Origin of the sequence: Saccharopolyspora dendranthemae, assembly GCF_007829955.1 — a bacterium.
GTDB lineage: Bacteria > Actinomycetota > Actinomycetes > Mycobacteriales > Pseudonocardiaceae > Saccharopolyspora > Saccharopolyspora dendranthemae.
In genome coordinates, this window is sequence record NZ_VIWX01000001.1 from 400,399 (window position 1) to 515,741 (window position 115,343).

Here is a 115,343-nt window from a genome sequence, read left to right on the forward strand (position 1 = left end):
CCGCTGTCCTTGGTCACGACCACGTCGATGCGGTGCTCCCGCAGCAGCTCCCGCTCCCCCTCGACCGCGAACGGCCCGCGTTCCAGCAGCACCTCAAGGCTGCGGGGACGCGGGGATTCCGGGTCCGGCGGATCGACGCAGCGCAGCAGGAACTCGTGATCGTCGAGGTCGGCGAAGGCGGCCAGCCCCTGGCGCCCGGTCGCCAGGAAGACCCGCCGCTCGGCCGGGGTCAGGGACTGCGCGGCCTCCGGCAGCGAGCTCACCCAGCGCCAGTCGTCGCCGGGCTGCGGCTGCCAGCCCGGGCGGCGGAGGATCAGCAACCCGCACCCGGTGCGCCGGGCCGCTCCGACGGCGTTGGTGGTGATCTGCTCGGCGAAGGGGTGGGTCGCGTCGATCACGACGTCGATCGCGTGCTCCTGCAGCCACGCCGCCAGGCCCTGCTCGCCGCCGAACCCGCCGACGCGGACCGCGCCGTCGGGCACCCGGGGATCGCGCACGCGCCCTGCCAGCGAGGACACTACGGTGTAGCCGGTACGTTCGGTGAGTTCCGCGGCGAGCCGCCGCGCTTCGCCGGTCCCGCCGAGGACCAGCACCGAGGTGCTCACAGCACGACCTCCGCAAGACGGGAAACCTTGGAATGACCACGCCCGCGAACGAAGGCGGAAAGCTCCGCTACGGGTGGACGACAGGTGCCTGCGCGACCGCGGCGACGACCGCGGCCTACACCGCGCTGCTGACCGGATCCTTCCCCGACCCGGTGGGGATCGTCCTGCCCAAGGGGCAGACGCCGGAGTTCGCGCTCACGCGCGAGAACCTGGCCGAGGACTCCGCGAGCGCGTCGGTCGTCAAGGACGCCGGTGACGATCCCGACGTCACGCACGGGGCCGTGATCAGCGCGACCGTGCGGCACGGCGAGCCGGGCTCGGGCGTGTCCTTCGTCGCCGGTCCCGGCGTGGGCACCGTGACCAAACCCGGCTTGCCGCTCGACGTGGGCGAACCGGCGATCAACCCGGTGCCGCGCCAGATGATGCGCGAGGCCGTGGACGGCGTTGCGGCCGCCCACGGCGGCAGCGGCGACGTCGTCGTGGAGATCTCCGTCGAGGGCGGCGAGGAGATCGCCACGCGCACCTGGAACCCGCGGCTGGGCATCCTCGGTGGACTGTCCATCTTGGGCACCACGGGTGTGGTCGTGCCGTACTCGTGCTCGGCGTGGATCGCGAGCATCCGGCGCGGTGTCGACGTCGCGCGGTCCGCCGGGCACCAGCACGTGGCCGGGTGCACGGGCAGCACTTCGGAGCGCGTCGTCAGCGAGGTCCACGGCCTCCCCGAGGACGCGCTGCTGGACATGGGCGATTTCGCCGGCGCAGTGCTGAAGTACCTGCGCCGCCACCCGGTTCCGCGCCTGACCATCGGTGGCGGCGTCGGCAAGCTGTCCAAACTGGCCCTCGGGCACCTGGACCTGCACTCCGGACGCAGTCAGGTGGACCTGAGCGCGCTCGCGGACATGGCGCGCGAGATCGGGGGCGACGACGACCTGCTGGAGCAGATCCGCAACTCCAACACGGCTCTGGAAGCGTTGCGGCACAGCCAGTCCGCGGGAGTCGCGCTGGGCGACCTCATCGCCGAGCGCGCGCGGGTCGAGGCCGTCGCCGTCCTGCGCGAGGCGCCGGTCGCGGTCGACGTGATCGTCATCGACCGCGCAGGCACCATCGTCGGGCGGACGGCCGGCTCCTAGGCCCCGCTCCAGGACCGGGAACACCGGCCGCGCCGAGTCCTCCAACGCTCAGTCGCGCTGCCGCGACGCGGAGTAGAGGCTGCTGTCCTGGAACTGCGACGCGGCCAGCGCCTCACCGACGACCAGCACCGCGGTGCGCTTGATCTCGGCGGCGTGGACCTGCTCGGCGATGTCCTTCAGCGTGCCGCGCAGGATGACCTCGTCGCTGCGGCTCGCGCGCGCCACGACGGCCACCGGGCAGTCCTGCCCGTAGTTGGGCACCAGTTCCTCGACCATCTGATCCACCCGCTGGATCGCCAGGTGCAGCACCAGCGTCGAGCGCGAGAGGCCCAGCGTCGCCAGGTCCTGCCCCTCGGGCATCGCCGTCGCTCGCGCGGCAGTGCGCGTCAGCACCACGGTTTGGGACACGCCCGGCACCGTGAACTCGCGCTTGAGCGACGCGGCCGCGGCCGCGAACGCGGGAACGCCGGGGACGACGTCGTAGTCCACCCCTGCCGCGTCGAGGCGACGCATCTGCTCGGCCATCGCGCTCAGCACCGACGGGTCGCCGGAGTGCAACCGCGCCACGTCGAGGCCCTGCTGATCCGCGGTCACCAGCTCGTCGATGATCTCGTCCAGCGTCATCTTCGCGGTGTTGACCAGGCGCGCGTCCTGCGGGCACTTCTCCAGGAGCTCCTCCGGGACCAGCGCACCCGCGTACAGGCACACCGGCGCCGCGGCGATCGCGTTCTGCCCCCGCACCGTGATGAGGTCGGCGGCGCCGGGTCCGGCTCCGATGAAATGCACTGTCATCGCTTGCTTACCTTCCATGTCGTCACTGGCATCATCGTGCGCCACCCGGTGAACTTCCCGACCGGCGAACCGCGGCTGACCGCAGTGCGCACCAGCTCACCGCCGAGCCGTTCGTACCAGTCGGCCAGCACCGCTTCCGATTCCAGCGTCACCGCGTTGACCACCATCCTGCCGCCCGCCGCGAGCGAGTCCCAGCAGGTCTGCACGACTCCCGGGACGGTGACCGCTCCGCCGACGAAGACCGCGTCCGGCCGTTCCAGGTCCCGCAACGCGTCCGGCGCGGAACCGGTGACCACGTCCAGGCCGGGAACGCCGAGAGCAGCGGCGTTGCGCGCGCACCGGGCGGCTCGCTCGGCGTGCGCCTCGACGGCGATCGCGCGGCACGCCGGGTGACTGCGCATCCACTCGATGCCGATGCTCCCGGCACCGGCACCGACGTCCCACAGCAGCTGACCGGGCACGGGTGCCAAGCGCGAGAGCGTGATCGCGCGGATCTCGCGCTTGGTCAGCTGGCCGTCGTTCTCGAAGGCGTCATCGGGAAGCCCTGGCGTGCGCGGCAGGAGAGGCGCACCGGGCTCGGGACGCACGTCGATCGCGATGACGTTGAGCGGGCCGACCTCGGCGTGGGGCCACTCCCCCGCCACCCCGTCGATCCTGCGCTCGTCCGCACCGCCGAGCTGTTCCAGCACGCTCAACTCGCTGTCCCCGCAACCGCGTTCGGTGAGCAGGGCCGCCACGCTCGCCGGAGTCCGGCCGTCCGAGCTCAGCACCAGCACCCGGCGACCCGGTTGGACGGAGGGGTGCAGGGTTTCCAGGGGTCTGCCCACCAGGCTCACCACGTCGACCTTGTCCAGCGCCCAGCCCATCCGGCCGCACGCCAGGGACGCCGAGGACGGGTGCGGGATGACGTGGACGCGCTCCGGCCCGAGCAAGCGCACCAGCGTGCCGCCGATGCCGAAGAACATGGGGTCGCCGCTGGCCAGCACGCACACCTGGCGATCCGCGTTCTCCGCCAGCAGCGAGGGGAGCGCGTCGAGCATCGGCGACGGCCAGGAGAGGCGCTCGGCGGCAACGCCATCGCCCAGCGCGGCGAGCTGCCGCGTACTGCCCATGACGACGTCCGCCGCGCGCAGGGCGTGGTCGGCCGCTGGGGAGAGGCCGGGGGTTCCGTCGGCACCGATGCCGACGACGGTCACCCGAGAGTCGGATTCACGCATCGCGACCCGCGCGTTCGGCCTGGTCGGCGATCACCGCGCGCTCCGGGCCGGGACCTCGCGCGCACCGATCGCCGGGACTCGCGGACGGCGCTCCCCGCACGGCCGCGAGATGCGGTCCGCTCTGCCGATCACGTGCACACACCACCACCCACGACGAAGCTCAGGACCGCCCGAGTCTAGTTGCCATCAACCGGCAACAGGGTGCCACCCGCTGCCGTGCCGTGCAGTAACGCCGGTCACCGAGATCGCCGATCCCGATCACCAGCAGCCCGCCGCGCTGACTCCCCGACGATCCGCGCGCCTCCGCGCATCCGACCGAAAGCCTTGTGCGGCAGGCAGAACAGAGGTATCGATATGCGGAACCAGTGTGCTTGTGATCGGGAACACCCAACGAAGGGCTTCCATGCGCGTCTCTCGCCTCGTTCTCGCCGCCGTCGCCGCGGCCGTCATGACCGTCTCCGCCGCGCTCCCCGCCGCCGCCGACGAACCGCTCCCCGTGCCGTACCAGTTCCTGCCCTCCGCCATCACGGCCGGAGCGCAAATCAACGCACCGGGCACGAACGACTGGGCGTGCAGACCGTCGCCCGAGCACCCGCGTCCGGTCGTCCTGGTGCACGGGACCGTCGGGAACAAGTCCACGAACTGGGCGACCTACGGTCCGCTGCTGAAGAACGAGGGCTACTGCGTCTTCGCGCTGACCTACGGCGCACCGGCCTCCTCGCCCACCGGCCACGACGCGCTCGGAGGCTTCGGCGACATGCGGGCCAGCGCGGCCCAGCTGGCGAAGTTCGTGGACGAGGTGCGCGCGTCCACCGGATCCGACCAGGTCGACCTCGTCGGCCATTCGCAGGGCACGCTGATGCCCGCGCACTACGTCAAGTTCCTCGGCGGAGCGCCCGCGGTGAAGAACTACATCTCGATCGCGCCTGCGTGGAACGGCACGGGCACGGATCCCGCGCGGCCGCTGAGCGCGCTGGCGAACGCGTTCGGCGTGCAGCTCCCGGTGTGCGGGGCTTGCCCGCAGCTGCTCACCGGATCGGAGTTCATCACCGACCTGCACGAGGGCGGCCTCGCCTCCCCCGGCGTGGAGTACCTCAACATCATGACCAAGTACGACGAGCTGGTCGTGCCATACACCTCCGGAGCCGCGCCGGGCATGACGAACATCGTCATCCAGGACGTCTGCCCGGAGGACTTTTCCGACCACCTGCAGCTCGCGGCCGACCCCAACGCGGCCCGCCTGGTCCTCAACCGGCTCGACCCGGCCAACGCCCGACCCGTCGCGTGCCGCGCCCAGCTCCCGGCAGTGGGCGGCGCGTGAACACCGACCCGCAGGCGGTGATCGGAGTTCGATCTTGATGTCATTCACCACTGATCGCATCGCGAGGGCCGTCCGGAGCCCGTTCGGTTACTCACTGAAGTGATCCGATCGCAGTTGCGCCCAGGTTGTTAACCCGTGTGAGTGTTCGGGTTGAAGGTTCGGTCACCGCCGGTTACGTTGGTCGAGACATCACGGTCCGGTCACGGCGCTGCGGTCGCCCCCGCGCGGCGTCGTGGCCGGACCTTCCTCCCCGACACGGAAGGCGCACGTGGTCACCCTCCGCACCGCAGGCCGACGCTCCCCCGAGCCGGCGTTCGAAGCCGAGCAGACCTGCGGCGCGGACGTGCGCCCGTGGTGACCCTCCCCCTGGGATCGCCGCAGGCCGCCCTCGGCGCCCGGGTCCGGACGATGGCGCGACGCGTGCGCGGTTCGGCGTCCGGCCTCGCCCTGCGCTTCACCCACGGCACCTCCGCGCTGACCCCGACCGCGGACCCGGTGTCGCGTTCAGGGGCCGAGGTCGTCACCCCCGCGGCCTCGGCCCCCGGTGCGCTCGGCGTCGCCGCCTCGGACGGGGTGCCGCTGCACGTGGACGTCACCGGTGATCCGCGATCGCCCGTCACCGTGGTCCTCGCTCACGGGTTCTTGGCGGACAACGACTTCTGGCACCTCCAGCGCTCGTCGCTCGCCCGCAGAGCGCGGGTGGTCTCCTACGACCACCGCGGCCACGGCCGGTCCGAGATGGGCGGAGTGTCCGCCCTCAACCTCGACCAGCTCGGCGACGACCTGGCAGCAGTGCTCGACCAGACCGCTCCCGAGGGGCCGGTGGTGCTGGTCGGGCACTCGATGGGCGGCATGGCGATCCTCGCGCTCGCCGAGCAGCGGCCCGAGCTCTTCGGCGACCGCGTGGTCGGCGTCGGCCTGGTGACGACCGCGGCGGCACCGGTCAACGGTCCTGTGCTGCTCCCGCCCGAGGCCGCCAACCTGGTGCTGGCCGTCATCGACCGGCTGCGACTGACCTCGGTCTCGTGCCGCGCCCTCAGGCGTGCCGCCCTCGCCACCGCTCGGGCGTTCTCATTCGCCTCGCGGGTGCCGCCGTCGACGGTGGACTTCGTCCTGCAGCTCACGCGGTCGAATCCGGTCCACGCGCTAGTGGCGCTCATCCCCCAGTTCCTGACCCTGGACAAGCGCGCGGCGCTGCCGGTTCTGGGCCGGGCGGCCACGCTCGTCGTCGGGGCGGGCCACGACGTGACGATCGCGCCGGAGCACAGCACCGCGATCGCCCGTGCGGTACCGGGCTCCGAACTGGCGATGATCCCGAACGCAGGCCACATGCTCCCGCTCGAACACCCCGCGGCCCTCGGCGAACTGCTCGACGGCCTCATCGCCCGCGCCACCGCATCCCGGCTCGCCACCGGCTGAAACACGGCGTCCCCCACGGCCGAACCCCTTCGGCGACAACGTCATTCAGCCGGGTGCAGTGCTCGCCGGAGAGCTTCCAGGGTTTCGGCTTCCTGACGTTGCGACACCGCTGCTCCGGCGATCACCGCCGACCGGTGGAAGGTCCCGGGGAACAGGTGCAGCTCCACCGACACTCCCGCGCGCAGCAGCGCGGAGGCGTAGGCCAGGCCCTCGTCGCGCAGCGGGTCGTTCTCGTACACCGCGAGGTACGCGGGCGGAAGACCCGACAGGTCGTCGGCACGAGCGGGTGCCGCGTGCGCGGGTACGTCCCCGCTCCACCCGCGCAGGTAGTGCTGCCAGCTCAGCACCGCGTCGGAGTGGTTCCACAGCGGCGTGTCCCCGAACGTGCGCGCTGAGCGCGTCTCGACCCGGTCGTCGACCTCCGGGGCGTCGAGCACCTGGAACCGCACCGGAGGACCGCCACGGTCGCGGACCAGCAGCGTCAGCGCCGCGGCCAGCCCGCCACCCGCGCTCATGCCGTGGACCGCGAGGCGCGCGGGGTCCACGCCCAGCCGATCGGCCCCGGACGCCGTCCAGCGCAGAGCCGACTCGCAGTCCCGCAACGCGGCCGGGTACGGGTGTTCGGGCGCCAGCCGGTAATCGACCACGACGACGACCGCGGGGAGCCGCGAGCACAGGTTCACCGCCTGCGCGGTGAGCGAATCCATGCCTCCCATCACGAAACCGCCCCCGTGCAACAGCAGCACGGCAGGCAGTGGATCGGGGGCGCCGGACGGGCGGAAGGCCCGGACCGCGACCCCCTCGACGCCGGGCACCTCGTGCTCGGCGATGTCGACCCCGGTGGTGTCGGCCGGTGCGGCGCGCGCGGCGAGCTCCGCCATCCGCCCGCGAGCTCCGTCGAGGTCGTGGATGTGCAGGTCGGGCAGCGCGGGCAGGGCTGCGGCCAGCTCGGGATCAAGGTGCACGGCCCACCTCCGGAGAGTTAGGGGTCCTCGCAGAATCACGTTGCTTGGCAGCGCGGGTGGCGGAACCAGCTGAGTCTCACACTTGAAGACAACGGCTCCCGCCGCATTCTGAAACGACTCCTTCAACACTTTGTTGATCGCGCTGCGCTGCGGGTTTCCCGCGGATCACGTCTTGACGTTCCCCGTACCGCGATCCACACTTCACGCCACTGTCCGAAAGTATATTTCCGCATAACGGAATGAGGGATCGTGTCCGCAGCTTCGGCGCAAGCATCGCGAAGTCCGGTGCGCAGCGTCCTGTCCTCGTTGTTCGTCCAGGTCCTCATCGCTGCAGCCCTCGGCACCCTCGTCGGCCACCTGTGGCCGAGCTTCGGCGAGTCGCTGAAGCCGGTCGGAGACGGGTTCATCCGGCTGATCAAGATGGTCATCGCGCCGCTGATCTTCTCCGTCGTGGTCGTCGGGATCGCCAAGGCCGGTGACATGCGCTCGGTGGGGCGGATCGGGCTCAAAGCCCTGATCTACTTCGAAATCGTCACCACGGCGGCACTCGCGCTCGGCCTCATCGCGGGCAACGTCGTCCAGCCGGGCGCCGGCCTCAACGTCGACCCGAGCACCCTGGACGCCTCGGGCGTGGAAGCCAAGACGCACGGCGAGCAGATGCCCGGTGCCGCGGACTTCGTGCTGCACATGATCCCGGAGAGCGCCGTCGGAGCCTTCGCCGACAACGAGCTGCTCCAAGTCCTGCTGCTGGCAGTGCTGTTCGCCGCGGGTCTCCTGCACGTGGGACTCGATCGCGCCCCGCAGGTCTTCCACTTCATCGAGCAGACCGGCGAAGTCATCTTCAAGATCATCGGCTACGTGATGCGGTTGGCCCCGATCGCGGTGTTCGGCTCGATGGCCTACCTGATCGGCCAGTACGGCCTGTCCTCGCTGTCGACCTACGCCAAGCTGATCGGCGCCTGCTACGGCGCGGCCGCGCTGTTCATCGTCGTGCTCGGCGTGCTGCTGCGCGCGTTCACCGGGTTGAGCCTGATCCGGTTCGTGCGCTTCACGCGCGAGGAGTTCGCGCTGGCCGTGGGAACCGCGTCCAGCGAGTGCGTGATGCCACGCATGATGGAGAAGCTGGAGCGAGCCGGCTGCCGGAAGGAGGCCGTCGGTCTCGTGGTGCCGACCGGATACTCGTTCAACCTCGACGGCGCGTCGATCTACCTGTCGCTGGCGACGCTGTTCATGGCGCAGGCCGTGGGCGTGGAACTCACCATCGGTCAGCAGATCACCGTCGTCCTCGTTCTCATTCTCACGTCCAAGGGCATGGCGGGCGTGCCGGGTTCTGCCTTCATCGCGTTGTCGGCGACGGCCTCCGCGGTCGGCGTGATCCCGGTGGCGGCGGTGGCGCTGATCCTCGGCGCGGACCGGATCATGGACACCATGCGCGTGGTGACCAACCTCCTCGGGAACTGCGTGGCGACCTTCATCGTGTCCAAATGGGACGGTGCCCTGGATCCGCTGCGGGCGCGAGAAACGCTCGCCACGCCTGAAGCCTCGGCGAAGTTGATGGCCGCGGAGCATTCCGCGACCACGGCCCAGGACGCGGCCGCTCCGGACTCCCCCACCCAGCAGCACGGCGACCAAGAGCTCAGCAGGTAACCGCCCCGGTTCGCGCTACCGCCGACGAGTTCCCGGTAGCGCGAACCGGCGCCGCACGCTCCCCAGCCCCTTCCGCTGCGGTGAAGCCGCGGGACCGAACACCCGCGCCGCTCAGCGCACCATCCCCCGGCCGGCCGACACCGCTCGGCTCGCGCGACGCCGAAGGTCGGCGCGACGACCGAGCGCGACCTCGCACACCGCGAGCACGGGAATCCGCTTTTCGTTGCACTGCAGGCATAACCGCGGTTAGCCTTCACAGTGGCGAGTGCGTTGACGTCCGCCTCTCGCCCCTGCGCGCACCCCGCCCGTTTCTCCGAAACGCCCGGCGGTGACGCGTCACACGCCTTTCGTCCTGCACGCGTTGTTCCTGGGCGCGCACTTGTATCAGCATGCTCTCAGCGGAAACCCGGCGTACGCGCACATCGATTTCCGGTCCGGTCGAACTCCTCTCGGAATTCCCGAATTCATCCCTTCCCGAACGTCGACCACCACCTGAGGGATTGCATGGCACCTCCTACCACCGGCCAGGCACCGATACCGGAAGAGGCACCGCGGCGCACTCGTGCCGATGTCGCAGCACTTCCCGACACCGCCGATCCGCGCACCGGTCTCGCCACCGTCGCCCGTCGCGTGCACTTCATCGCCGGGCTGGCGGTCGCGCCCTTCTTGGTCCTCATGTGCCTCACCGGACTGGTCAACGCGTTCACGCCGCAGATCGTCAACGCCGTCCACGGGCAGGAGTTGTTCGCCGACACCGTGACCGGCGAACCCAGACCCGCTGCCGAGCAGGTCGCCGCAGCGCTCTCCCCTCATCCGCAGGCGAAGCTGAAGGCCGTTCTCCCGCCCGCCGAACCCGGCCGCACGACCGGAGTCGTCCTGTCGACGCCCGGACTTCCCGACATCGACCGGTTCTCCGACGAGGACCTCACCGTCTACGTCAACCCCCACACCAACCGCGTGCAAGGCGAGCTCACGACGGTGAAGGACCGGCCGCCCGCGCAGGTGTGGTTGCGCAACGTCCACGGAAACCTGCACCTCGGCCAGGTGGGGCGGCTCTACTCCGAGTTCGCGACCAGCTGGGTGCCGGTGATCGTCATCTGCGGGCTCGTCCTCCGGCTCGCGCACCGGCGCCAGTCCGGAACGCGCGACCCGCTCGCGACCCGCGCGCGAGCCCGTGCCGTGCACAGCACGTTGGGACTCTGCCTCGGGCTCGGCCTCGTGGCGCTCGCGGTCACGGGCTTCTCCCAATCCCACCACGTGGGGGACCGGGTGGACCAGGTGCTCGCGAGTCTCAGCTCCAGCGAACCGGAGCTCCACACCGAGGAAGTCACGGTGCCACCGGGTGCCGAGCGCATCGGCGTGGACCGCGTGCTGGAGGCGGCGCACGCCGACGGCCTGCGCGGAGAGCTGACCATCACCGCACCGGCCGAGCCCGGAGAGATCTTCGCGGTCGCGGAGACCGGAGAGGGCTGGCCCGTCCACAACGACCGCATCGCAGTGGATCCCCACACAGGACAGGTGATCGACCGCGTCGCGTTCGACGACTACCCGCTGCTCGCCAAGCTCAACGTCCTCGGCGTCCGAGCCCACGACGGCACGTTGTTCGGGATCGTCAACCAGGTCGTCGTGTCCGCGCTCGCTCTCGGAACGCTGATCCTGATCTTCCTCGCCTACCGGATGTGGTGGAGTCGTCGCCCGCGCGACGCGGCCTGGCCGTCCCCTCCGCCTCCCGTGTGGCGAGCGCTCCCCCGGCCGGTGCTGCTCACCGCGGTGGTTCTCGGCGCGGCCCTCGCCTGGGCGATGCCCGTACTCGGCGTCTCCCTCATCGGATTCCTCGTCCTCGACTCGATCATCAGAACCGTCCGGCGCCGTGCGCACCAGGAGTGAGGGCAGAGGTGCTCGCGCCTCGATTCGCCCGGAGGACTCCGCGATCCGGATTCGGCTACTCGTACGACTGGGAGGCGACGATCATGCGCGCTGGATCAGAGACGCAGTGCGACAGGGCCGCGATCAACGCTGTTCTGACCGAACAATTACCTCTCGGCGGAGAGGAATTCAGCGATCTGTGCGCTGACGCGGATCTGGTCGAGGTGCGCGCTGATCTCCTCGACGAGGTGGACACCGCACGACTGCGCGATCATTTCGGCGGCCGTCTCGTCTACTGCCTTCGCAGCGCGGACCGAGGAGGGACCTTCGACGGCTCCCCCGCGCAGCGACGAGCGCGGTTGCTCGCCGCTGCCGAGCGCTACGACTTCGTCGATCTGGAGGCCGATCGCGATCTCGTTCCCGCTCTGCTGGAACGACTTCCGGCACGACGGCGCCGAATCTCGTGGCACGGCACCGCCCCGGACCAGGACGTGCTGCGCGAGCGGTTCGCCCGGATGACCGCCGCGGGTGCCGCGCACTACGTGCTCACGACGGTCACGACTCGGGCCGAGGACGCCTTGGTGCCGCTGCGATTCCTCCGCGGTCTCGGCCGATCGGATGTCACCGCGTTCGGCACGGGAGCGTCCGGTCTGTGGAGCCGCTTGCTCGCGCCCCACCTCGGCGCACCCGTCGTGTTCGGCGGGGTGGGCGACGGCGAGGCCGACCTGCCGACTGTCCAGCAGCTGGTGAGCGACTACGGATTCCCCCGGATGCGGGGGCTGAACACCGTCTGCGGGATCGTCGGCCGATCGGTGCTGAGCTCGGTGTCACCGCGCGTGCACAACGCCGGTTACCGCGCTCTGGACATCCCGGCCCTGTACTTGCCGTTCCAGGTGAAGGATTTCGAGTCCTTCTGGGACGAGGTCGCCGAGTCCGGTCTGGCCGAGCTCGGCCTCCCCATGAGCGCGGCCACCGTCGTCGCACCGCACAAGGAATCCGCGCTCGCGGCGGCCGCCACCGCCAGTCGGGCGGCGCGCAGTTCGGGGTCGGCGAACTCGCTGGTCCGCCACGGCAGCTCCTGGCACGCCGACACCTCCAACAGCCCGGCCATCAGTCGCGCCCTGGCCCGCGAACGAGTACCGGTCGCCGGCCGCAAGGCCGCCGTCATCGGGTGCGGCGGCGCCGGACGTGCCGCCGCACTCGCGCTCGCCGAGTGCGGGGCGGACCCCGTGCTCGTCAACCGCGACCCGGGACGAGGACGCGCTGTCGCCGGGGAGCTCGGCCTCGGGTTCATCCCCCTCGACGACTTCCACGCCAACGGGTATTCGCTCCTCGTGCACGCGACCCCGATGACCGACCGAGCCCCGTTCCACCCGGCTGAGCTCCCGGACGACGCCGTTGTCGTGGACATGGTCTACGCCCCGGAGGAGACCGCGGTCAGCATCGGCGCCCGCGATCGCGGGCTCACCGTCATCGACGGGTGGGACGTGCTCCTCGCCGACGCCGGTTGCCAGTTCCGCTTCATGACCGACCACGAGATCCCGGCCGAGCAGACGCGAGCGCTGCTGCACGCCGCGCGGATCTCCCGGCGCTCCCAGCACCGCTGACGACAGGAAGGATCACGCGTGAACCTCGAGGCGACTTCAGAAGCATCGTGGCTGCACGACCTCAGCCCCCGGAGCCGTGAGCTGCTCGACCGCGTCGGAGAAGTCGCCGCGGCGTGCGCGGAGCGCGCCGACGAGCACGACCGCGCGGCGACGTTCCCCCGCAAGGACTTCGAAGACCTGGCCACCGCCGGCCTGAACGCGGCGACGGTTCCCCGCGAGCACGGTGGGCTGGGACTCGGCCCGCTCAACGGCGACACGCTCACCCTGTGGCTGATGACCAAGGAACTCGCCAAGGCCGATCTCTCGTTGGGGCGTTGCTGGGAGGGGCACGCCAATTCCCTCGTCCTCCTCCACGCGCTGGCCTCGGAGCAGCAGCAGGCCCGCTGGTTCGACGGGATCGTGCGCGGCGGCGAGAAGTGGGTGGCCTGGAGCGGGGAGCCGCAGGCGCGAAAACCGGGCGAGGGCACCAGGTTCGGCACCAGCATCTCCGCTGTCGACGGCGGTTGGGTGCTCGACGGGTCGAAGGCGTTCGCCACCAGCGCGACCGGTGCCGACTGGGCGATCCTGCTGGTGAACACCGCGGGTCCCGGAGGCGCACGGCACGCCGACGGTCCGCCCGAAGGGCTTCTCCTGCTGGCGTGCGACCTCTCCGACCCCACGGTCACCGTCGACGATTCGTGGTGGGACCCGATCGGCATGCGAGGCACCGCGAGTCACGTCGTCGAGTTCCACCAGACCTTCCTGCCCGAGGAGCACCTCATCGGAACGCCCGGCGCCTACCTGCACGAGGGGTGGCAGAGCGCCTTCACGCCCCACTACGCGGCCAGCTTCCTCGGTGCCGCGGAAGGCGCCTTCGACTACGCGCGGGAGTACCTGCTGCGCCAGGAGAAGACCGCCGATCCCTACGTCCAGCAACGCGCCGGATCCATGGCGGTCAACATCGACACCGCGCACCTCTGGCTCGCTCACGTCGCTCGCCTCTGGGACGGCGGTGACCGTCCCGGGGCGCAGCGCGCAGGCAACCGAGCGCGCCACCTCGTCGAGCACCTCGCGCTGGAGACCGTCGACCACTGCGTCCGCGCCTGCGGAGCGCGCAGCCTGGTTCGCCCCAGTCCCGTGGAGCGAATCCTGCGCGACCTCACCTTCTACGCACGCCACGACAACGACGACCACGTCCTGGCCACGATCGGGCGCGCCGCGCTCGGCCAGACCCACGACTCGTCGTTCTTCAAGCCCTGACACCCGCGTGCGCGGTCACAGCCCCGCGGCCGTCTCCGCGCCTTCTCTGATGGCCCGCTTGGCGTCGAGCTCCGCTGCGAGCCCGGCTCCGCCGATCAGGTGCAGGCCACCGCGTCCGCGGACCAGCGCCGCGTGCAGGTCTCGGACGGATTCCTGGCCGGCGCAGACGACGACGTGGTCGACGTCGAGCACCGAGCGCTCGCCGGTCGCGGTGTCGGTGATGTGCAGGCCCTCGTCGTCGACGCGGTCGTAGGAGACTCCGCTGACCGCTCGCACGCCGGACTGCTTGAGGTGAGCTCGGTGCGCCCAGCCCGACGTCTTGCCCAGGCCGATGCCCACCGGTGTGGTCTTGCGCTGCAGCAACCACACCTCGCGCGCGGGTGCTCGCGGCTCGGGCCGCGTGAGGCCGCCCCGGTGATCTTCCGGGTCTCCGACGCCCCAGTGGGCCTTCCACTCCCCCAGCGGCTCCTCCTCGTGGGTGAGGAAGACCGCTACGTCCACGCCGATGCCCCCTGCGCCGATGACCGCGACCTTGCCGCCGGGAACCACGGTTCCGTTGAGGACGTCGGTGTAGGAGACGACCTTGGGGTGCTCGATGCCGTTGATCGACGGCACCCGGGGCTGGACGCCGGTGGCCACCACGACGTCGTCGAACTCCGCCAACGCGGCCTCATCGGCGGTCGTGCTCAGCCGGACGTCGACGCCCAGGGTTTCCAGCCTGCGGGTGAAGTACCGCACGGTGTCCCGGAAATCGGCCTTGCCGGGGACCTGCATGGCGAGCCGGAACTGCCCGCCGATGACCGCGTCCTTCTCGAAGAGCGTCACGTCCAGTCCGCGCTCCGCGGCGGAGACCGCCGCCGAGAGCCCCGCAGGCCCGGCGCCGACGACCGCGACCTTCTTCCTCACCCGCGTGGGGGCGAGCACGAGCTCGGTCTCGTAACCGCCGCGCGGGTTGACCAGGCAGGTGGCGCGCTTCTTGCGGAACACGTGGTCCAGGCAGCCCTGGTTGCAGGCGATGCAGATGTTGATCTCGTCCGCCCGGCCGGCCGCGGACTTGCTGACGAACTCCGGGTCCGCCAGCAGCGGGCGGGCCATCGACACCATGTCGGCGTGGCCGTCGGCGATGATCCGATCGGCCATCTCGGGGGTGTTGATGCGGTTGGAGGCGATGACCGGGACGTCGACCTCCGGCCGGAGCCGCGCCGTGCTCTCGATCCACGCACCGCGCGGGACCTGGGTGATGATCGTCGGGATTCGCGCTTCGTGCCAACCGATTCCGGTGTTGAACACGTCGACCCCGGCCGATTCCAGGGACTTCGCCAGCTCCACCGTCTCCTCCCAGCTCTGGCCGTGCTCGACCAGGTCGAGCAGCGAGATCCGGTACTGGAGGAGGAAGTTCTCGCCGACCAGCTCGCGCGTGCGCCTCACGACCTCGATCGGGAAGCGCATCCGCTTGGCGGCCGTACCGCCCCAGGCGTCCTCGCGGGTGTTGGTGCGCGCGGCGAGGAACTGGTTGATCAGGTACCCCTCGGATCCCATGATCTCGACGCCGTCGTAGCCCGCCCGCTGCGCGAGGCGGGCCGACTCGGCGAAGGCGGTCGCCGTCCGGTCGACGGATCTGGCCGACAGCGCACCGGGCTTGAACGGGTTGATCGGTGCCTTGATCGCCGAGGCGGAGGCGTTGCCCGGCGAGTAGGCGTAGCGGCCGGCGTGCAGGACCTGCATCACGATCTTGCCGCCGTGCCGGTGAACGGCATCGGTGATCGTGCGGTGCCGGCGAGCCTGCAGGCGGTTGATCATCGTCGACCCCAGCGGCCACAGCGCTCCGCGCAGGTTCGGCGAGTAACCACCGGTCACGATCAGTCCGACCCCGCCTTCGGCCCGCTCGGCGAAGTAGGCGGCGAGCTTCCCCGTGTCCCAGGGGAAGTCCTCCAGGCCCGTGTGCATCGAGCCCATCACCACGCGGTTGCGCAGCGTCGTGCGGCCGACCTGGATCGGCGAGAGCAGGTGCTGGAATGCGGTCATCACGCGTCCTTGAAAGCTCGGTAGGTCGCCCGTCCCATGAACTCCCCCAGCTCGTCCGCGGTCCACCCGTCGGCTCCGGCGAGCAACGAGCGCACCGCGGCCTCGCACGAGCACAGGAAGAGCTCGATGAGCACGGGGAGCTTCCGGTCCAGGTCGGAGGTCTGCCACCACGCCCGCACGGCGGGCCGGAACCACTCGGTCGAGCGCTGCTTGAGGTGCTCTCGCGCTTGCCGGAAGCGCGCCGAGACCGCCGGGTCGGGTTCGCCGGTGAACATCAGCCGCCAGGGGGCCGGGTTGGCGGCGACGGCGGCCAGCATCGACCGGAACCCCTGCACGAACGCCTCCTGCGGTCCGGAGGAGCCTCCGGTGCTGTGCAACGCGTCGAGCATGGAGTCGAGCAGCGCACCGCCCTCGCGATCCAGCAGCGCCTCGACCATCTCAACGCGGTCGGAGAAGCAGGCGTAGATCACCGGTCGCGTCACCCCGAGGTGCGAGGCGACAGAACCGACGTTGACCGCACCGATGCCGTCCTGGACGGCGATGGCCAGCGCGGCGTCGAGCACCTGGGGCCTGCGCCGCTCCGGGCCCAGGTGCTGCGCCCGGGACCGGGCACCGCGTGTCTCCGCCAACCGGACCTCCTCGATCTGAACGGAACAGCACTTCCTGCACGACTGTAGCAATTTCCTGCAGAGCTGTAGGAATCACCTGATCTCCGCAGCTCGCGGCGGTGCTGGACGCACCCGAGCGGGTCCGGCGAGCGCGGAGCCGTTCACACGACCGTGGGACGATGCGCGGCGCAGTCGCCCAGGTCGGGCCGCCGGTTCCTAGCGTGGGAGGCATGACCACGAACCTCACGCTGAACAACGGGGTCGAGATGCCGACGCTCGGCTTCGGCGTCTTCCAGACCCCGCCAGAGGAGACCGTCGCCGCCGTCGAGGCCGCCCTGCGCACGGGATACCGGCACATCGACACCGCCGCCGCCTACGGCAACGAGCACGAGGTGGGCGAGGGCATCCGCCGCAGCAGCCTGGACCGGGACGAGGTCTTCATCGAGACCAAGGTGTGGATCAGCGACTACGGCTTCGAGCAGACGCTGCACGCGTTCGACAAGAGCGCGGGCAAGCTCGGGGTCGAGCAGATCGACCTGCTGATCCTGCACCAGGCACTGCCCTCCCGGTTCGACCTCACCGTCGATGCCTACCGGGCGCTGGAGAAGCTCCTCGCCGACGGACGGGTGCGCGCCATCGGCGTCAGCAACTTCATGCGCGAGCACCTCGACCGACTGCTCGAGCAGACCTCGGTCGTGCCCTCGGTCAACCAGATCGAGGTGCACCCCTACTTCCGGCAGTCCGACGTGCTCGCTGCCGACGCCGAGCACGGCATCGTCTCGCAGGCGTGGTCCCCCATCGGCGGCATCACCTTCTACCGCGAAGGCGAGCACACGAGCACGCTTCGGGACGGCACCGTCGTGCGCATCGCCGAGGAACACGGAAGGACGCCCGCTCAGGTCATGCTGCGCTGGGGACTCCAGCAGGGACGATCGGTCATCCCGAAATCGGTTCGGCCGGAGCGGATCGAGGAGAACTTCGCGGTGTTCGACTTCGCCCTCAGCCCGGAGGAGCTCACCGCCCTCGACGCGCTCGACACCGGAGTCCGCGGCGGTCCCGACCCGTCCGAAGTCACCCTCGAGGCCTTCGGCGTCGACATCCCCGAGCCGTGAGGGGACGTCAGAAGATCGACCAGCCGGTGAGGGTGGTGAAGTGGTCGAGCGCCGCGACACCGGCCACGGAGTTGCCGCGCACGTCGAGCCCCGGGCTCCACACCGCGACCGCGCACCTGCCCGGCACGATCGCGAGGATCCCGCCGCCGACACCGCTCTTGCCGGGAACGCCGACGCGGTAGGCGAATTCGCCTGCGGCGTCGTACGTTCCGCAGGTGAGCATGATCGCGTTGATGCGCTTGGCCTGCCTATTGGTCACCAGTTCCGTGCCGTCCCGGCGAACCCCGTGGGCCGCCAGGAAACGCCCGGCCAGCGCCAGATCGCGGCAGCTCATCTCGATCGAGCACTGCCGGACGTACTGGTCGAGGACCTCGGGCACCGGGTTGCGCACGTTGCCGTAGGACGCCATGAAGTGCGTGACCGCCAGGTTGCGGTCCGCGTGGGCGGCCTCGGAGGCCGCGACCTCCTCGTCCACCCGCAGGTCCGGGTTCCCGCTCTCGGCGCGCAAGAAGGCGAGGAGGTCGCCGGAGGCGTCACCGACCTGGGAGATCAGCTCGTCGGTGACGATCAGCGCTCCTGCGTTGATGAAGGGGTTGCGCGGAATCCCCCGCTCGCGCTCCAGCTGGGTCAGGGAGTTGAAGGCGTTGCCCGAGGGCTCTCGGCCGACCCGGCGCCACAGCGACTCATCGGTCCCGGCGAGCACGAGCGCGAGGGTGAAGACCTTCGAGATGCTCTGCACCGAGAACGCTGTCTCCCACTCACCGGCCCCGTGGACCTGTCCGTCGAGATCGGCGAGCGCGATGCCGAAACGTCCCGGATCGACGCGGGCGAGCGCGGGGATGTAGTCCGCGGCGACTCCCGCTCCGCGCAGCGGCGCGACTTCCTCGACGATCCGTTCGAGCACCTGGTTCAACTCCACGAAGAGCCATCATGTCATCGACGCGGGGACAACCGGTGGCCGACTCGGCGCAGCAGTGCGTGCAGGAGCCCGCCGGGCGCGCGTCGGCGCGACGCGCGGTGCACTAGTCCACTAGGTCACCGTCGTAGGTCATTTCTCCTTGCCCCCCAACACTTTCCGATCCTCTAAGACGGTGTACGCGTGCGGTGGTACGGTTCCCGCACCGCACGGTGGCGTCGACCGCCGGAACGACCGATCCGCTCGTGAAACCCGCTTCGGGCCGAGCGATCTCATGACCGAAGGGAAGTGGACCGCGTGCCACAGACGACCACCCCGCCGACGACGGGGCGGCTGCGCGCGGCCTGGACGTTGGTCCTGCTGACCACGTTGTGCGCGGAGCTGACGTTCACGGCGGTCGCGGTGCCGTTCGTCTGGTTCCTCCTGCCGCTGCTGCTCGTGATGTACGGCGCCGGAGTTCTCCTGGTTCGGGAGCTCTTCACGCGTTCTCGCGGCGGCGGATGGCTCAGCCTGGTGCTGCTCGCCCTCGCCTACCAGCTGGCCGAGGACGGGATCGGGCTGCAGGCCTTGACGAGCCCGCGGATCTACGGAGCGGCCGAGTGGGGCTGGCGTGCCCTCGGGATCAACTGGACCTACTGGGAATCGCAGATCGGCGTGCACGTCGTGCTCAGCGTGCTCATCCCGGTCATGCTCACCAACCTGCTCTTCCCGGCTCACCGCGGTCGGCCGTACCTGCGCACCGGCGGACTCATCGGTGCCGGCGCGCTGGCCGCGCTGGGAGTTCTTGGGCTGCGCGTGGTCATCTCCGCCACCGAGGACCCCGGATACCTGGCCCCCTGGGGGTGGACCACGGTGTTCGTCGTCGCCATGGCGGTTCTGATCGTGGTGGCGATGCGGCTCCCCGCCTCGCGCGAGGTGGCACCCCGGATGTCCTCAGCACCGAAACCGGCCGTCGTCGGTGTCGTGCCGGGGTGCGCGACCATCGTCTTCCTGGCGCTGCTGCTGCCGCCCGGCCTCGGGCCGAACTCGTTGCTCGGCGGTGTCGTCCCGCTGCCGGTGCTGCTGATCGCCGCGGCGCTGGTGGGCATCGCGTCCGGGTGGTCGGTGCTGCGCTGGAGCGGTGCGGGCGACTGGACCGACCGGCACCGGGTCTGGCTCGCGGGCGGAATCCTGGTCGGCCACACCGCTTTCATGATTCCGGCCTCGCCGACCGCGGCCATCACCGGGATCATCATCATCGCGCTCGAGGTGGCCCTGCTGATCGCGCTCGCCCGTCGCGTCGACACCCGCCACGCCACCAGCTGACCCCGTTCCTGCTGCGGCCCGGCCGGGTTCGGGCCGCGCACTCCCGGAACCGCCGAGGGGAACCGTTCCCGACGACGCCTAGGCCTGACCGGCTTCCCGCAAGAGTGCGGCGAAGCCGTCCAGGTGACGGTCGAGGCTGTAGTCGAAGAGCCCGTCGAGGTCGGGGGTCGTCTCCTGGTGGACTCTCGCCAGCAGGGGGAACTTCCCGCCGGCGAAGAGCTCGTCGGCGCGGGCGCGCTGCTCCACGAGCCACCGCGCGAGCGTCACGCCCGTCTCCTGCTCCGCTTCGATCTCGTCGGCCACGGACATCGCGACGGTGAGCACCAACGAGTGCAGCCGGAGGGCTTCTCGCATCTGCGTGGTCAACGACAGGCCGAGGCCGTCGAGCGCGGCGAGCGTCCACTCGGTGTGCCGCATCATGTGGGGCGCGAGCACGGGCCGGGTGAACGACACGGCCTTGGGCAGCCACGGATGCCGCAGGCACAGCGCCCACTGCCGACGGGAGATCAGTTCCAGCTTCGCTCGCCAGCCCGCAGGACCGGGAACCGGCAGCCGCACTTCACCGAAGACCTCGTCGGCCATCTGCGCCACCAGTTCGTCCTTGTTCTCGACGTGGCGGTACAGCGACATCGGCCCCACGCCCAACTCAGCCGCGACTCGCCGCATCGACATGGCGTCGAGCCCCTCCACGTCGGCGATGGAGATGCCGGCGCGGAGCACGTGCTCGCGGCTGAGCCCTTGCCTGGGCCCCTCCGGCCGGTGCGGGGACCGCGACTCCCGACCTGTCTGACGCCTCCCGGCCAGCCGCGCGCTGACCACCGTTCCCGAACCGACCTTCGCCTCGGCCAAACCCTGCTCGCGCAGGGTGGCGAGGACCTTCGTCGCGGTCGCGACGGCGACGCCCCACCGAGCGGCGATCTGACGCGTCGAGGGCAACCGCTCCCCCGGCCGGAGCTCTCCGGACCGCACCCTCTCGCCGATCTCCGCGGCGATCCGCACGTACGGCGGATCCGGTCGCACCTCGGACGCCATCGGCGCGCCTCCTGTTCCTGCGAACTGCTGAGTCCTGTTCACCGTACTAGTCCACATCGATTTGGCCTAGCGCACTATTTCAATTGATGCGGCTGTTTTCGTTGACCTGTTCCAGCAGCTTCATACACTGTACGCAGCACTGCGATACGGCGTACGCACTGAGCGATCGGTTCTAGCGATCCGGGAAACACCGCGCAGTCACGCACCTTTCACCAACCACCCACCGCGAAGGGAAAGCCCGTGCACGCTGCGCTACGACGAGCCACCCGCGCCGACCACGACGAGGTGGTGGACGTGCTGACCGAGGCGTTCGCCGAGGACCCGCTCGCCTCCTGGCTGTTCCCGGCGGCCGCAGAACGGCACCGCCTCCAGTCGCGCTTCTACCGCCACCAGCTCGCCCACCCCGCTGCCGAGGTCTACCTGACCGATCGCGGCAAGGGCGTGGCGCTCTGGCACGCGCTCTCACCGGCCGAACCCGCCGAGGACGAAGCACCGGAGTCGGACCTGGAGGCCGCCTTCGGCGACAGCGGACCGCGGTTGCGCGCGCTGGGCCGGGCCCTGGCACCGCGACACCCCGTCGACCGGCCGCACCTCTACCTCTTCTGCATGGGGGTGGTCGGCAGCCGGCGGGGTTCCGGACTGGGCTCCGCGATGCTCCGGGACCGCCTGGAGCGGGCCGACGCCGAAGGGGTCGCCGCCTACCTGGAGGCGAGTTCCCCGCGCAGCCGCGCCCTCTACCTGCGCCACGGGTTCACCGATCTCGACGGCCCGGTGCGGCCCGCAGGCGGCCCGTCGCTCTGGCCGATGTGGCGCGAACCGCAGCCGTGACCACCTATCCATCTCACGACCGAGCAGATCCGCGGAGGGATCATCGAATGACCACCGACCACGACGGCCGACCGACCCTGGTGCTCATCCACGGGACCAACTCCAACGCCTACGGCTGGTCCGGCCTGATCAACGAACTCGCCCTGCGCGGCCGCAGGAGCGTGGCCGTCAACCTCCCCGGGCACGGGGACGACCAGTTCATCCCCCGCTCCTACCAGGCTCCGCAGGACCTGGAAGCGCTGGCGACCGAGCCGTCCCCGCTGGCCGGGATCACCATCGACGACTACGTGGACCACGTCGTGGAGGTGGTGCGCCGCGCCCGGCGCCACGGGCCCGTGATCCTGGTCGGCTCCAGCCAGGGCGGCGTCACCGTGAGCAGGGTCGGCAACGCCGTTCCCGACCTCATCGATCGCGTCGTCTACATCGCCGCGTACTGCTGCGTCGACCTGCCGAACATGCTCTCCTACCTCGAGACGCCGGAGAACGCGGACAGCCTGCTACCCCTGGTGGAGGCGATGAAGGTCGGCGATCCGGCGAAGCTCGGCGTCAGCCGGATCAACTGGCGCTCGGCCGATCCCGCCGCGTTCCACGCCATCAAGCACTGCCTCGCAGGCGATTTCACCGACGAGGGCGTGCGCTGGCTGGCCAACATGCTGGAACCGGACGAGACCGCCGCGATTCCCGTGACCGACGCCAGGGGCGAGGCGCACACCTGGGGCCGGGTCCCCCGCACCTACGTGCGCTTCACCGAGGACCGCCTGATCCCGCCGGCCCTGCAGGACCGCTTCATCGCCGAGGCCGACCGGCTCACCCCGCACAACCCGACCGACGTCCGCAGCGTCGCAGCTCCCCACGTCGGACCGTTCCACCGGCCCGAGCTGGTCGAGATCCTCGCCGACCTCACCAATCCAACCCCAGGTACCGCACCCTCGAACCTCGCCCGGGAAGAGGTCTCCGGCAGAGGCTGAGCGGCACGGGCAGGGCGATCAGACCGCGTCGCCGTTCTCGGCCTCGTCCATCGCTCTGCCCAGACCGCGCAGGCGCGGGCCGACGAGGACGGCGATCGCCGCAACGAGGACTGCGGCGCCGATGATCACAGCGCGAAGCGAGGTGGCCGCCGCGATCGGGCCTGCCAACGCAGCTCCCAGCGGCATCAATCCCCACGCCAGGACTCGGTGCGCGCTGGTCACCCTCCCCATCAGCGACGGCGGTGTGAGCCGTTGCCTGTTGGCCGAGGAGAGCACGTTCCACGCCCCCGCACCCACGCCCATCACCAGGTACGACATCCACGCCGCCCACTGGGCCGCCGCCAAGCCCAGCACGGCGATCCCGATGGCCAGCACGCCCAGGGAACCGAGCATCACCGGCCCGCTGCCGAATCTCGCGGCCGCCCACGACGCGAGCGGAGCCGCCGCGAGGGCCCCGATCGCGGTGCAGACGAGCAGCGTCGGCACCGAAGCAGCGGCAAGGCCGAGGGTGTCGATCGCGTAGAGGAACGCCACAGCGTTGACACCGCTGGTCACGAAGGCGGTCAGTCCGACGACACCGACCACGGTGCGCAGCTTCCGCTGCCGGACGAGGAAACGCATCCCCTCGAGCACTTCGGCTCGCAGCGCCGAGGATTCCACCTTCGCCGGCCGCTCGGGATGCGCGATCACCGACGCCGACAGCGCGCTCGCGAGGAGCAACGCAGACCCCACCGCGACGAAGCAGAACTCCGGTCGCCACGCGAAAAGCCCTGCCGCGGCAAGGGGACCCGCGATCTCCACGCCCGCCGTCTCGACGCTGACCACGCGACCGTTGGCCCGCTCCAGATCGTCCCGACCGGCGAGCGACACGAGCAAGGTCTGCCCCGCGGAGTCGGCGAACGTTTCCGCACTGCTCAGGGCGAACGCGCACGCGGACAGAACGAGCACGCTCGCCTCGCCCGCCGAGATCACCCCGGCCAAGGACAGCGTCAGCACGCCGCGGAACGCGAGGCTGGCGATCAGCGCGGTGCGCGGCCGCCACCGATCGACCAGGGCCCCCGCAGGCAGGGCCACCACCAGCCAGGGCACCACCGCTGCGACGGCCACCACGGACACCGACAGCGGATCGCGGGTGGTCACTGCGGTGAAGAGCGGCAACGCCGCCGTGAGCACCCCGTCACCTACCGACGAAGCACCCCACGCGGCCAGCAGGCGGCGGAAGGCGCTTCCCCGTACCCCCATCACCGAGACCGCACCCGCATCCCACATGCCCGCCACCTCTCTCACAACCCACCGCCGACCACGTCAGACCGTCATGGCCGGCACAGGCCAGCGACCTACGCGGGCCGGTGCCCACCACGTCAGGTCCCCTGCTCGAACCAGCAGATCGTGCTCGATGAGCAGCTCGATCGCTTCGGGATCGCACCGGTCCGGTTCAGCTCCACCGGCGAGGTGACGCACAACGCCCTGCAATCCAGGTTCGTCGATCGTGTAGCAGTCGAGAACGCCGGACCGCCGATCGCGGATCTGGATGAACCCAGGCCCCTGGCGGAGTGCGCATTTGCCCGGATGGAAGCTCCGACGCCACACATCCAGTTCCGGCGTCGAGCCCGCCGGTGGCGGTAGATGCCCGAAGGACCGCCACTCCGCGGGGATCTCGACAGCACGCCACTCGACCCGCATGCCCCAGGCCGCGAGTTCACGCATCAGGTCCAACGATCGGCGAGACCTGGGATCCGCGAGGTCAACCGGCTCCGTGAAGACGACCTTGCGGATGCCGTCGGTGAACAGAGCTCGCGCCTGCTCGGACGCAGCTTCCGAGATCCGATGCCTCACCGCCGGCTCATGAACGCGCACGCCCCAGGGATGCGCATGAGCTTCGATCTCCACGTGCTCACCTCATCCTCAACTCGCCTTGGTTGTTGGCTTCAGGCACGACGTGCACGAAGTGCTCGTCGTCTGCGAAGATCAGCCCGGATTCCCTCCAGCTCATGAGAGTGTCACGAACTCGCGGCCCGAATCTTCCCTCGAGTTTCGGCAACGACCGCGGACGATCGAGCATCTCGAACAGCGGGACGTCATCGGTGGCCACGACGTGTTCGCGCTGACCGAACGCCGGGCGGTCTTCGAGAATCAGGATCTCGGAGCCAACTCGTACGCACTCCAATTCGTTGGCCAAGTGCGCCGTCCGCCACGCGTCCACGGCATCGAGGAGGATGTTCTCGACCTCACGCCCGATACCAGTCGGATCACCGGTGAAGAGGTAGGCGATGTCGGCCAATTCCTCCGGAGGAAGATCGTAGTTGCGGGCGTACTGCGGATCAGGGCTGCGCTTCGGGAAGCCGAGTTCCGGCCGATCGAAGTACGGGCTGAAACGCTCCAAGGCGATCCGGTCGGCACCGTCCATCGGAGGAAGGTGATGCAGTGCCGGCATTTGGTCGATCACCTGGCGGTAGTCAGCATCGGACTCGCCGGGAAAACCGTAGAGGTAGTTCCACATCACGGTGATGCCCAGTGAACTGGCGTCCCGCAGGAACCGGACGTTCTGACAACCGCTCACTCCCTTGTCCATGATCCGAAGAACGTGACCGCTGAGGCTCTCGATCCCCGGTTGCACCTGGACGACCCCGGATTTCACCAGTTGGCGCATCTGGTCGACACGCAGATTCGATTTGACCTCGCACTGGATCCGCAGGTCACACCCCGACTCCTCCAATTTCGGCAAGACCGTGTTGAAGTAGGACATGTCGAGAATGTTGTCCACCAGATAGATGTCGAGCACCTGGTGCCGGGTCGCGAGATCGAGGAGTTCGTCGTGGAAACGCCCTGGGCTCTTGCTGCGAAACTCCATGAACGAGCCGTTGAGACCGCAGAACGTGCAGTGGTGCTTCTCGCCCCACCAACAACCCCGGGCCCCTTCGACCACCAGCTTCGGCTCTACCTCGGCAGCCACGGAGAACGTCGGATACCGGTCGAAGTAGTCGCCGAAGTCGGGCGACACGATCTCCTTCGGAGCCAACGGACTTGCGTTCGGATCCGTGGCCCCGACCTCCGAACCATCACGCCAGCACAACCCGGGCACCGACTGCGTTCCTTCGCCGTGCGCGAGGCGATCGAGCAATTCCGGGAAAGCACGCTCACCTTCGCCACGCACCACGAAGTCCACGAACTCGAAGTTGCGGTGCCACGCGGCTCCTTGCGGCCCTTCGCAGTTCGCCCCACCGAACACCGTCCGCAGCGCAGGATCGATTCGCTTCAGCTCCCGCGCCAGCGCCAGCGAAGCGGCGTTCTGCTGGAAAGTCGTGGTGAATCCGACGACAGAACCCGCTGACTCCGCCAATCGCCTGGCGTAAGACGAGATCCAATCGGGCACGAGTTCGTGCAGACGCACGCAGAGATCTACCAGAGCGCCCTCGATGTCATCGCCGTGCGCCGCGCGGAACTCCTCCACCCGCCAGGCTCCGTCGTCGTAGAGGGCCGAGGTGAAAACCCAATCGCCGCAACCCTGAAAGTAGCTGTCGAGGCTGAAGAAGTCGTACTCGCGCAAGCCGGTGCCCATTTCGTGGTGCATCCACTCGCTGAAGTCCAGATTGGCGTCCACGACCGTGGCGCTATGGCCACGTCGCTCGACGGCGGACTTGAGTATTCCGCAGGCCAAGGAAGGGTACGAAACCGATGCCCACGGCATGTTCACCAACGTCACGTCCACCAGGATCGTCCTCCCCGTCGATCACCCGTCAGCACGAGACGAGGTGGAGCGGCGCGAGTTTCGATGGGCCGCCCCACCTGCGCGTCACTTCGAAATCCGCACACCGGTGGTGCCACCGCCGATGGCGTGCGGGGAGTTGTGCACCGTCTTCTTGTTCATGCGCTCACCTCCTCAGTTCACGATCTTCGACCGCGGACATCCAATCGCCTGCGGACGGCAGATGGGATTACGAGGAAGGGAATCTGACCCCTGGGCGGCGACGCTACCAAGTCATCCTCTGAGAATGAAGACCTGAGAATCCATTTCCATTCAGGTGTAGCGGATTCCGCTTCGCAGTTTTCCCACAACTCGTCGCGCGAGTATCAAGTGGACCGAGCAGTTGGTTGACTTTCGCGAAATCTCACCCGGAACGAGCAGGCGCCGGTGCGCTGCTCGCTAGACCAGGAACCGACCTTCGAGAAAGCACCGGCGATCACTGCGACCGGGATGGGCCTTCACGTCCGAGGAGGAGCGCGGACCAAAAAGAGCCGGGTTGGGGGGCGATCGGCCTGTCGCTCCCCAACCCGGCTCGGTGGGCCCGCGTGCGGGCTCGGTCCGGTGATCAGTTCTGAATCGAGTTCTGCACCTTGCTGTTCCACGCGGCGAAGCCCGCGCGCTCGGCGTCCGCTGCGGAGCGGAACCAGACGGTGGCCTTCGTGCGCTCGTAGTACGGGGACTGCATCGTGTGGTACCGCTTGGATCGGGTGTTGCCCTTGACCCGGTAGCCGCGGTCCGGCGACTGCCCGTTCGACTTCGCCCGCACCGCACCCGGGAAAGGACCTGAGTCCTCTTCCCGCACAACGGTTTCGGACTCGATTGCCGCGACGTTGGTGCGGCTGGTCTGCATCGGGATGGTGTCGGTGACGTGCACCTCGCTGAGCTCCGCGAGGCCGAGGCCTGCTGCTCCGCCTCTGGCCGGGTCGGTTCCCACGGTGCCCGAGATGAGCACCGTGACGCCGAGGCTGCCACCGATCTCGTTGGTCGACGCGAACGACGGGACGTCCGAGTCGGAGCGCGTGATCCGCGGCCGGTCGGCCACCGGTTCCGGCTGCGGCTGCGGCTGCGGCTGCGGGTGCGGGTGCGGGTGCGGGTGCACCCGCTCCGACTCGACCGCGACCGCTTCGATCGCCTCCGGTTCGCGCACCGCGGGCAGGACGATGTGCCCGCCGCGTCGCATCGGGTGGGACAGGAACATCGAGCTCGCGAGCGAGCCCGTCATGAAGCACAGCAGGAGCAGCACGAAAGTCCACGCAACGGGTGCGGAGCCGCCACCGAGCAGCGAGACGAACGCGAACGCTGCGGCGACCACCAGTGCTGCCACTGCCCACACCACCCACTGCCGCAGGCAGAGGGACGGTGCGCGGTGTCTTGACTTCGGCACGAGAACACTCCTAGGTCTCCTGAAGAGTGAAATGATCGGCTGGCGATGTTGTAACCAGTGCTGTCGCGCACAGCCACCGGAACTCACCCGTTCGCAGGGCTCACGCCGTCGAAATCACACGGTTGTGTCACTACCGCGAAACGCAAGGTCATGCTTCCCGCGGGCGTCACCGCCCGGCTCGCTCCCCCGCACCGAGGGTGTTCGCGGCGCTCGTGATGTTGCGGACCATCCCGCCGAACACCAGGCCGTGGAACGGCCAGACCGCGGCCCAGTAGAGCTGGCCGCTCAACCCGTGCGGCTCGAACACCGCGCGCTGCCGGTACACCGCCCCGCCGTCGGCACCCGGGTCGACGCGCAGTTCGAGCCACGCCCTGCCGGGCAGCTTCATCTCCGCGCGCAACCGGAGCAGCCGCGGGCGCTCCAGACCTTCGACGCGCCACCAGTCCAGCGCTTCACCGACGTGCAGGCGGTGCGGGTCGCGACGTCCTCGCCGCAAGCCCACCCCGCCGACCAGGCGGTCCACCCAGCCGCGCACCGACCACGCCAGCGGGAACGAGTACCAGCCGTGCTCACCGCCGATCGACTCGACGACCTCCCACAGCGCCTCGGGCGAGGCGGTCGTGGCCTGCTCCCGCTCGTCCTGGTACACGCTGCCGCCGGTCCAGTCCGGGTCGCTGGGCAGCGGGTCGGAGGGGGCGGCGGGCACGCCGGCGTCCGACCAGCGCGTCGGCACGTCGGCGCTGCTCAGCCGCGTCAGCGCGAGCCGGACGGCGTCCTCGTAGCTGGTCAGGCCGCCCGCGGGATCGGGGATGTGCTCGGCGACGGAGCGATCGCGGCAGACCACCTCGTGGACCAGCGATTCGATCAGCGGCACCGCGATCGATCGGGGAACCGGGGTGACGAGGTTGACCCACTGCGCCGACAACCAGGGCGTCAGCACCGGGACCGGGACCACCACGCGCCGCGGCAGGCCGGCCACCGCCGCGTACCGGTGCATCATGCCCAGGTAGGTGAGCACGTCCGGTCCGCCGATGTCGAACGCCCCGCTGACCCCGGAGGGCACCTCGGCCGCGCCCACGAGGTAGTGCAGCACGTCGCGCACGGCGATCGGCTGGATCCGGTTGTGCACCCAGCGCGGCGCGACCATGGCGGGCAGCCGCTCCGACAGGTGACGCAGCATCTCGAAGCTCGCCGACCCCGACCCGATGATCACAGCGGCCCGGAGCACGAGCGTCGGCACGCCCGAACTCGCGAGCACCTCCCCCACCTCGGTCCGCGACGCCAGGTGCGGCGACAGGCCCTCCGAGCCGGGCACGATCCCGCCCAGGTAGACGATCCGCTCCACACCGGACGCCCGCGCGGCGCCGGCGACGTTGCGCGCGGCTTCGCGATCGGCGGCGACGAAGTCCCGGCTGTTGAGCGAGTGCACGAGGTAGTACACGACCTGCTGGTCCGCGGTGGCCTCCGCAGCGCTCGCCGGGTCGAACACGTCGCCCCGCACGACCTCGACCCGGTCCCGCCACTCCATGTCGTCGAGCTTCTGCGGAGATCGGGCCAGAACCCGCACCTGATGTCCGGCCTCCAGCAGCGCCGGCACCAACCGGCCCCCGATGTACCCCGTCGCTCCCAGCACCACGCACCGCATTCCACGATGGTTCCCCGGAGCGGCACGTTCCGCAGCGCCACCGTCCAAAGTGGATCACTCCGCGCCGGAGGCGCTCAGGTTCCGCAACCCGCACCGCCGCGCACAGCAACTCCTCAGCAGGTCTCAGCGGCGGATGAGGCCGAGCTGGGTGGCCGCCGCGATGGCCGCGGTGCGCGAATCGACTTCGAGCTTGGTGTAGATGCGAGCCAGGTGGGACTTGATGGTGCCCTCGGTGAGGAAGAGCCGACGGCCGATCGCCTGGTTGGACAGCCCGTCCGCGACCAGCGTGAGCACCTCGGTCTCGCGCCGGGTCAGGCTGGTCCCCGGGATGCGGAGCCGGTTCATCAGCCGATCCGCGACCGCAGGCGCGAGCGTGGTTCGCCCGGCGGCGGCGGTCCGGACCGCGGCCGCGAGCTCCTCGGGCGGAGCGTCCTTGAGCAGATAGCCGGTCGCGCCCGCTTCGATGGCGGGCAGCGTGTCGGCGTCGCTGTCGTAGGTGGTGACGATCAGGACGCGAGGGCCGCCGGGCTTGCCGGTGATCTCCGCGGTCGCCTCGGCCCCGTTCATCCCCTCGCGGAACTGGAGGTCCATCAGGACCACGTCGACGTCACCGTCGGCGGCCACCCTGACGGCCTCTTCGGCGGTGGCGGCCTCGGCCACCACGGTCATGCCGTCCTCGGTTTCGAGGACGGCGCGCAGTCCGGCGCGGACGACCGGGTGATCGTCTGCGAGGAGCAGTCGGATGGTTTCGTCGGTCACGAGCGGGCCTCGGGTGCGGTGTCGGGGACGGGTTCGAGCGGCAGGTGCGCGGCCAGGGCCGAACCTCGACCGGGAGCGGATTCAACGTTGAAGGTCCCACCGAGAGCGCGCACCCGGGCGCGCATGGCCGCCAGCCCGAACCCACCCGCCTCCGGGTCGGGAACGGGCAGCTCGTCCGGGTCGAATCCCCGCCCGTCGTCGACGACGTCCACGGCGATGTGGTCTCCCAAGTAGCTCAGCGTCACCTCCGCCGTGGCGGCCTCGCCGTGGCGAACGCTGTTGGCGAGCGCGGATTGCGCGATGCGCAGCAGCGCGACCTCGTGCGCGGTCGGCAGCGGGACGGGTTCCCCTTCCAGGTGGAAGCGGGCCGCGATGTGGTGCCTGGTGCTGGTGATCGCGCACAGGCGCTCCAGCGCACCCGCCAGGGTGGTGCCCTCCAGCGTCGGCGGGGCGAGCGCGGCGACGAAGCGGCGCACCTCGGCGAGGTCGTCGGCCGCGGCCTGCCGCGCCTGGTCGACGTAGCGGGCGGCGTTGTCGGGTGCGGCCGGCAGCGCTCGTTCGGCCGCGCGCAGCAGCAGCAGAACGCTGGAGAGCCCTTGGGCGACGGTGTCGTGGATCTCGCGGGCCAGGCGTTCGCGCTCGGCCAGCACCCCGGCGGTGTGCTGGGCGGCGGCGAGATCGGCGCGAGTGGTCGTCAGCTCCTGGATCAGCTGCCTGCGCTGCTCGCTCTCCCGGTAGAGCGTCTGATACCCCCACACGACCGCGACGGCGACAGCGGCTCCGATGGCCGGACCGATCACCATCGCGGCACCGAACCGGCCCTGGTGCGCGGCGAAGCCGGCGATCGCCGCCGCCGCGGTGAGCACCACCGCGACCAGCCCGGCGCGGCGCGGCAGCAGGTGCAGCTGGAGCAGGTACAGCGGGAACGCCAGCCACACCCCGTCGGCCGACAGCGCCAGCAGCACCAGCCACGCGATCCCCACGACGGCGAGCCACAGCGCGGCGGCCCGTCCCGAACGACTCACCCGGGGCAGCGCGGGCCCGGCCGCGTAGATCAGCCCGAAGACCACCGCCGCGGCGACGACGAAGCCCCCGTGGGGGCGCTGATCGGCCAGCGCGCGGCCGACGGCCAGCACGAGCAGGCCGGCGACGAGCAGGTGAAGGCACAGCGTCAACGCCCGAATCGCGGGCGCCCGGCCGGGAACGATCGTATTCACAGTCCGTCCAGTCTAGGTCGGCTCACCCCGCGCGGCCTCTATCGAAAGACACAACCGGCGCGCCGCCTTTCGGTCCGTCAACTGCTGCCCTGCGCCAGATGCCCGTCGTGGGGCGCGACGACGAGAGTCGAGTGGTACCCGACAGACCGCATGAGAGGACGGGCCCGAACCGTGTTCGTCGCCTGGAGAGACCTGAAGTTCGCCAAGGGGCGGTTCGCCCTGATGGGCGTCGTCATCATCCTGATCACACTGCTGGTCGGCCTGCTGTCCGGGTTGACCGCCGGGCTGGGCCAGCAGAACATCTCCGCGATCACCTCGCTGCCCGCGGACAAGATCGCGTTCAACGCACCGAGCAGTGGCGAGGACCTGTCCTACGCCAACTCCACCGTCACCGAGCAGCAGTGGCAGCGGTTGTCCCAGGCTCCCGGCGTGGTCAACGCCGAGCCGCTCGGCATCGCCACCACCAAGGCCAGCAGCGGGAACAAGAGCACCGGCGTGTCGGCGTTCGGCGTCGAGCCCGGCTCCACGCTCGCGCCCGAGAGCAGCAAGATCGGCGGCAACGCCGCGGTCCTGTCCGCCACCGCCGCTGAAGACCTCGGGGTCGCGCCCGGCGCGAAGTTCACCCTCGCCGGACAGGACCTGGTGGTCGCCGGGGTGAGCGGCGACGCGTCGTTCAGCCACACCCCCGTGATCTGGACGAGCCTCGACACCTGGCAGAAAACCGCACCGCCGACCAGCCGGAGCGACGGCCCGACCGCCAGCGTCATCGCGCTGAACACCACGCCGGGAGCCGACGCGGCACCGGGTGACCAGGCAGCGGGCACGACGACGGTGTCCAAGGCGGATTCGCTGAACGCGATCGGCTCCTACTCCTCCGAGAACGGCTCCCTGCAGCTGATGCGCGGCTTCCTGTTCGCGATCTCGGCGCTGGTCATCGGCGCGTTCTTCACGGTGTGGACGATCCAGCGCAGCGGTGACGTCGCGGTGCTCAAGGCGCTGGGCGCCTCGACCCGCTACCTGCTCAAGGACGCGCTCGGCCAAGCGGTCGTGCTGCTCACCGGCGGCACGCTGATCGGCACCGGCATCGCCGCCGGTCTGGGCACGCTGCTGGCGGGCACGCCCGTGCCGTTCTCGCTGTCGCCCGCCACCGTCCTGATCCCGGCCGCCGTGATGATCGCGCTCGGCGCGCTCGGAGCGGCGCTGTCCATCCGCCGCATCACGTCCGTCGACCCGCTGACCGCACTGGGGAGCGCCCGATGAGCCTCGAACTGACCGACATCACCCTCACCTACCCCGACGGTGACTCCAGGCTGACCGCCCTGGACGGGGTGAGCCTCCAGGTCCCGACCGGGAGTCTCACGGCCGTCGTCGGCCCGTCCGGGTCCGGCAAGTCCAGCCTGCTCGCGGTCGCGGCCACGCTGATCACCCCGGACGCGGGCAGCGTCAGGATCGACGGCGCGCCGACGAACGGCATGCCGCGCTGGGAGCTCGCCGACCTGCGCCGCAAGAAGATCGGCATCGTCTTCCAGCAGCCCAACCTGCTGCCCTCGCTCACCGCTGCCGAGCAGCTGCAGGTGATGGGGCAGATGGACGGCCACAAGCCGCGCGCGATCAAGGCCCGGGCGATGGAGCTCCTCGACTCGGTCGGCCTGGCCGGGCAAGCCGACCGGCGCCCCCACCAGCTCTCCGGGGGTCAGCGCCAGCGGATCAACATCGCCCGCGCCCTGATGCACGATCCCACCGTGCTCCTGGTCGACGAGCCCACCAGCGCCCTCGACCACGAGCGGGGCGCCGCGGTGATCGACCTGATCACCCACCTCACCCACCGGCAGGCGACGGCGACCGTCCTGGTCACCCACGACCGCACTCATCTCACCGCGGTCGACCAGGTCGCCGAGGTCCACGACGGCCGCTTGCACCTCCCCGCGGGCGTCTGAGCAACCGCACCAGCGGCCACGGGGCACCGGCCGGACCGGTGCCTCGTGGCCGCGCACCCCACCTCGAAGCCGAAAGGGCCGACAGCCGTGAAGAAGCTCTACTACTCCGCCGTCCTCTACACCGTCCTGGGACTCCTGGGCGGCCTCTTCTACCGGGAGCTGACCAAGGCGCAGGACTTCACCGGAGTCACGCAGCTCTCCGTCGTCCACACGCACCTGCTGACGCTCGGCACGGTGTTCTTCCTGATCGCCATCGCCCTGGAGAAGTCGCTGCGGTTGAGCAGCGGGCGGTTCTTCAACGCCTTCTTCTGGACGTACCACGCGGGCCTGCTGCTGAGCACCGGCATCATGACCGCGCACGGGATCATGACCGTGCTGGGCCAGCAGGCCGGGCCTGCGATCTCAGGTCCGGCGGGACTGGGCCACGTGCTCCTCACGATCGCCCTGGTCTTCTTCTTCGTCTGCCTGCGCAGCAGGATCGGCGACGGGTCCGGCCCCGCCGCCCGTCAGCGCGGCGAGACCGTGTTCCGCGAAGCCCGGTAGGTGTTCAGCCCTCGTCGTCGGGCTTGGCGTGGTCCGCCTTGCCCGGGTTGGGGTCGCGGGAGAGGTCGATCAGCGGGTCCACAGCAGCGCCCTCGGGCGCGGCGTGATCGGGGACGCCGGGGTTGGGGTCCCGCGAGAGGTCGATCTCCGGGCGCTCGTCTGGGGTGCTCATGCTGGTCTCCTGCGGTCGGGGTCGGCCAGGTGCCGTACTCGGACCCGGGCCTCTCGGACACCACCAGGATGCCTGCCGCTGATCCGCCCGGACCAACGGGGACCGGGCGCGGTGCGCGGGCTCGGCATCTCCCAGTTTTAGTCATAACTGAGCGGACATTTCGGGCACGAGAGGCCCTCGGTTTGGACTAAAACTGGGAGATGGTGACAACTTCACGCGAAAGGGGCCCGGATCGCAGTCGTACGACTGGCTTCGCGCGGGAGGGGTGCGGCGGGCGGTGCCCCGCCCGTCCCCTCCCGCCGGCCCGCGCGGCGTCCCCTGGCCCGGGCATCACTCCTAAGGTCGGGGCATAGCCCGAACGTTGGAGAGGAATCGGCCTCGGATGAGCACAGATCTCGTGACCTGCACCGCAGAGGACCACATCGCGGTCGTGACGTTGAACGACCCGCCGATGAACGTCACCACGCTCGAACTCACACGGCAGCTCAACGCCGTCCTGCGCCGGACCGCCGACGACCCGCAGGTCCGCGTGCTGGTGCTGACCGGCGCGGGTGACCGGGCGTTCTGCGCGGGCTCGGACATCAAGGAGTTCCCGTCCCTGATCGCCGAGGGCGACGTCGTCGACCGCAAGCTGGCGTTCGAGAACGACACCTTCGCCTTGGTCGACGAGTTCCCGAAGCCCACCATCGCCGCGCTCAACGGGCTCGCCTACGGCGGCGGGCTGGAGCTGGCGGCGTGCTGCGACCTCATCATCGGGGAGGCCGGCACAGAGGTCGCCCTGCCGGAGATCAAGCTGGGCGTGATCCCGGCTTCGGGCGGCCCGATCCGCGTCACGCGCAGGCTGGGCGAGGCGCGCGGCAAGGAGATGATGTTCTTCGGCGACCCCATCTCGGCCGAGACCGCCCACTCCTGGGGCCTGCTCAACCGGGTCGTCCCCCGAGGCCGAGCGCTGGACACCGCCCTCGATCTGGCCGCCCGGCTGGCCGAGCTGCCGACCTCGGCCTTGTCCCTGGTCAAGCAAGCGGTGCACAGCAGCCGGGAAGGAGACCGGGACGCCGTCCGCTCGACGCTGCCGCTGTCCGAGCAGGCGTTCGCCTCGCCCGACGCCGCCGAGGGCGTGCGCGCGTTCCTCGACAAGCGGGCACCGCGGTTCAACTCGGCAGCAGAGCGCTGACCAGGAGTTCGAACACGACGGGCGATCTGAGAGCCCGCGCACTCGGCCAACACGCCGAGCCGCTGCGGGGCGTCCCACCTCCCGCAACACTGGCGGTGGAGTGCCACCGCCGACGTCGTCGGAGGGCGCACCCCGAGCCCTCTCCGAGTGGAGGTGCACATGACCGAGCTGCGCGGTGCGGCAGGCGCCGAAGCGCTGTTCTCCCTGAGCGACTTCGCGGTGTACACGCTCGACGCGTCAGGCGCGGTCGTGAGCTGGAACCTCGGTGCCGAGCGCATCCTGGGGGCGCTCGCCTCCGAGGTGATCGGTGGCAGCCTGGCGCAGTTCTACACCCCCGAGCAGATCGCGGCAGGCCACCCCGAGAAGCTCCTCGAACAGGCGCGCGAGCACGGGACCAGCGTCGACGAGGGCTGGCGCGTGCGCAAGGACGGCACCTGGTTCTGGGCGAACGTGGTGACCACCGCGTTGTGGGCGCCGGATGGTGAGCTGCGCGGCTACGCGAGGCTGACCAGGGATGACACCGTCGCTCATGAGCAGTTGGAGACCTCGCTGCGGCAGTTCCGGGACCTCTACGAGCTGACCCCGGTCGCGATCGGCCTGTTCGACCGCCACGGGTACGTGCTCGACTCCAACTCGGCGATGCGGCGGTTGCTGGCCCGCTCCTCGAAGGATCTCCGGGGAAAGCACATGAACTCGTTGCTGGACCAAGGCGGCACCGAGCCGTTCGAGATGAACGAGCTCTCCGAGGGCGCCGCCGCGCAGGAGTGGGTCCTGGTGCGGTCCGATGGAGAGCAGGTTCATTGCGAGGTCCACGTGGCCACATCCCTGCAGTCGGGCGGTGATCCGTTCTGGCTGGTCGTCTTCGAGGACGTCACCGATCGCCGCCGCGAATCTCAGTCGCTGCGCTACTGGGCCCATCACGACGAGCTGACCGGGCTGTGGAACCGCACGGCGATCCCGCAGCTGGTGGCCGACCCGGAGCGCGCCGCGGTCCTCTACTGCGACATCAAGAACTTCAACCGGATCAACGAAGCTCTCGGGTACGCCGCCGGTGACGAGGTGCTCATCGCGATGGCACGGCGCCTGGAGCGGCAGCTGCCGATGGGGTGGTCGGTGGGGCGCTCGGCGGCCGACGAGTTCGTCGTGGTCTGCCCGGACGTCGCGGCCGAGGGCGGTGTGGCGGCGATCGTGACGACGGTGGCCCGGCTGATGCACACGTCCTTCGACGTGCGGGGGCACCGGGTTCAGGTCTCCGCCCTGATCGGCGCCGCGCTCGGGTCCGAATGTCGTGGGAGCGGCGAGGATCTCGTGCGCTGGGCGTTCGCTTCGGCGCTGCGGGCCAAGAAGTCGGGGCGTTCGAGCATCGCGTTCGCGGGCCCGACGCTGATCGACTCGATCGACGGCCAGCTGGAGCTGGAGGGCGAGCTCCGCGACGCCATCGACAACGACGAGCTCGCGCTGCACTTCCAGCCGACGGTCGCGGCCGACGGCACGATCCGCACCTGCGAATCCCTGCTGCGCTGGGACCACCCCGAGCGCGGGATGCTCTCGCCGGGAGTGATCCTCCCGGTCGCCGAGCGGGCGGGCATGCTCGCCGACCTCGACGCGTGGGTGCTGAGCACGGCGCTGCGCGAAGCGGCGAGCTGGCCCGTCGGCCGGTCGGGCGAGCCCGTGTCGGTGTCGGTGAACGTGGCCGAGCTGATGCCCGGCTACCCGATCTTCACCGACCTCATCGAGCGCCTCGTCGCCGAGACCGGACTCGCCTGGGAGCGCATCGTCGTGGAGCTGGTGGAGACCGCGATCGTCGACCTCCCCGCCGAGATGCGCAGGGGCATGCACGAACTCCGCGACCGCGGGATGCGCTTCGCCGTCGACGACTTCGGCACCGGTTACTCGTCGCTGACGCGGATCCGGGAGTTCCCGGCCCAGGTGATCAAGATCGACCGCACGTTCGTCACCGACATCGCCCACAGCCACATCGATCGCACGCTGGTCGGCGTGGTGACGGACATGGCGCGGTCGCTGGACTGCACGACCGTCGTCGAAGGCGTGGAGACCCGCGAGCAGTTCGACGTCCTGCGGACCATGCCCATCGACGCCTACCAGGGCTGGCTGTTCTCCAAGGCGCTTCCCGGCCCGGAGCTCGCCGAGCTGATCGAAGCCGGCCCGATCATCCCCTGACCCGCCACCGGCCGGCAGCACCCAAGCCACGGCACGCCCGGGCGAGGTGGGAAGTGCGCACCATTTCCCAGTTTTAGTCCAAACTGAGCCGACATTTCGGGCGCGGAAGGTCCTCGGTTTGGACTAAAACTGGGATGTGCCTCCACCTCCCCCGCGTCAACCGACCTTCGGGGCCGGGGTGCGGTGTTCTGCTGCTACCGCGGAGACGAGGTCGTCGTCGGTGCCGAGGTCGTGGTCGAGCGCGATCAGGGTGCGGCGCACCGGTTCTCGGGATCGTGCGGCTTCGACCAGTTCTGCTGCGCGCGGATCGCGCACCTCCGCGGTCTGCACGTGCCGCAGCCAGCAGGCCAGTCCGATGACGACCGCGGCCGGCAGCCGTCCCGCCGCCCGCTCCGCGCGCAACACCGGCAGCAACCGGGCCGGGATCTTCTGCGATCCGTCACCCGCGATCTGCGCGAGCTCGTGCCGGATGCCCCGCGCCGCGAACCGCATGAACAGGTTCCGCCGGTACTCCCCGATCTCCGAGGTGTCCACGTTGATGTGCCGGGCCGCGGTGTCCCACCACTCCTGCACGAGCGCGGCGAGACGAGCGTCCCGCACCGCATCGCGGATGGTCCTGTGGCCGTGCGCGAGACCCGCGTAGGCGAGCAAGGTGTGCGCGCCGTTGAGGAACCACAGCTTCCGGTCGGTGTACGCACCGATGTCGTTCACGAACCGCGCGCCGCGCCGCTCCCACGGCGGTCGCTCGCCGGTGAAGTTCCCGGACAGCAGCCACTCGGTGAACGGCTCGGCCACCACGGGCGCCGCGTCCTGGAACCCGATCACGCGCGCGGCCTCCTCGGCGGCATCAGTCCCCGGTGCGGGCGTGATCCGGTCGACGACCGTGCTCACGATGCCGACCTGCGCTTCGGTCCACTCGACGAAGGCGGGATCGCCGGCAGCGGCCGCGCGGATCACCGAGCGCAGGACCTCGCCGTTGGCCGGAACGTTGTCGCAGGGCACCAGCGTGATCGGCGCGCCATGAGCGCGGTGGCGTGCCCGCAACCCCGCCAGCACACGTCCCATCGCCGAGTCCCGGTGCGGTTCCGGCCTCGCGTAGGCCGCCTCGGTGACGGTCAGGGTGAGCACCTCGACCTCCGGAGAGGCCAGGTCCCGCAGCCACTGCTCCTGCTCCCCTCCCGCATGAGCCCGGCTGATCGAGCCGATCGCCTCCACGGCGTCCACCTCACCGGGCACCCGCAACGTGTACGCGCCCTCCTGCTCGGTGAGCGCGCGCGGCAGCTCGGTGTTGCGGAAGGTGTAGGCGGCGATCCCCCACTCCGGGGCGCAGGCGGTGTACCAGGCCTGGTGGGAGCGGTGGAAGGCGCCGAGCCCCAGGTGCACGGCCCGGACCGGCGCGGCGGGACCGAGCTTCGCCGCGGCCCGGGTGATCCTGACCGTCACAGCCGGAACGCCTTCCTGGGCAGCGCGTCGTTGAGGTCGTGCAGCACGTCCGCCGCGTCCTCCTCGCTGATCACGTGCTCGGCCACCAGGCTCGCCAGGTGGCCGGCGTCGACGCGACGAGCGGTGTCGTGCCGCGCCGGGATCGAGCAGAAGCCGCGGGTGTCGTCGACGAAGCCCGCTGTGCGGTGGAATCCCGCCGTCTCGGTGACCGCGTCGCGGAACCGGCGCATGGCCCGCGGTGCGTCCAGGAACCACCACGGCGCACCGAGGTGCAGCGACGGGTAGAAACCCGCCAGCGGAGCCAGTTCTCGCGAGAACGCGGTCTCGTCGAGGGTGAACACGACGCTCTGGAAGCGCGGGTGCGTGCCGAAGCGTTCGAGCATCGGCCGCAGAGCTCGGGTGAACTCGGTGCACATCGGGATGTCGTGACCCGTGTCGGCGCCGTAGCGGGCGAAGGTCGGTGCGTGGTGGTTGCGGCAGCTGCCGGAGTGCAGCGCCATCACCAGTCCGTCCTCACTGGACATCCGGGCGTTCTCCCCCAGCAGTTGCCGGGACAGCAGCCGCGCCTCCTGCGGTGTCGCGCGTCCGCCGCGGACGGCGTCGAAGAGCCGGCTCGCCTCCGCCTCGGGCAGGAACGCCATCTCCGGGTCCGGTGCTCCGTGATCGGTGGCGGTGGCGCCGTGGGCGCGGAAGTGGTCGCGGCGCGCTTCCAGCGCCCGCACCAGTCCGCGGTAGCTGGTGGAGTCGATCCCGCTCGCCTGCGCCAGGTCGTCGAGCGACTGCGTCCACCGCGCCTGGGTGGCGTCGACGTACCGGTCCGGTCGGAAGGTCGGCACCACGCGGCCCGACCAGCTCGGATCCGACGCCAGCGCCTGGTGGTGGCGCAGGTCGTCGGCGGGGTCGTCGGTGGTGGCGAGGACATCGATGCCGAAGGAGCGGAAGAGCGCCCGCGGCCGCATGGCCGGTGTCGCGAGCCGGTCGACGAGTTCGTCGTAGAGCTCGTCGGCGTTGTCGGCCGACGGCTGCCTGCGCACGCCCAGCACCTCGTGCAGCTCCGCTTCGATCCACTGCCGCGACGCGGTGCCGAGGAAGTACCGCCATCCCGAGCAGAACGCCCGCCAGACCTCCCTCGGCTTCGCGACCGGGGCGCCGTCGGCGTCGGGCAGGCCGAGGTCGTTGAGCGACCAGCCGTGCGCGTGCAGCAATCGGGTCACGTAGTGGTCCGGGGTCACCAGCAGCGACGCCGGGTCGGTGAACGCCTCGTCCGCCGCGAGCAGCTGCGGGTCCACGTGACCGTGCGGGCTGATGAGGGGCAGGGCCCGGACGCTGTCGTACAGCCGTCGGGCGATCGCCCGCTCCACCGGATCGACCGGCAGCAGGCGATCGGGGTGCGGACTCAGCGGCCGACCGGCCGCGGTGGGTGCAGTGACGCCGTCCATGGCCGGAGCTTCATCCGCTGGGGCTACCGATGACAACGGGTTGCCAGCAGTTGTCACCCCACCCCCGGTCCCGGTGTTCGTGGTCAGGTCGCCGGGGGACCCGTGGATCCTCGGATCACCATGTGGGACTCGAAGGTGACCGAGCCGGGGCCGTCACCGTGCCCCGACAGGCGCGTGTGCAGGGCGTCGACCGCTTGGGACCCGAGCTTGTCGGCGGGCCCGGCGATCGTCGTCAGGCCGGGAACGGTGAGGTCCGCACCGAAGATGTCGTCGCAGCCGATGAGCGACAGGTCGTCGGGCACCCGGACGCCGGTGGCGCGCAACCGCTGCAGCACTCCGATCGCGATGAGGTCGTTGTACCCGATCGCGGCCGACACCTTCCCCAGCACGAGCGCGTCCGCCGCGTCCTCGCCACCCCGTCGGTTCGGCGGGAACGGCCCGAGGAAGGTCACCTCCATGTCCAGCTCGGAGGTCTCTTCGCGCACCGCTTGCCAGCGCTGACCGTTGACCCAGGAGTTGCGCGGGCCGGACAGGTAGGCGATCCGGCGGTGGCCGAGCACGGCGAGGTGCCGCACGGCCTTGCGCATCCCGGCGGCCGTGTCCACGACGAGGCTCGGTACGCCCTCGACCTCGCGGTTGATCATCACGATCGGCCGGTACCCGCCGATCTGACGCACGGCGTCGTCCGAGAGCCGGGAGGTCGCGAGGATCCCGCCGCTGGTGGTGGCCAGCAGTTGCCGCAGGTTGTTGGCTTCCAGGCGGGCCGACTCGTCGCTGTCGGTCAGCGCGAGCGTGTAGTCGCGCTCGATGGCCCTGGCCTGGGCGGCCTTGATCACGTCCGCGTAGTACGGGTTGGAGATGTCGGTGACCACCAGGGTCAGCACGCGGATGCGCCCGGGGGCTTCCGCCCGCGCCAAGGGTCGTGGCTCATAACCGATCTCGTAGGCCGCGGCCTGCACCCGCTCACGCGTGCCCGGGCTGACCCGCGCCGGGTTGCTGAAGGTCCGGGAGACCGTGGACGCCGCGAGCCCGCAGTGGCGAGCCACGTCGTAGATCGTCGGCCGTGCCTGTTCCACTCATCCCTCCGCACTGCTCGGAAACCACGCTGACAACACGTGGCAACAAGTTGTCATGGTAGCCCGCCGTTCGTAGCTTGTGACCCGAGCCGACGCTCGAAAGTCCCGCGTGCCAAGAGGAGTGACCGCCGTGCGCATCGATCGCGCCGATGTCATCGTGACCAGCCCTGGACGGAACTTCGTCACCCTGAAGATCACGACCTCGGACGGGGTGGTCGGCTACGGCGACGCCACTCTCAACGGCCGTGAGCTCGCGGTGGCCGGCTATCTCCGGGACCACGTCGCAGCGCTGCTGATCGGCCGCGACGCCCACAACATCGAGGACACCTGGCAGTACCTGTACCGGGGCGGGTACTGGCGCCGGGGACCGGTCACGATGGCGGCCATCGCAGCGGTGGACACGGCGCTGTGGGACATCAAGGCCAAGGCGGCGGGCATGCCGCTCTACCAGCTGCTCGGCGGTGAGAGCCGCGAGCGCTGCCGGGTCTACGGTCACGCCAGCGGGCGCGAGCTGCCCGAGCTCTTCGACTCGATCCGCGCGCACCTCGAGCTCGGTTTCACCGCGATCCGGGTGCAGACGGGAGTTCCCGGCCTGCCCTCGGTGTACGGGGTGGCCGCGAGCTTGGCGTCCGGCGACGGCGGCGGGCGCTACGACTACGAACCCGCGCGACGCTCGGCCCGGCCCGCCGAGGAGGTGTGGGACACCCGCGCCTACCTGCGTCACGTGCCGTCCGTCTTCGAGGCGGTGCGCCACGAGTTCGGCCCCGAGCTCGCGCTGCTGCACGACGCCCACCACCGGCTCACCCCGATCCAGGCCGCCCGGCTGGGCAAGACGCTGGAACCGTACGACCTGTTCTGGCTGGAGGACGTGACCCCGGCCGAGAACCAGGAGGCCCTGCGACTGGTGCGCAGCCACACGACCACCCCGCTGGCGATCGGCGAGGTGTTCAACACGATCTGGGACTACCAGACGCTCATCAGCGAACAGCTCATCGACTACGTCCGCTCCCCCGTCACCCACGCGGGCGGCATCACCGGCGTGCGGCGGATCATGGACTTCGCCGCGATGTACCAGATCAAGTCCGGGATGCACGGCCCGACGGACGTGTCACCGGTCGGCATGTCGGCGTCCGTCCACTTGGGACTCGCGCTGCACAACTTCGGCATCCAGGAGTACATGCTGCACGACGAGCGGACCAACGCGGTGTTCGGACCGACGGTCGAGTTCGCCGACGGCGGCCTCCGCCCGAGCCAGGAACCCGGACTGGGCATCCACTTCGACGAGCGACTCGCCGAGAAGTACCCCTACGAGCCCGCTTACCTCCCCACCAACCGCCTCCTCGACGGAACGGTCCACGACTGGTGATCGGCGGTCCGGGTGGCGAAACCTCGCACGCCGCCCGGACTCCGCGCACCACTCCTGATGCATGCCCGCTACGGCACCATCCAGGCCAGGACCGGGAGCGACTGCAGGTAGGCGAGGACGCACATCGCGACCAGGAACACCAGGCTCCACGGCAGCACTCGCCGGAAGATGTCGCCTTCCTTGCCGGACATCCCGACGGCACCGGCGGCGATGGCGAGGTTCTGCGGCGAGATCATCTTGCCCAGCACGCCACCGGATCCGTTGGCGGCCGCGGCGAGCGTGGGGTCGATGCCCACCTTGTTCGCGGCCGCGACCTGCAGCGCGCCGAACAACGAGTTGGACGAGGTGTCCGAACCGGTGACCGCCGTGCCCAGCCATCCGAGGATCGGCGAGATCAGCGCGAACACGCCGCCGGCCCCGGCCATCCAGCTGCCCAGCGTGGCGGTCTGACCGGAGGCGTTCATGACGTAGGCGATCGCGAGCACCGACATCACGGTGACGATCGGCCACTTCAGCTGCGCGTAGGTGGACAGGTAGCGCTCGACGGCGCGACGCGGGTCGATCCTGATGGCCGGGATGCTCAGCGCTCCGGCGATGAGCAGGAGGCTGCCCGCGCTGGTGAGCCAGTTGAACTTGAACTCGGTGAGCGAGAGCTCTTCCCCGCTCACGTCGGTGATCTGCAGGCCGGGCCAGTTGAACTTCACCGTCACCGCGTCGAGCAGGTCGTTGACCGGGCCGAGCTGCGCGACGACGAACACCGCGATGATGATCAGGTACGGAAGGTAGGAGCGCGCCACCTGGCCGCGCGAGTCGGTCTCAGCGCTGGCCTCCGACTCGTCGGCACCGGCCGGGGTCCAGACCTTCAGCAGCAGGACCGTGGCACCGGCGGCCACGAGCGAGGCGATGATGTCGGTCAGCGGCACCGAGATGTAGTTAGCGGCGACGAACTGCGCGAGGGCGAAGGTGATGCCGCAGGTCAGCGTGGCGGGCAGGGTCTGCCGGACGCCCTTCATCCCGTCGAGGATGCCCACCAGCACGATCGGCACGAACACCGCCAGCAGCGGGGTCTGGCGACCGGTCATGGCGCCGAGCTCGGCCAGCGGCAGGTCGGTGACGCTGGCGAGGGTGACCAGCGGGGACGCCAGAGCTCCGAAGGCCACGGGAGCGGTGTTGGCAACCAGGGCGACGACGGCCGCGGTGATCGGCGAGATCCCCAGCGCGAGCAGCATGACGGTGGTGATGGCGACCGGCGTGCCGAAGCCCGCCAGCGCTTCAAGGAGCGCGCCGAAGCAGAAGGCGATGATCACCGCCTGGATCCTGCGGTCTCCGCTGACCCGGGAGAACGACCTCTGCAGGACCGCGAAATGCCCTGTCGTGACGGTCATGTTGTACACCCAGATCGCGTTGATCACGATCCACAGGATCGGGAAGAAGCCGAACGCCGCGCCCAGCGTCGCCGACAAGACCGCGGGCCCGACCGGCATCGGGTAGACGAGCACCGCGACCACGAGGGCCACCAGCAGCGAGATCAGCGAGGCCTTCCACGCCGCCATCCGGACGACGCCCAGGAGCACGAACAGGACCAGCAGGGGCAGAGCGGCGGCGAGCGCGCTCAACCCGAGCGAACCGAACAGCGGATCTAGCACCTGTTGGTACACAGCCACTCCCTCGGGGCGTCGAACCGTTGCGCGCAACATAGCGGCCCGTTCAGCGGAGGCAAGTCACACGACTACAACGAATCCTGCTGAACGCGTGTACGACGTGGACGCCGAGTCGGCTGCCCTGCGACGACGGGATGCCGGGTGGCCGCAGGGGTTCTACTCTGCTATGTGCATCCACCCCTTCTGGGGGCACAGAGGCGGCGTCATCACGGGGTCACCCGCGCCGCCATTCCGTGGGAGAACCGATGGCCGAGCAGACACAACGCCGCTCCGGTTACGGCAAGGGACTCACCGGCGAGCTGCTGGCGGAGTTCCTGGGAACATTCGTGCTGATCCTCCTGGGCTGCGGCTCCGTCGCAGTCGCCGTCGCCGGCCTGCCGGGGTCCGGGCTGCAAGAAGATCCCTTCGGCGCCGGGAACTGGCTCATCATCGCCTTCGGCTGGGGATTCGCCGTGGTGTTCGGCGTGTACGTCGCGGGAGGGGTCTCCGGCGCGCACATCAACCCCGCGGTGACGCTGGCCTTCGCGGTCCGCCGCGCCTTCCCCTGGGTCAAGGTCGTGCCCTACATGTTCGCCCAGCTGGTGGGGGCGTTCCTCGCCGCCGGCCTGGTGTACTCGGTGTACAGCTGGGCGATCGACGCGTTCAACGCGAAGGCGGGCGTGCCGCGGAGCGAATCCCTGGACACCTTCGCGATATTCGCGACCTTCCCCGCCGAGTACTTCGGCGGCTCGTGGTGGGGACCGCTGCTCGACCAGATCGTCGGCACGGGCATCCTGGTGCTGCTGATCTTCGCGCTGATCGATGCGCGCAACAGCGCACCGGCGGCCAACCTCGGGCCGTTCATGATCGGCATGGTGGTCACCGTCATCGGTCTGACGTTCGGCCCCAACGCCGGCTACGCGATCAACCCGGCACGCGATTTCGGGCCACGCCTGTGGACCTTCTTCACCGGCTGGGGTGATCTGGCGCTACCGGGCAACCACGAGTGGTTCAGCTTCTACTTCTGGATCCCGATAGTCGGTCCGCTCATCGGCGCGGTGATCGGTGCCGTGGTGTACGACCTGTTCATCGGCCAGGTGGTCGCGGCGAGAACGGCACCGCCAGAACCGGGCCGAGCAGGCGACGAAACGGCCTGAGCGGCGGAGAGCTGTTGAGGAATGCGGCAGAGCCGCCGTTTCAGGTGCGGGACTCAGCCCGAATTCCTCAACAGCCCCTACCGGCTTCCCGGGAGCGGCTCGTACTGGTGCTCCGGGCGGCCGCTGGCCCCGTAGCGCAACGTCATCGTCGCCTGGCCGTCCTGGGTGAGGGCCGCGAGGTAGCGCTGCGCCGTCGCGCGGGAGATCCCCAGCTCGTCGGCGATCTCCGCGGCGGAGCGCGCCCGGCCGTCGTTGCGCAGGGCGTCGAGGACGAGCTGGGTGGTCTGCGTGGAGCGCCCCTTCGGGGCCGCCGGGCGGTCGCCCTCGCGCAGCAGGCGCATCGCGCGGTCGATGTCCTCCTGGTCGACGCCGGGGCCGGTCACGGGCAGTCGCGCGTGGAATCGGGCGAAGGCGTTGAGCCGCTCCGCGAGCTGCTCGGCCGTGAACGGCTTGACCAGGTAGTTCAGCGCCCCCGCGGCGAACGCGGCGCGCACGGTCGCCGGATCGGTGGCGGCGGTGAGCATGATGGCGTCGGTCTCGAGCTCGGCGAGCAGCGCGATCCCGTCGTGGTCGGGCAGGTAGTTGTCGAGCAGGACCAGATCCGGGTTCCGCTCGGCGATGAGCTCGCGCGCCTGCTGCGCGGTGTGCGCGGTGCCCAGCACCCGGAAACCGCTGACGCGATCGGTGAACTCGGCGTGCACTTGCGCCACGCGGAAATCGTCGTCCACCACGACCACACCGATCACGGCTTCGCCTCCTCGCTCGCCGGGGAACCCTCGTCGATCGCGTTCGGCATCGTCGCCACGAACAGCGCGCCCGGCTCGTCGCCCGTCCCGGCGATCCGCACGTCGCCGCCGAGGCTGCGCGCCGCCTGCCTGCACAGCGCGAGCCCGAGGCCGTTGCCGTGGGAGTCCTTGGAGGACACGCCTTCGACGAAGATGTCCTCGCGCAACCCTTCCGGAACACCATCACCGCTGTCCACGACCGACACGTGCAGCGTGGTGCCGTCGGACAGCAGGTCGACCTCGACCCGCGCCGGGCGGGCAGCTCCGGCTCGCGCCGCGTCGATCGCGTTGTCGACGAGGTTGCCCACCACCGTCATCACCTCCACCGGGGCGCTCAGCGCCGCGGGCACCCAGCTCGTCTCCGCCAGCTCCAGCTCGACGCCGCGCTCGGTGGCCACCGACTTCTTCGCCGACAGGAACGCCACCAGGTAGGGGTCCCGCACGGCCTCGGCTGCCGGTCCCAGCCCGCTGACCTCGCCGTGGGTCAACGCCTGCACGAACTCGACGGCTTCGCCGTGCCGCCCGGTCTGCAGCAGACCGGACAGGGTGTGCAGGCGGTTGGTGAACTCGTGCCGTTGCGCGCGCAGGGTGTTGGTCATGCTCCGCACCTTGTCGAGCTCGCGGTTGAGCGCTTCCAGATCGGTGCGATCGCGCAGGGTGAGCACGCTGCCCAGTTCGAGGGCTCCGCGCCTGACCGGCCTGTGGTTGGCGACCAGCACCCGGTCTCCGGACAGCGCGACCAGGTTGTCGGCCTCGCGCCGGCTCAGGAGCAGGTCCCGCAGCCGCGGCGGGATCTCCAGATCGCCGGTCGGGGTGCCGACCTCGATCGGGGTGCCGAGCAGCTTCTCGGCTTCGCGGTTGCGGACGGAGACATCTCCGGAGGCGTCCACGGCGAGCACGCCCTCGCCGATCCCGTAGAGCACCGCTTCGCGCTGGCGCACCAGTTCCGCGAGCTCCTCCGGTTCGAGCCCGAGCGTCCGCCGCTTGAGCAGCCGGGTCAGCCACGCCGCGCCCGCGATGCCCACCAGCAGCGCACCGCCGAGGAACGCAGCGGTCGTGCCGAGCAGCCGCAGCAGCGAGGTGTTGATGTCCTCGGCGTCGAAACCCACGCTCACCTGACCGATCACCACGCCGTCGGGAGCGCGCAGCGGAACCTTCCCGCGAGCGGAGAACCCGAGCGTGCCGCGCTGCACGTTCACGACCTCCTGGCCCGCGAGCACCTGGCGCGGGTCGGTGCTGACCGGTTCGCCGATCTCGTCGGGGTTGGGGTGCGACATCCGGATGCCGCGCCTGTCGGTGACGACGACGAACAGCGCCCCGGAGGCGGCGCGCGCCCGGGCCGCTTGCTCGCGCACCCCGGGCTGGTCGCCGCGCGCGACCGAGTCGGCGAGGTCGGTGTCGGTGGCCAGCACCTGGGCGGCGGTGAGGGCGCGCTGGCCGTACTGGTCGACCAGGTGGCGGTCGAGCAGCGACGCGACCAGGAAGAACCCGATCGTGGTGACCAGGGTGATCAAGGCGATCTGCAGAAGCAGGGCCTGTCGCGCGAACCGCATCGGGCGGTGGGGCATCCCCCGACCCTACGTCGTGAGCAGAACGCGCAGAACGTGCTGAACGCGGTCTACGCGGGCAACATCGACAAATCTCGTCAGCGCGACGTAGCTCACCTACGGTTCCCCGGAACGCAACGGAGCTGCAAGTGGGACCACCGGAGGTCCGCGGGAGGAGGACGCGTTGATCGCGCTACTCGGCTTGAGCATGGTGACGGTTTTCCTCTACCTGGTGATGAGCAAACGCCTCTCGCCGATGGTGTCGCTCATCGCGGTTCCCGCGGTCTTCGCCCTGATCGGAGGGTTCGCACCCGACCTCGGCGACATGATCACCGACGGCATCAAGTCGGTCGCTCCGACCGCGGCCATGCTGCTGTTCGCGATCCTCTACTTCGGGATCATGATCGACGCCGGGTTGTTCGACCCGATCGCGCGCGGCGTCGTCCGCCTCACGCGCAACGACCCGCTGCGCTTGATCATGGGGACCGTCGCGCTGGTCGCGCTGGTGTCCCTGGACGGCGACGGCACGACCACCTTCATGATCACGGTGTCGGCGCTGCTGCCGATCTACCGCAGGCTGGGCGTGAGCCCGGTGGTGATGACGGGCCTCGCGTGCCTGACCAACGCGATCCTCAACGTCGTTCCCTGGGGCGGTCCGGCCGCCCGCGCGGCCAGCGCGCTGCGGCTGGACCCGCAGGAGCTGTTCGTCCCGATGATCCCGGCCCTGGCCGCCGGACTGGTCACCGTGTTCGTGCTCGCCTACGTCCTGGGGCAGCGCGAGCGCGCCCGGCTGCGCACCGCCGCACCGGCCCTGGTCGGCGCGGGCTCGGGCGTGTCGTTCTCGGGCGGTTCGGGCTCGGGCGACTCGGGATCGGGCGGTTCGGGGGCGGACGGTTCCGAGGATGGTTCGGGAGACTTCGACGTGCTCGCTCCCGACCGCGAATCGCTGCGGCCGAAGCTGTACTGGTTCAACGCCGGCCTGACCGTCGCGCTGCTGACCGCGCTGATCGTCGGCGTGCTGCCGATCTCGGTGCTGTTCATGATCGGCTGCGCGCTGGCCCTGATCGTCAACTACCCGAAGCTGGAGCAGCAGCGCGACCGGATCGCCTCGCACGCCGACAGCGTCGTGGCCGTGGTCGCGATGGTGTTCGCCGCAGCGGTGTTCACCGGGGTGCTGTCCGGCACCGGGATGATCGAGCAGATGGCGCAGTACCTGCTCACCGCGCTGCCCGACGCGCTGTTCCCGTTCTTCAGCGTCATCGTCGCGGTGCTGAGCGTGCCGTTCACCTTCTTCATGAGCAACGACGCCTTCTACTTCGGCGTCATGCCGATCCTCGCCGAAGCCGGTGCTCAGCACGGGATCGGCGCGATGGAGATCGCCCGCGCCTCGCTGCTCGGCCAGCCCATCCACATGCTCAGCCCGCTGGTGCCGGCCATGTACGTCCTGATCGGCCTGGCCAAGGTCGACCTCGGCGACCACCACCGCTTCGCCATCAAGTGGGCCCTCCTGGTCTGCGCCGTGGTCATCACCACCGGCCTGGGCCTCGGCCTCATCACCATCCACTGACCGCCCCCGCGCGCCACCGGGAAGCCCGAGTCACGTTGCGGGATGCGCACCAAGTCCCAGTTTTAGTCCAAACTGAGCCGACATTTCGGACATGATCATGGCTCGGTTTGGACTAAAACTGGGACCGGCCGACGTCGAGCGGCTCGCGCGCGCGTCGGCGTTCTCGTTCTTCGTGCGCTGGGCGACGGGGTGGTTCCCGAACTTGGTGGAGGGGGCGTTGCGGGCCGTTGCACGCGGCGAGATTTCCGTCGCCGTCGTTAGGGTCGGGGCGTGGAGCACGAAACCGGTGGACTGGAGGAAGCTCGGACTTCTCCCTCGGCGCAGGCGAACGATTACGACAGCTTCGCGGAGGCGTACTCGGCGGAGAACGAGAACAACCTCGTCAACGCCTACTACGAACGTCCTGCGATGCTCGCGATCGCGGACGACGTCACCGGTCGTCGTGTCCTCGACGCCGGTTGCGGGGCAGGTGCGCTTTCGGCGGAACTGCAAGCCCGAGGTGCGGTCGTCACGGGTGTGGACATCAGTTCGGAGATGGTGCGCTTGGCGAAGCGGAGGCTTGGCGACGGTACGCCCTTGCACGTCGCCGACCTGCGGGACCGCTTGCCGTTCGCGGACGCCGCCTTCGATGACGTGGTCGCGTCGCTCGTCCTGCACTACCTCGAAGATTGGGGATCCGCGCTGGCCGAGTTCCACCGAATCCTCAAACCAGGGGGCCGTCTGATCGCATCGGTGGAGCACCCCTTCGTCGCGTACACGATCTCCGATCCCCGGCCCGGCTACTTCGCGACCACGAGCTACAGCTTCAACTGGGAGTTCGGCGGAAGCACGCTCCCGATGACGTTCTGGCGCCGCCCATTGCATTCCATGATCGACGCCTTCACCGGGGCCGGTTTCCACCTCACCACCATCAGCGAACCGCAGCCGGACCCGTCTGCTCGCGAGATCTTCCCCGACGATTTCGAGCAGCTCGCGACCACACCGACGTTCTTGTTCTTCGTCGTCGAAGTACCGACCTCGTGAGAACCGGGCCTGCCTCCGGTGGCGCGAGGCGTTTTCGGACTTCTACAGCAGGCCTGCGAGGCGGGCTTCGTGGACTGCTGCTGTGCGGTTGCGGACGGCGAGCTTGCGGGTGGCGTTGCGCAGGTAGGTCTTCACCGTTTGCGGGCTGAGGCCCATGCGGGCGGCGATCTCCACGTTGGAGGCTCCGATCTCGACCAGGCGCAGCGCCTCGATCTCGCGCGGCGCCAGGGAGCGCTCGCTGCTCGCCACCGGGTCCCTGCTCCCGCCGAGGCGGTCGTGGATCCGGCTCAGGCGAGCGCGCAGCGCGGCGTCGCCGGTCTCCTCGATGAGCGCCGCGAGCTCGTTCAGCGGATCGGGTTCGCGGAGTTCGGGGTCCGGGCGCAACCGGTTCTCGACGTCGCGGGACAGCTGCGCGGCCACCACCTCCGCGGTGCGCAGCGCGCGGTCGCCCAGCGGCCGGTGATCGCGGACCGCTCCGTAGATCACGCCGCGCACCGAGCCACCGACCTTGATGGGCAGGGCGTACACCGAGGTGAGCCGTTCCTGGCGCACCACGATGGCGTCGTACTCGTGGGTGATGTCGGTCGTGCGGGCGTAGTCGTTGACGCGGTGCGCCACGCGGTCGCGCAGGACCCTGCCGCCGAGCCCGGTGCCCCGGCCCACCTCCAGCCCGCGCAACCCCGTCCCGAAGGTGCCCTTCAAGCGGCCGATCACCAGCTGGTCCGGCGTCGCCGACGTTCCGCCGCCGAACACCACGGGAATTCCGCTCGATCGCGCCAACCAGCTCAGCCGTTCCGGCAGGAGCCGGTCGATCCAGTCAGCCGCCCGGACATCGTCGTCCATGCTCGCACCTCCCCGCTTCTCGTGGGTGGATACCCCACAACGGCCGATCACCGCTACCCCCACGAGTGGGTGTCCGCTCGCCCAGCGAGCGGTGCACGCTCTTCCGGGACAGCGTCGTCGCATCGAAGGGGAAACCGCAATGGACGTCACCGGGGCATACCGGGAAAGCCGCGACCAGCTCCTGGCGCTCCGCGGAGAGCACGCGCGCGCGGTCACCGAATTCCGCTGGCCGCAGCTGGGCGAGCAGTTCAACTGGGCGATCGACTGGTTCGACGCGATCGCCCGCGACAACGACCGCCCGGCGCTGGTCATCGTCGAGGAGGACGGTTCCGAGCTGCGGCGGTCCTTCGCCGACATGGCCGCCGCGTCCGATCGCCTGGCGGGCTGGTTGTCCTCCCGAGGCGTGCGCCGCGGCGAATCCGTCGTGCTCATGCTCGACAACCAGGTCGAGCTGTGGGAATCGATGCTGGCGATCATGAAGCTGGGCGCGGTGATCGTGCCGACCACGACCGCGGTCGGACCCGCCGAGCTGATCGACCGGATCTTCCGCAGCGGCGCCCAGCACGTCATCGCCAACGCCGCCGACACGAGCAAGTTCACCGACGTGCCCGGCGCCTACGGCCGGATCAGCGTCGGTCCCGCCGACGGGTGGGCGGATCTGCGCGAGGCCGCGTCCTCCCCTGCGCGTCCGGTGACCCACCCGGGAACCGGTCCGGGGGATCCGCTGCTGCACTACTTCACCTCCGGCACGACCTCGCGTCCGAAGCTCGTCGAGCACACCCAGGTCTCCTACCCCGTCGGACACCTGGCCACGATGTACTTCCTGGGTCTGCGGCCGGGCGACGTGCACCTCAACATCTCCTCGCCGGGCTGGGCCAAGCACGCGTGGTCGTGCTTCTTCGCTCCCTGGATCGCCGAGGCGACCATCCTGGTGTGCAACTACCGGCGGTTCGACCCCGTCATGTTGCTCGACCGGCTGCGGCGGTGGGAGGTGTCGACGTTCTGCGCTCCGCCCACGGTGTGGCGGATGCTCATCAACTCCGACCTCGGAGAGAGGCCCGGAGCGCTGCGGGAGGTCATCGGCGCGGGCGAACCGCTCAACCCGGAGGTCATCGAGCAGGTCGAGCGCGCCTGGGACCTGAAGCTGCGGGACGGGTTCGGGCAGACCGAGACGACGGCGCAGGTGGCCAACACTCCCGGATCCGAGCTCCGCCCGGGGTCGATGGGTCGCGCCCTGCCCGGCGTTCCGGTCGTGCTGGTCGACCCGGCGACGGGCCGGCCGGTGGAGGGCTCCGGCGAAGGCGAGATCTGCCTGGACCTCGCCCAGCACCCGTTGCCGCTGATGACCGGCTACCGCAACGACGCCGAGCGCAACGACGCGGCGATGGACGGCGGTTTCTACCACACCGGGGACGTCGCGACCATCGACGAGGACGGCTACATCACCTACGTCGGACGCACCGATGACGTGTTCAAGGCCAGCGATTACAAGATCAGCCCGTTCGAGCTCGAATCGGTGCTGATCGAGCACCCGGCGGTGGCCGAGGCGGCCGTGGTCCCCTCGCCCGACCCGGTGCGGCTTGCCGTCCCCAAGGCCTACATCGCGCTGGCTCCCGGCCACGCGCCCGACAAGACGACCGCCTGCGAGATCCTGCGCTACGCGCGCGAACACCTCGCGCCCTACCAGCGGGTGCGGCGACTGGAGTTCTTCGATCTCCCGAAGACGATCTCCGGCAAGATTCGCCGCGTCGAACTGCGCGCCCGCGAGGACGAATCCGCCGGGCAGAACCTGGAGTGGCGCGACGACCAGTTCCCCGAGCTGCGCTCCTGAGCCTGAAGACCGCGGGGCGCGGAGGCCGTTCCAGGCCACTCCGCGCCCCGCGGGTTCAGGCCCCCAGCACCGGGCGCCCGAGCGGCAGCCCGCGACCGCCCGTCGCCTCCGACATCACGTGCAGGAACAGGTAGCCGCCGAGCGCCGCGAAGCTGAACACGACGTACCCGCCGATCGCCTTCAACTGCACCGAATCCTGCACGGTCGCGATCAGGACCAGTGCGAGCGCGACCGCGATCAGCGTGAACAGAACGGTGTAGGCGGCGGGCAGGCGCAACGTCGCCACGGCGAGCAGCGCGACGGCGATGAGCCACGACGTCAGGAACACGGCTTGGGTGGCGGTCGCGCTCTCGGCGGGAACCCCGAACCAGTCGTGGGTCAAGCCGAGGACGAGAAAGCCGTAGCTGAGCCAGAACCCGGAGAAGATGCCGAAGATGGACGCCACCGCGCTCTGCCCCGTCCCGGCGGCCCACAGCGCCGCGACGAGCTGACCGATTCCGGTAGCGGCCAGGATGATGGCCACGGGCGCTCCGACGGCTTCCGCGGGCACGAAACCGGCCAACGTCATCCCGAGGGCGATCGAACCCACGACGAAGGTGGGTACTCCGATGAGCGAGGGGTCACCGGCCAAGGGGCCGGAGTCGGGCTCCGAGCTCTGATTCGCGATTGTTTCCTGGTCCGTTGTCGCTGCGTCCGATGCGGTCACGATCCGCTCCTTTGCGGTGTTCGGTGCGCGATGCCACGGCGCCGCCCAGAGCCGGAACTGCTCGGCCGATTTCGAACCGACGGCGTCGGAATTCAACGGGAGTTCCAGCGGAGAGGACTCCGAGAATCTCCGTTCAGCAGGTGAGCGTGAAACATGGCACGCCGCTGGAACAGCGGGCAATGAGTTGAGAACGGGTGGATCTCATCCCGGCACGAAGGGATTCGCGCAGCTCTCGAACGGCTTCCGCGCGCAGCGACCCGTTCCGAGCGGTGCGGCCGAGGAGGTCGTGATCCTCCTCGGCCGCACGCGGTGCTCGGGTCAGACGACGTCGGGGACTCGTTCGGATTCCGGCGGCGGGCCGGGCGGGGTGCCGTTGCCGAACGGGCGGCCTCCGAGCTTCTCGCGGCCGTGGGGTTCCAGCAGACCGGACAGGTCGGGGCCCGCGGGGATAATGCCGGTGGGGTTCACGTTGCGGTGCACCACGTAGTAGTGCTCCTTGATCTGCGGGAAGTGGATCGTGTCGCCGAAACCCGGGGTTTGGAACAGGTCTCGCGTGTAGTCCCGCAGCACCGGCATCTCGGAGACCTTGTGCCTGTTGGCCTTGAAGTGCCCGTGGTAGACGGCGTCGAAGCGCACCAGCGTCGGGAACAGGTGCACGTCGGCCTCGGTGATGGTATCGCCGACGAGGAACCGCTGCCCGGCCAGCCGCTCGCTGAGCAGGTCCATCGCCTCGAACAGCTCGGCGAAGGCCTTCTCGTGGGCTTCCTGGGTCTGCGCGAACCCGGTCTTGTAGACCCCGTTGTTCACCTTGAACACCAGGTCGTTGACCTGGTCGATCTCGGCTCGCAGGTCCTCCGGGTACAGCTCCGGCGCCCCCGGCCGGTGGTGCTCGCGCCACTCGCCGGAGAGGTCGAGGGTCATCTGCGGGAAGTCGTTGGTGACGGCCTGCCCGCTGGGGATGTCGACGATGGTGGGCACGGTGATGCCCTTCTCGTAGTCCGGGAAGCGGGCGAGGAAGGCCTCCCGCAGCCGCTCGATGCCCAGCACCGTGTCCCGTCCACCCGGGTCGAGGTCGAACTGCCAGCTGCGTTCGTCGTGGGTGGGCCCGGCGATGCCCATCGACAGCACCGGTTCGAGGCCGAGCAGCCGCCGCACGATGACCGCGCGGTTCGCCCAGGGACACGCCCTGGCCACCACCAGGCGGTACCGACCGGGTTCGACCGGGTAGCCGTCGCGCCCGTCCGCGGTGATCCGCGTGGCGATGTAGTTCATGTCCCGCTTGAATTCACCAGCCATGCCCTGATCGTCCACCGGCACCCCCGCCTGCGCCAAACGCGCCTCGCGCACCGGCGCGGCGAGGGGGGTGGGGAGGTTTTCATGAAAACTTCCCCACCCCCACTTCCGTCTGGACGGAGCCCGCAGGCGAGCCGCGCACCCGCGTCAGCGGGCGGACACCGCCTCGGCCTCCGCGGGTGCCGGGTCGCGGGAGGTGTCGGTCATGCTCAACGCGGCGAGCGCCGAGACCGCCGCCACCCCGATCAGGTAGTAGGCCGGTGTCATCGGGTTCCCGGTGGACTCCACGAGCGCGGAGAGGATCAGCGGCGTGGAACCCCCGAAGACCGACACCGCCGCGCTGTAGGCCAGCGACAGGCCGCTGTAGCGCACCTTCGTCGGGAAGGCCTCGGCGATCGCGGTGGAGATCGCCGCCAGGCCCGGCGCCATCAGCAGTCCCAGCAGCACGTAGGCCAGCGTGATCATCCCGAACGAGCCCGACAGGATGAGCTGGTAGATCGGCACGGCCAGCACCACCAGGGACACCGGGGAGGCGACCAGGAACGGCTTGCGCCTGCCGATCCGGTCGGCCAGCAACGCCCACGCCGGGCAGGTCACCAGCAGCGCGGCGATGCCCACCAGCATCGCGCTGAACATGTCCACCTGCGGGATGTGCAGGGTTTTGACCAGGAACGCCGGCCAGAAGGCCTGGATCATGTAGGTGCAGGTGGTGCCGGAGATGATCAGACCGATGACCTTGAGCACGCTCCGCCAGTGCTCCCGCAGCGTGATCATCAGCGGCGCGCGGTCATCGCTGCTCCCGCCGGATTCGGCCTGGAACTCGGGTGTTTCGTCCAACCGCAACCGGAGGTAGAGCCCGATCGCGCCGAGCGGGAGGGTGACCAGGAACGGGATCCGCCAGCCCCACTCGCTGAGCGCCTCGGGCGTGAGCGCCAGCGACAGCAGCGCCCCGATCATCGTGGCCACCAGGGTCGCCGCGTACTGGGTGAACATCTGCCAGCTGCCGTAGAAGGTGCGCCGGTGGCGCGGGGCGTACTCGACCATGAACGCCGTGGCGCCGCCGAACTCGCCCCCGGCCGAGAAGCCCTGCACGACGCGCGCGATCACGAGCAGGATCGGGGCGGCCACGCCGATCCCGTCGTAGTTGGGGAGCAAGCCCATGACGAACGTGGCCACCGACATCCCGATGATGGAGATCGACAGCGTCGTGCGCCGTCCCATCCGGTCGCCGTAGTGGCCGAAGATCAGCGCGCCCAGGGGGCGCAGCACGAAGGACACGCCGAAGGCGGCGAAGGTGGAGATCAGGCTGTGGCTGCCCGGGAAGAAGTTCGCCGCGATCGCGGCGGCGAAGAACCCGTAGAGCCCGAACTCGAACCACTCGATGAAGTTGCCGATGGACGCCGCGAGCACCGCCTTGCGGCGCACCGGCAGGGGAACGGAATTGCTCATGATCAGTTCTCCACGTGGGTGCGGGCCAGGGCGAGCTCGGCGTAGAGGGTGGCGCCGTCGGCGAGCACCGCATCGTCGAACATCGCGGTCGGAGAGTGGTTGTAGTCGGCGGTGTCCGGGTCGATCCCCTCGGGAACCGCGCCGAGTCCGATGAATCCGCCGGGCACCTCGTCGAGCACCCGGGAGAAGTCCTCGGAACCCGACAGCGGGTTGGGCAGCGTTTCGTGCCGCTCGCCGCCGAACACCTCCTGGACGGTGCGGTCGACGAACGCCGTCTCCTCGGCGTCGGTGCGGGTGACCGGGTACCCCTCCCGGTAGTCGATCTCGACGTCGACCCGGTGCGCGGCCGCGACCGCCTGCAGCACGGCGGCCGAGCGCTCCCGCATCCGCTCCCGCGACTCCGCCGAGAAGGTGCGCACGGTGGCGCCGAAGGTCGCGCTCTCGGGGATGACGTTGACCGCGCTGCCCGCGTGCAGCGAACCCACCGAGAGCACGACGGGGTCGAACATGTCGAACTGGCGGGTCACCATCGTCTGCAGCGAGGTGATCATCTCGCTGATCGCGGCGACCGGGTCCTGGGTGTGGTGCGGCGCCGACCCGTGCCCGCCCGAGCCGCGCACCTGGACGTGCAGCTCGTCGGACGCCGAGAGCATCGCTCCGGGCCGGGTGAGGAAGCGCCCCTGCGGCGCGGTCGAGGAGAACACGTGCATCCCGTAGGCCGCGTCGACCCGGCGGCCCGCGGCGTCGAGCACTCCCTCGTCGACCATGTACCGCGCGCCGTCGTAGCCCTCCTCCCCCGGCTGGAACATCAGCACCACGTCACCGCCCAGCCGGTCGCGGTGCGCGGACAGCAGCCGGGCGGCGCCGATGAGCATCGTGGTGTGCAGGTCGTGGCCGCAGGCGTGCATCGTGTCGCCGGTCTGCGAAGCGAAGTCGAGGCCGGTGCGCTCCCGGACCGGCAGCGCGTCCATGTCCGCGCGCAGCAGCACCGACGGTCCGCCGCCGCCGCGCAGCACCGCGGTCACCGAGCTCACGTCCCGGCCGGTGGTGATCTCCAGCGGCAGGCCGTCCAGAGCCTCCAGCACCCTCTCCTGGGTGCGGGGCACCTGCAGCCCCACCTCGGGTTCGCGGTGGAACTCGTGACGGAGCGCGATCAGCTCGTCACGCATCGACCGCGCGTCCTCGTTGACAGACAACGGTTACCTCCATTGGTGACCTGGTTCATAACGACACCGAGGCGCGTCAGTGTGCGATGTCGGCCATGCCGAGCGTGAACATTCGCGGGATTCGTGCATCGGACCGCGTCGCAGGAGGTGATTCGTGAATTCGAACCCCCCGGAACTGTCCGAAGAGGATCTGGCCCTGATCCACGCGCTGCAGATCGCGCCGCGGGTCAGCTGGGCCGAGGCGGCGCGGGTGCTGGGGTCGACGCCGGCCTCGCTCGCCGCGCGCTGGCACCGGCTGCGGACGGCGGGGCTGGCGTGGCTGACGGTCCACTCCGGCTTGCTGTCGCACGACGTGGTCGCCTTCGTCGACCTGCGGGTGGACCCCGCCCGGCGCGCGGAGGCCATCGAGCGGATCGCCCGGGACCACCGGGCCGCCTCGGTCGAGGAGACGGCGGACGGCCGGGACCTGGCGCTGACCGTGATCGTGCCGGACCACGACTCGCTGGCCACGTTCGCCCTCGACGAGCTGCCGACCGTGCCGGGTGTGCGGGCGGTGAACACCCACGTGGCCACCAGGGTTCACCGCCAGGGCGCGGACTGGCGCCTCGATTCCCTCGATCCCGACCAGCAGGCCGCGCTGCGCGAGGCCGCCCGGCACGCCAAGAGCCCGTCCGGCGGACGCATCCCGGACTCCTGCTGGCCGGTGGTGGAACGCCTGGCCCAGGACGGCAGGCAGAACGCCGCCGAGATCGCCCGCTCGCTCGGGCGGGACCCGGCGACCGTGCGCAGGCAGGTCGCCCGGCTGCTGGCCACCGACGCGCTGGCCTTCCGCTGCGAGGTCGCGGGGGTGCGGACCCGCTGGCCGATCGTGTGCAAGTGGTTCGCACAGGTCCCGATGACGGAGCTGGACCACGCGGTCCGCTCGCTGTCCACGCTGCCGGAGCTGCGACTGCTGGTGTCCACGGCCGGCCAGTCCAACCTGACGTTCCTGGTGTGGGCGCGCAGCACGGGTGATCTCATCCGCATCGAGCGGCTGGTGAACGAGAAGCTCCCGTCGCTGCGGCTGCTGGAGTCGGTCCTGACGCTGCGGACCCGCAAGCGCATGGGGTGGTTGCTCGACGAGCACGGCCGGGCGACCGGCGAGATGATCCTCCCCCACTCGCTGCTACCGCGCTGACCTCGCACTGGACGTTCACCGACCACTGTGCGTATCTGGGAATGGCGGGTATCCGCCACTGTCCGTATCGGCGTGGGACTCCTGCTTAGCCTCCGGCGTGTTGATCGTTTCGACGAACGACGCCGACAGGAGGAGTCGACATGTCCAAGTTCTCGATCTCCACCGCGATCGCCGGTGCGGCGACCGCGATTCTGCTGGTGGCAGGTGCGCCGCTGGCCGGTGCGGTCCCCAGCGACGCCGCCGAGCCGCGCGTGATCACCTACGACGCCAGCCAGGCCGAGGAGTTCCAGGCCGCCATCGACGAGGCCACCGAGACCTGGAACGGCCAGGTCGCCAACGTCAAGTTCGAGAAGGCGACCGGCGGGCAGGCCGACCTCACCGTCCTCGCCGACGACGGCTGGCCGCGCGCCCAGACCGATTCGCTGGGCGTGGGCACGGTGTGGATGGGGCGTGAGGCCGTCAACGAGGGCCACCACATCCCGCGCATCGCCACCCACGAGATCGGCCACATCCTCGGGCTCCCCGACGACCGGACCGGTGTCTGCGAGGACCTGATGTCCGGCGCCAGCGCGGGAACCGAGTGCCAGAACACCCTGCCCAACCCGACGGAGAAGGCCCAGGTCGACGAGAACTTCGCGCAGGGACTGGTGATCGAGCCGCAGCTGTTCACCGAGGCACCGGTCGCGGCGACCCGCTGAGGCCACCGGCCGGGCTCAGGACTCGGGTCGGAGTGCGGCCGCTGTTTCAGGTGTGGGACTCAGCCCGCACCGCCGCGGGTTCTCACACGCCGTCTGGCGAGTACGCCGCGACGCCGTGTATTGGCATACAAAAGGAGTGGCGCACGGAGTCCAGACGGCGTGTGAGGTTCCGCCACCCGCACCGCCAAGCAAAGCAATTCTGCAATGACCCCTCAGGCCGGTAGCGGCGGCAGCTCGGTCCGGTCCAGCCACGCGGTGAAGAACCCGTCCAGGTCGCGGTTCGCGTGTTCGCCCGCCAGGGCTGTGAAGTCCGCGGTCGTCACCGCGCCGTGCCGGTGCTCGGTCGCCCAGCGCCGCAGCAGCTCGAAGAACGGCTCGTCGCCGAGTTCGTGCCGCAGCGCGTGCAGGGTGAGGGCACCGCGCTTGTAGACCTGGGGGTCGAACATCCGGGACGCGCCCGGGTCGCCGATGCGGAGGTCCGCGGCGATCCGGGCGTGCCAGTCCGCGGCGTGCGCCTGCGCGGCCGGCCCGCCCGAGCGCTCCGACCACAGCCACTCGGCGTAGGTCGCGAAGCCCTCGTTGAGCCAGATGTGCCGCCAGTCGGCGATCGTGACGCTGTTGCCGCACCACTGGTGCGCGAGCTCGTGCACCACGAGCCTCTCGTGGGTGCGCTGCCCGTCGACGTGGTTCGCGCCGAAGATCGACATGCCCTGCGCCTCGACCGGGTCCTCGAGCTCGTCATCGGTGATCACCACGACGTACTCGTCGAACGGGTACGGACCGAACAACCCGCTCAGGCAGTCCATGATCTCGCCGTGCCTGCCGAAGTCGACCGCGTAGAGCTCCTTGAGCCGCGCCGGGATCGCCGCTCGCTGCGGCACTTCCCCGTCGGCCAGCTCCACGTCGGTGTAAGGCCCGACCTGGACGCTCATCAGGTAGGTCGAGGTCGGCTCGGGTCGCTCGAAGACGTGCGTCGTGGTGCTGCCGCGCTGCTTGCGGGACAGCAGGTTTCCGGTCACCTGCACCGAGAACGGCGATGCCGCGGTGAACGAGACCCGGTAGGAGGCCTTGTCGGCCGGGTGGTCGTTGCAGGGGAACCACGACGGCGCCCCGATCGGCTGCGCGGCGACCATGGATCCTTCGGTGAGCTCTTCCCACCCGATCTCGCCCCACCGGCCGCGCACCGGCCGCGGCGTGCCCGAATACCGGACCTCCACGCGGAATTCGGTTCCTTCGGCGATGGGTCGCTGCGGTCGGACGCGCAGCTTCCCGCCGCTGTGGGTGTGCTTGGCCGGCTTGCCGTCCACCAGGACCCGCCGGACCCGCAGGTCGGCGAGGTCGAGGCTGAAGCGCGAGAGACCCTGCGTGCTGACCGCGGTGATCCGCGCGTCACCGCTGAGGCGGTTCGGCCCCACCTGGTAGTCCAGTTCGAGGTCGTAGTGCTCGACGCGGTACCCGCCGTTGCCGTGTTCGGGGAGGTAGGAGTCGGCGGACCGGTCCTCGCCCGGTGCAGCGCTCACCGGTTGGATCCCTTCTGCCAGTTGGTGATCGGGTTGCCGAGCCAGCGCGTGCGCGCGGGGACCTCGTCACCTCGGGTCACCAGCGAGCCGGGCCCGATGGTGGTGTCCGCGCCGATGCTCGCGCCGGGCAGCACGATCCCGTGCGGCCCCAGCGTAGCTCCGGCATCGAGCCGGACCTCGTCCAACCGCATGACGCGATCGTGGAACAGGTGGGTCTGCACCACGCAGCCGCGGTTGACCGTCGCACCGGCCCCGAGCCGCACGAGGTCGGCTTCGGGCAGCCAGTAGGTCTCCAGCCACACGCCGCGCCCGATCTTCGCGCCCATGGCGCGCTGCCACATCGTCAGCACCGGAGTTCCGGCGGCGGCCCGCAGCAACCACGGAACCGCCAGCACCTCCACGAACATGTCCGCCAACTCGGTCCGCCACACGAACGAGCACCACAGCGGGCGCTCCCCCGCGCGGTAACGGCCCATGAGCGCCCACTTCACCGCGATCGCCACGGCACCGGCGAGCAGACCCACCGCCAGCATCACGGGCCCGGCCAGCAGCGCCGCGCCCAGCAGGCCGAAGCGGGCGTGCAGGTGCGCCAGCGCGGCGAGCGCCAGCAGCGCCAGCGCCGCGCTGAGGACCACCGGAACGATCCGGAACAGCTCGACGCACGCGCGGGCGAGCTTGAGCCGCAGCGGCGGCGCGAACGTCCGGCTGCGGTCGGCCGAGTCGACGGACCTGCGCAACGGCATCGGGGGCATCCCGAGCCAGGACGAGCCCTTCTTCGCCTTGCGCGGGGTCGACGAGAGCACGCCCACCAGACCCCGCTTGGGCACCCGCCGACCTGCCGCGGTCATCCCGGAGTTGCCGAGGAAGGCCTGCTTGCCGATCCGCGCCGGGGCGACGTGCAACCAACCGCCGCCGAGGTCGTAGGTGGCGACCATGGTGTCGTCGGCGAGGAACGCGCCGTCGGCGACGTAGGTCATCTTCGGCAGCGCGAGCACGGTGGAGGCCTCCACGTCACGGCCGATCTTCGCGCCCAGCAGCCGCAGCCACGCGGGCGTCAGCAGGCTCGCGTACAGCGGGAACAGGCCGACGCGCGCCATGTCCATCAGCCGCTCGGTCGTCCACACCTGCCACGCCACGCGGCCGTGGACCGGGTGGAAGCCCTCCTGCACCCCGATGCTCAGCGCGCGCACGCAGACCAGCACCAGCAGCGCGTAGGCCGCGAAGTAGGTCGCGCTCGCCAGCGGCACGACCGGCACGGTCCGCAGGGCCGCCGAGGCCAGGTCCGGCGCATCGGCGATCGCGCGGCCGATCATGATCACACCGGGTGCCGCCGCCAGCGCCGGGAGCAACCCGAGCAGCATCGAGGCCACGCCGTAGAGCGCGATCCAGGCGCGCGAGCGCGGCGGACGGCTCGACGGCCACGCCAGCGCGGACTTGCCCACCCTGCTCGCCGGGGAGCCCGACCAGCGCTGCCCGGCGGGCACCGAGCCGTGCACCGTGGATCCGGCCGCGATCTCGGCGCGCTTGCCGATCCGCGCTCCGGGCAGCAGCGTGCTGCGCGCACCGACGCGGGAACCGGCACCGATGCGGATCTTGCCGATGTGCACCCGATCCCCTTCGACCCAGTGACCGGAGAGATCGACCTCGGGTTCGACCGCGGCTCCCCTGCCGATCTTGAGCATGCCGGTGATCGGCGGTGGCGAGTGCAGGTCGACGTCGTCGGCGATGGTCGCCCCCAGCGCCCGCGCGTAGTACGCGGTCCACGACGCGCCGGAAACTCCTGTGGCACCGGAGAACTCGGCGAGCTGCTGGGCCGTCCACAGTCGCAAGTGGACGTTGCCGCCGCGCGGGTAGCTGCCGGGCCGGACGCCGTCGAGCAGCAGCCGGGCACCCAGCGCCGAGATCGTGATGCGCCCGGCCGGTGTGAACAGCACCAGCCAGGACGCCGCGATCAGCCACCACGGCGCGGTCGGCAGGAAGTGCACCGGACCGGCCCACGCCAGCACGGTGCCGATCGCCGCGAGCGCGGTCAGCCACCGCAGTCCCACGAGCGAGAGCATCGGGATCGTGATGAGCAGCTGCAGCAGCCCGGTCCGGCGCGGTGTCGGCGCCACCTCGTGCTGCGAGTTCTCGGTGTCGGCGTCGAGAGCGTCGAGGTGCTCGGCGAGCCCGCCGAGGGTGGGCTGCTGGTAGATGTCGGCCACCGACACCTGGGGGTGGCGCAGCCGGATGCGGGCGATCAGCTGCGCCGCAGTGAGGCTGCCGCCTCCGCTGGCGAAGAAGTCCGCCGCCGGGTCGGTGACCTCGACGCCGAGGATCTCCGACCAGCCCTCCGCGAGCCACGATTCCGTGCCGGTCAGCGCGGAGGACTCGCCGGAGGTCGCGGTGGGCAGCGGCCACGGCAGCGCTGCCCGGTCGACCTTGCCGGACGTCCGGGTGGGCAGGTCCTCGACGGCCGCCAGCAGCGGGACCAGCGCCGCGGGCAGCCTCTCCTGGAGCTGCTGCACCGAGGTGTCGTGGTCGAACTCCCCGGTGCCCGGGACGACGTAGCCCACCAGGACCTGGTTGCCCGCCGCCGTGGTCTGCACGGCGGAGGCGGCTCCGGCGACGCCGGGCAGGGCCGCCAGCGCCGCGTCGACCTCACCGAGCTCGATGCGGCGTCCGCCGAGCTTGACCTGCTCGTCGGCGCGACCGACGAACACCAGGCCCTCGGGTTCGGCGCGCACCAGGTCGCCGCTGCGGTAGGCGCGGGACCAGCCCAGGGACGGCAGCGGCGCGAACTTCTCAGCGTCCTTCGCGGGGTCCAGGTAGCGGGCGAGACCGGCACCGCCGATGACCAGCTCACCGGAACCGCCCATCTCGACCGGTTCTCCCCGCTCGTCGACCACGGCGAGCTGCCAGCCGTCCAGCGGGAGTCCGATCCGGACCGCGTCCTCGGCGCTGAGCCGCGCCGCCGAGGCCACCACGGTCGTCTCGGTGGGGCCGTAGGTGTTCCACACCTCGCGACCTTCGACGTCCAGGCGCTCGGCGAGCTCCTGCGGGCACGCCTCCCCGCCGAGGATGAGCAGCCGGACCTCTTCCAGAGCCTCCACCGGCCACAACGCGGCCAGGGTCGGCACGGTGGACACGACGGTGATCCGCTGCGCCACCAGCCACGGGCCGAGGTCGACGCCGGTGCGCACCAGGGCGCGGGGCGCGGGCACCAGACATCCGCCGTACCGCCACGCGAGCCACATCTCCTCGCACGAGGCGTCGAACGCCACCGACAACCCGGCCAGCACCCGGTCACCGGGACCGATGGGTTCCTCGGCGAGGAACAAGCGAGCCTCCGCGTCGACGAACGCGGCGGCGGAGCCGTGGCTGACCGCGACGCCCTTGGGCTTGCCGGTGGAGCCGGAGGTGAAGATGATCCACGCGTCGTCGCTCGCGGCGGGTTCGCCGGGCTTCCCGCCCGGCTCGCCCTGAAGTTCCAGGCCACCTCCGGTGCTCAGCACGGCGCACACGTCGGCTTCGGTGAAGACCAGGTCGACCCGGTCCGCGGGGTCGTCGGCGTCGACCGGCACGTAGGCCGCGCCCGCGGCCAGCACCCCGAGGATCGAGACGTAGAGCTCGGCGGTTCCCGAGGCGATGTGAATTCCGACCCGGTCACCGGTGCCGATGCCGGATCCGGCGAGTCGCTTGCGCACGGCGTCGACCTCGACGGCCAGGCGGCGGTAGGTCAGCGCGGCGGTGCCGTCGTCGATCGCGGGCGCGTCCGGGTACCGCTCGGCGGTGGCGCGGAGGACGTCGACGAGGGTTCGCCGCTCCGGCGCGGAGCCCGGCGAGTACACGGCGATGGCCGTGGATTCCGGGGATTCGTACGGGTTTTCACGTGCCGTGGTCAGCGTCACCGCGCCCGCCGTTCGGCCGGCAGCATGGCTCCGCGATCGCGAACAGGTCGTGCACCCACGGCGTGTCTCTCCTGTCGTCCGAGCGCGTGCTCCGCATGAGGCACGCGCGGCAGACCATCCAGCCTACGAGCTCCTGATCGGAGATGCCCTCGTCATCCCCTGATCAAGTGCCGGTCCTCACACCCGCCGCTGCTCGGAGAGGTGCCCGGCGGCCGACCCGTCGGACAGGGTCGATGGTCCCTGGACGCCGGCTGTGGCGCGGGACACAGTTTGTTGGCGATTTTCACCCTCCCCGGGGCAGGCGGTCATGAGCAGCAGCAGGCGATCCGCAGCGAGCGCGGTGCTGTGCGCGCTCGCGATGGCGGCCGGACTGATGACCGTCGCAACACCCCAACCGGCCGCGGCCGCGCCCGCGTTGCCGCCCGGATTCGTGCTGCGCGACCAGCCCAGCGGGCAAGGGGCCTACGACCTGACCGACTTCACCTACCTGCCGGACAGCAGCGTGCTCAGCACCGGCAAGCAGGGCAAGGTCGCGTGGGTCTCGCCCAGCGGGAAGGTCAACACCCTGGGCACCCTGCCGGTCGACACCGTGCAGGACCTCGGGCTGGTCGGCGTCGCGGCCGCGCCCGACTTCCCGACCTCCCGGCAGATCTACCTGGCTCGCGCCGTTCCCGATGCCGCCGACGGCTACCTGCTGCGGCTGTCGGCCTGGACGGTGGAGGGGAGTCCGGAGCCGACGCGGATCGTCAACGAGCGGGTGATCTTCGAGACCAGGAGCTTCTCCGACGTCCACGCCATCACCGGCATCGTCGCCGCGCAGGACGGCACGCTCTGGGTGTCCATCGGTGATCTGGCGAGCTTCCGGTTCACCGATCCCGCCGCGTTCCAGACCTTCAACCTGGACTCGCCTGCGGGCAAGATCGTGCACATCACGCCGGATGGTCGCGGGGTCGCGGGCAACCCGCACTACCAGGCGTCGGACCCGGCGTCGTGGCGCAGCCGCGTGTACGCGGCCGGTTTCCGCAGTCCGTTCCGCCTGTCGCTGGACCCCTCCACCGGGACGCCGGTCGTCGGCGACGTCGGCTACGGCACGTGGGAGGAGGTCGACTTCGTGCGCCCCGGTCAGAACTACAAGTGGCCGTGCTGGGAGGGCGACCACCTCGCCCCCGGCTACGCCGACCGGCCCGAGTGCGCCAACGTCGCCAACACTCCCCCGGTGTGGGAGTACCGCCACGGCAGCGGGATCGACGAGGGCAACAGCGTCACCGGCGGGATCGTCTACCGCGGCGAGAGCTACCCGGACTCCTACCGCGGCGCGTACTTCTTCGGCGACTACAGCCAGCGCAAGATGTGGAGCCTGCGGATGGACGAGCAAGGCCGGCTGGTGCAGCCACCGCAGAGCCCACCGCTGGGCACCGACATCGGCGGGCCGGTCAAGTTCGAGGCCGCGCCCAACGGCGACGTGGTCTACGCCGACATCTACAGCGGCTCGCTGCGCAGGCTCAGCTACTCCGCCGCCAACAACCCGCCGATCGCCGCGGCGACCACCACCACGGATCCGACGACCCGCACGGTCACCTTCGACGGTTCGGGGTCGATCGACTTCGACGGCGACGCGCTGAGCTACGAGTGGGACTTCGGCGACGGCACCACGGGCGCAGGAGTCCGCGCGACGCACACCTACGCGCCCGGCACCCCGCGCTTCACCGCCCGGCTGACCGTGCGGGACCCGCTCGGCGCGACCGGCCAGGCCGACGTCGTGGTCGCCCCGTCGAACCACTCGCCGGAGCTGACCCTGACCCCACCCGCGCAAGCGGACTTCGCGGTGGGCGATCCGATCCACCTGACGGCCACCGCGACCGACGCCGAGGACGGCCCGTCGGAGGTGACCTGGACGAGTTCGGTCGTGCACTGCGCGGAGGAGGCCACGTGCCACGACCACCCGGGGTCGGGCGGGCAGGGGGAGAACTTCGACTCCGCGTTCACCGACCACCCGGACTCGCGGATGAAGTTCACCGCCACCGCAACCGATTCCGAGGGCGTGAGCACCTCGAAGACCTTCACCGCCTTGCCCCGCGAGCACCTGTTGACCTTGACCAGCAACGTCCCCGCGGTGCTGCAGATCCCCACCGAGGGCGGAGCCAGCTCGGCGAAGGTCACCGAAGGCGCGGAGCTGGACGTGCTGGCGGCGGCCACCGCCACCGACGGCGGGTCGACGTTCGCGAGGTGGTCCGACGGGCCGGTGGAGCGGTCCAGGATCATCACGATGGGGCCGGGCGATCAGACGCTCAACGCCGAGTACTCCTCCCCGATCGACCAGCGCTACGACTCCGATCCCGGGCTGCGCGCGCTGCTGGGACCGCCCGCGGGCCCGGAGGTCACCGACGGTCCGGTGCACTACCGCCCGTACCGCGACGGCAGGCTCTACTGGAGCAGGGAGACCGGCGTGCACGAGCTCCACGGCGCGATCCTGCCCAAGTACCTCGAACGCGGCGGGCACGCGTTTCTCGGCGCCCCGACCACGGACGAGACGGCCACGCCGGACGAGGTCGGCCGCTACAACCACTTCGCCTTCGGCGCCTCGGTCTACTGGACGCAACCGAATGGTGCGCACGCCGTGTGGGGCGCGATCCACGAGCAGTGGAGCCGTCTGGGCTGGGAGGCCGGCCCTGTCGGGTATCCGACGACCGACGAGACCGGCACGCCCGACGGCGTCGGCCGCTACAACCACTTCGACAAGGCGTCCTCGATCTACTGGACGCCGCAGACCGGCGCGCACGGCACCTGGGGCGCGATCCGCGACCTGTGGAGCCGGCTCGGCTGGGAGACCGGACCCCTGGGCTACCCCGCCACCGACGAATCCACCACTCCCGACCAGGTCGGCCGCTACAACCACTTCAGCAAGGCGTCCTCGATCTACTGGACTCCCCGGACGTGGTCGCACGAGGTCTACGGCCGGATCCGCGAGCGGTGGGCGGCGCTGGGCTGGGAGCGCTCGTACCTGGGTTATCCGACGACCGGGGAGTTCTCGGTCTCCGGCGGGCGGCAGAACAACTTCGAGCACGGCTACATCCGCTGGAACGCCGCCACCAACTCCGTCATCGACCGGCGCTACTGAGCGCGGACCCGGCTCGTCGGCAGGGCGAGGTCACGGGGCCTCGTGGGGGTTGAGGGCGGTGTAGCCGAAGATGAGGCTCTGCCGGAACAGCGGGCGCTGGACCTCGGGGATGGCGGCGAGCATCTCGTCCTCGATCGCCTGGATCAGCTCGTCGCACCGACGCAGGATCTCCCGCCCGGCATCGGTGAGCGAGATCAGCAGCACCCGCCGGTTGGCGGGATCGCGGTGGCGCTGGATGTGCCCGTGATCCTCCAACCAGCGCACCATCTCGTTCATGGTCTGCGGCGTCACGAACGAGCGGCGGGCGAGCTGAGCCGAGCTGAGCCCGTCGCGCTGCCGCAGCGCGGTCAGCGCCGTGAACTGCAACGTGGTCAGTCCGTGCGGGCGCAGAGCCTCGTCCATCCGCGCCCGGATCGCCAGCTCCAGGCGCTTGACGAGGTAGAGGGTGCGCGGCTCGGCGTGGTGGTGGCTGGTCACCGCCCCATCATCGCGCACGCCCTCGGGGATCCGCTCGCGCCGCCCCTCCACCGGTCAGTCGTCGGTGTAGGCGGACAGGCCTGGGCGGTAGGACTTCTCGTCCAGGAACTGCGCCATGCCCTTCTCCCGACCGCCGGCGGCGTCCAGGAACTGGGACTGATCGAGCTTCGCGTACAGGTAGTCCTCGGCCTGCTCCCACGGCATGTCGCGGGCGACCTTGTACCCGGTCTTCGCGGCGCGCAGCACCACGGAGTTCATCGAGGCGAGCTTCAGCGCGAGCTCGCGGGTGCGCCCCCGCAGCCGGTCGGCGGGAACCGCTTCGTTGACCAGGCGCATCTCGGCGGCCCGTCGGCCGTCGAAGGTCTCGCCGGTCATGATGTAGTACAGCGCGTCGCGCTGGCTCACGGTCGCGGCCAGCGCGCGGGTGACCACGCCCCCGGGCGGGATTCCCCAGTTGATCTCCGACAGCCCGTACCGCGCGTCCTCGTCGGTGATCGCCAGGTCGCAGGCCACCAGCGGGGTGAAGGCCCCGCCGAAGCACCAGCCGTTGACCATCGCGATCGTCGGCTTGGACCAGTGGGCCAGCCGCTTCCACTGCCATTCGGCGCTGGCCCGGCGAACCCGGATCTGCAGCGACGGGTCGTCGGACTCGTCGACGTCGCGGAAGTACTCCTTCAAGTCCATGCCGGCGGACCAGGCCTCACCGGCGCCCGTGAGCACCAGGACCCGGCACCGCGGGTCGGCTTCGAGGGCGTCGAGGGTGCGCACCATCTCGTCGTTGAGCGCCGGGTTCATCGCGTTGCGCTTCTCGGGGCGGTTGAGCGTCACCCAAGCGATCCCCTCGTCGAACTCGACGAGAACGGTGTCTCCCCACGCTGTTCCATCGGGCATCGCGCACTCTCCTGCCATCAGGGTTCCTGATTGTTGGAGAAGATCGTGATCTCGCGAACGCCATCGCATCAAGGAGTTGTGATACGCGGCACCTTCCGATTGACAGGGTCCCTGTTGGCCATGAGCCGACCGGCCCGGTGGCCGAGCGCCGGGCCGGTCTTCGCGCTCAGCGGGCGGCGGCGTTCGCGACGGCGCGACCGGAGAGCACCTTCTGCGCGGCCTCCCAGCGATCGTCATCGCCCCGCCACGTCTCCAGAGCAGGACCGACCAGCGCGCGCCCGAACGAGTAGGTCAGCTCCCACGGCAGCGAACCGCAGTTCTGCATGGCGCCCAGGTGCCTGGTCGCCAGCTCCGGGCTCTGCCCGCCGGAGAGGAACGCGATGCCCGGCACGCCCGAGGGAACCGTCTCGCGCAGCGTGTCCACAGTGGTCTGCGCGGCGTCGTCTACCTCAGGCTGATCCGGGCAGTCCTTGCCCGCCACCACCATGTTGGGCTTGAGGACCATCTCGTCGAGCTTCACCTGCATCAGCGCGAGCTCGTCGAACAGCGCCCGCAGCACCACCCGCGTCACGTGCTGGCACTGGGCGAGCGAGTGGTCGCCGTCCATCAACACCTCGGGCTCGACGATCGGCACCAGTCCCCCCTCCTGGCAGAGACCGGCGTAGCGCGCGAGCCCGTGCACGTTGGCGCGCACCGCGCGCGCGGAGGGAAGGCCGTTGCCGATCGAGATCACCGCGCGCCACTTGGCGAAGCTCGCCCCCATGCTCACGTACTCGGCGACGCGCTCGCGCAGTCCGTCGAGCCCCTCCGTGACCTTCTCGCCCTCAGCCCCGGCGAGCGGCTTGGCCCCGGTGTCGACCTTGATCCCCGCCAGGATCCCGAAGTCCGCGAGGGCATCGGGGAAAGCGCGCCCGTCCGACAGCCGCTGGCGCAGGGTGTCGTCGGCCAGGATGATCCCGCTGATGGAATCGACCAGACCGGGCGTGGTCACGATCAGTTCGCGGTAGGTGCGCCGGTTCTCGTCCGTCGGCGCGACCCCGACACCTTCCAACCGGCTGGACATCGTGGAGATGCTCTCGTCGGCGGCGAGCACTCCTCGCCGGTCGGAGACGAGCGCGTGAGCGACTTCGGTCAAGGTAGCCATGTGTCGTTGCGCCTCCTAGCGCGCTGCGTTCGCACGAGAGCCATCGCGATCGACTCCTGGGAACCCGTTCGTCGTCGCGCGTTTCGTCCTCCGGCAGCCGTCTGCGGCTCTGCTGGAATCGCCAGGCTGCAACGAGCCCCGTTGCCGGTCAACGATTTCAGCACGAACAGGGGCGGTGGCGGCACGAACGGGTCCGGACCGCTCCCGGGCGGAAATGCTCGATCAAGACCATTGCACCGCGCGGTTCGTCGTGCGTATTCTGCAGTTGATCGCATGATTCACGGTATTTACCAACGCTTCTCGATCCTCCGCCCGGACGGCGCCGGCCCCTCCGAGCGCACGAAGCCGCACCCGTTCCGCTGCACGACGCCGATCCATCGGGACGCGGCGCAGTGCGCGGAACGGGTGCGGGGACGACGGAGTTCGCGTTCGCCGCGGCAGTCAGAGGCCCAGTGCCTCGGTGACGAACTTCGCGCGGCGACGGGACACCGGGACGATCCAGCCGTAGTTCTCGACGGTGAGCTCCAGCTCGCCGCCGTCCTTCCTGGTCACCTCGCGCACGCGGTTGAGGTTCACCAGGAAGCTCCGATGAACGCGGACGAACCCGCACTCAGCGTACTTGTCATCGATGTTGTCTATTCCGTCGGTCGCGCACCGGAATCGCCCGAGGTCGGTCCTGAGCCAGACCGCCCTCCCGACGGATTCGGCCACGATCACCTCGGCGATGTCGAACAGGACCTGACGGTCCCCTCGGATGCCGACCACCCGTCGAGTTTCGCCCACCGCATCCTCCTCCCCTAGCACAGTTCGCACAGCCACCAGGTCTCGCGACCTCGTCCGAGAGCCGAACCCGGCTCGCCGAGCAACAGGTCTTCGGCGACCGGACAACGATCCGGCCGCCGCGAGGACGGAGCCTCCGGCCGGGTGCGGCCTGCGCCCGCACCCGGCCGGAGGTCTCGTGCTTCACCCCACCACGCCGCGGACGGCGTGGGATGCGCCGATCAGTCGGGCAGCGCGAACACGATCAGCGCGCTGCCGTGGCCGGCGCCGAGCATGCCGGGGATGATCCCCTCGAGCCAGCCACCCCAACCCACGGGCACGGCGACGTACTGCTTGCCGTCGACGCTGTAGGTCATGGCGCTGCCGTGGTGACCGCTCCCGCACTGGAACTTCCAGAGCTCCTCGCCCGTGCGGGCGTCGAGCGCCAGGAACTCGCCCGTCGGGGTGCCGGCGAACACGACATCTCCCGCGGTGGCGAGAACGGACGCCGCCATCGGGTGCGGGTTGCGCCAGCGCCACTTCTCCTCGCCGTGGGAGTCGAACGCGCTGACCGACCCGGCCATGTTGTCGATGTCCACCTGGACGGCAGCACCCCAGTAGGGCATGCCCTCCTTGAACTCGCGGCGCCGCCGGGTCGCGGTGGCGCCGACGTCGGCGACCGGCACGTAGAACAAGTCCGTGCGCGGGCTGTAGGCGGCGTGCGTCCACTCCTTGGCACCGGCCGGGCCGGGGTAGAAGTGGACCGGCTCGCCTTCCTTGTCCGGGTACTTGCGCGGGGTCACCTTGCCGTCGCGGGTGATGGTGCCCCAGTCGATCCGGTCCACGAACGGGGTCACGTGCTGCAGTTCGCCGTTCGTGCGGTCGAGCACGAAGAAGTACCCGTTCTTGTCGAAGTGGCCGAGCAGCTTCTTCCCGTCCCTCTCGAACAGGGTCATCTCCATGGTGGAGTCGTAGTCCCAGAGGTCGTGCGGGGTGAACTGGTAGTGCCACTTGATCTCACCGGTGTCGACGTCGACCGCGACGACGCTGTCGGTGTAGAGGTTGTCGCCGGGGCGGATCGCACCGTCGAAGTCGGGAGCGGGGTTGCCCGTGCCCGCGTAGTACAGGTTGGTGTCCGGGTCGTAGGTGCCGGTGACCCAGTGGTTCGCGCCGCCGCGGGCCCACGCCTCGCCGTCCTCCGGCCAGGTCTCGGATCCCGGCTCGCCGGGCTTGGGCACCGTGTAGCAGCGCCAGCGCTGCTCACCGGTCTCCAGGTCCCAGCAGTCGATGTGGCCGCGAACGCCGAACTCGCCGCCGGCGCTGCCGGTGATGAGCGTGTCCTTGACCACCAGCGGTGCCAGCGAGGCGCTCTCGCCCGCGCGCACGTCGCCGATGGTCTTCTCCCAGACCTTCTTGCCCGAGGTGGCGTCGAGGGCCAGCAGGTGGGCGTTGGGGGTCACGAAGTAGACCTTGCCGTTGGCCACGGCGCAACCGCGGTTGACGTTGCCGCAGCACAGCGACACGTCGAAGGGCACCGCGTGCTTGTAGCGCCAGAGCTGCTCGCCGGTCTTGGCGTCCAGCGCCCAGAACCAGCCGTCCCAGCCGGTCACGTACATGACGCCGTCCACCACCAGCGGACAGGCCTCGAACGCGTAGGTCGAGGCACCTGCGATCTGGCCGGAGGTACCGGCCTGGAACATCCACACCGGTCCGAGCCGGTTGACGTTCTCGGTGTTGATCTGGTCCAGGAGGCTGTAGCGCTTCCCGTCGTAGTCACCGTAGTAGGTGATCCAGTTGTGGGATTCCGAACGCGCGTTGAGGATGCGCTCGTAGTCGATGTTGTCGGTGACCGCGGGAGCGCTTCCCGTGACTGCGCTCAGCGCTCCGTGGTCGATGGCGTCACCGGCGTCCACGTATTCGACTGTCATCGGTCAGGTCCTTTCTACCGGCGCGGCTGGTCGGGGCGGTCGAGACGGGCTTCCGGCGGCACTTCACCGAGCACGACGATGGCGGCGGTCAGACCACGGCCCTCGTCGTTGCCACCGGGCGAGCTGTACCAGTAGTAGCCGGGGCCATCGAGGTTGATCTTCGCCCGGCCCTTCGAGTGGTTCAGCAGCCACAGGAACTTCTTGTCGCCGTTGCTCGGCAGCAGGCAGGCGTGGGTGTTCTTGTCGTCGTTGATGACCGTGAGCTCGACGTCGCCACCGTGCGGCAGGACCAGGATCGCCGGGTCCCAGGCGATCTCGTCCTCCCTGATCCGGATCGTCGCTTCCATCGTGCCGTCGGGCCGCTCGGTGGCCCGCACGATGTTCCCGGTCCCCAGCACACGACCGATGGCCGCGTTGTTCTGCTCGCCCAATCCGAGTTCGTTCAGAAGGTCTTCGCGCTCCTGGGTTGACGTCATCGGACCTCACCTCCTCAGTTGGAATCCACTTCCGGATCCTTCGCGGAATTCGCGGTGAAACGCATTCCTGATTCCGCCGGTCGGGACGAAACCCAGTCGCTGACAACAATGCTCAACGTTCTGGGGTGAACTGCCCCTCCACAGGTACTTGGTGGCCGGCTCAACGGCGGTCCGAATCGTGATCGCCAGGCCCGAGTACCGATCGATTTAACCTGTGATACTCCGGAACTTTACGGTCCGAGAACACGTTCCGGAAGAGCTGACCGCTAACCCGCCCGACTGCACCGCTCGCCCGGAATCAGCTACCGCCCAACGGTGTTGGCGCTCGGAGAGATCCCGATGCGTTCGGTTCCATGCCTGGTCAGCGCGGTGTGACCGCGACTCCGCCGAACGGGTCGAATTCGGTTCCCAGGACAGGATTCCATCAGGCAGAAGCGTCTTGCGCACGATTCACCGGGGTGCGGAAGAGAACAGGAGGAATCCTTCGGCCGCGATGTGCGCGGCCGAAGGATTCCTCCTGATGCGATGTGCGGAATGAGTCAGCGGCGCTGAGGCATGCCGAGATTCATGACCTTGTCCCAGGACGCTGCGAAGTCGCGCGCGAACCTCTCGGGTTCCGCGGCGTAGAACTCGGAGATCGCGCGCAACTCGGGATGGGACCCGAAGACGAGATCGACGCGGCTCGCGCGCCACCGCGTTTCCCCGGTGGCGCGGTCACGTCCTTCGAAGGTGCCGCGTCGTCCCGCGTCCGCGAACCACTCGGTTCTCATGTCGAGGAGGTTGACGAAGAAGTCGTTGCTGAGCGTGCCCGGTCGGGTGGTGAGAACTCCCAGCGGTGATCCCCGGTGGTTGGCCTCGAGCACACGCAGGCCACCGACGAGCGCGGTCATCTCCGGCACGCTCAACCGCAGCTGGTTCGCGCGATCGATCAGCAGGTGCTCTGCTGGTAGCCGAGCCTTCTTGCCGACGTAGTTGCGGAATCCGTCGGCTTCGGGTTGTAGCGCGGTGAAGGAGTCGATGTCGGTGCAGTCCTGGGTGGCGTCGGTGCGTCCGGGGGTGAAGGGGACGGGTGTTCCGCCGTTGGCGTGTTCGATGGCGGTGCAGCCGGCGAGGACGATGAGGTCGGCGAGTGAGACCTGTGTTCCGGTGGTGTGTTCGGTGTTGAAGCGGTGCTGGATCGTTTCCAGGGCGGCCAGCACGGGGTGTGTGGTGTGGGGGTTGTTGATGTCCCAGTCGGTTTGGGGTTGCAGGCGGAGTCGGGCTCCGTTGGTGCCGCCGCGCTTGTCGCTGTCGCGGTAGGTCGCTGCCGAGGCCCAGGCCGTGAACACCAGGTGTGACGCGGGGATTCCCGTTTCCAGGATCCGGGTTTTGAGGTCGCGGATGTCGGTGTCGTTGATGAGGTCGTGGTCGCGGTCGGGCACTGGGTCCTGCCAGATCATCCGCTGCTGCGGGACGAGGGGGCCGAGGTAGCGGTGGCGGGGTCCCATGTCGATGTGGGTGAGTTTGAACCAGGCGTGGGCGAAGGCGTCGGCCAGTTGGTCGGGGTGGGCCAGGAAGCGGCGTGCGATCTTTTCGTAGGCCGGGTCCTCCTGCAGCGCCAGATCCGTGGTGAGCATCGTCGGCGTGTGCCGTTTCGAGGGGTCGTGGGCGTCCGGGACCGTGCCGTGGCCTTGCCCTTCACGCGGAACCCACTGCCACAACCCCGCCGGGCTGAGCTCCACGTCCCACTCGTAGGCGAACAACGTCTCCAAGAACGAGTTGTCCCACCGGGTCGGCGTCGGAGTCCAGATCCCCTCCAGCCCGGTCGAGATCGCGTCCGCTCCGCTGCCCGTTCCGAAGCTGTTGCCCCAGCCCAAACCCTGGGCCTCCAACCCCGCGCCCTCGGGACCGGCGGCCAAGTGACGAGCGGGATCGCCCGCGCCGTGGGTCTTGCCGAAGGTGTGCCCTCCCACGATGAGCGCGACGGTCTCCTCGTCGTTCATGGCCATCCGGCGGAACGTCTCGCGTATGGCGCGCCCGGCGGCGACCGGATCAGGCACCGTCGCCGGGCCCTGCGGATCCACGTAGATCAGCCCCATCTCGTCCGCCGCCAACGGCTCCTGGAGATCCCGCACACCGGTGTGGCGCTCATCGCCGAGCCAGGCCCGTTCCGGCCCCCAGTAGACGTCGGCGTCGGATTCCCAGGTCTCCACCCGGCCTCCGGCGAAACCCAAAGTGCGGAAGCCCATGGATTCCAGGGCGCGGTTGCCCGCGAAGATCATCAGGTCCGGCCAGGAGAGGCTGCGCCCGTACTTCTGCTTCACCGGCCACAGCAAACGCCGAGCCTTGTCCAGGTTCCGGTTGTCCGGCCAGCTGTTGGTCGGCGCGAACCGCTGCATCCCCGCTCCCGCACCACCGCGCCCGTCACCGATCCGGTATGTCCCCGCGCAGTGCCACGCCATCCGCAGCACCAGCGGACCGTAGTTCCCGAAATCCGCCGGCCACCACTCCTGCGAGGTGACCAGCACCCGGTCGATGTCGGCCGCCAGCTCGTCCAGGTCCAGCCGGGCGAACTCCGCCGCGTAGTCGAAGTCCGCCCCCAGCGGATTCGCCGCCGGGTGGTGCTTGGACAAGATTCCCAGGTCCAGGCGGTCCGGCCACCAATCGCGGGCGTCACCACCCGCAGCGGGTTGGTTCCGGGTGCGGGTGACGACCCTGCGCACGCTCTCGTCGTAGTTCCTGATGACCGCAACAGCGTCCGGGTTCTCCGGCACGACGACCTCCCTCCGAGCGCCCTCAGATGTCCAACGCCCGCCGCACCGCAGGAGCGTTGCGGCGGGACACCGGCACCATCGTGTTCCCCCCGTCATCCATCACCAGCGCCAACTCACCCTTGAAACCCCGCTCCACCTCGCGGACGCGGTCCAGGTTCACCACGTACTGCCGGTGCACCCGCAGGAACCCGGCGTCGCCCAGCTCCTTCTCCAGCTTGTCCAGGGCGGGCGTCGCCGCGCGCAACCGTCCCTGGTCGGTGGACAGCCACACGTCGTTGCCCTCGGATTCGGCGAAGGCCACCTCGGGTGCCCGCAGCAGCACCATCCGGTTCTCCCGGGTCGCCACGATCCGCGAGGACTGCGCCTGACCCGGGGAACCTCCCGCGCCGTCGGCGCGCGGCAGCTGCTCGCCCTCGGACACCCCGAACGACACGAGGTTGCCGACGAGGTTCCCTGCCAGGAACACCGGCCGGATGCTGATCGGGGTCGGATCGTCGGCGAGGTGGGTGAAGATCTGCGTGGACCCGACCCAGGACGGGTTGCGGGAAGCCTGCTTGACGGCGTAGCGCGCGGCCTTGATCAGCTCCGGCAGCCGCGGGTTCCACCGCACCGCCGGGTCGGGGGCCGGTGTCGAGCTCGGCACGCCCAGCAGGACGCTCGCCTTGTCGTCGGCGATCACGACGCGCCCGGCGGGGTCCAGCGCCGCCACCGACACGCCCGAGCGCGACCGCACGTGGTTGTAGGCGGCGACCAGTTCGCCCCCGGCGTCGCGGGCGCGACGCCGCAGCATGAACTGCGTCCTGCTGGCGGCGTTGCTCAGCCACGCTCCCGCCACCTTGGGCAGCTCGCTGCGCCAGCAGGAGATGTTGAGGACGGCAACCGGTTCCTTCGTCACCACGTCCCGCACGGCGACTCCCGCGCAGGTCCAGTCGTGGAACGCCTGGCACCAGTGCTCCGCGCCGCGGATCACCACCGGCGAGGTCGTCTCCAGCGCGGTGCCCATCCCGTTGGTCCCGGTGGCGCACTCCGACCAGCAGTACCAGGGCGCGAGGTTGGCCTTCGCGGCGAACGAGCGGGTCGCCTTGTCGCCCCACTCGGCCAGGACCCGCCCGGTGGCGTCGGCGATGGTCACGACACCGCCGATGTTGCTGACCTCCTCGACCACGGAGGCCGCGCGGAAACCCAGCTCGGCGAACACCACGTCGTGCTCCAGCGAGTGGTCGACGTCGGCTATGGCCACGGGCGCTTCGGTCAGCGACGGATCGACGCCGTACTGGTCGCGGCAGCGGTGCCAGGACAGCGCCACTTCAGGACGCACCCCGTGGACGTCGTCCTCCCCGCGCACGAAGCGTTCCCACACCTCGTACACCGTCGCCTTGCGCGGTTTGCGAGCCGGCAGGTCGAGCCGGTGCATGTCTGCCATCTGGGACCGCCTTTGGTCGACTCACGAAGCGGGCACGACCGCTCGGTGCTCACCTCGACCGCGGGACGAACCACGCCGCCGAGGTGTCGCGCACGGACCGCCGGCTCGCGGCGAGCACGCCACGAATCCCGAGGTCGCGGTGCACGTCAGGCTTCGCGCTCCGGCCTTCATGACCTCAGGCCGAAAGCTACGTCGTGCGAGATTTGCCGGGCAAGCAGTACGCGACGACCGCTGGCGAACGGCGCACGAGCGGCACCACCGCGACAACCAGCGGTCCTCCGGGGTCACCCGTCGACGAGCAGCGGGTGACGGGCGGACGGGTTCCCGACGAGCCTCCCGGTCGCTTCGAGCACCGACATCCACAGGTCCCCGTCCGGATCGACCTGGTTGCGCTTGCTGATGATCAGCGGCATCGGGACGTGCACGAACCGCCGCCGCCAGCGCACGACCGCCGTCTCCGTCCTGCCCGCCATGGCCGCGTGCACCGCGGCGTGGGCGAGTCGGAGGCAGTAGACGCTGTCGTAGGCGTTGGCGGTCACGCTCCGGATCGCGTAGCTGGGATCGATGTAGCGCACCGTGGGCGCCAGCCCCGCCGCGGTCAGGTGCGCGGTGAGGGTCTCCCGCAACAGCGTCCCGATGTCGCCGAGCTTGGCGTTGCCGGAGGCATCGGTCGCATCGCCCTCCAGCAGGCCGCGCTCGGCCAGCAGGTCCTGCCCCGCGCCTTCGGCGACCACGATCACCACGAAGCCCTTCGCGCGGACGTGCTGCTCGACCCTGGCCAGCAGCCCGTCATCACCTTCCAGCGCGAAGGGGACCTCCGGGATGAGGACGATGTCGGCGGCGTTGCGGGCCAGCGACGCGTAGCAGGCGATGAAGCCGGAATGCCTGCCCATCAGCTTCACGATGCCGATCCCGTCCGGGCTGGCAGCCGCCTCGATGGACACGGAGGAGATGAAGTTCGCCGCCTGCGCGAAGGCGCTTTGGAACCCGAAGGACTGGTCGGTGTAGGGCAGGTCGTTGTCGATCGTCTTGGGGACACCGATGACGGCGATGTCCAGATCACGGGCCCGGATGGCGGCCGCGAGGTGGGTCGCGGCGTTCATCCCCCCGTCACCCCCGATGACGAACAGGACGTTGATACCGCGCAGCAGCAGGCTGTCGACCATCTCGTCGGCGTCCTGCGCACCGCGCGAGCTGCCCAGGATCGTGCCGCCCGCGTTGTGGATGTCGCGCACGCGGTCCGGGGTGAGCTCGATGGTGTCGTCGCGGTGCTGGGCCGTCAGCCCGCGAAGTCCGTTGCGGAATCCCAGGATTCGCTCGACCCCGTACTGCGTGGTCAGCTCCTGCACCAGACCGCGGATCACGTCGTTGAGCCCGGGGCACAGCCCGCCGCAGGTGACGATGCCGGCGGTGACCCGGACCGGGTCGAAGTAGATCTTGCGTCGCGGCCCCGCGGCCTCGAAGCTCGGCAGCCGATCCGGTGGGAGGCCGTGCTCGGCGAGCATGGACACCGTGTCCTCCAGCAGGACCCGATCGCCCTCGGCCACGTAGTGCGGGGAGGTCCGCTTGGCGGCGAGCATCTCGGCCAGCGGTGAGTCGTGGTGGCACTCACCGAGGTGGCGAACGCGCAGGTCGTCCAGGTGCAGTGTCACCGGATCTCCTCACTGTCTGTGTCGGTGCTCGGCTCGGCAGGAAGGCCGGAACTCAGCCGCGGGCCACCGGGAGCGAGCCGAACGTGGTGTGCGTGACGCGGCGGACCTGGCCGCTGGAGATCAGCAGCGACTCCGCGGTCACGGTGCCGCCGGACTCGCGCGGTCTGCTCAGCAGCGACCCGCCGCTGACCCCGGTCGCGGCGAACAGCGCATCGCCGCCGACGAGCTCGTCACGGGTGAGCACGCGGTCGACGGACATGCCCGCCGCGCGGATCGCAGCAGCCTCGTCCTCGCGCTGCGGGGCGAGCCGGCCGAGCATGTCGCCGCCCAGAGCCCGCACCGCCGCAGCGGTCATCACGCCCTCGGGCGTGCCGCCGATGCCCAGGAGCAGATCGGCGTCCCCGTCCGGCAGCAGCACTTCGAGGCTGCCGCCGACGTCGCCTTCCGCGGGCGTGTGCACTGCCGCACCAGCGCGCAGCACGCGGGCGATCAGCTCCTGGTGCCGGGGCTTGTCCATGATGACCACGCGCAGGTCCCGGACGCGCTTGCCGAGGGCCAGGGCGACCCTCTTCAGGGTCTGCTCGGGCGGGTGGTCGAGATCGATGACGCCCTTGGCCTGCGGCGGCACCACGATCTTGTCCATGTAGAAGCCGGGACCGGGTGACCAGAGGGTGCCCGGCTCGGCGAAGGCGATGGTGGCCATCGCCCCGGGGTGGTTCTTGGCGCAGAACGAGGTGCCTTCGAGCGGGTCCACGGCGATGTCGAAGTCCGGGCCGCCACCGTCACCCACCACTTCGCCGTTGTAGAGCATCGGCGCCTCGTCCTTCTCCCCCTCACCGATGACGACCGTGCCGCGGCCGGCAGCACCGGCCAGGGCCTGGCGCATGGCCTCGGTCGCCGCGCCGTCGGCCGCTTCCTTGTCGTGCCGCCCCACCCAGGCGCGGCTGGCGAGCGCCGCGCTGTGCGTCGCGGCCAGCGCCGTTGATTCCAGGGTGTGGAGGTCGGTGCGAATGTGCATTGCGGTCCGCTGCATCTCGGGCTCCCTGCGTCGACCGTCGGCTGGTTCCCGGCTACGTCACTCGAGATTCGCGTGCAGGCGCCACAACTCGCGCGCCTGCGTGCCGCTCGACCTCCACAGCGCGTGGAACAGAGCGTCGCTGAGCAGCAGCACGGACTGCTCGAACAGGCTCCCCCCGTACTGCTCTGAGGCCTTGCCGTCGAAGTCCTGCTTGTCGGCCGCCGGGATCAGCAGCACCTCGGTCGCGATCTTGGCCAGCTCGGAGTCGGCGGCCGTGGTCAGCGCGACCACGTGCGCGCCCTCAGCGCGCGCCGTGTCGGCCGCCCGCACCACGCGCTTCGTGGTCCCGGACCCCGATGCGGCGACCAGGACGTCGCCCGGTCCGATCGCGGGCGTCGTCGTCTCCCCCACGACGTGCGCGGAGAGCCCGAGGTGCATGAAGCGCATCGCGGCCATCTGCAGGGCCAGGCCGCTGCGCCCGGAACCGACGGTGAACACCGCCGGGGCGTTGAGCAGCATCGCACCGGCACGCGTCCACGCGGCCGGGTGCACGGCTCTGCGCACCTGGTCCACCTCGCCGCTGATCGCCAGCGTCGCGTAGCTGAAGTGGGGCGGGTTCAACATGTCACCCGTGTTCTGATCAGCGGTGCCCGTTTCGGTCATCTGAGACACTCTCCACTGGTCGGTCGAACGTGTTCGTCGAGGAATCCAGTCGCCCGTCCGCATCGGTGACATCGCGGGGAACAGCGCTGGATCTCTCCCGTGGTGGCGAATCTGCTTTCACCGCAGTCGCATTCCGGGACGAATTCGGCGTTGGTGAGACTGCACGGGCCCGCACGTCCGGTCAACACGGCGGTCACGAACAGCGCCCCGGCGGGAACGAACGGCTCCGGAGACCGCGCAAACGGCCCGGCGTGTCCGTTCGCGCACGTCAGCGGGCATCTCCGCCAGCGCGCTCGTGCCGGAAACAGCCGCAGGTGACCGCCTTCTCAGCCGTTGGTGCCTCGATGGCGGCCGTTCGTTCCGGCGCCGTTGACCGGGATGTCGAAAACCCTGCACTGTCACAGGCCGTTGCCCGTTCCGGCTGCGGAACCGAACTGCGAATTCCTGAAATGCGCCGGGCACCAACAATTGAGGAGATTGCCGTGAAGCTTCAGGTTGCACTGGACGTCGCCCAACTCGACCAAGCGCTGACCCTGGCGCGCCAGACCGCCGAACACGTGGACATCCTCGAACTGGGCACGCCGCTGATCAAGGCCGAGGGGCTCGACGCGATCAAGGCGATCAAGGCCGCCCACCCGGACAAGCTCGTGTTCGCCGACATGAAGACCGCGGACGCGGGTGAGCTGGAGGCCGACCTCGCGTTCGCCGCGGGCGCCGATCTGGTGACCGTGATGGGCGCGGCCGACGACGACACCGTCCGCGGTGCTGTCGCCGCCGGCCGCAAGCACGGCAAGGACGTCGTCGCCGACATGATCACCGTGGTCGACGACCGCGTGGCCCGCATCCGCGAGGTGTCGAAGATGGGCGTCTCCTTCGTGGAGATCCACGCGGGGCTCGACGAGCAGGCCAAGCCCGGCTATTCGATCCAGGCGCTGCTGGACGACGGCCGCCAGGCCGGTGTCCCGTTCTCGATCGCCGGTGGCATCACGGGTGAGTCGATCGCCGCGGTCCAGGAAGCCGGCGCGACCGTCGCGGTCGCCGGTGGCGCGATCCGCAGCGCCCAGGACCCGGCCGCGGCGGCGAAGGCCCTCAAGAGCCTCATCCGCTGAGCCAGCCGAAACGGCTTCGCAGCGGGACTTTCGGCAACGGGTGTCCGGGGGCGCGCCTCCTGGCACCCGTTGCCGACGGATCTGCCACGGCAGGAAGGGATTTCGACATGATGAGCGACGTCAACGGCGGAGCGGAATTGCTCGAGGCGCAGCGCTGCTTGCTGCTGGACGCCGCGACCGTGATGCGGCGCCGGTACGCGCGCAGCGGGGAGGTCGTGATGTCTCCGAGCACGGCCGAGGCGCTCGCCACCGTCCTGGAAGGCATCGCGAGATCCGAACCCGCCCTGCAGAGGATCGACCGGGACGAAGCGATCGCGTTGGCGCACCGCCTCGTCGACGACGACCATCCCGAAACCTCGCGTTTGTGGCCTGCTTGACGGCCGCCCCCTCACGCAGAACACCGAGAGCATCAGGAGTGCGCGCCCATGACCGCCAACGACCTCACCTCCGGCCGTCGCGTGAGCGATGAGCTCGACCGGCTGACCACCGCACGCGTTCCTGGCGACTGGACCGAGTTGGATCAGCGCGCTGTGGACACCGCACGCGTGCTCGCCGCCGACGCGGTGGAGAACTGCGGCAGCGGCCACCCGGGCACCGCGATGAGCCTCGCGCCCGCCGCCTACGCCCTGTTCCAGCGCGTCATGCGCCATGACCCCACCGACCCCGAATGGATCGGCCGCGACCGCTTCGTGCTCTCGGCCGGGCACTCCAGCCTGACCCTGTACGTGCAGCTGTTCCTGTCCGGCTACGGCCTGGAACTCAACGACCTCAAGCAGCTGCGCAAGTGGGGCTCGCTGACCCCCGGCCACCCCGAGTACGGCCACACCAAGGGCGTGGAGACCACCACCGGCCCGCTCGGACAGGGACTGTCGACCGCCGTCGGCATGGCCATGGCCGCCCGCCGCGAACGCGGCCTGTTCGACCCCGAGGCCGCCCCGGGTGAGAGCCCGTTCGACCACCACATCTACGTGATCGCCTCCGACGGCGACATCGAAGAGGGCGTCACCTCCGAGGCCTCCTCGCTGGCCGGCGTGCAGCAGCTGGGCAACCTCACCGTCCTCTACGACGCCAACGAGATCTCCATCGAGGACAACACCGGCATCGCCCTGACCGAGGACACCGCCAAGCGCTACGAGTCCTACGGCTGGCAGGTCCTCACCGTCCACGGCGGCGAAGACGTCCAGGGCCTCCTGGAGGCCATCGAGTCGGCCAAGGCCGAGACCACGCGCCCGACCCTGATCGTGCTGCGCACCGTCATCGGCTACCCCGCGCCCACCAAGATGAACAGCGGCAAGGCCCACGGCGCCGCCCTCGGCGGCGACGAGGTCGCCGAGGTCAAGAAGGCACTCGGCTTCGACCCCGAGCAGTCCTTCGAGGTCAGCGACGAGGTCCTCACCCACGCCCGCGACATCATCACCCGCGGCAGGGCCTCGCGCGGGAGGTGGCAGATCGCGTTCGACGCCTGGGCCGCCGCGCACCCCGAGCGCAAGGCGCTGCTCGACCGGTTGCAGGCGCGCGAGCTCCCCGCGGGGTGGGCCGGCGGCCTGCCCAACTGGGAACCCGGGGAGAAGGACGTCGCCACCCGCAAGGCCTCCGCGGAAGTCCTGTCGTCGCTCGCCGATGCGCTGCCGGAGCTGTGGGGCGGTTCCGCCGACCTCGCCGAGAGCAACAACACGACGATGCGGGGCGCTGATTCCTTCGGCCCCGAGAGCATCTCCACCGAGACGTGGTCGGCCAACCCCTACGGCCGGACGCTGCACTTCGGCATCCGCGAACACGCGATGGGCGCCGTCCTCAACGGCATCGCCCTGCACGGCGGCACCCGCCCCTACGGCGGCACCTTCCTCGTGTTCAGCGACTACATGCGCCCTGCCGTCCGGCTCGCAGCGCTCATGCGCCTGCCGGTGGTCTACGTGTGGACGCACGACTCCATCGGGCTGGGCGAGGACGGCCCCACGCACCAGCCGATCGAGCACCTGTCGAGCTTGCGGGCGATCCCAGGCCTGGCGATCGTGCGCCCGGCGGACGCCAACGAGACCACCGCCGCGTGGAAGACGGTCCTGGAGAACCCGACCGGCCCCGCCGGCCTGGCGCTGACCCGCCAGGGCGTCCCGATCCTGGAGGGAGTCGATCCGGAGGGAGTCGGCCGCGGCGGTTACGTGCTCGCCGACGCGTCCTCGGGCGCGCCGGAAGTAGTGCTGATCGGGACCGGCTCCGAGGTGCAGCTGGCGGTGGCCGCCCGGCGCTCGCTCGAAGCCGACGGCATCCCGACCCGCGTCGTGTCGATGCCGTGCGTCGAGTGGTTCGACGCCCAGGACGAGGCCTACCGCGAGTCGGTGCTGCCCCCGTCGGTGCGCGCGAGGGTCGCCGTGGAGGCCGGCCTCGCCCAGCCGTGGCACCGCTTCGTCGGCGACGCGGGCGAGATCGTCTCGATCGAGCACTTCGGAGCCTCGGCCGACCACCTCACCCTCTACGCGGAGTACGGGATCACGGCCCGGGCAGTGGCAGAAGCAGCCACCCGCTCCCTCAAAGCCACCAGTCACACGTAAGGGTGAAACTCCTCGCCCTGTCCCAGTTTTAGTCCAAACCGAGCCATGATCATGTCCGAAATGTCGGCTCAGTTTGGACTAAAACTGGGACCGGGTGACTCCGCACCACCACGCGAGCCGATCCGCACACACCTCTAGAGGTCGAGGAGTTTGCGGGCTTCCTCTCGCATCTCGACCTTGCGGATCTTGCCCGTCACCGTCATCGGGAAATCATCCACCACGTGCACATAACGCGGAATCTTGTAATGCGCCAACTTGCCCGCGCAGAACTCCCGCAACGCCTCCGCGGTCAACACCTCAGCACCCGACCGCAACCGCACCCACGCCATCAACTCCTCCCCGTAGCGCGCATCCGGAACCCCGATCACCTGCGCGTCCAACACATCCGGATGCGTGTACAGGAACTCCTCGATCTCCCGCGGATACACGTTCTCCCCACCACGGATCACCATGTCCTTGATCCGCCCGGTGATAGACACATACCCCTCGTCATCCATCACCGCCAAATCCCCCGTGTGCATCCACCGCGCCGCATCGATCACCTCAGCCGTCTTGTCCGGCTGCTCCCAATACCCCAACATCACCGAATACCCCCGCGTGCACAACTCCCCCGCCTCACCCCGCGGCACCGTCAACCCCGACACCGGATCCACCACCTTCACCTCCAGGTGCGGACCCACACGCCCCACCGTCGACACCCGCCGCTGCACCGAATCATCCGCACGCGTCTGCGTCGACACCGGAGACGTCTCCGTCATCCCATAACAAATCGCCACCTCCGACATCCCCATCCGATCGATGACCTGCTTCATCACCTCCACCGGACACGGCGAACCCGCCATGATCCCCGTCCGCAACGACGACAGGTCGAACGAACCGAAATCCGGATGATCCAACTCCGCGATGAACATCGTCGGCACCCCGTACAACGACGTGCACCGCTCCTGCGCCACAGCCCGCAACGCCACCCCCGGATCAAACCCCTCCGACGGAATCACCATCGCCGAACCATGACTCGTGCACGCCAAATTCCCCATCACCATCCCGAAGCAGTGATAGAACGGCGGCACGATCGCCACCCGATCCCCCTCCCCATAACCACACAACTCCCCCACGAAAAACCCGTTGTTCAAAATATTGTGATGCGACAACGTCGCACCCTTCGGAAAACCCGTCGTCCCCGACGTGTACTGAATGTTGATCGCATCATCAGCCGACAACCGGATCTCGCCCAGACGATCGGAATCGGCGGCGGTGCCGGCCAACGCCTCCCATTCCGGGGAATCCAGGAACACCACGCGTTCCAGGCCCGGGCACCCACCCCGCACCTGCTCCACGATTCCCACGTAGTCGGAGCCCTTGAACGACTGCGCGGACACCAGCATCCGCACACCCGCCTGCTGGAGCACGAACTCCAACTCGTGCGCCCGGTACGCGGGATTGATGTTGACCAGGATCGCGCCGACCCGCGCGGTCGCGTACTGCGTCAACGTCCACTCGGCACGGTTCGGCGCCCACACGCCGACCCGATCGCCCTGGGTGATGCCCGCGTCCAGCAGCCCGGTCGCCACCGAATCCACCGCCGCGACGAACTCGCGGTAGGTCCATCGCCGGCCCGTGGAGAAGTCAACGAGCGCGTCATGATCGGGAAAGCGCGCCGCCGTCCGGTCCAGGTTCGCGCCGATGGTGTCACCCAGCAACGGCACATCGGACACACCGGAGGCGTAGGACATCTCGACCGCAGGCACGATTTCCTCCAAGCAGGTGGGGCGAGTTCGTGCCCGCACACTGTAGGGATCGCGACCGCGACGCATTACCCCCGGATTGGGGTAGGTCCCGGGCTCACGGCAGCAGCCAGGCCGACCGGGCCCGCACGACGGCCTCGTGCCGGGTGTGCGCACCCAGCCTGCGCATCGCGGTCCGCAGGTAGGCCTTGACGGTCTCGGGCGAGAGCGAAAGCCGTTCCGCCACCTCGGCGTTGGTGCAGCCGAGCGCCACCTGCGAGAGCACGTCGATCTCCCGCCGCGACAGCCGGAACTCCGGCACCGGCGCGGTCTGGCCAGACCTCAGATCCGTGAGCCGCTGCGCGACCTCGTACATCCGGGTCCGCAAGTCGTCGTCCTCCACCGAACCGGCGATCGCGCACAGCTCGGAGTGCACCGACCGCAGCTCTTCGAGCTTGGCCACGTCCGGCACGTCGGCTCGCTGGGTGGTCGCGATCGCCTCGGCCATCGACAGCCGCCGGTCCACCTCGTCCCGCACAGCCAGCTCGTCAGCAAGTCGCTGACCAGCACTGATAAGGGAATCCCTGGTGCGGTCGCCGACCGCGACGCGCTGCCGGATGGCGCCGTAGAGCACGGCGCGGCACTGCCCGCGCACCCGCACCGGGACGGCGAGCACCGCCGACAGCCGCTCGGCCATCACCGGGCCGTCGTAGTCGTGGGTGATGTGCCGGGCGGTGCCGTAGTCGACGACGCCGATCGGCCTGCCGGACGCGAGCGCCTGGCCGCCGACTCCCCGCCCCTCGTGAACTTCCAGGTTCCGCAGGCAGTTGGTCAGGGTTCCGAAGTACTCGGTGAGCCGGACGCTGGTGCTGGTGACCTCGCCGCCGAAGGCGACCGGGAAGTCCAGTTCCGCTGACACCGCGCGCAATTGGGCGCGCAGCGCATCGCGGTCGTCGGGTCGCAGCCGCGCTTCGGAGCCCGACTGGATCTCGGGTCTCCGCGTCGCGGCGCCGTTGCCGCTTCCGGCCATAGTGTCCGTCCTCCATCGGCTGATCGGCGCGTTCCGGTTCGCGTCGAAGACACCGCCACTCGATCGTGGCATTGAGTTGCAAGACTATACCGACCATTTGGTCTCTGAACCGATTCGCATCTGGCACGGCACGCCGCGCTACCCACTTACGGGGGCGTCCGATTGAGTGGTTCTGCGATCACCTTTCGTAACAGATCGATCACCCTGCTCCAGCGCTCGATCCGCTGACCACCAGCGATTCCGTTCGCGGTGGCCGGGCACCGTCCGTCACGCCCGGAACACCCTTCTTCGGGGGTATTGGAAGCGGAATCCGGTCCTGCAACATGTCTCGCCAACCGACTCACTCCGGCGAGTGCCGGACCTGAAACCCGCAGTCACAACGATGGTTCCCGAACCTCGCGACGCTTCCGAACTGACGAGCCCGTCGAAAGGTTGAACCCATGCGAACCAGTCGCACGGACACCGACTCCACCACGACAGGCGGTGCCAACGCTCCGAGCAGGCGCCGCTTCCTCGGATACCTGCTGGCGGCACCGACCCTGGTGGCCGCGGCCGAACTCGGCGGCGGATCCGTCTTCGGCACCCCCGAGGCGGCAGCCGAAACCGGCGGCGGCATTCCGCCCACACCGCAGGTCGCCGACCACGTCGACCTCACCGACGGCCTGGTCTACGCAGCGCGCCCCACCGGCAACCTGATCGCCGTGCAGATGAACGAGGACGGCTCGGCGTCGTTCGCGATGAACCGCACCGAGGTCGGCCAGGGCTTGAGCACCGCGATCGGCATGCTGATCGCCGAAGAGCTGGAACTGCCCCTGGAGAAGGTGCACGTCACGCTCGCCGACGCCCGGCCGGAGCTGGTGTTCAACCAGCTCACCGGCGGTTCGGCGTCGATCAGCGCGTTGTACTGGCCGGTGCGCACGGCGGCCGCGATCGCCAAGGGCCGGCTGCTGGAGGCCGCGAGCCACGTGCTCGGTGAGCAGGTCGACCTGCTCACGGCCAAGGCCGGCTCGATCACCTCCGCTGCGGGCAACGTCCTGTCCTACGCCGACCTCGTCCACAAGGCGGCCAGCGACAAGACGACCGAGATCGAGGTCAACCTCAAGCCGGAGTCGGAGTTCAAGGTCGTCGGCAAGCCGACCAGGCGCACCGACGCGCTCGACGCGGTGACCGGCCGCAAGCAGTTCACCACGGACCTGCAGGTCCCCGACGCGAAGCCGACCATGGTGTGCCGGCCGCCGACGATCAACGGCACCGTGCGGAAGGTGAACAACCTCGACCAGGTGCGCACGATGCCGGGCGTCACCGACGTCGTGCAGATCAGCAGCGGCGTCGCTGTGCGCGGCGAGACGTTCGGCCAGTGCATCGACGCGGTCAACGCGCTCGACGTGGACTGGGGCCCGGGTCCGGTGGACCACGAGTCCGACGCGACGGTCGAGCAGCAGCTGAAGGCCGCGACGCCACCGGCGGTCATCCCGCCGACACCGGCGACCCAGACCCTGGAGCGGCAGTACACCTTCGGCTTCGTCAACGGCAGCGCGCTCGGTGTCAACTCCGCGATCGCCGACGTCCGGCCCGACCGGGCCGAGATCTGGTCCACCGTGAAGGTTCCGATCGTCGCGCAGGCGACCATCGCCCAGGAGCTGGGGCTGACCCAGCCGCAGGTGACCGTGCACGTGGTCCCCGGCGGCGGTTCGTTCGGGCGGTGCCTGTTCCACGACGCCGCCTCCGAGGCCGCGGAGATCTCCCAGAAGGTCGGCAAGCCGGTCAAGCTCATGTGGCACCGCGCCGACGACTGCAGGCAGGGCCGGGTCCACCCGATGTCGGTCGGCACCATCCGGGCGTCGTTCACCGACGACGTGATCAGCCTGGAGCAGCACCTCGCGGGCGTGCGCACCGACTTCAGCCACGGCTTCGGTGAAGCGCTCACCTCGGTGGCGAACCGCTTGCCCTTGGGCAACTACACCGTCTCCGAGGTCATCTTCACGCTGACCACGCCGTCGCTGTACAACTTCGGCGTCACCAAGACCTTGCTGACCGAGACCCACCAGTCGACGGCCAACAACCAGAAGCGCGGCGGTTTCAACACCGGCAGCACGCGCAACGTCTACTCGCCGGACGTCGCGACCACGCGGGAGCTGTTCGTCGACGAGCTCGCCGAGAAGATGGGCATGAACCCGTACGACTTCCGGCGCAAGTACGTCAAGAACGAGAACCTGCTGAAGGTCCTGGACAAGGCCGCCGAGGTCGGCGGGTGGGGTCAGCCCACGCCGGACGGCGTCGGGCACGGGATCGCCCTGCACCACGAGTACAAGAACTCGATGGCGTGCTTCGTGGAGATCGACTGCCGCCCGGAGACGGTCAACCGGCCGGTGCGGGACGGGGTCACGGGCCCGAGGGTGACGCGCGGTGTGCTCGTCACGATCCCCGGGCACGTCGTGGTGAACCCGCTCGGGCTGGAAGCGATGATGCAGGGCGGTTTCATCGACGGCCTCGCCCAGGCGCTCACCGCCAGCGTCCACTTGAACGAGGGGCGCATCGCCGAAGCGAGCTGGGACAACTTCTTCTACTGCAGGCAGTGGAACCTGCCGTTCGAGTTCACACCGGTGATCCTGCCCGCCGAGGAGAGCGAGATGCCCTCCGGTGGCGGGGAGATGGGTGTGGCGCCCGCGTTCGCGGCCACGGCCTGCGCCTACCGCGCGGCCACCGGCAAGACGCCGACGTACTTCCCGATCAACCACAACGATCCGCTGGCGTTCGAGCCCTACCCGCACGTCCCACCGCTGCCGCCGTCGCCGACCAACGGCCTCGACCACACCTACTGAGGAGGCGGAATGCCTGAGCACACCTTCAAGCTGAACGGCAAGGAAATCACCGTCGAGGCCGAGGACGACGTCCGCCTGCTGTGGGTCATCCGCGACCTGCTCGGCGTCACCGGGCCGAAGTACGGGTGCGGGATCAACGTCTGCAAGGCCTGCACGAGCCACATCAACGGCAAGGCCTTCAACCCCTGCTCGGTCCAGGTCAAGGACGTGGAGCCGAGCGACGAGATCACCACGATCGAGGGCTTGCCGGACACCGTGGGCGAGGAGCTGCACCCGATGCAGGAGTCGTGGCTCGACCACGACGTCGTGCAGTGCGGCTACTGCCAGCCCGGTCAGATCATGGCCGCGGTGGCCAAGGTGAAGCAAGCGCGGGCGAAGGGCCGCGAGATCACCGACGCCGACATCGAGGAGATCCGGAACGTGTGCCGCTGCGGCACCTACTTCCGCATCCGCGAAGCCATCAAGGACGGCGCCACCAGGATGTGACGCGATGTGACGCACCACCACGAAGGGCGCTCCGGCGAACGCGCCGGAGCGCCCTCGCGCGTCCTCGCCCTCACCCAGTCCCAGTTTTAGTCATAACTGAGCGGACATTTCGGACTGGGGTTCCCCCGTGGGTCTGGACACCCTGATTCTGGGCCTGCGGGTCTGGGGAGGAGTGTCTTTTGGTGACGCGGAGGAAGTCGAAGTTTCGGGAGGAGTTCAAGCGGGACGCGGTGGCGTTGGTGGCTGATTCGGGGCGCAGTGTGAATCACGTGGCCCGGGAGCTGGGACTCAACGCCGAGACGTTGCGGGTGTGGGTTAGAAAGGCCCGCATGGACACCGAGGAGCCCGATACGGGCCAGGAGCCGGGCGTGGTGCAACCCAGCGAGGCAGCGAAGGATGTGGAGCTCGCTGAGCTGCGGAAACGGGTGGCCGAGCTGGAAGAGGAACGCGAGATTCTGCGCACGGCAGCCGCGTATTTCGCCAAGGAGATGGGTCGATGACCCTCCGCTACCGGTTCATCTCCGCCCATTCCGGCCGGTGGGCCATCCAGCGGATCTGCACTGTCCTGGGACTCTGGCGGTCGGGCTATTATGCCTGGTTGAAGGCTGAATCGGCCCGGCAATCCAAGGTCGGTGAGGATGAGGCCTTGGTGGCGGAGATCCGCGAGATCCACCACCAACACCACGGCGCTTACGGGGCGCCGAGGATCACGATGGAACTGCGCTCGCGGGGCCGGCTGGTCAACCACAAACGGGTGGAACGGTTGATGGCCGAGCACGGCATCGTGGGCCGTCACCAGCGGAAATACCAGCGCACCACCCGGCCCGACGCTCAAGCGGCCCCGGCACCGGATTTGGTGGGCCGGGAATTCACCGCCACCCGGCTGGATGAGAAGTGGTGCGGCGACATCACTTACCTGCCGTTGGGGCGCGGGTATCTGTATTTGGCCACGGTGATCGACATGTCCTCGCGCAGGCTCGTGGGCTGGTCACTGGCCGATCACATGACCGCCGGGCTGGTCTGCGACGCACTCGAATCCGCCATCGCTACCCGAGGTGGGCGGGTCGACGGGGTGGTGTTCCACAGCGACCGCGGCCGGCAATACACCAGCGCCGAATTCGGACATCTCTGCGACCAACACGGCATCCAACGGTCGATGGGCAGGGTCGGATCCAGCTACGACAACGCCCTGGCCGAATCGTTCTTCGCGACCCTCAAACGCGAACTACTCGCCCCCGGCCGATCGTTCTGGCGCACCGAAACCCAAGCACGACAAGACATATTCCGGTGGATCGCCTACTACAACCACCACCGCAGACACTCCGCCCTCGGCCACCACAGCCCCATCCACCACGAACAACACACCACGACCACTACAGTCGATCTACACGCCGCATAAAAACCCGGTGTCCACCCCCACGGGGGAACCCCAGGACATGATCATGGCTCGGTTTGGACTAAAACTGGGAACTGCCCTGCTCAGCGCTGACCGGAGGCGGGCTCCAGGCGGACGATGACGCCCTTGGAGGTGGGGGTGTTGCTGGTGTCGGCGACGCTGTCGAGCGGGACCAGGACGTTGGTCTCCGGGTAGTAGGCGGCCGCCGACCCGCGCGCGGCCGGGTAGGCGACGACGCGGAAGTCCGTCGCACGCCGCTCGACCCCGTCGTGCCACACGCTGACCAGGTCCACCAGAGCTCGGTCGGCGATGCCGAGCTCCTCCAGATCAGCGGGGTTGACCATCACGACCCGGCGGGCGTTGTGGATGCCGCGGTAGCGGTCGTCGTTGGCGTACGGGATGGTGTTCCACTGGTCGTGCGAGCGCAACGACTGCAACACCAGGTAACCGTCCGGGGCGTCCAGCCACTCGAAGTCGTTGGAGCTGAACACCGCCTTGCCGCTGTCGGTGCGGAAGTCCCCGCTGTTGACGGGGTTCGGCAGCCGGAACCCGGCCGGGTCGGCCACCCGCCGGTTGAAGTCCTCGAAATCCGGTACCACGCGCGAGATCCGGTCGCGGATCGCGTCGTAGTCCCCCTCGAACTCCTCCCACGGGATGCCGTCGTCCTCCCCCAGCACCCGGCGTGCCAGGCGGGAGAGGATCGCGACCTCGCTGAGCAGCGACCCGGACGCCGGTTCGAGCCGGCCGTAGGACGCGTGGACCATGCTCATGGAGTCCTCAACGGTGACGAACTGCTCCACACCTCGCTGCACGTCCCGATCGCTCCGCCCCAAAGTGGGCAGGATGAGCGCGGTTTCGCCGCACACGGTGTGCGAGCGGTTCAGCTTGGTGGAGATGTGCGCGGTGAGCCGGCACTGGCGCATCGCCTTCTCGGTGACCTCGCTGTCGGGCGTCGCCCGGACGAAGTTGCCCGCCACGCCGAGGAAGAACCGCGCGCGGCCGTCGAGCATCGCGCGGATGGAGTCCACCGAGTCCCAGCCGTGCTCCTGCGGCGGCGTGAACCCGAACTCACGCTCGATCGAGTCCAGGAAGGACTGCGGAACCCGCTCCCAGATCCCCATGGTGCGGTCGCCCTGCACGTTGCTGTGGCCGCGCACCGGGCACACCCCGGCACCGGGCTTGCCGATGTTGCCGCGCAGCATCAGGAAGCTGACGATCTCGCGGATGGTGGCGACCCCGTGCTTCTGCTGGGTCAACCCCATCGCCCAGCAGGCGATGACGCTGTTGCTGGCGAGCACCCTGTCGCGGACCTGCTCGATCTCCTCGCGGGTGAGCCCGGTCGCGGCGTGCACGGCGTCCCAGGACAACTCCCGGGCCTGCCGGGCGAACTCCTCGAAACCGGTGGTGTGCGCGCGGATGAACTCGTGGTCCAGGACGGTGCCGGGCGCGGCGTCCTCGGCTTCGAGGAGCAGCAGGTTCAGCGCCTTGAACAGCGCGAGGTCCCCGCCGGGGCGGATCTGCAGGAACTGGTCGGCGATGGTCGTCCCCTTGCCGAGGACGCCGCGGACCTTCTGCGGGTTCTTGAACCGCATCAACCCGGCTTCGGGCAGCGGGTTGACGGCGACGACCTCGCCGCCGTTGTGCTTCGCCCGCTCCAGCGCGGTGAGCATCCGCGGGTGGTTGGTCCCCGGGTTCTGGCCGATGACGAAGATCAGGTCCGAGTGGTGCAGGTCGTCGAGGCTGACGCTGCCCTTGCCGGTTCCCAGCGTCTCCATCATCGCCGAGCCGCTGGACTCGTGGCACATGTTGCTGCAGTCCGGCAGGTTGTTCGTGCCGTAGGCCCGCGCGAAGAGCTGGAGCAGGAACGCCGCTTCGTTGTTGAGCCGACCCGAGGTGTAGAACAGGGCCTCGTTCGGCGAATCGAGCGACCGCAGTTCCTCGGCGAGCAGGTCGAGCGCGTCGTCCCAGCCGATCGGCTCGTAGAAGTCGGAGTCCGATCGCTTGATCACGGGTTCGGTGAGCCGGCCCTGCTGGTTGAGCCAGTAGTCGGACTTCTCGTCCAGTTCGGACACCGAGTGCTGCCGGAAGAACTCGGCGGTGATCCGCTTCGAGGTCGCCTCGTCGTTGACGTGCTTGGCGCCGTTCTCGCAGTACTCGTTCATCGGCCGGTGCTTCGGGTCCGGGTCGGGCCACGCACAGCCGGGGCAGTCGATCCCCTTGCCCTGGTTGAGGTTCAGCAGCGTCAGCGCGGTCCGACGCGGCGAGGTCTGGCTGAGCGAGTACTGCAAGGCGTGCGCGACGGCGGGGGCACCGGTGGCCCACTTCTTCGGCGCGGTCACCTTCAGGTCGTCGCTCGGATCTTCCAACCCACTCATGCTGTGGCCGTTCCCCTGTTCTCTCCCGGCGCACCGATGCGCCCGGATCTCGGCAATCACAGCTAATGCCGACCGCGGAGCGGAGTCAAAGAAGCGACACCTATGGTCCGATAACCAACTCTTCTCAACGCGCCAACCGGCCCGGCCGCACCACCAAACCCCCTGGTGGTGCGGCGAAAGCACGTCGCGTTCAGGCGGCCGGACCGAACTCGGGTGTGCCCCGAATCACTCCTCCACCGGCGGAGGACGAATCCACTTCGAACACCCCGGGTCAGGGCTGCAGCAGGACCGGGAGGGTGCGGGGGGCGTGGACGTGGACGCTCCTGCGGTAGGTGAGGTCGGCCGGGTCGGCGACCACGCGCAGCCTCGGGTAGCGGCGGAACAGGGCGGCCAGGGCGACTTCCCCTTCGAGGCGGACCAGGGCCGCGCCGAGGCAGCGGTGGATCCCGTGGCCGAAGGCCAGGTGGCCCGTGGTGTCGCGATCCGGATCCAGCCGGTCGGGATCCGGATAGCGGTCCGGGTCGCGGTCGGCCGCTCCGGTGGAGAGGGTCACCGATTCTCCCCTGGCGATCTTCACGCCGCCGATCTCCAGGTCCTCGGTGGCGAAGCGCAGAGACGCGTTGAGGGCGGGCGAGAGCCAGCGCAGCAGTTCCTCCACCAGCGGGGACACCTTCGCGGGGTCGGCGAGGCGGGCGCGGGCGGCGTCGTCGTCGACCAGCGCCCGGACGCTGTTGGTGATGAACACCGCCGTGGTCTCGTGACCGGCCATGAGCAGCAGCATGGCCATCGCGACGATCTCCAGGTCGGAGAGCCTGTCGCCCTCGTCGGAAGCGGAGATGAGCGCGGAGAGCAGGGCGTCGTCGGGAGCCGCGCGCTTGGCGGCGACCAGCCCTTCCAGGTAGGTGGCCATCTGCGCCGAGGCGCGGGCGAGCTCCTCGTCCGGGCACTCGTCGATGAGCACCGTGGACAGCCGCGCGAACTCCTCGCGGTCGATCTCCGGGACGCCGAGCAGTTCGCTGATCACCACCATCGGCAGGACGATCGCGTAGCGGGCGACGAGGTCGACCGGCTCGTCCTCGGGGAGCTCCGCCAGCAGTTCCTCGGCGAGGGCTTCCACGCGCGGGCGCAGCCTGGCGATGCGGCGGGCGGTGAACGCCTGGGTGACCAGTGCGCGCAGCCGGGTGTGCTCCGGCGGGTCGAGCGAGGTCAGCATGTGCGACATGGGCGCGGGCAGGCCGGGAGGCGCTGCGGCGCGCTCCTCCTCGGGCAGGCTGGAGCGCCAGTCCTTGGCGAGGCGTTCGTCGGTGAGCCCGGCTCGCACCTCCTCGTAGCGGGTGACCAGCCAGCTCCGGCCGCCCTCGAAGTCGACCTCCTGGACGGGGCAGGTCCGGCGCGCTTCGGCGAACGCCGCGTGCGGGTCCTGCCAGTAGTGCTCGGTGAAGGAGTCCTTCTGCGTCGCACCGGTCATCGGTTTCTCCGTTCCGTGAAGCGCAGATCAGCGCGAGGAGTCGCGGTAGCGACCGAGCGCGCGCAGGGCCATGCCCTGGGCGAGCGCGGGGTTGGTGTAGCGGCTGACGTAGCGGACGTACTCGTTGACGCTCTCCGACGGCCAGCCGCCGCCCGCGTCGCGCCGATCCAGCAGCCAGCTCACACCTGGCCGCACCGAAGCGGGGTCGGTCCCGGCGGCGAGCAGGCCCGAGACGGCCCACCCCGTCTCCTCGACCGTCGGTGGAGCGCCGTGCCCGTCGCCCCACGCACCGTCGTCCTGCCGCGCCCGCTCCAGCCAGGCCGTCGCTCGCCGCGCGGTCTCGTCGTCGGCGCGACCGGCCTTGGCGAAGGTCTCCAGCACGGCCGCGGTGGCCATCGTGTGGTGGCGGTACCAGACGGATTCGAACGCGCCGTCCGGCAGTTGCACCTCGGACAACCAGCGCAGCGCGCGCCGAACCCTGCCGTCGTCGGCCGGGATTCCCGAGTCCAGCAGTGCGTCGACCGCCTGAACCGTGGTCATCGGGCACGGCCCGCTGTTGGCGACCTTGGTGTTGCGCACGCACAGCCCCCACGAGCCGCGCGAGTCCTGCATCCGGGTCAGCCAGCCGACACCCGCGTCGATCGCCTTCGCCTGCTGCTCGCCCGGGAGCCGGCACAGCACCGACAGGATCTCGCTGGTCTCCAGCGTCGAGGGCCACCCCGCGGTCCCGGCCCAGCCCCAGTAGCCGGGCGGACAGCCGAACGCCAGGAACGGGCGGTGCTGCTGCAGCCGCACGAACAGTTCCGCGGAAGCCGTCAGCCGCTGGTCTTGGGCATAACCCGCCTCGGCGAGCCCGCGCACCGCGTACATGGTCCAGGCGGCGTCCAGCGGGCCGGTCTGCCACCAGCCGTCGGGGTGCATCGTCGTGCGGAACCAGCCCACCGCGGCGTTGACGAGGTCGGGAGCCAGTTCGGCGCGAGCCAGCCCGGTGCACACCAGACCCGTCACCCAGGCGTTCTCGCACCACGCTCCGGTCGAACCCTCGTGCTCGTGGACCTGCCGGATCGCCTTGAGCGCGTGGGGTTTCCCCAGCCTGGCCAGCAACCGGTGGAACGGGTTGAGCGGCTTGTGCCGTGCCTGGGCCAGCCCGAGCGCGAAGGCCATCGGGATGCGCAGGTCGAACAGCTTGCGGTGCAGGCCGGGCAGCAGCGCGACTTCCAGCGGGAAGCGGCGCATCTCCTCGTGCCCCAGCCAGCCGACGAAGCCGTAGTACTGCCGGCACCACGACACGACCTCGGGGTGCGGGATCGCGTCCAGGCCGCCGAAGTCGGTCATCCAGCGCTGTCCGGCCGACACCGCCGACGCGCTGCCCTCCGGGTCCACCAGGTGCAGCACCGCCGAGCCGACCGCCGTCGGGCCCGCCTCGCTGTCCAGGCCCGGGACCATCGCCCATCCGCCGTCGGAGTTCTGCGTCCGCCGGAGCCATCCGGCTCCCGCCGCGATGAGGTCGGCGCTGCCGTCGGGGTCGGCGTAGTGCAGCGCCGAGAGAGCACCGACCGTGCCCAGCGTGGAGGTGAGGTTGTCCGCGGAGTAGTCGAAGACACCGTCGGCGCGCTGGGAGAGCAGCAGTGCCTCCGCGCCCTCGCTGATCGCCTGATCGAGGGCGTCGGTGTCGGGCTGCACCGTCGTCATGCGGGGTTCCTCCAGTCCGGCCGCGGGCGTGCGCATCACGACCTGCTCCACAAGGATGCTGCCGATTCTCGCTCCTCGCGGCAGGTCGGATGAGACTCGTTGCCCGCTGGACGCTTTCGGCTGGCCGGACTCTACGCGAGCACCTCGGGTCCCGGCCAGGCATGACCGGCACGGAACCGGATCTTCGTTCACCGCCATCCGGCAAATTCCCGTGCTTCCGTGAAATTCTCGGCACATCCACAGTGAACCGCTTCGGGCACCTGGGGCGGATTCCTCGGCTTTCCCGTATATCCACCAGTTTCGACGTGCATCGGCTCGGATTCGTTGACAACGGCGGCGGTGACGCTCAAGGATCGTGATCGTCAGGCCGTCGGCGACAGATTCCGCTGGTCCATCCCGCCTGATTCCGGTCTTCCACGTCCTGCGTCAAGCCCGATCGCGTGACGTCCAGGCGTGCGCACGTCATGAACGGAGATCAGCCTGTGCCCACCGTCCGGCACCAGTTGTCCCTCAACGAGAACTTCGCGCCACCGCTGCCCGGCGTGCGCGAGGCGATCGTGCACGCCGCCGACCGAGTCAACCTGACTCTCGACGCGATGTCCTCCGGGTTGACCAGCGCGATCGCCGAGCACGTCGGGCTGGACTCGAGCGAGGTCTTCGTCGGCCCCGGGTCGGGTGCGCTGCTGCAGCAGTTCCTCGCGACCTTCGCCGGCGGTGGCGAGATCGTGCACGCCTGGCCGTCGTTCGAGATGTACCCGCTGCTCGTGCGCTGCGCGGGCGCCGAGCCCGTCGCCGTGCCGCTGCGCGATGACGCGCACGACCTCGACGCGATGGCCGATGCGGTCACCGACCGCACGAAGATCGTGCTGCTGTGCAACCCGAACAACCCGACGGGCACCACGTTCCGCGAGGACGAGCTGCGGGCCTTCCTGAGCAGGCTGCCCTCGGGCGTCCGGGTGCTCATCGACGAGGCCTACGCCGACTTCGCCGACCCGTCGGCGATCGCCGACGGCATCCGGCTCGCCGCCGAGGACCCCCGCGTGTCGGTCGTGCGCACCTTCTCCAAGTCCCACGGGCTCCTCGGCCTGCGGGTCGGCTACCTGGTGGCCGACGAAGCCGTGGTCACGGCCCTCACCCCCGGCTCGTACTTCTTCCGGGTCAGCACGGTGGCCCAGGACGCCGCATTGGCCGCGCTCCGCGCCGAGGGCGTGATGCGCAAGCAGTGCGCCGAGGTGGCGGCCGAACGCGACCGGGTGCACGACGGGTTCACCGAGCTCGGCCTCGATGTTCCGCGCAGTCACGGCAACTTCCACTGGCTCCGCTTCGGCGAGGCGAACGACGACTTCGTCCGCCTCTGCGACGAATCCGGCGTGCAGGTGCGGACGCTCGCCGACGGTGCCGGGGTGCGGGTCACGGTCGGATCCGCCGAGGCCAACGACCTCGTGCTGGAGCTGACCCGTCGCTTCCTCAGCGGTGATCGGGCCGGTACCGCTCGGCCGGATAGCGCGTGACATGAGCGACGACAACGGATTCGCTTCGCCGGACTGGGCCGAGCTGCTCGACCGGGAGATGCGCAAGCGGTGGTCGGCGGTCGCCGATCGCACCGAGCAGATGGCCGGTTCCGCTCTGCTGGCACCCGGCAAGATGGTGCGGCCGCTGCTCCTGCTCCATTCCGCCGAGGCCACCGGCGGTGACGGCGCCAAGCTGCTGCCCGCGGCGCTGGCGGTGGAGTACCTGCACGTGGCCACGCTGGTGCACGACGACATCATCGACGACGACCAGTTGCGCCGCGGCAAGCCCACCGTGCACGCCCGCTACGGCATGGCCGACGCGCTGGTCACCGGTGACTTCCTGATCCTGAACGTGGTCACGGCGCTCTCCGAGTGCACGGCCGTCCCGCCCGCGGCCGTGTTCGAAGCGGCCCGGGTGATCGCAAGCGCGGGGGCCGACGTGTGCCGCGGCCAGGTCCGGGAAGCCGAGATGGCGGGCGACCTGACCTGCCCCGTCGCCGACTACCAGGAGATGGCGGCGCTCAAGACCGGTGCGTTGTTCCGCGGCGCCTGCCGCGCCGGGGCGGTCCTGGGCGGTGCCGACGACGAGCACGCCGACGCGGTCACGCGCTACGCCGAGCACCTGGGCGTGGGTTTCCAGATCTTCGACGACCTGCTGCCCTACCTCGGGGATGCCACCGGGAAACCCGCCACCAGCGATGTCGCCAACCTGCGGCCGACCCATCCGGTGCTGCTCGGCTACCAGGCAGCCGGGCAACGCGATCGGCAGCGCTTCGCCGAAGCGCTCTCCGGCCGGCTGCCCGCCGAGGACGCGCACCGGCTGATGCGCGCACTGCTGGTGACCACCGGGGCGCTGGAGCGCAGCAGGCAACGCGCGGCCGAGGAGATCGCGGCTGCCCGCCGGAGCCTCGACGGGCTGCCGGGCGAAGCGGCGGTCGAGCAGATGGTGCGGATCGCCGAGATGGCCATCGACCGGAGCCGGTAGCCGTGGGCGACACCTGGGACCGCGCCCGCCGGAGCCTCTGGGCGCACGTGCAGACCTGCCGCCCGTACACGCTGAGCTACCCGGTGCTGGTGGGCGTCGCGGGCGCCGGGACGACGGGTGCGGCGGGACTGGCCGAGTTCATCGTCGCGGGCGCGGGCACGGCGTTCGGCTGGCTGGCGGCGCACTACCTGGGCGACTACTTCGACCGCGAGCTCGACGCGGTCGCGAAACCGCAGCGGCCGATCCCCTCCGGCCGGCTCGCGCCGGACGTCGCGCTGGCCACCGGCGTCGGATTCGCCACCGCTGCTGCTGTTCTGCTGGCCTGGTCCAACGTCCGGACGCTGCCGTTGGTCGCGCTCGCGCTGTGCGGGGTCGTGGCCTACAGCCGGTTCTGCAAGGCCCGCGGCGTGTCCGGGAACCTGATGCGCGGGCTGATCACGGCCACGGCGTTCCTCATCGGCGCGATGGTCGCGGCACCGCTGCCGGGGTGGCCCGCCCTCGGCTTGTCCCTGGTCTTCCTGCTGCACGACACGGCGTCGAACCTGGTGGGCACGATGCGCGACGTGGACGGCGATCGCGCGGCCGGGTACCGCTCGGTGCCGGTCCAGCGCGGGCAGCGCCACGCCGCCAGGCTCGCGGTGCTCCTCCACGTCTCGGCGCTCGGCATCGCCGCGCTCGGACTGGTGCTGCCGCACCGGCCCGGTTATCCGGTGCTGCTGGTGGTGGCGGCGTGCGCCGGGCTGTTCGCGGTGGTCCCGCTGCTGTGGCTCGCTCCGGCGTTGAGCCAGGCCCGCGCGCTGCGAGCGCACGAGCTGCTGGTCGCCGAACGACTGGTGCTCGCCGCGGCGATCCTCGCCCGCACCGTTCCCGCGTTCGCCGCGCTCGGTCTGCTGATCCCGGTGCTGGTCTTCTCCACCTGGACTCAGGCCGCGATGCGGGCGCGTCACGAACTCGCCGACGAGGAGGTCCTCCCGACATGAGCTCCCCTGCTCCCGAGCACGCGGACGTCGTCATCTGCGGGGCGGGCGTGGCCGGCCTCGCCGCAGCCCACGCGCTCGGCTCGCTGGGCCATCGGGTCGTCGTCGCGGAGAAGCGGCCGACCGTGCCCCGGATCCCCAAGGGCGAGGTCCTGCAGCCCGGCGCGCTGCGGATCCTGGAATCCTGGGGCATCAGCGAGGTGCTGGAATCCCAAGGGGCGGTGCGGCTCTCGTCTCTCGTCGCGGTCGAGTCGCGGGGCCGGATGTCGCTGGACTACACGCAATTGCCCGAGGGGGCGAACTGGCTGCTGTCGGCCGACCACGAGCAGATCCTGACCGCGCTCGCCGAGAACCTGCCCCGCAGCGTGGAAGTTCGCCGGGGCGTCGCCGTGCAGGACGTGGTCCGCGACGACACCGGGCGGATCGCCGGAGTCGCGGTGAAGGGCGCCGGCGAGGTCCGCGCACCGCTGGTCGTGGCTGCCGACGGGCTGTCCTCGCGGCTCCGCAGGGCGGCAGGCATCGCGGCGGACCGGAAGGACTACCCGCACCGGTTGGTCGCTCTCGACGTCCCCGACGTTCCCCGCGTCGCACCGGAGGTGATCGCCTACACCACCGAGCGCGGTCTCCGCATGCGATACCCGTTGCCGGGCAACAGGCTCCGGCTCTACGTGCAGATCCGGCCGGACGACTTCCGCGGGCTCGACGCTGCCGGGATGCTGCGCTGGACGGACTCGCTGATCGCGGAGTTGCCGGAGCTGGAGGAGTTCAGCCACCAGCTGCGGTCGTGCGTGGCGGACCGGCAGACGCTCCCGGTGTCGCACTTCACCGCTTCCGCGATCTCCGCTCCCGGCATCGCGCTCGTCGGCGAATCGGCGCACTCGGTGCACCCGATGGCGGCGCAGGGCATGAACAGCGCCATCTACGACGCGGACGCGCTGAGCAGCAGTCTCGCCGAGCACGCCGACGTGGACGCCGCGCTGGTCGCCTACGAGGCCCGGCGCCTTCCCGAGATCGCCCAGATCGGCAAGATCAGCCACAACGCCTCGCGGATGCTCACCGACCTGTCCTGGGCGGGTCGCGCGATCGGGCGGCGCGCGCTGCGCAACACGGGCGCCAACCAGCGGCTGAGCTTCACCGTCATGCACAACCTCGCCGGGCTCGGACTGCACCCGATGTCGCCGTTCGACCGCCTGTGCCAGCTCGGGCTGCTGCCGGATCCGCGGTCACGGCGCCGGCCTCGATGGGCATGAGGACCGGCGCCGTGCGCTGCTCACGGCTTGCCGCACTCCACCACGACGAGACCGCCGGGCCACGTGCGGGTTTCGGTCACCTTCAAGCCCGCCTCGGCCGCCAGCACCTCGAAGTCCGCCACGCTGCGCTCCTGACCGCCCAGCAGCACCAGCGACTGCAGGTCGAAGGAGGTGTTCTGCTTGGCGTGGTCGTCCCCGGCGAGGACTTCCACGATCACGACGCGGCCGTCACCGGCGGCCTCGGCGCAGCGGCGCAGGATCCGCACGGCGTTCTCGTCGTTCCAGTCGGTGAGCACCCGGGAGACCAGGTAGACGTCCCGGCCTTCCGGGAGCGGGTCGAAGAAGCTCCCCGGCACGAACTCGGCCTTGTCGGTCACTCCCGCCTCGGCGAGGAACCGGTCGGCCTCCGTCGCGACGGCGGGCAGGTCGAGGACCTCGCCCGCCAGGTGCGGGTTGACCCGGACGATCTCCGACAGCAGCGCGCCCTGCCCGCCACCGACGTCGATGACGCTGTTCACCGGCGCCCAGTCGAACTCCGCCGCCAGGACCGGCCCGGTCTGCCAGGCGTAGGCGGCCATCACGTCGCCGAAGAACCGCCGCAGGTCGTCGTTGCGCTGGTAGTCGTCCCAGAACGGCGTGCCGTGCACGGTCTCGTAGGCCGAGGCACCGGTCCGCACGGAGTGCAGCATCCCGCTGAAGGCCATGTCCATCCGCGCGCCCGGACCGTCGAGCACGAGCCAGTCCTTGAGCCACCTGCCGTCCTCGGCCAGCAGCTGGCGCGAGAGCGCCGTGAGCTCGTAGGCCCCCTCGCCGGTCTGCGCGAAGAGACCGATGCGCACCAGGTGTCGCAGCAGCCGTTCGAGGGATTCGCGATGAGCGCCCGTGGCGGTCGCCAGCGACCCGATCTCGGCACCGCCCTCCGCGATCAGCTCCGGCAGCCGGAGGGTCACGGCCGCCCGGATGGCGAAAGGTGTTGCCAGGTCGATGAGACTGGCGAGTTCGAGACTCGTCTCGCGCGATTCCTCGGAATCCATGGCTCTCTGCTTTCTTCGGGATCGAAGACCCGTCCGCCTCCGTGCTTTTCATCCTTACCGACCGCCGAACAGCGCGTCAACGACCGCGTTGAGATCCGCTCCCACCCGACACGAACGGGCGCGAGCTCGCCCGGAAAACGTTGTTCCACAACGAGAACGAGGTGATTCACCATGACGAGCATCGACGTCAGGCCCGCGTCCGGAGCACTGGGCGCGGAGATCCGCGGAGTCGATCTGGAGCAGCTCACCGAGGACTCCTTCGCGCAGCTGCACGCCCTCCTCCTGGAGAACCTGGTGCTGCTGTTCCCGGAGGCCGAGCAGCTCTCGCCGGAGGCGCACAAGACCTTCGGCCGCTTCCTCGGCGAGCTGGAGGTGCACCCGTTCCTGCCCAAGCTGGACGGACACCCGGAGGTCGTGGTCCTGGACTCCGAGCAGGGCGCCAAGGCCGACGTCTGGCACACCGACGTGACCTTCCAGGCGAGCCCGCCGATCGCCTCGGTCCTGCAGATCGTGCAGTGCCCGCCGCGCGGCGGCGACACGATGTGGAGCAACCAGCACCTGGCCTACGAGAACCTCTCCGCACCGCTGCGCGACCTGCTCGACGGGCTCACGGCGATCCACGCCTTCACCCACCCCAACGGGACCGTGTTCGAGGCGGAGCACCCGGTGGTCCGGGCGCACCCGGTGACGGGAAGACGCTCCCTCTACGCCAACCGCATGTTCACCACGCGCATCCCGCAGCTGCGCCGCGCGGAGAGCGACGCCCTGCTGCAGCACCTGTTCGCCTCGTCGGAACGCCCGGAGAACATCTGCCGGTTCAGCTGGACCGAGGGCGCGATCGCCGTGTGGGACAACAGGGCGACCCAGCACTACGCGGTCAACGACTACACCGAACGCCGCATCGGCCGTCGCGTCACCATCCTCGGCGACCACCCGAAGGGCGAAGAACCCCGCTGGCCGCACCTCACCGACGCCACCACGGCAGCCGACTTCCGCGCGAAGTCCTGACCCGGACCACTCCCCGAGCCGCTGCGCTCGGGGAGTGCACCCACTAACGCCAACGGCCGATTGCCCCGGCGAGCGCGGCACCGCTACGCTCGTCGTTCTTCATCTGCCTGAATGCGCAATGTGGGGATTGGGCTTGTGAGCAGAGCACTCGCTTCGGAGAAGGATCATGACAGCGCGCCGGTACTACCGCTGTTCCACGGCGTCGTGCAGGTGCTGGAACTGATCCGAGAACTCTACGGGCGGCGGCACGAACGCTCCCGCGCTCGCCGAACCGGCACCGGCGATCAGCGCGGCCTTCCGATGTTGTGCCTGGTCAGATCACTGGAGCACGAGGCCCTGCTGCCCGCGATCGGCGAACGGCTCAAGGACGCCGAACCGCATCGAGTGCCGCACGCCTACATCCGCCTGGAACCCGCTGCCGCGGACCCGAAGGACGGCGACCGGGCCACGCAGACGCCGCTCCCGCCGCCCGAGGTCGACACGGTCCGCGAGCTGCTCGCCGACATCGCGGAACAGCTGAACGGGCCGCTCAACGCGCAAGCGGGCCGAATGCGCTTCCCCCGGTTCAGCTTGGCGCTGTGGCTGATGCGCCAGGACCTCTCGGGAACCGAGATCCCCAGGCGGGAGGCCGAACTCCGCAAGCGCCTGTGGCGCCGCGACCCCGCGCAGCGGATCGCGGAGCTGATCAACACCAACACGGCCGACGCCCCTGACCGCACGGTCTGGTCCGTCCTCAAGGTGCTCGCGCTCGTGCCGTGGCTGTGGTTCCAGATCAAGCTGCGCTGGCGGCTGCCGTTCCCCGGCGGTTACCGGTGGTTCCGGCGGCAGCGCTACCTCGCGCCCGAAGTCCCGGGGAACTTCCTCGGTTTCGCCGAACGACTCACCGAGAACGAGTGGAACAAGGAGGTTCCCGAGCAGGTCGCGAAGTTCCTGACCAACACGCTGCTGGAGGACCTGCGCCGCTCCTACCGCCGCTTCCCCTGGCGACTGCGCGGCAAGTGGCGCACGACCTACACCACCGTTCTTCTCGACAACGTGACGCGCTCCAACGGTGGCTACGCGCTGCTCAAGCTCGTCAACGACATCCGCAACGAGACCGGCTTGATCGACCCGCTGCTGCTGATCACCACGAGCTCGCTGGTACCGCCGCACGCCGTCGAACCGACCGTGGACAACGTCCTCGACGTGGTGTCCCAGGCGCACGAGGCCAACAAGCAGGGGTACCGCGCGTGGCGGCACAAGCTCGCCGAGGCCAGGCGGGCGCGCAGGGACATGACCTGGTACCTGCCGGTCGAGATCCCCCGGGCCGCGTCCGGAGACGCCGAGAAGAGCGAGATCCGACGTCACCTGGCGGCCGCCGACAAGTACGCGCTGCCCTCACCGCCGTGGTGGTCGCAGCGCGGCGTGCCCGCCACCCTGCTGCTGGCGGTGCTCGGCGCCGGAGCCCTCTCGTACTCGACGTGGTCCGAGGCGCATTGCGGCATACCCTTCCAGCCGCCGTGGCAGTGGGCCGGAGCGTCACCGGACCTCAGCCACGTGCAGACCGCGGGTCAGGAGTGCGTCGGGGTCACCGACGGCACCTTCCTGGAGGCCTTCATCGGCGCGATCCCTCCGGGCCAGACGACACCGACCGCGAAGAGCGTGCACACGCTCCTGTCCGAGCTGGGATCTATCGGCGAGGCCATCGCACAGGAGAACCAGACCGCCCTGGACACCGCTGCAGCCACCGACCGACCGGTCCTCACGCTGGTGTACCTGGGCGACCTGTCCCCGGGAGCGGACGCGTTCAACCTCTCGGCGCAGCACGAAACGCTGGCCGGTATCGCCGTGGCCCAGGCCAACCAGAACGAGGGCAACGACACGCCGCTGGTTCGCGTGCTGATCGCCAACGGCGGAAAGGACATGCAGCATGGCGAGAAGGTCGTGCAGAACCAGATCGCCGCGCTGGCCAAGCAGGACCCGACGATCATCGGCGTGGTCGGCCTGAACTACAGCCGGGACGAGACCTTCAACGCCATCAAGGAGCTCGGGTCGGCAGGCCTGCCGACCGTTGCCTCCACGCTGTCCTACGACGAGGTCCCGACGTTCTCACCTACGTACTTCCAGGTCTCGCCGCCGAACCGAACGCAAGCGGCACGAGCGGTCGAGTTCGCCGCCCAGCGGGGTTTGACCGAGCACGCTCGGATTTACCGCGCCAGCGCCCGGGACCGCTACAGCACGAACCTCGCCGACGACGTAGCCGCCGAGTTCACCGCCAGGAATCCGGGGACGAGCACCGAGTGGCTGGCCGCGAACCCGCACGTGGCCGGTCGTGAAGCGTGCCTGGCCGGCCAGAACGATCTCGTGTACTACGCGGGCCGGGGAGCCGATTTCCGGGTCTTCCTCGACGGTGTCGCGGCGAGTTGCCCGAACGATCCTCCAGTGATCCTCGGTGGCGACGACGTCGCCAGCCACGTTGCCAACCGGGAAGCGCGCAACGCCCAACGCGGCATCCCCTACTACTTCCAGTCCTTCGCGGTCGCCCCGCGCACCCCAGATCCCGACGACTCGCTGACGGACGGGCTGGACCCGGCTGCGCATGACTTCTACTGCAAGCTCAACGTGTTCCTCCTGAAGCTGGACCAGCCCGCGAGCACCGACTCGTGCCCACCCCGGGAAGGCGACCTGTCGCTGGACGGGCACGCCGCGCTCGCCCACGACGCGGCGAGCGTCCTGCTCCGGGCGGCCGATCAGCTCCAGCGAGGTGGGCCGTTCCCGATCACCCCGGGCACCGTGTGGCGGCAGATCAACGCCGACCAGCACAGGGCGGACAAGGACCTGCCGTCCCCGTACCACCTGGTGACCGGCACCATCGACTTCGGCACCGACACCAACAACCGTGTGCCGAAGGACAAGATGGTCTGGACGCTCCAGGTGGGCAAAAAGAACGAGGTCTTACCTCCCTAGGCCCCCGGTCATCCGGTAAGGCGCCCGGACGACCGAAACCCGCGGCGTCACGCGGTGTGGGGGTGGGGAAGTTTTCATGAAAACTTCCCCACCCCCACACTCTGCTCAGCCCCGGCGTTCGACGTACAAGCGGTTGCCCTCAGGGCCGGTCCACTCCACGCGGACGACACCGGCCACCGCCGCGTCGTCCACCCGTGACGGGTCGGCCCAGTACCCGGCGGCCGGGTTGCGGAAGAACGTGGCCCAGACCTGACCGTCCCCGTCGACGAACAGGTTGTTGTGGCCCGCGCCGATCCCGGCGGTCCAGCGCTTCGAGTACGGGCCTTCGAAGTGGTCCGAGACCGCGATGATCGCGTCGTACTGGTGGCGCTCGCCCTCCCGCGTGTAGGCTTGGCGGACCGTGCCGCCGGGACGCGTCTTCTTGTTCCACGCCGCGTGCATGAGGTAGTACTTGCCCTCGTGCTTGAGCACGTGCGCGCCTTCGAGGTACGGCTCGCGGTCGTAGCGCGTTTGCCCGAACTTCGGCAGGTTCGTCTTCTGGACGATGTCCTCCATGTCGTCCTCGAACTCGGCGTAGAGGTCGTTGTGCAGCACCAGCCACGCCTTGTCGCCTTCGGCGTAGATCCCGCCGTCGATGTGGTAGTACACGTTCGGGTCAATCCCGTCGGGTGTGCCGGGATTGAGCTCGCCGAAGGGCTTGTCGAGGTTGCCGCGCACCACGCGGTACGGACCGGCGATTCCGCCTTCGCTCTTGAGCAAGAACGAACCGACCTTGCGCGAGTGGTCACCCATGCACGCGACGATGTACCAGGTGCCGCGGAAGTGGTGCACTTCCGGCGCCCACACGTCGCCCCGCTTCTCGTCGCCTTCGCCCGCGTACCGCTGCCACGGCGCGACCACCGTGCGGTCGGGCTCGTTCTCTCCGACGAACTCGGGTGACCAGACCTTGCCCTTCTCGGCGTCAGGGCGGATCTCGGTGGTGTCCACGAGCTTCCACGGACCGTCGAGGGAATCGGCGATCCAGAGGAAGATGCCGTCGTTCCACGGTGCCGCGCCCGGCCTGCTCGCCACCTTGGTGGTGCCGGTGGCGACGTACACCTCCTGGCCGTCGACGACGAAGCGGTTGACGTAGGTGTCCCGGATCCAGACCCTGCCGAGTTCTTGGTCGCGGGACCGGAGTTCCAGGTCGAGAACCCGGGAGTTGTCGCCCCTGGGTTCCAGGTCCTTGCGGGTGTCGGCGTCGCCGTAGGGCTCCACGGGAGGCCAGTTCGGCGGGTAGTCCTGCTGCGACGACACCCCTGCTCCCCAGCCCGCGGCGGGCAGGAAGGTCGCCATCCCCAGCGCACCGGCGGCCCCCAGCAGCAGGGTCCGGCGGTTCGGGTGCGGGCCGGTTTCGAAGCCGGACATAGGAGTTCTCCTCTTCGTAGCGCACCACACGATGAAATCGACCGACATGCCCCCATCTCGGTCACCTGATCGACATTACCGCCATTTTCCGCGCGCGGTTGGGGATATCGAGGAAATTCGGCGAGTCGGCATCAAAATGGCCAGCGGAGCCCATTCTTTCCGCAGTTCAGAGCGCTTTTCAAGCATGCCGCAACGGCATTGTCGCCACGACCGCCCATCGCCCGGCAGCCACATTCGAACAGGTTGCTCCCGGGTGGCCGAAACCACGGATGAATTCGAGGAATTGTTCCGCGCAGCTCCGGCAGAATTGCTCGCCCGAGTCGATCCCCAGCGGGCGCGGGTCACGACGTTGAGGACGCCTGGTAGTGCTCGACGAGCTCGTTGGCGAGGTCGCGAAGTCGTTCCTCGGCTTCGCGCGGACCGTGCACGGTGATGGCGCTCCCGAACGGAAGGAGCGCGCGGACGTCCTCCAAGGAGGGGAAGGAGATCGTGACCGGCCGGCCGGTATCGGAATGGTCCTGGTCGCCCCAGACGAGATTTCGCCCGAAGATCCGCTGCGCTCGCTCAGCTTGTGACCGGTCGATCGTGGCGACCACTTCGATGCTGTGCTGGTGTTCCCACTGCTCCAGGAGCTCAGCGACGACCGTGGTCAGGGTCTCGGTTTCGCGGGTGCGTCGTCGGTGTCCGAGCTCCGACCACGTCGATATCCGTTCGAGCCGGTACATGCGCGGGACACCCGCGCAGTCGGCCACCAGGTACCAGCTGCCGGCCTTGGCCAGCAGCCCGTACGGGTCGACGACCAGCTCGCGTGCGCTCGACCCGCGCGAGCCGGCGTACTCGATCCGCAGCTGCCGTTCCCGCCGGATGGGACCGACCAGTGACGCCGGCGTGGGACCACCGGCTTTCGGCTGGCGCCACGGACGACTGTCCACGTGCACGACCTCCGCGAGCGAGAGGAGCCCGTCGACCCGACTCGACCGCGTCATCGCGACCTTGGCGAGCGCGCGCTGCCCCTCACCCGAGGCGTTGAGCTCCGATCGCTGCTTCTCGTCGAGCCCGGCCAACGACAGGTGATCACGTTCCCCGGGAGTGAGCCGCGTGAGGTCGAGCCCCACCCCGGGCACCATGGTCACGCCTCCCAGGCGTCCCCGTTGCGCGGTCACGGGGAAACCGGCATCGCGGAGCCAGTTCACATCGCGGGTGATGGTTCGGAGCGAGACCCCGAGCGCCGCGGCGAGCTCCTGCGTGGTCATCGCCTCCCGTGACTCGAGGAGCAAGACCAACGAGAAGAAGCGGTCCGGGGTCATCCTCCCACTCTCCCAGCGAATGCGGACAGGATCCGGCGCACATCGTCCGCATCCTTGGCGATACCGGTTCATCAACGCGGAAGGGACAACCATGACCGCCTCCATCGTGACCATCGTCTACGTGAACGACGCGCCCGCCTCAGCTCGCTTCTACGGCGATCTCCTCGACATGAGCCCGTCGTTCGAGACCCCGGGATACATCGCCTTCGATCTCGGCCCTGGCGCTGATCTCGCGCTGTGGTCCGGCCAGTTCGAGAACCTCTCGTCCGCTGTCCCTCGGACCAGTGAGATCTGCCTCGCCGTCGGTGGTGGACCCGGCCGTCTCGACGAGCTCTTCGAGGAGTGGAAGGCCAAGGGGGTCACGATCCTGCGTGCTCCCAGCGACGCGGGTTTCGGCCGAACCTTCCTGGCAGCGGACCCCGATGGGAACCGAATTCGCGTCGCGCCTCAGGACTGACCTTCGAGGGACACCGGCTCCTGATGCCACGGTGCGCGGTCACGTCCGATCCCTAGCGACTGGTGTGGATGAGGGCGTGGGCGCCCGTGGTCCGCCAGGGCTCGTCACTGGCGTCGAGCGAGGACACCACGTCGACGTCCAGGCCGACCGCGACCTCGGACTTCAGGACGCGGAGCGCGGCCACCGGGCCGGGGAAGTGCGAGACGGCGTCGGCGAACGGCCGGGTCGCCGGCCAGTGCCGGTCCCCGACGAGTCGGCGGTAGTTGAGGTCGCCCTTGAAGATCGTGACGGCCGCCGACTCGAACTCCGCTCGCAGATCGCGCGGCATCTCGCTGAACTCCTTCGGCGCGCAGAAGAACGGATGCGACCGGACCGAGATGTCGCCTGCCCGCAACGCGTTCTGCACGCGGGCGCCGATCTCTCCCGCCTCACCGGGCAGCCCCGCGAGGTGGTTCAGGACCTCCAGGACGTCGGTCGGGGTGGCGTCGGAGACGTAGTAGGGGCCCGGTTTGACGTGCAGCACGACGTGACCAGCGCGTCCTGTGGCGAGCAGCCGGTCGACGAGCACCAGGTCGGCCGCGAGCTCACCGGCCGCGTTGTCGGCGACGAGGTGCACCGCACCCGGTTCCCCGAACAGCGACCAGAACTCCTCCGGCGATCCGCTGATCAGCCCGGACGTGCCGCCGCCCGCGTCGGTGGAGAGCTGGAAGGCCAGGTCCGCCTGGTTCCCCCACACCGCGGCCTGGACCACGGCGGCATCGCGCTCGGCACCGTCGAGGTGCGGGAGCTCGTCGAGCGCCTTCAGCGTTTCGGCGGTGGCGTCGTTGTGCAGCTCAGCGCGTTTCATCGGCGTGAACGGGTCGACTCCCCGCCACGGTCCGGGCGCGAAAAAGCCGGTCACCGCCAGCAGCTTCCGGAAGAAGTAGCTCTCCGCGAACAGGAACGACGTCTCCGCCCACGGCCGTCCGAGCTGGTCGGCGGCCCACTCCGCCCACACCTGGTGGTCCGGCGCGTCGTCGTCGAGGGGTGCGACGTCCCCTTCGGTCGACTCCCGCAGCAGCGCGGACAGCCCGTCCCGCACGTCCGGGCCGAACGGGTGCGCCGAGCAGAGCCGTTCGATCATCACGGGGTGGCGCTCGTGGAACACCCGCCACCCGAACGAGCCCGGCTCACCGATCCCGATCCAAGGCGCCACCACCACGAACCACTCCCCTGTTCCGCCCAGCACGTCGACCCCATGCTCGCACGAAATCCCCACCCGCCCACGACCTGCGCACGGACGGTGGGAGTAGGGCCATGAGCGGCGGTGGCCGAGGGGCGGTTCTGGCCCGAACCGTCCATGATCAACGACCGTTCTACCCGGTCAGTTCAGACCAAAACCGCCCCGGGTCACGCGCCGCGGAGGACCGGGGCGACTTCCGCGGCGAGGAGGTCGATCGAGGCTCGGGCGTCTTCCACCGGCATTCCCGCCCATTCCGTGCGCAGCACGAAGTGGGTGACGCCCAGCTCGTCGCGCCACGGGAGCAGCGCCTCCACGCAGTCCTGCGGGGAGCCGACGATGAAGCGGTCGTCCGCGAGGTCGGTGTAGTCGACCCGGAACGAGTCCTTCCCGGGCAGGGCCTTGTCCTGACCCCAGTCGGCGTAGACCTCGTACTTGCGGGCGAGGTGCGGCCGGGCGAGCTCCAGCGCGCGTGCGCGGGTGGGTGCGCAGTAGATCTCGCGCATGAGCGGCAGCTCTTCGACCGGTCCGCGACCGGCCGCTGCGCGTTCGGCGTGGAAGAGGTCGAGTTGCCTGCGGATGGTGGTGGCGGTGGCGTGCGGGTTGATCAGCCAGGTGTCGGCCAGCCGGGCCGCGCGGCGGACGGCGGCGTCCGCGTTGGCCGCCATCCAGACCGGAGGCCTGGTGCGCGGCAGCGCGGTGGAGCGGACGCCGTCGAGGCGGCACCACGGGTTGTCGGCGTGGACCGGCTGCCCGCTCCAGAGCTCCTCGACGATGCGGAGGTTCTCGGTGAAGCGCTCGACCTTCTGCTCCGGGCGGATGCCGAAGCCCGCGTACTCGACCTCGCGGTACCCGAGCCCGACCCCGAAGATCGACCGCCCGCCGGTGACGGTGTCCAAGCTCGCGAAGTTCTCCGCGGTGTCCACCGGGTTGTGCAGCGCGAGCAGGTGAATCCCGGTGCCGATGCGCATCTCCCCCGCGTCGGCGGCCAGCCGTGCGAGCCACGGCAGCGGCTGGATGTGGGAGAAGCTCTCCGGCAGGTGGTGCTGCCCGGCGAACACCGAGTCCAGACCGCCGTCCCGGGCCGCCCGGACGAGGCTGAGCTGCTCGCTCAGCGCCTCGACCGGGTCCCGGCCCGCTGGTTGCTGATGGGTCAGGAAGACCCCGACCTGCACAGGGCGGTCAACCACGGCAGGCCTCCGCGAAGTCCGATGCGGGAGTGCCGTCACCGAGCGAGAGCACCGCGTCGAGCACCTTCTCCGCGGTGCCGGCCGAAGCCGCCGTGCCGATGGTGTCCCGGAACTTCGCGACGATCTCGTCGTTGCTCAGCGGCCGCTCGTCGTGCCCGCGGTTGACCTGCTCGCGGTGCCGCAGCACCCGGCCGTCGGCCAGCTCGATCTCGACGTGACCCGAATACGCTGCGGGGAAAGCGCTTTCGTCGTCATCGCGAACCTCGACCTTGCCCGCCAGGGCGAGCACGTCCTGGTCCCGCAACGCCTCCTCCTCCAGCTCGGCGAGCGTGAAGCGTCCCCGTTCGAGCGCGGTGGCGACCACGAACGGCAGGCTGAACTTCGCGTCGTACTCGTCGCGCGGCGCCCACTTCGCCTCCAGCGGCTCGCACACGACCTTGCCCGGAACCGGGTGGATCGCGCACCGGATGCGGCTGATCGCGGTGTCACCGATCTCGGGCCGCAGGACGAGCGCGGCGTCGGCGAAGGCGTGGATGAAGTGGCAGATCGGATACGGCTTGACGGCGGTGCGCATCAGCTCCCACGTCTCGCCCCACCCCTCGGTCACCGCGTCGGGACGCACGTCGCGGCCGGTCAGGTGCGTGTTGTAGAGGCCGAACCGGCCTTCGTAGACCTCGTTCGGCCCGGTCCAGCCCGCCTGGGCGAAGCTCGCGGCGGTGAGGCCGGACATCGCCGCCCAGCCCGGGTGCAGGCGCTTCGTCCACGCGCCGTCGGCGAGGAATTCCAGCAGTCCGGCGCTCATCGAACCGACGACGCCTTGCGCCATCGCCAGCCGCTCGGCGTCCAGCCCGGCGACCTTGCCCGCGGCCACCGCCGCACCGAACGCGCCCGCGACCGCGGTCGGGTGGAACCCGACGTCGTGGAAACCGCCGGCGCCACCGATCCCGACCCGCGCCGAGACCTCGACGCCCAGGACGTAGGCCAGCAGCAGCTCCCGGGTGCTGGCGCCCTTCCCGACGGCGGCCGACAACGCCGCGGGCAGCGCGGCCGCCGACACGTGGGTCACAGCGGGGATGTGCGTGTCGTCGAAGTCCATGCCGTGGATGAGCACGCCGTTGAGCACCGCCGCGTCCCGCGCGGTGAGCCGGTCCGGCATGGCCAGCACCGGGTGGTCACCTCGGTCGAAGGCGGTCAGCGCGTCGCGCGCCACGGCCGCGAACGGGTAGCGGGTGGAGGCGAAGGCGAGGCCGACGGCGTCGAGCACGAGGTGCCGGGCCCGCACCAGCACCTCCTCCGGGACGTCGGACATCGTGGCCTTCGCGGCGAATTCGCCAACCTGCCGGGACAGAGTCATCGTCGATCCTCCAGTTCGAGTCACCGCAGCGTCGCCTTGCCCGCTAGCAGGGCCTTGGCGACGACGCCGCGCAGCACGTCGTTGGTGCCCTCGCCGATCGACATCAGCGGGGCGTCCCGGTACAGGCGCTCGACCTCGAACTCCGTCGAGTAGCCGTAGCCGCCGTGGATGCGCATCGCGTCCGTGGCGCACGCCAACGCCTGCTCGGAGGCGAAGATCTTCGCCATGCCCGACTCGGCGTCCATCCGCACGCCGTCGTCCATCCGGGAGGCCGCCCAGTAGGTCATCAGGCGGGCCGACTGCAACCGCACTGCGATCTCGGCGATCCTCAGCTGCACGGCTTGGAACTCGCCGATCGCCTGACCGAAGGCGGTGCGGTCGCGGGCGTAGCCCAGCGCCTCCTCGTAGGCGCGCTGCGCGATGCCGACGCTGCGGGCGGCGATGTTGATCCGCCCGGTCTCCAGCGACGACAGCGCCTGCTGCATGCCCCGGCCCTCCACCCCGCCGAGCAGCTGCGAAGCGGGGACCCGCACGTCGGTCAGGACGACCTCGCAGGACTCGGTGCCCTTGTAGCCGAGCTTGCCGATGTCGCGGGTCACCTCCAGCCCGGGCGTGTCCGCGTCCACCAGCAGGACGCTCATGCCCCGGTGCGCCGGGCTGGCCGCGGGATCGGTCTTGACCAGCACCGGCAGCGGGTCGGCGTGCCGGGCGTTGGTGATCCACATCTTGGTGCCGTTGACGACGTAGTCGTCGCCGTCGCGGCGCGCGGT

At 69.9% G+C, this 115,343-nt stretch carries 88 protein-coding genes and 1 pseudogene (2 of these 89 only partly in view); 37 read left to right on the forward strand and 52 right to left on the reverse strand.

All coding sequences use genetic code 11. From position 1 onward, the window contains the following. A protein-coding gene (locus FHU35_RS01770; RefSeq protein ID WP_246110015.1) for a cobalt-precorrin-6A reductase crosses the window boundary here: on the reverse strand, positions 1-605 show its 5' portion. 145 nt of this gene lie to the left of the window's left edge; only the first 605 of its 750 coding nucleotides appear in the window; it begins with the start codon at positions 603-605; the stop codon falls past the left edge of the window. Between the two features lie 32 nt (positions 606-637). On the opposite strand from FHU35_RS01770, the gene FHU35_RS01775 reads away from it, so the two are divergent. Beyond that, a complete protein-coding gene (locus FHU35_RS01775) occupies positions 638-1,735 on the forward strand; it encodes a cobalt-precorrin-5B (C(1))-methyltransferase (protein WP_145736034.1) in 1,098 nt (365 codons plus the stop codon). Between the two features lie 48 nt (positions 1,736-1,783). On the opposite strand, the gene cobM is transcribed toward FHU35_RS01775, so the two are convergent. Next, the gene (gene cobM, locus FHU35_RS01780) at positions 1,784-2,527 is read right to left on the reverse strand and encodes a precorrin-4 C(11)-methyltransferase (protein ID WP_145736036.1); all 744 of its coding nucleotides are present in this window, start codon (positions 2,525-2,527) and stop codon (positions 1,784-1,786) included. After that, positions 2,524-3,744: a precorrin-6y C5,15-methyltransferase (decarboxylating) subunit CbiE gene (gene cbiE / locus FHU35_RS01785; protein ID WP_145736038.1), complete on the reverse strand. Its 1,221-nt coding sequence runs from the start codon at positions 3,742-3,744 to the stop codon at positions 2,524-2,526. Before cbiE ends, cobM begins: the two co-directional genes overlap by 4 nt. A gap of 403 nt (positions 3,745-4,147) precedes the next feature. Here cbiE and FHU35_RS01790 point away from each other — a divergent pair, with 403 nt between their 5' ends. Together FHU35_RS01790 and FHU35_RS01795 are read left to right on the forward strand one after the other, a co-directional pair. Further along, positions 4,148-5,065, forward strand: coding sequence for an alpha/beta fold hydrolase (locus tag FHU35_RS01790; protein WP_145736040.1), 918 nt, complete (start codon positions 4,148-4,150; stop codon positions 5,063-5,065). Between the two features lie 351 nt (positions 5,066-5,416). Next, entirely contained in the window at positions 5,417-6,484 is a 1,068-nt protein-coding gene (locus FHU35_RS01795) for an alpha/beta fold hydrolase (RefSeq protein WP_145736042.1), read from the forward strand. A gap of 41 nt (positions 6,485-6,525) precedes the next feature. Here the strand turns inward: FHU35_RS01795 and FHU35_RS01800 are convergent, their stop codons facing one another. Next, the gene (locus FHU35_RS01800) at positions 6,526-7,449 is read right to left on the reverse strand and encodes an alpha/beta hydrolase (protein WP_145736043.1); all 924 of its coding nucleotides are present in this window, start codon (positions 7,447-7,449) and stop codon (positions 6,526-6,528) included. A gap of 249 nt (positions 7,450-7,698) precedes the next feature. Here FHU35_RS01800 and dctA point away from each other — a divergent pair, with 249 nt between their 5' ends. From dctA to FHU35_RS01820, 4 genes are all read left to right on the forward strand, one after another. Next, complete coding sequence (gene dctA, locus FHU35_RS01805; protein WP_145736045.1) at positions 7,699-9,096, forward strand: C4-dicarboxylate transporter DctA; 1,398 nt, start codon at positions 7,699-7,701, stop codon at positions 9,094-9,096. Between the two features lie 504 nt (positions 9,097-9,600). Beyond that, positions 9,601-10,983: a PepSY-associated TM helix domain-containing protein gene (locus FHU35_RS01810; RefSeq protein WP_145736047.1), complete on the forward strand. Its 1,383-nt coding sequence runs from the start codon at positions 9,601-9,603 to the stop codon at positions 10,981-10,983. Between the two features lie 83 nt (positions 10,984-11,066). Beyond that, positions 11,067-12,569, forward strand: a complete 1,503-nt coding sequence (locus FHU35_RS01815) for a bifunctional type I 3-dehydroquinate dehydratase/shikimate dehydrogenase (protein WP_145736049.1) — start codon at positions 11,067-11,069, stop codon at positions 12,567-12,569. 18 nt (positions 12,570-12,587) lie between these two features. Beyond that, complete coding sequence (locus tag FHU35_RS01820) at positions 12,588-13,808, forward strand: acyl-CoA dehydrogenase family protein (RefSeq protein ID WP_145736051.1); 1,221 nt, start codon at positions 12,588-12,590, stop codon at positions 13,806-13,808. Between the two features lie 15 nt (positions 13,809-13,823). Here FHU35_RS01820 and FHU35_RS01825 read toward each other — a convergent pair whose 3' ends face one another. Both FHU35_RS01825 and FHU35_RS01830 read right to left on the reverse strand, forming a co-directional pair. Continuing rightward, positions 13,824-15,833, reverse strand: a complete 2,010-nt coding sequence (locus FHU35_RS01825) for an NADPH-dependent 2,4-dienoyl-CoA reductase (protein WP_145736053.1) — start codon at positions 15,831-15,833, stop codon at positions 13,824-13,826. Then, positions 15,833-16,462: a TetR/AcrR family transcriptional regulator gene (locus FHU35_RS01830; RefSeq protein WP_222429259.1), complete on the reverse strand. Its 630-nt coding sequence runs from the start codon at positions 16,460-16,462 to the stop codon at positions 15,833-15,835. The genes FHU35_RS01825 and FHU35_RS01830 overlap by 1 nt, the downstream gene beginning before the upstream one ends. 209 nt (positions 16,463-16,671) lie before the next feature. Between FHU35_RS01830 and FHU35_RS01835 the strand changes: the two genes are divergently transcribed. Then, positions 16,672-17,553: an aldo/keto reductase gene (locus tag FHU35_RS01835; RefSeq protein WP_145736054.1), complete on the forward strand. Its 882-nt coding sequence runs from the start codon at positions 16,672-16,674 to the stop codon at positions 17,551-17,553. Positions 17,554-17,560: 7 nt separating this feature from the next. Here FHU35_RS01835 and FHU35_RS01840 read toward each other — a convergent pair whose 3' ends face one another. Beyond that, positions 17,561-18,472 (reverse strand): glutaminase, encoded by a 912-nt coding sequence (locus FHU35_RS01840; RefSeq protein WP_145736056.1) that lies wholly within the window; start codon positions 18,470-18,472, stop codon positions 17,561-17,563. Between the two features lie 294 nt (positions 18,473-18,766). On the opposite strand from FHU35_RS01840, the gene FHU35_RS01845 reads away from it, so the two are divergent. Then, positions 18,767-19,774, forward strand: a complete 1,008-nt coding sequence (locus FHU35_RS01845) for a hypothetical protein (RefSeq protein WP_145736058.1) — start codon at positions 18,767-18,769, stop codon at positions 19,772-19,774. Between the two features lie 78 nt (positions 19,775-19,852). Here the strand turns inward: FHU35_RS01845 and FHU35_RS01850 are convergent, their stop codons facing one another. Beyond that, positions 19,853-20,806: a GntR family transcriptional regulator gene (locus FHU35_RS01850; RefSeq protein ID WP_145736059.1), complete on the reverse strand. Its 954-nt coding sequence runs from the start codon at positions 20,804-20,806 to the stop codon at positions 19,853-19,855. A 240-nt stretch (positions 20,807-21,046) separates the two neighbouring features. On the opposite strand from FHU35_RS01850, the gene FHU35_RS01855 reads away from it, so the two are divergent. Together FHU35_RS01855 and FHU35_RS01860 are read left to right on the forward strand one after the other, a co-directional pair. Beyond that, on the forward strand, positions 21,047-21,634 hold the full coding sequence (locus tag FHU35_RS01855; RefSeq protein ID WP_145736061.1) for a GNAT family N-acetyltransferase: 588 nt from the start codon (positions 21,047-21,049) through the stop codon (positions 21,632-21,634). A gap of 47 nt (positions 21,635-21,681) precedes the next feature. After that, positions 21,682-22,602, forward strand: a complete 921-nt coding sequence (locus FHU35_RS01860; RefSeq protein WP_145736063.1) for an alpha/beta hydrolase — start codon at positions 21,682-21,684, stop codon at positions 22,600-22,602. A gap of 18 nt (positions 22,603-22,620) precedes the next feature. Here FHU35_RS01860 and FHU35_RS01865 read toward each other — a convergent pair whose 3' ends face one another. From FHU35_RS01865 to FHU35_RS01895, 7 genes are all read right to left on the reverse strand, one after another. Then, positions 22,621-23,871 (reverse strand): MFS transporter, encoded by a 1,251-nt coding sequence (locus FHU35_RS01865; RefSeq protein ID WP_145736065.1) that lies wholly within the window; start codon positions 23,869-23,871, stop codon positions 22,621-22,623. Positions 23,872-23,907: 36 nt separating this feature from the next. Continuing rightward, entirely contained in the window at positions 23,908-24,438 is a 531-nt protein-coding gene (locus FHU35_RS01870) for a DUF5825 family protein (RefSeq protein WP_145736067.1), read from the reverse strand. Between the two features lie 58 nt (positions 24,439-24,496). Further along, a complete protein-coding gene (locus FHU35_RS01875) occupies positions 24,497-26,311 on the reverse strand; it encodes a RiPP maturation radical SAM C-methyltransferase (protein WP_145736069.1) in 1,815 nt (604 codons plus the stop codon). A 601-nt stretch (positions 26,312-26,912) separates the two neighbouring features. Further along, entirely contained in the window at positions 26,913-27,731 is an 819-nt protein-coding gene (locus FHU35_RS01880) for a sunset domain-containing protein (protein ID WP_145736071.1), read from the reverse strand. A 166-nt stretch (positions 27,732-27,897) separates the two neighbouring features. Next, entirely contained in the window at positions 27,898-29,376 is a 1,479-nt protein-coding gene (locus tag FHU35_RS01885; RefSeq protein WP_145736073.1) for an SDR family oxidoreductase, read from the reverse strand. A 123-nt stretch (positions 29,377-29,499) separates the two neighbouring features. Further along, the gene (locus FHU35_RS01890; RefSeq protein WP_145736075.1) at positions 29,500-30,135 is read right to left on the reverse strand and encodes a response regulator; all 636 of its coding nucleotides are present in this window, start codon (positions 30,133-30,135) and stop codon (positions 29,500-29,502) included. Then, positions 30,132-31,352, reverse strand: coding sequence for a sensor histidine kinase (locus FHU35_RS01895; protein ID WP_145736078.1), 1,221 nt, complete (start codon positions 31,350-31,352; stop codon positions 30,132-30,134). The genes FHU35_RS01890 and FHU35_RS01895 overlap by 4 nt, the downstream gene beginning before the upstream one ends. 171 nt (positions 31,353-31,523) lie before the next feature. Here FHU35_RS01895 and FHU35_RS01900 point away from each other — a divergent pair, with 171 nt between their 5' ends. The 3 genes from FHU35_RS01900 (at position 31,524) to FHU35_RS01910 (ending at position 33,832) form a co-directional block, all read left to right on the forward strand. After that, positions 31,524-32,612 carry an ABC transporter permease gene (locus tag FHU35_RS01900; RefSeq protein WP_145736080.1) on the forward strand — a complete coding sequence of 363 codons (1,089 nt, stop codon included), beginning with the start codon at positions 31,524-31,526 and terminating at the stop codon, positions 32,610-32,612. Next, complete coding sequence (locus FHU35_RS01905) at positions 32,609-33,289, forward strand: ABC transporter ATP-binding protein (protein ID WP_145736081.1); 681 nt, start codon at positions 32,609-32,611, stop codon at positions 33,287-33,289. The genes FHU35_RS01900 and FHU35_RS01905 overlap by 4 nt, the downstream gene beginning before the upstream one ends. Positions 33,290-33,376: 87 nt before the next feature. Then, complete coding sequence (locus FHU35_RS01910; protein ID WP_145736083.1) at positions 33,377-33,832, forward strand: DUF2871 domain-containing protein; 456 nt, start codon at positions 33,377-33,379, stop codon at positions 33,830-33,832. Positions 33,833-33,836: 4 nt separating this feature from the next. Here FHU35_RS01910 and FHU35_RS29140 read toward each other — a convergent pair whose 3' ends face one another. Next, positions 33,837-34,004, reverse strand: a complete 168-nt coding sequence (locus tag FHU35_RS29140) for a hypothetical protein (protein WP_186459349.1) — start codon at positions 34,002-34,004, stop codon at positions 33,837-33,839. Between the two features lie 382 nt (positions 34,005-34,386). Between FHU35_RS29140 and FHU35_RS01915 the strand changes: the two genes are divergently transcribed. Both FHU35_RS01915 and FHU35_RS01920 read left to right on the forward strand, forming a co-directional pair. Beyond that, the gene (locus tag FHU35_RS01915) at positions 34,387-35,178 is read left to right on the forward strand and encodes an enoyl-CoA hydratase/isomerase family protein (protein WP_145736085.1); all 792 of its coding nucleotides are present in this window, start codon (positions 34,387-34,389) and stop codon (positions 35,176-35,178) included. A 159-nt stretch (positions 35,179-35,337) separates the two neighbouring features. Then, complete coding sequence (locus FHU35_RS01920; RefSeq protein ID WP_145736087.1) at positions 35,338-37,359, forward strand: putative bifunctional diguanylate cyclase/phosphodiesterase; 2,022 nt, start codon at positions 35,338-35,340, stop codon at positions 37,357-37,359. 156 nt (positions 37,360-37,515) lie between these two features. Here FHU35_RS01920 and FHU35_RS01925 read toward each other — a convergent pair whose 3' ends face one another. The 3 genes from FHU35_RS01925 to FHU35_RS01935 form a co-directional block, all read right to left on the reverse strand. After that, positions 37,516-38,802, reverse strand: coding sequence for a mannitol dehydrogenase family protein (locus FHU35_RS01925; RefSeq protein WP_246110016.1), 1,287 nt, complete (start codon positions 38,800-38,802; stop codon positions 37,516-37,518). Then, positions 38,799-40,241, reverse strand: coding sequence for a glucuronate isomerase (gene uxaC, locus FHU35_RS01930; RefSeq protein WP_145736089.1), 1,443 nt, complete (start codon positions 40,239-40,241; stop codon positions 38,799-38,801). Before uxaC ends, FHU35_RS01925 begins: the two co-directional genes overlap by 4 nt. Positions 40,242-40,324: 83 nt before the next feature. Then, the gene (locus FHU35_RS01935) at positions 40,325-41,317 is read right to left on the reverse strand and encodes a LacI family DNA-binding transcriptional regulator (protein ID WP_145736091.1); all 993 of its coding nucleotides are present in this window, start codon (positions 41,315-41,317) and stop codon (positions 40,325-40,327) included. A gap of 130 nt (positions 41,318-41,447) precedes the next feature. On the opposite strand from FHU35_RS01935, the gene manD reads away from it, so the two are divergent. Next, positions 41,448-42,683 carry a D-mannonate dehydratase ManD gene (manD, locus tag FHU35_RS01940; RefSeq protein ID WP_145736093.1) on the forward strand — a complete coding sequence of 412 codons (1,236 nt, stop codon included), beginning with the start codon at positions 41,448-41,450 and terminating at the stop codon, positions 42,681-42,683. A 68-nt stretch (positions 42,684-42,751) separates the two neighbouring features. On the opposite strand, the gene FHU35_RS01945 is transcribed toward manD, so the two are convergent. Beyond that, positions 42,752-44,341, reverse strand: coding sequence for an L-lactate permease (locus FHU35_RS01945; protein ID WP_145736095.1), 1,590 nt, complete (start codon positions 44,339-44,341; stop codon positions 42,752-42,754). Between the two features lie 248 nt (positions 44,342-44,589). Between FHU35_RS01945 and FHU35_RS01950 the strand changes: the two genes are divergently transcribed. Continuing rightward, positions 44,590-45,480, forward strand: a complete 891-nt coding sequence (locus FHU35_RS01950; protein ID WP_145736096.1) for an MIP/aquaporin family protein — start codon at positions 44,590-44,592, stop codon at positions 45,478-45,480. A 77-nt stretch (positions 45,481-45,557) separates the two neighbouring features. Here FHU35_RS01950 and FHU35_RS01955 read toward each other — a convergent pair whose 3' ends face one another. Further along, positions 45,558-46,226 (reverse strand): response regulator, encoded by a 669-nt coding sequence (locus FHU35_RS01955; RefSeq protein WP_145736098.1) that lies wholly within the window; start codon positions 46,224-46,226, stop codon positions 45,558-45,560. Further along, on the reverse strand, positions 46,223-47,833 hold the full coding sequence (locus FHU35_RS01960; RefSeq protein ID WP_246110017.1) for a sensor histidine kinase: 1,611 nt from the start codon (positions 47,831-47,833) through the stop codon (positions 46,223-46,225). Before FHU35_RS01960 ends, FHU35_RS01955 begins: the two co-directional genes overlap by 4 nt. A gap of 163 nt (positions 47,834-47,996) precedes the next feature. Between FHU35_RS01960 and FHU35_RS01965 the strand changes: the two genes are divergently transcribed. Together FHU35_RS01965 and FHU35_RS01970 are read left to right on the forward strand one after the other, a co-directional pair. Then, a complete protein-coding gene (locus FHU35_RS01965) occupies positions 47,997-49,379 on the forward strand; it encodes a CitMHS family transporter (RefSeq protein WP_145736101.1) in 1,383 nt (460 codons plus the stop codon). Between the two features lie 270 nt (positions 49,380-49,649). Next, on the forward strand, positions 49,650-50,402 hold the full coding sequence (locus FHU35_RS01970) for a class I SAM-dependent methyltransferase (protein WP_246110018.1): 753 nt from the start codon (positions 49,650-49,652) through the stop codon (positions 50,400-50,402). 42 nt (positions 50,403-50,444) lie between these two features. On the opposite strand, the gene FHU35_RS01975 is transcribed toward FHU35_RS01970, so the two are convergent. Then, positions 50,445-51,245, reverse strand: coding sequence for a LuxR C-terminal-related transcriptional regulator (locus FHU35_RS01975; RefSeq protein ID WP_186459219.1), 801 nt, complete (start codon positions 51,243-51,245; stop codon positions 50,445-50,447). Between the two features lie 139 nt (positions 51,246-51,384). On the opposite strand from FHU35_RS01975, the gene FHU35_RS01980 reads away from it, so the two are divergent. Further along, positions 51,385-53,076, forward strand: coding sequence for an AMP-binding protein (locus tag FHU35_RS01980; protein WP_145736105.1), 1,692 nt, complete (start codon positions 51,385-51,387; stop codon positions 53,074-53,076). Positions 53,077-53,131: 55 nt separating this feature from the next. Here FHU35_RS01980 and FHU35_RS01985 read toward each other — a convergent pair whose 3' ends face one another. From FHU35_RS01985 to FHU35_RS02000, 4 genes are all read right to left on the reverse strand, one after another. Beyond that, on the reverse strand, positions 53,132-53,782 hold the full coding sequence (locus FHU35_RS01985) for a GPR1/FUN34/YaaH family transporter (RefSeq protein WP_246110019.1): 651 nt from the start codon (positions 53,780-53,782) through the stop codon (positions 53,132-53,134). Positions 53,783-54,100: 318 nt separating this feature from the next. Further along, positions 54,101-55,078, reverse strand: coding sequence for a glutathione S-transferase family protein (locus FHU35_RS01990; protein ID WP_145736107.1), 978 nt, complete (start codon positions 55,076-55,078; stop codon positions 54,101-54,103). 144 nt (positions 55,079-55,222) lie between these two features. Then, on the reverse strand, positions 55,223-56,524 hold the full coding sequence (locus tag FHU35_RS01995; protein ID WP_145736109.1) for an MFS transporter: 1,302 nt from the start codon (positions 56,522-56,524) through the stop codon (positions 55,223-55,225). A gap of 2 nt (positions 56,525-56,526) precedes the next feature. After that, complete coding sequence (locus tag FHU35_RS02000) at positions 56,527-57,720, reverse strand: M20 metallopeptidase family protein (RefSeq protein WP_145736111.1); 1,194 nt, start codon at positions 57,718-57,720, stop codon at positions 56,527-56,529. 124 nt (positions 57,721-57,844) lie between these two features. Here FHU35_RS02000 and FHU35_RS02005 point away from each other — a divergent pair, with 124 nt between their 5' ends. After that, positions 57,845-58,867, forward strand: coding sequence for an Lrp/AsnC family transcriptional regulator (locus tag FHU35_RS02005; protein ID WP_186459220.1), 1,023 nt, complete (start codon positions 57,845-57,847; stop codon positions 58,865-58,867). 140 nt (positions 58,868-59,007) lie between these two features. Next, a complete protein-coding gene (locus FHU35_RS02010; protein ID WP_145736113.1) occupies positions 59,008-59,565 on the forward strand; it encodes a snapalysin family zinc-dependent metalloprotease in 558 nt (185 codons plus the stop codon). A 212-nt stretch (positions 59,566-59,777) separates the two neighbouring features. Here FHU35_RS02010 and FHU35_RS02015 read toward each other — a convergent pair whose 3' ends face one another. Next, a complete protein-coding gene (locus tag FHU35_RS02015; protein WP_425474089.1) occupies positions 59,778-61,085 on the reverse strand; it encodes a M1 family metallopeptidase in 1,308 nt (435 codons plus the stop codon). Beyond that, a complete protein-coding gene (locus FHU35_RS02020) occupies positions 61,082-64,975 on the reverse strand; it encodes a Pls/PosA family non-ribosomal peptide synthetase (RefSeq protein ID WP_145736118.1) in 3,894 nt (1,297 codons plus the stop codon). The genes FHU35_RS02015 and FHU35_RS02020 overlap by 4 nt, the downstream gene beginning before the upstream one ends. 307 nt (positions 64,976-65,282) lie before the next feature. Between FHU35_RS02020 and FHU35_RS02025 the strand changes: the two genes are divergently transcribed. Beyond that, positions 65,283-68,093: a PQQ-dependent sugar dehydrogenase gene (locus FHU35_RS02025; RefSeq protein WP_145736120.1), complete on the forward strand. Its 2,811-nt coding sequence runs from the start codon at positions 65,283-65,285 to the stop codon at positions 68,091-68,093. Positions 68,094-68,123: 30 nt separating this feature from the next. Here the strand turns inward: FHU35_RS02025 and FHU35_RS02030 are convergent, their stop codons facing one another. The 11 genes from FHU35_RS02030 to hxlB form a co-directional block, all read right to left on the reverse strand. After that, the gene (locus FHU35_RS02030; protein ID WP_246110020.1) at positions 68,124-68,570 is read right to left on the reverse strand and encodes a MarR family winged helix-turn-helix transcriptional regulator; all 447 of its coding nucleotides are present in this window, start codon (positions 68,568-68,570) and stop codon (positions 68,124-68,126) included. A gap of 54 nt (positions 68,571-68,624) precedes the next feature. Beyond that, a complete protein-coding gene (locus FHU35_RS02035) occupies positions 68,625-69,461 on the reverse strand; it encodes a p-hydroxycinnamoyl CoA hydratase/lyase (protein ID WP_186459221.1) in 837 nt (278 codons plus the stop codon). Positions 69,462-69,627: 166 nt separating this feature from the next. Further along, a complete protein-coding gene (locus tag FHU35_RS02040) occupies positions 69,628-70,605 on the reverse strand; it encodes a class I fructose-bisphosphate aldolase (RefSeq protein ID WP_145736124.1) in 978 nt (325 codons plus the stop codon). Positions 70,606-71,046: 441 nt separating this feature from the next. Beyond that, positions 71,047-71,388: a LytTR family DNA-binding domain-containing protein gene (locus tag FHU35_RS02045; RefSeq protein ID WP_186459222.1), complete on the reverse strand. Its 342-nt coding sequence runs from the start codon at positions 71,386-71,388 to the stop codon at positions 71,047-71,049. A 218-nt stretch (positions 71,389-71,606) separates the two neighbouring features. Continuing rightward, positions 71,607-73,292, reverse strand: coding sequence for a PQQ-dependent dehydrogenase, methanol/ethanol family (locus tag FHU35_RS02050; RefSeq protein WP_145736130.1), 1,686 nt, complete (start codon positions 73,290-73,292; stop codon positions 71,607-71,609). 14 nt (positions 73,293-73,306) lie between these two features. Beyond that, positions 73,307-73,768: an MSMEG_3727 family PQQ-associated protein gene (locus FHU35_RS02055; RefSeq protein WP_145736132.1), complete on the reverse strand. Its 462-nt coding sequence runs from the start codon at positions 73,766-73,768 to the stop codon at positions 73,307-73,309. A 539-nt stretch (positions 73,769-74,307) separates the two neighbouring features. Next, a complete protein-coding gene (gene katG / locus FHU35_RS02060; RefSeq protein WP_425474090.1) occupies positions 74,308-76,521 on the reverse strand; it encodes a catalase/peroxidase HPI in 2,214 nt (737 codons plus the stop codon). Between the two features lie 22 nt (positions 76,522-76,543). Then, on the reverse strand, positions 76,544-77,944 hold the full coding sequence (locus tag FHU35_RS02065) for a DNA-binding protein (protein WP_145736137.1): 1,401 nt from the start codon (positions 77,942-77,944) through the stop codon (positions 76,544-76,546). Positions 77,945-78,228: 284 nt separating this feature from the next. Then, positions 78,229-79,596: an ATP-dependent 6-phosphofructokinase gene (locus FHU35_RS02070; RefSeq protein ID WP_145736140.1), complete on the reverse strand. Its 1,368-nt coding sequence runs from the start codon at positions 79,594-79,596 to the stop codon at positions 78,229-78,231. Between the two features lie 52 nt (positions 79,597-79,648). After that, on the reverse strand, positions 79,649-80,629 hold the full coding sequence (gene glpX / locus FHU35_RS02075; protein ID WP_145736142.1) for a class II fructose-bisphosphatase: 981 nt from the start codon (positions 80,627-80,629) through the stop codon (positions 79,649-79,651). A 42-nt stretch (positions 80,630-80,671) separates the two neighbouring features. After that, positions 80,672-81,277 (reverse strand): 6-phospho-3-hexuloisomerase, encoded by a 606-nt coding sequence (hxlB, locus tag FHU35_RS02080; RefSeq protein WP_145736144.1) that lies wholly within the window; start codon positions 81,275-81,277, stop codon positions 80,672-80,674. 482 nt (positions 81,278-81,759) lie between these two features. Here hxlB and hxlA point away from each other — a divergent pair, with 482 nt between their 5' ends. The 3 genes from hxlA (at position 81,760) to tkt (ending at position 84,935) form a co-directional block, all read left to right on the forward strand. Next, positions 81,760-82,386 (forward strand): 3-hexulose-6-phosphate synthase, encoded by a 627-nt coding sequence (gene hxlA / locus FHU35_RS02085; protein ID WP_222429260.1) that lies wholly within the window; start codon positions 81,760-81,762, stop codon positions 82,384-82,386. Positions 82,387-82,496: 110 nt separating this feature from the next. Beyond that, a complete protein-coding gene (locus FHU35_RS02090) occupies positions 82,497-82,763 on the forward strand; it encodes a hypothetical protein (protein ID WP_145736146.1) in 267 nt (88 codons plus the stop codon). A gap of 48 nt (positions 82,764-82,811) precedes the next feature. Continuing rightward, positions 82,812-84,935 (forward strand): transketolase, encoded by a 2,124-nt coding sequence (tkt, locus tag FHU35_RS02095; protein ID WP_186459223.1) that lies wholly within the window; start codon positions 82,812-82,814, stop codon positions 84,933-84,935. Between the two features lie 134 nt (positions 84,936-85,069). Here tkt and FHU35_RS02100 read toward each other — a convergent pair whose 3' ends face one another. Then, positions 85,070-86,668, reverse strand: a complete 1,599-nt coding sequence (locus FHU35_RS02100) for an AMP-binding protein (RefSeq protein WP_186459322.1) — start codon at positions 86,666-86,668, stop codon at positions 85,070-85,072. 109 nt (positions 86,669-86,777) lie between these two features. Then, positions 86,778-87,689 (reverse strand): helix-turn-helix transcriptional regulator, encoded by a 912-nt coding sequence (locus tag FHU35_RS02105; protein WP_145736150.1) that lies wholly within the window; start codon positions 87,687-87,689, stop codon positions 86,778-86,780. A 440-nt stretch (positions 87,690-88,129) separates the two neighbouring features. Here FHU35_RS02105 and FHU35_RS02110 point away from each other — a divergent pair, with 440 nt between their 5' ends. From FHU35_RS02110 to FHU35_RS02120, 3 genes and pseudogenes are all read left to right on the forward strand, one after another. Further along, on the forward strand, positions 88,130-90,511 hold the full coding sequence (locus FHU35_RS02110; RefSeq protein WP_145736152.1) for a molybdopterin cofactor-binding domain-containing protein: 2,382 nt from the start codon (positions 88,130-88,132) through the stop codon (positions 90,509-90,511). A gap of 9 nt (positions 90,512-90,520) precedes the next feature. Continuing rightward, a complete protein-coding gene (locus FHU35_RS02115) occupies positions 90,521-90,997 on the forward strand; it encodes a (2Fe-2S)-binding protein (RefSeq protein ID WP_145736154.1) in 477 nt (158 codons plus the stop codon). Between the two features lie 182 nt (positions 90,998-91,179). After that, a pseudogene (locus FHU35_RS02120) lies at positions 91,180-92,396 on the forward strand (IS3 family transposase). Between the two features lie 80 nt (positions 92,397-92,476). Here FHU35_RS02120 and FHU35_RS02125 read toward each other — a convergent pair. The 3 genes from FHU35_RS02125 to FHU35_RS02135 all read right to left on the reverse strand — a co-directional run bounded on the left by FHU35_RS02125 (position 92,477) and on the right by FHU35_RS02135 (position 97,928). Then, positions 92,477-94,768, reverse strand: coding sequence for an FdhF/YdeP family oxidoreductase (locus FHU35_RS02125; protein WP_145736156.1), 2,292 nt, complete (start codon positions 94,766-94,768; stop codon positions 92,477-92,479). A 271-nt stretch (positions 94,769-95,039) separates the two neighbouring features. Continuing rightward, positions 95,040-96,236 carry a cytochrome P450 family protein gene (locus FHU35_RS02130; RefSeq protein WP_145736158.1) on the reverse strand — a complete coding sequence of 399 codons (1,197 nt, stop codon included), beginning with the start codon at positions 96,234-96,236 and terminating at the stop codon, positions 95,040-95,042. A gap of 27 nt (positions 96,237-96,263) precedes the next feature. Further along, complete coding sequence (locus tag FHU35_RS02135) at positions 96,264-97,928, reverse strand: prenyltransferase/squalene oxidase repeat-containing protein (RefSeq protein WP_145736160.1); 1,665 nt, start codon at positions 97,926-97,928, stop codon at positions 96,264-96,266. A gap of 482 nt (positions 97,929-98,410) precedes the next feature. Here FHU35_RS02135 and FHU35_RS02140 point away from each other — a divergent pair, with 482 nt between their 5' ends. The 4 genes from FHU35_RS02140 to FHU35_RS02155 are packed head-to-tail and all read left to right on the forward strand — an operon-like array spanning position 98,411 to position 102,651. Continuing rightward, positions 98,411-99,439: an aminotransferase class I/II-fold pyridoxal phosphate-dependent enzyme gene (locus FHU35_RS02140; protein ID WP_246110021.1), complete on the forward strand. Its 1,029-nt coding sequence runs from the start codon at positions 98,411-98,413 to the stop codon at positions 99,437-99,439. A gap of 1 nt (position 99,440) precedes the next feature. Continuing rightward, positions 99,441-100,424, forward strand: a complete 984-nt coding sequence (locus FHU35_RS02145) for a polyprenyl synthetase family protein (RefSeq protein ID WP_145736164.1) — start codon at positions 99,441-99,443, stop codon at positions 100,422-100,424. Between the two features lie 2 nt (positions 100,425-100,426). Next, complete coding sequence (locus FHU35_RS02150) at positions 100,427-101,404, forward strand: UbiA family prenyltransferase (RefSeq protein WP_246110022.1); 978 nt, start codon at positions 100,427-100,429, stop codon at positions 101,402-101,404. After that, positions 101,401-102,651, forward strand: coding sequence for an FAD-dependent oxidoreductase (locus FHU35_RS02155; protein ID WP_145736166.1), 1,251 nt, complete (start codon positions 101,401-101,403; stop codon positions 102,649-102,651). The genes FHU35_RS02150 and FHU35_RS02155 overlap by 4 nt, the downstream gene beginning before the upstream one ends. Before the next feature lie 20 nt (positions 102,652-102,671). Here the strand turns inward: FHU35_RS02155 and FHU35_RS02160 are convergent, their stop codons facing one another. Then, complete coding sequence (locus FHU35_RS02160; RefSeq protein ID WP_145736168.1) at positions 102,672-103,685, reverse strand: methyltransferase; 1,014 nt, start codon at positions 103,683-103,685, stop codon at positions 102,672-102,674. Positions 103,686-103,856: 171 nt separating this feature from the next. Here FHU35_RS02160 and FHU35_RS02165 point away from each other — a divergent pair, with 171 nt between their 5' ends. Both FHU35_RS02165 and FHU35_RS02170 read left to right on the forward strand, forming a co-directional pair. Next, a complete protein-coding gene (locus FHU35_RS02165; RefSeq protein ID WP_145736170.1) occupies positions 103,857-104,693 on the forward strand; it encodes a TauD/TfdA dioxygenase family protein in 837 nt (278 codons plus the stop codon). 135 nt (positions 104,694-104,828) lie between these two features. After that, positions 104,829-107,639, forward strand: coding sequence for a type 1 periplasmic-binding domain-containing protein (locus FHU35_RS02170; protein ID WP_145736172.1), 2,811 nt, complete (start codon positions 104,829-104,831; stop codon positions 107,637-107,639). Between the two features lie 105 nt (positions 107,640-107,744). Here the strand turns inward: FHU35_RS02170 and FHU35_RS02175 are convergent, their stop codons facing one another. Together FHU35_RS02175 and FHU35_RS02180 are read right to left on the reverse strand one after the other, a co-directional pair. Beyond that, complete coding sequence (locus tag FHU35_RS02175; protein WP_145736174.1) at positions 107,745-109,046, reverse strand: family 43 glycosylhydrolase; 1,302 nt, start codon at positions 109,044-109,046, stop codon at positions 107,745-107,747. A gap of 341 nt (positions 109,047-109,387) precedes the next feature. Continuing rightward, positions 109,388-110,467, reverse strand: coding sequence for a helix-turn-helix transcriptional regulator (locus tag FHU35_RS02180; protein ID WP_342788483.1), 1,080 nt, complete (start codon positions 110,465-110,467; stop codon positions 109,388-109,390). Between FHU35_RS02180 and FHU35_RS02185 the strand changes: the two genes are divergently transcribed. Then, positions 110,445-110,810 (forward strand): VOC family protein, encoded by a 366-nt coding sequence (locus tag FHU35_RS02185; protein WP_145736178.1) that lies wholly within the window; start codon positions 110,445-110,447, stop codon positions 110,808-110,810. The genes FHU35_RS02180 and FHU35_RS02185 overlap by 23 nt on opposite strands. A 52-nt stretch (positions 110,811-110,862) precedes the next feature. Here FHU35_RS02185 and FHU35_RS02190 read toward each other — a convergent pair whose 3' ends face one another. The 4 genes from FHU35_RS02190 to FHU35_RS02205 all read right to left on the reverse strand — a co-directional run. Then, entirely contained in the window at positions 110,863-112,011 is a 1,149-nt protein-coding gene (locus FHU35_RS02190) for a damage-control phosphatase ARMT1 family protein (protein WP_222429261.1), read from the reverse strand. A gap of 188 nt (positions 112,012-112,199) precedes the next feature. Continuing rightward, positions 112,200-113,219, reverse strand: coding sequence for an LLM class flavin-dependent oxidoreductase (locus FHU35_RS02195; protein ID WP_145736180.1), 1,020 nt, complete (start codon positions 113,217-113,219; stop codon positions 112,200-112,202). After that, the gene (locus tag FHU35_RS02200) at positions 113,212-114,573 is read right to left on the reverse strand and encodes an MmgE/PrpD family protein (RefSeq protein WP_145736182.1); all 1,362 of its coding nucleotides are present in this window, start codon (positions 114,571-114,573) and stop codon (positions 113,212-113,214) included. The genes FHU35_RS02195 and FHU35_RS02200 overlap by 8 nt, the downstream gene beginning before the upstream one ends. 20 nt (positions 114,574-114,593) lie before the next feature. After that, positions 114,594-115,343: the 3' portion of an acyl-CoA dehydrogenase family protein gene (locus tag FHU35_RS02205; protein WP_145736184.1), read on the reverse strand. 414 nt of this gene lie beyond the right edge of the window; the window shows 750 of its 1,164 coding nt (coding positions 415-1,164); its start codon lies off the right edge, out of view; its stop codon occupies positions 114,594-114,596.

What these genes read in the sequence shown, in the direction of transcription:
- FHU35_RS02010 (WP_145736113.1), top strand. Translation starts at nt 59,008, where the DNA reads ATGTCCAAGTTCTCGATCTCCACCGCGATCGCCGGTGCGGCGACCGCG.
- cbiE (WP_145736038.1), bottom strand. Translation starts at nt 3,744, where the DNA reads ATGCGTGAATCCGACTCTCGGGTGACCGTCGTCGGCATCGGTGCCGAC.
- FHU35_RS02115 (WP_145736154.1), top strand. Translation starts at nt 90,521, where the DNA reads ATGCCTGAGCACACCTTCAAGCTGAACGGCAAGGAAATCACCGTCGAG.
- FHU35_RS01810 (WP_145736047.1), top strand. Translation starts at nt 9,601, where the DNA reads ATGGCACCTCCTACCACCGGCCAGGCACCGATACCGGAAGAGGCACCG.
- uxaC (WP_145736089.1), bottom strand. Translation starts at nt 40,241, where the DNA reads ATGGACGGCGTCACTGCACCCACCGCGGCCGGTCGGCCGCTGAGTCCG.
- FHU35_RS02110 (WP_145736152.1), top strand. Translation starts at nt 88,130, where the DNA reads ATGCGAACCAGTCGCACGGACACCGACTCCACCACGACAGGCGGTGCC.
- FHU35_RS02155 (WP_145736166.1), top strand. Translation starts at nt 101,401, where the DNA reads ATGAGCTCCCCTGCTCCCGAGCACGCGGACGTCGTCATCTGCGGGGCG.
- FHU35_RS02145 (WP_145736164.1), top strand. Translation starts at nt 99,441, where the DNA reads ATGAGCGACGACAACGGATTCGCTTCGCCGGACTGGGCCGAGCTGCTC.
- FHU35_RS01860 (WP_145736063.1), top strand. Translation starts at nt 21,682, where the DNA reads ATGACCACCGACCACGACGGCCGACCGACCCTGGTGCTCATCCACGGG.
- FHU35_RS02200 (WP_145736182.1), bottom strand. Translation starts at nt 114,573, where the DNA reads ATGACTCTGTCCCGGCAGGTTGGCGAATTCGCCGCGAAGGCCACGATG.
- FHU35_RS02055 (WP_145736132.1), bottom strand. Translation starts at nt 73,768, where the DNA reads ATGACGTCAACCCAGGAGCGCGAAGACCTTCTGAACGAACTCGGATTG.
- FHU35_RS01950 (WP_145736096.1), top strand. Translation starts at nt 44,590, where the DNA reads ATGGCCGAGCAGACACAACGCCGCTCCGGTTACGGCAAGGGACTCACC.
- tkt (WP_186459223.1), top strand. Translation starts at nt 82,812, where the DNA reads ATGACCGCCAACGACCTCACCTCCGGCCGTCGCGTGAGCGATGAGCTC.
- FHU35_RS01825 (WP_145736053.1), bottom strand. Translation starts at nt 15,833, where the DNA reads ATGACCGCATTCCAGCACCTGCTCTCGCCGATCCAGGTCGGCCGCACG.
- FHU35_RS02160 (WP_145736168.1), bottom strand. Translation starts at nt 103,685, where the DNA reads ATGGATTCCGAGGAATCGCGCGAGACGAGTCTCGAACTCGCCAGTCTC.
- FHU35_RS02050 (WP_145736130.1), bottom strand. Translation starts at nt 73,292, where the DNA reads ATGACAGTCGAATACGTGGACGCCGGTGACGCCATCGACCACGGAGCG.
- FHU35_RS01905 (WP_145736081.1), top strand. Translation starts at nt 32,609, where the DNA reads ATGAGCCTCGAACTGACCGACATCACCCTCACCTACCCCGACGGTGAC.
- FHU35_RS01915 (WP_145736085.1), top strand. Translation starts at nt 34,387, where the DNA reads ATGAGCACAGATCTCGTGACCTGCACCGCAGAGGACCACATCGCGGTC.
- FHU35_RS02035 (WP_186459221.1), bottom strand. Translation starts at nt 69,461, where the DNA reads ATGCCCGATGGAACAGCGTGGGGAGACACCGTTCTCGTCGAGTTCGAC.
- FHU35_RS01850 (WP_145736059.1), bottom strand. Translation starts at nt 20,806, where the DNA reads ATGGCGTCCGAGGTGCGACCGGATCCGCCGTACGTGCGGATCGCCGCG.
- FHU35_RS01920 (WP_145736087.1), top strand. Translation starts at nt 35,338, where the DNA reads ATGACCGAGCTGCGCGGTGCGGCAGGCGCCGAAGCGCTGTTCTCCCTG.
- FHU35_RS01790 (WP_145736040.1), top strand. Translation starts at nt 4,148, where the DNA reads ATGCGCGTCTCTCGCCTCGTTCTCGCCGCCGTCGCCGCGGCCGTCATG.
- FHU35_RS01815 (WP_145736049.1), top strand. Translation starts at nt 11,067, where the DNA reads ATGCGCGCTGGATCAGAGACGCAGTGCGACAGGGCCGCGATCAACGCT.
- FHU35_RS01995 (WP_145736109.1), bottom strand. Translation starts at nt 56,524, where the DNA reads ATGAGCAATTCCGTTCCCCTGCCGGTGCGCCGCAAGGCGGTGCTCGCG.
- FHU35_RS01885 (WP_145736073.1), bottom strand. Translation starts at nt 29,376, where the DNA reads ATGCGGTGCGTGGTGCTGGGAGCGACGGGGTACATCGGGGGCCGGTTG.
- FHU35_RS01975 (WP_186459219.1), bottom strand. Translation starts at nt 51,245, where the DNA reads ATGGACGACGATGTCCGGGCGGCTGACTGGATCGACCGGCTCCTGCCG.
- FHU35_RS02180 (WP_342788483.1), bottom strand. Translation starts at nt 110,467, where the DNA reads ATGGTCACGATGGAGGCGGTCATGGTTGTCCCTTCCGCGTTGATGAAC.
- glpX (WP_145736142.1), bottom strand. Translation starts at nt 80,629, where the DNA reads ATGCAGCGGACCGCAATGCACATTCGCACCGACCTCCACACCCTGGAA.
- FHU35_RS01775 (WP_145736034.1), top strand. Translation starts at nt 638, where the DNA reads ATGACCACGCCCGCGAACGAAGGCGGAAAGCTCCGCTACGGGTGGACG.
- FHU35_RS29140 (WP_186459349.1), bottom strand. Translation starts at nt 34,004, where the DNA reads ATGAGCACCCCAGACGAGCGCCCGGAGATCGACCTCTCGCGGGACCCC.
- FHU35_RS02040 (WP_145736124.1), bottom strand. Translation starts at nt 70,605, where the DNA reads ATGGCTACCTTGACCGAAGTCGCTCACGCGCTCGTCTCCGACCGGCGA.
- FHU35_RS02125 (WP_145736156.1), bottom strand. Translation starts at nt 94,768, where the DNA reads ATGAGTGGGTTGGAAGATCCGAGCGACGACCTGAAGGTGACCGCGCCG.
- FHU35_RS02100 (WP_186459322.1), bottom strand. Translation starts at nt 86,668, where the DNA reads ATGTCCTACGCCTCCGGTGTGTCCGATGTGCCGTTGCTGGGTGACACC.
- hxlB (WP_145736144.1), bottom strand. Translation starts at nt 81,277, where the DNA reads ATGACCGAAACGGGCACCGCTGATCAGAACACGGGTGACATGTTGAAC.
- FHU35_RS02130 (WP_145736158.1), bottom strand. Translation starts at nt 96,236, where the DNA reads ATGACCGGTGCGACGCAGAAGGACTCCTTCACCGAGCACTACTGGCAG.
- FHU35_RS02090 (WP_145736146.1), top strand. Translation starts at nt 82,497, where the DNA reads ATGAGCGACGTCAACGGCGGAGCGGAATTGCTCGAGGCGCAGCGCTGC.
- FHU35_RS02135 (WP_145736160.1), bottom strand. Translation starts at nt 97,928, where the DNA reads ATGACGACGGTGCAGCCCGACACCGACGCCCTCGATCAGGCGATCAGC.
- FHU35_RS01960 (WP_246110017.1), bottom strand. Translation starts at nt 47,833, where the DNA reads ATGCCCCACCGCCCGATGCGGTTCGCGCGACAGGCCCTGCTTCTGCAG.
- FHU35_RS02175 (WP_145736174.1), bottom strand. Translation starts at nt 109,046, where the DNA reads ATGTCCGGCTTCGAAACCGGCCCGCACCCGAACCGCCGGACCCTGCTG.
- FHU35_RS02165 (WP_145736170.1), top strand. Translation starts at nt 103,857, where the DNA reads ATGACGAGCATCGACGTCAGGCCCGCGTCCGGAGCACTGGGCGCGGAG.
- cobM (WP_145736036.1), bottom strand. Translation starts at nt 2,527, where the DNA reads ATGACAGTGCATTTCATCGGAGCCGGACCCGGCGCCGCCGACCTCATC.
- FHU35_RS02065 (WP_145736137.1), bottom strand. Translation starts at nt 77,944, where the DNA reads ATGGCAGACATGCACCGGCTCGACCTGCCGGCTCGCAAACCGCGCAAG.
- FHU35_RS01990 (WP_145736107.1), bottom strand. Translation starts at nt 55,078, where the DNA reads ATGGCTGGTGAATTCAAGCGGGACATGAACTACATCGCCACGCGGATC.
- FHU35_RS02025 (WP_145736120.1), top strand. Translation starts at nt 65,283, where the DNA reads ATGAGCAGCAGCAGGCGATCCGCAGCGAGCGCGGTGCTGTGCGCGCTC.
- FHU35_RS01865 (WP_145736065.1), bottom strand. Translation starts at nt 23,871, where the DNA reads ATGTGGGATGCGGGTGCGGTCTCGGTGATGGGGGTACGGGGAAGCGCC.
- FHU35_RS01980 (WP_145736105.1), top strand. Translation starts at nt 51,385, where the DNA reads ATGGACGTCACCGGGGCATACCGGGAAAGCCGCGACCAGCTCCTGGCG.
- FHU35_RS01835 (WP_145736054.1), top strand. Translation starts at nt 16,672, where the DNA reads ATGACCACGAACCTCACGCTGAACAACGGGGTCGAGATGCCGACGCTC.
- FHU35_RS02105 (WP_145736150.1), bottom strand. Translation starts at nt 87,689, where the DNA reads ATGGCCGGAAGCGGCAACGGCGCCGCGACGCGGAGACCCGAGATCCAG.
- FHU35_RS02185 (WP_145736178.1), top strand. Translation starts at nt 110,445, where the DNA reads ATGACCGCCTCCATCGTGACCATCGTCTACGTGAACGACGCGCCCGCC.